The 95727-nt window shown below is 71.9% G+C and carries 86 protein-coding genes and 3 pseudogenes (1 of these 89 cut by a window edge); 48 read left to right on the top strand and 41 right to left on the bottom strand.

Translation table 11 applies throughout. From position 1 onward, the window contains the following. Both HF999_RS23235 and HF999_RS10530 read right to left on the bottom strand, forming a co-directional pair. Window positions 1–82 (bottom strand): annotated as a pseudogene (locus tag HF999_RS23235) (IS6 family transposase); the annotation flags it as partial. A gap of 46 nt (window positions 83–128) precedes the next feature. Next, window positions 129–578 (bottom strand): annotated as a pseudogene (locus HF999_RS10530) (MFS transporter); the annotation flags it as partial. A 91-nt stretch (window positions 579–669) separates the two neighbouring features. Here HF999_RS10530 and HF999_RS10525 point away from each other — a divergent pair. Continuing rightward, entirely contained in the window at window positions 670–1020 is a 351-nt protein-coding gene (locus HF999_RS10525; RefSeq protein ID WP_312854092.1) for an ArsR/SmtB family transcription factor, read from the top strand. Between the two features lie 18 nt (window positions 1021–1038). Here HF999_RS10525 and HF999_RS22975 read toward each other — a convergent pair whose 3' ends face one another. The 3 genes from HF999_RS22975 to HF999_RS10510 form a co-directional block, all read right to left on the bottom strand. Further along, the gene (locus HF999_RS22975) at window positions 1039–2178 is read right to left on the bottom strand and encodes a GGDEF domain-containing protein (RefSeq protein ID WP_168545820.1); all 1140 of its coding nucleotides are present in this window, start codon (window positions 2176–2178) and stop codon (window positions 1039–1041) included. 305 nt (window positions 2179–2483) lie between these two features. Beyond that, window positions 2484–4016, bottom strand: coding sequence for a 5-oxoprolinase subunit B/C family protein (locus HF999_RS10515; protein WP_168545819.1), 1533 nt, complete (start codon window positions 4014–4016; stop codon window positions 2484–2486). A gap of 77 nt (window positions 4017–4093) precedes the next feature. After that, a complete protein-coding gene (locus tag HF999_RS10510; RefSeq protein ID WP_168545818.1) occupies window positions 4094–5056 on the bottom strand; it encodes an AraC family transcriptional regulator in 963 nt (320 codons plus the stop codon). 188 nt (window positions 5057–5244) lie between these two features. Between HF999_RS10510 and HF999_RS10505 the strand changes: the two genes are divergently transcribed. From HF999_RS10505 to HF999_RS10495, 3 genes are read left to right on the top strand one after another with little or no spacing between them, the layout of a single operon-like run. Continuing rightward, the gene (locus tag HF999_RS10505; RefSeq protein WP_168545817.1) at window positions 5245–6048 is read left to right on the top strand and encodes an SDR family oxidoreductase; all 804 of its coding nucleotides are present in this window, start codon (window positions 5245–5247) and stop codon (window positions 6046–6048) included. Between the two features lie 14 nt (window positions 6049–6062). Continuing rightward, window positions 6063–7634: a flavin-containing monooxygenase gene (locus tag HF999_RS10500; protein WP_168545816.1), complete on the top strand. Its 1572-nt coding sequence runs from the start codon at window positions 6063–6065 to the stop codon at window positions 7632–7634. Beyond that, window positions 7631–9235 (top strand): phytoene desaturase family protein, encoded by a 1605-nt coding sequence (locus HF999_RS10495; protein WP_168545815.1) that lies wholly within the window; start codon window positions 7631–7633, stop codon window positions 9233–9235. Before HF999_RS10500 ends, HF999_RS10495 begins: the two co-directional genes overlap by 4 nt. Window positions 9236–9312: 77 nt before the next feature. Here the strand turns inward: HF999_RS10495 and HF999_RS10490 are convergent, their stop codons facing one another. Further along, on the bottom strand, window positions 9313–10962 hold the full coding sequence (locus HF999_RS10490) for an indolepyruvate oxidoreductase subunit beta family protein (protein ID WP_168545814.1): 1650 nt from the start codon (window positions 10960–10962) through the stop codon (window positions 9313–9315). Further along, window positions 10959–13136, bottom strand: a complete 2178-nt coding sequence (locus HF999_RS10485; protein ID WP_168545813.1) for a thiamine pyrophosphate-dependent enzyme — start codon at window positions 13134–13136, stop codon at window positions 10959–10961. The genes HF999_RS10490 and HF999_RS10485 overlap by 4 nt, the downstream gene beginning before the upstream one ends. A 236-nt stretch (window positions 13137–13372) precedes the next feature. Here HF999_RS10485 and HF999_RS10480 point away from each other — a divergent pair, with 236 nt between their 5' ends. Continuing rightward, entirely contained in the window at window positions 13373–14140 is a 768-nt protein-coding gene (locus HF999_RS10480) for a cyclase family protein (RefSeq protein WP_168545812.1), read from the top strand. A 13-nt stretch (window positions 14141–14153) separates the two neighbouring features. After that, window positions 14154–15245, top strand: coding sequence for a nitrilase-related carbon-nitrogen hydrolase (locus HF999_RS10475; protein ID WP_168545811.1), 1092 nt, complete (start codon window positions 14154–14156; stop codon window positions 15243–15245). 75 nt (window positions 15246–15320) lie between these two features. Here the strand turns inward: HF999_RS10475 and HF999_RS10470 are convergent, their stop codons facing one another. Genes HF999_RS10470 through HF999_RS10455 form a run of 4 tightly spaced genes read right to left on the bottom strand, consistent with a single transcriptional unit; the run spans window position 15321 to window position 20745 of the window. Then, complete coding sequence (locus HF999_RS10470) at window positions 15321–17678, bottom strand: bifunctional salicylyl-CoA 5-hydroxylase/oxidoreductase (RefSeq protein WP_168545810.1); 2358 nt, start codon at window positions 17676–17678, stop codon at window positions 15321–15323. 31 nt (window positions 17679–17709) lie between these two features. Beyond that, the gene (locus HF999_RS10465) at window positions 17710–19359 is read right to left on the bottom strand and encodes an AMP-binding protein (protein WP_168545809.1); all 1650 of its coding nucleotides are present in this window, start codon (window positions 19357–19359) and stop codon (window positions 17710–17712) included. Between the two features lie 13 nt (window positions 19360–19372). After that, on the bottom strand, window positions 19373–20293 hold the full coding sequence (locus HF999_RS10460) for an acyl-CoA thioesterase (RefSeq protein WP_168545808.1): 921 nt from the start codon (window positions 20291–20293) through the stop codon (window positions 19373–19375). Continuing rightward, on the bottom strand, window positions 20290–20745 hold the full coding sequence (locus HF999_RS10455; RefSeq protein ID WP_168545807.1) for a cupin domain-containing protein: 456 nt from the start codon (window positions 20743–20745) through the stop codon (window positions 20290–20292). The genes HF999_RS10460 and HF999_RS10455 overlap by 4 nt, the downstream gene beginning before the upstream one ends. Before the next feature lie 182 nt (window positions 20746–20927). Between HF999_RS10455 and HF999_RS10450 the strand changes: the two genes are divergently transcribed. From HF999_RS10450 to HF999_RS10430, 5 genes and pseudogenes are all read left to right on the top strand, one after another. Continuing rightward, window positions 20928–21338: a RidA family protein gene (locus HF999_RS10450; protein WP_168545806.1), complete on the top strand. Its 411-nt coding sequence runs from the start codon at window positions 20928–20930 to the stop codon at window positions 21336–21338. 62 nt (window positions 21339–21400) lie between these two features. Next, entirely contained in the window at window positions 21401–22222 is an 822-nt protein-coding gene (locus HF999_RS10445) for a PaaX family transcriptional regulator (protein ID WP_168545805.1), read from the top strand. A gap of 109 nt (window positions 22223–22331) precedes the next feature. Continuing rightward, a complete protein-coding gene (locus HF999_RS10440; RefSeq protein WP_168545804.1) occupies window positions 22332–23711 on the top strand; it encodes an MFS transporter in 1380 nt (459 codons plus the stop codon). A gap of 23 nt (window positions 23712–23734) precedes the next feature. Then, window positions 23735–24946, top strand: a pseudogene (locus tag HF999_RS23230) (lipase family protein). Window positions 24947–24951: 5 nt separating this feature from the next. Then, window positions 24952–25779 carry an SDR family NAD(P)-dependent oxidoreductase gene (locus HF999_RS10430; protein ID WP_168545803.1) on the top strand — a complete coding sequence of 276 codons (828 nt, stop codon included), beginning with the start codon at window positions 24952–24954 and terminating at the stop codon, window positions 25777–25779. Here HF999_RS10430 and HF999_RS10425 read toward each other — a convergent pair. Next, window positions 25772–27151 (bottom strand): flavin monoamine oxidase family protein, encoded by a 1380-nt coding sequence (locus tag HF999_RS10425; RefSeq protein ID WP_168545802.1) that lies wholly within the window; start codon window positions 27149–27151, stop codon window positions 25772–25774. The genes HF999_RS10430 and HF999_RS10425 overlap by 8 nt on opposite strands. A 138-nt stretch (window positions 27152–27289) precedes the next feature. Here HF999_RS10425 and HF999_RS10420 point away from each other — a divergent pair, with 138 nt between their 5' ends. Beyond that, a complete protein-coding gene (locus tag HF999_RS10420; protein WP_168545801.1) occupies window positions 27290–27895 on the top strand; it encodes a TetR/AcrR family transcriptional regulator in 606 nt (201 codons plus the stop codon). Window positions 27896–27946: 51 nt separating this feature from the next. Here the strand turns inward: HF999_RS10420 and HF999_RS10415 are convergent, their stop codons facing one another. Further along, window positions 27947–30184, bottom strand: a complete 2238-nt coding sequence (locus HF999_RS10415; RefSeq protein ID WP_168545800.1) for an NADP-dependent isocitrate dehydrogenase — start codon at window positions 30182–30184, stop codon at window positions 27947–27949. A gap of 157 nt (window positions 30185–30341) precedes the next feature. On the opposite strand from HF999_RS10415, the gene HF999_RS10410 reads away from it, so the two are divergent. Then, on the top strand, window positions 30342–31280 hold the full coding sequence (locus HF999_RS10410) for a DUF808 domain-containing protein (protein WP_168545799.1): 939 nt from the start codon (window positions 30342–30344) through the stop codon (window positions 31278–31280). A 42-nt stretch (window positions 31281–31322) separates the two neighbouring features. Here the strand turns inward: HF999_RS10410 and HF999_RS10405 are convergent, their stop codons facing one another. Further along, window positions 31323–32018 (bottom strand): lysoplasmalogenase family protein, encoded by a 696-nt coding sequence (locus HF999_RS10405; protein ID WP_168545798.1) that lies wholly within the window; start codon window positions 32016–32018, stop codon window positions 31323–31325. A gap of 28 nt (window positions 32019–32046) precedes the next feature. Here HF999_RS10405 and HF999_RS10400 point away from each other — a divergent pair, with 28 nt between their 5' ends. From HF999_RS10400 to HF999_RS10385, 4 genes are all read left to right on the top strand, one after another. Continuing rightward, window positions 32047–33315 (top strand): serine hydrolase, encoded by a 1269-nt coding sequence (locus tag HF999_RS10400; protein WP_312854090.1) that lies wholly within the window; start codon window positions 32047–32049, stop codon window positions 33313–33315. 189 nt (window positions 33316–33504) lie between these two features. After that, window positions 33505–35712, top strand: a complete 2208-nt coding sequence (katG, locus tag HF999_RS10395) for a catalase/peroxidase HPI (RefSeq protein ID WP_312854089.1) — start codon at window positions 33505–33507, stop codon at window positions 35710–35712. 136 nt (window positions 35713–35848) lie between these two features. Then, a complete protein-coding gene (locus HF999_RS10390; RefSeq protein WP_168545796.1) occupies window positions 35849–36616 on the top strand; it encodes a thioesterase family protein in 768 nt (255 codons plus the stop codon). Window positions 36617–36679: 63 nt separating this feature from the next. Further along, complete coding sequence (locus tag HF999_RS10385; RefSeq protein WP_168545795.1) at window positions 36680–37282, top strand: LGFP repeat-containing protein; 603 nt, start codon at window positions 36680–36682, stop codon at window positions 37280–37282. A gap of 134 nt (window positions 37283–37416) precedes the next feature. Here the strand turns inward: HF999_RS10385 and HF999_RS10380 are convergent, their stop codons facing one another. After that, entirely contained in the window at window positions 37417–38841 is a 1425-nt protein-coding gene (locus HF999_RS10380) for a condensation domain-containing protein (protein WP_168545794.1), read from the bottom strand. Window positions 38842–38951: 110 nt separating this feature from the next. On the opposite strand from HF999_RS10380, the gene HF999_RS10375 reads away from it, so the two are divergent. Then, window positions 38952–40322, top strand: coding sequence for a sugar transferase (locus tag HF999_RS10375; protein ID WP_168545793.1), 1371 nt, complete (start codon window positions 38952–38954; stop codon window positions 40320–40322). Here the strand turns inward: HF999_RS10375 and HF999_RS10370 are convergent. The 3 genes from HF999_RS10370 to HF999_RS10360 are packed head-to-tail and all read right to left on the bottom strand — an operon-like array spanning window position 40319 to window position 42060. Further along, the gene (locus HF999_RS10370) at window positions 40319–40714 is read right to left on the bottom strand and encodes a holo-ACP synthase (RefSeq protein ID WP_168545792.1); all 396 of its coding nucleotides are present in this window, start codon (window positions 40712–40714) and stop codon (window positions 40319–40321) included. The genes HF999_RS10375 and HF999_RS10370 overlap by 4 nt on opposite strands. After that, a complete protein-coding gene (locus HF999_RS10365) occupies window positions 40711–41817 on the bottom strand; it encodes a glycosyltransferase (protein WP_168545791.1) in 1107 nt (368 codons plus the stop codon). The genes HF999_RS10370 and HF999_RS10365 overlap by 4 nt, the downstream gene beginning before the upstream one ends. 6 nt (window positions 41818–41823) lie before the next feature. Beyond that, the gene (locus HF999_RS10360) at window positions 41824–42060 is read right to left on the bottom strand and encodes an acyl carrier protein (protein WP_168545790.1); all 237 of its coding nucleotides are present in this window, start codon (window positions 42058–42060) and stop codon (window positions 41824–41826) included. 142 nt (window positions 42061–42202) lie between these two features. Here HF999_RS10360 and HF999_RS10355 point away from each other — a divergent pair, with 142 nt between their 5' ends. Genes HF999_RS10355 through HF999_RS10325 form a run of 7 tightly spaced genes read left to right on the top strand, consistent with a single transcriptional unit; the run spans window position 42203 to window position 49692 of the window. Then, window positions 42203–43156, top strand: coding sequence for an amino acid--[acyl-carrier-protein] ligase (locus HF999_RS10355; protein WP_168545789.1), 954 nt, complete (start codon window positions 42203–42205; stop codon window positions 43154–43156). Between the two features lie 11 nt (window positions 43157–43167). Then, window positions 43168–44217 carry a glycosyltransferase family 4 protein gene (locus HF999_RS10350; protein ID WP_168545837.1) on the top strand — a complete coding sequence of 350 codons (1050 nt, stop codon included), beginning with the start codon at window positions 43168–43170 and terminating at the stop codon, window positions 44215–44217. Next, a complete protein-coding gene (locus tag HF999_RS10345) occupies window positions 44214–45353 on the top strand; it encodes a glycosyltransferase family 4 protein (protein WP_168545788.1) in 1140 nt (379 codons plus the stop codon). Before HF999_RS10350 ends, HF999_RS10345 begins: the two co-directional genes overlap by 4 nt. Then, window positions 45350–46576, top strand: coding sequence for a lipopolysaccharide biosynthesis protein (locus HF999_RS10340; RefSeq protein WP_246207575.1), 1227 nt, complete (start codon window positions 45350–45352; stop codon window positions 46574–46576). Before HF999_RS10345 ends, HF999_RS10340 begins: the two co-directional genes overlap by 4 nt. Continuing rightward, the gene (locus HF999_RS10335; protein WP_168545787.1) at window positions 46573–47568 is read left to right on the top strand and encodes a CgeB family protein; all 996 of its coding nucleotides are present in this window, start codon (window positions 46573–46575) and stop codon (window positions 47566–47568) included. The genes HF999_RS10340 and HF999_RS10335 overlap by 4 nt, the downstream gene beginning before the upstream one ends. Next, window positions 47555–49138, top strand: coding sequence for an alpha/beta hydrolase family protein (locus tag HF999_RS10330; RefSeq protein ID WP_168545786.1), 1584 nt, complete (start codon window positions 47555–47557; stop codon window positions 49136–49138). Before HF999_RS10335 ends, HF999_RS10330 begins: the two co-directional genes overlap by 14 nt. Then, window positions 49123–49692 carry a YdcF family protein gene (locus tag HF999_RS10325; RefSeq protein WP_168545785.1) on the top strand — a complete coding sequence of 190 codons (570 nt, stop codon included), beginning with the start codon at window positions 49123–49125 and terminating at the stop codon, window positions 49690–49692. Before HF999_RS10330 ends, HF999_RS10325 begins: the two co-directional genes overlap by 16 nt. Here HF999_RS10325 and HF999_RS10320 read toward each other — a convergent pair. Beyond that, on the bottom strand, window positions 49664–50842 hold the full coding sequence (locus HF999_RS10320) for an APC family permease (protein ID WP_168545835.1): 1179 nt from the start codon (window positions 50840–50842) through the stop codon (window positions 49664–49666). The genes HF999_RS10325 and HF999_RS10320 overlap by 29 nt on opposite strands. 62 nt (window positions 50843–50904) lie before the next feature. Next, complete coding sequence (locus HF999_RS10315) at window positions 50905–51360, bottom strand: SRPBCC family protein (RefSeq protein WP_376766485.1); 456 nt, start codon at window positions 51358–51360, stop codon at window positions 50905–50907. A 147-nt stretch (window positions 51361–51507) separates the two neighbouring features. On the opposite strand from HF999_RS10315, the gene HF999_RS10310 reads away from it, so the two are divergent. Both HF999_RS10310 and HF999_RS10305 read left to right on the top strand, forming a co-directional pair. Further along, entirely contained in the window at window positions 51508–52674 is a 1167-nt protein-coding gene (locus tag HF999_RS10310; RefSeq protein ID WP_168545783.1) for a zinc-binding dehydrogenase, read from the top strand. An 11-nt stretch (window positions 52675–52685) separates the two neighbouring features. Further along, complete coding sequence (locus tag HF999_RS10305; protein ID WP_168545834.1) at window positions 52686–53537, top strand: exodeoxyribonuclease III; 852 nt, start codon at window positions 52686–52688, stop codon at window positions 53535–53537. Here the strand turns inward: HF999_RS10305 and HF999_RS10300 are convergent. From HF999_RS10300 to HF999_RS10285, 4 genes are read right to left on the bottom strand one after another with little or no spacing between them, the layout of a single operon-like run. After that, window positions 53501–54670, bottom strand: a complete 1170-nt coding sequence (locus HF999_RS10300) for a cation:proton antiporter (protein WP_168545782.1) — start codon at window positions 54668–54670, stop codon at window positions 53501–53503. The genes HF999_RS10305 and HF999_RS10300 overlap by 37 nt on opposite strands. A gap of 9 nt (window positions 54671–54679) precedes the next feature. Beyond that, window positions 54680–55201: a hypothetical protein gene (locus tag HF999_RS10295; RefSeq protein ID WP_168545781.1), complete on the bottom strand. Its 522-nt coding sequence runs from the start codon at window positions 55199–55201 to the stop codon at window positions 54680–54682. Beyond that, window positions 55198–56337: an alpha-hydroxy-acid oxidizing protein gene (locus tag HF999_RS10290; RefSeq protein WP_168545780.1), complete on the bottom strand. Its 1140-nt coding sequence runs from the start codon at window positions 56335–56337 to the stop codon at window positions 55198–55200. The genes HF999_RS10295 and HF999_RS10290 overlap by 4 nt, the downstream gene beginning before the upstream one ends. A 22-nt stretch (window positions 56338–56359) precedes the next feature. Further along, a complete protein-coding gene (locus HF999_RS10285; protein ID WP_168545779.1) occupies window positions 56360–57157 on the bottom strand; it encodes an alpha/beta fold hydrolase in 798 nt (265 codons plus the stop codon). Window positions 57158–57233: 76 nt separating this feature from the next. On the opposite strand from HF999_RS10285, the gene HF999_RS10280 reads away from it, so the two are divergent. Next, entirely contained in the window at window positions 57234–57677 is a 444-nt protein-coding gene (locus HF999_RS10280; RefSeq protein ID WP_168545778.1) for a flavodoxin domain-containing protein, read from the top strand. An 86-nt stretch (window positions 57678–57763) separates the two neighbouring features. Here HF999_RS10280 and HF999_RS10275 read toward each other — a convergent pair whose 3' ends face one another. Genes HF999_RS10275 through HF999_RS22970 form a run of 4 tightly spaced genes read right to left on the bottom strand, consistent with a single transcriptional unit; the run spans window position 57764 to window position 60893 of the window. Then, window positions 57764–58261 carry a DUF4395 domain-containing protein gene (locus HF999_RS10275; protein WP_168545777.1) on the bottom strand — a complete coding sequence of 166 codons (498 nt, stop codon included), beginning with the start codon at window positions 58259–58261 and terminating at the stop codon, window positions 57764–57766. 57 nt (window positions 58262–58318) lie between these two features. Beyond that, window positions 58319–58738, bottom strand: coding sequence for a MarR family winged helix-turn-helix transcriptional regulator (locus HF999_RS10270; protein WP_168545776.1), 420 nt, complete (start codon window positions 58736–58738; stop codon window positions 58319–58321). A 7-nt stretch (window positions 58739–58745) separates the two neighbouring features. Next, window positions 58746–60302, bottom strand: a complete 1557-nt coding sequence (locus HF999_RS10265) for a flotillin family protein (protein ID WP_246207573.1) — start codon at window positions 60300–60302, stop codon at window positions 58746–58748. Between the two features lie 57 nt (window positions 60303–60359). Further along, the gene (locus HF999_RS22970; RefSeq protein WP_168545775.1) at window positions 60360–60893 is read right to left on the bottom strand and encodes an NfeD family membrane protein; all 534 of its coding nucleotides are present in this window, start codon (window positions 60891–60893) and stop codon (window positions 60360–60362) included. A 114-nt stretch (window positions 60894–61007) separates the two neighbouring features. On the opposite strand from HF999_RS22970, the gene HF999_RS10255 reads away from it, so the two are divergent. Both HF999_RS10255 and HF999_RS10250 read left to right on the top strand, forming a co-directional pair. After that, on the top strand, window positions 61008–62384 hold the full coding sequence (locus HF999_RS10255) for an MFS transporter (protein ID WP_168545774.1): 1377 nt from the start codon (window positions 61008–61010) through the stop codon (window positions 62382–62384). Continuing rightward, window positions 62374–62790 (top strand): MarR family winged helix-turn-helix transcriptional regulator, encoded by a 417-nt coding sequence (locus HF999_RS10250; protein ID WP_168545773.1) that lies wholly within the window; start codon window positions 62374–62376, stop codon window positions 62788–62790. Before HF999_RS10255 ends, HF999_RS10250 begins: the two co-directional genes overlap by 11 nt. Here HF999_RS10250 and HF999_RS10245 read toward each other — a convergent pair. Continuing rightward, window positions 62734–64209, bottom strand: coding sequence for a DUF4407 domain-containing protein (locus HF999_RS10245; protein ID WP_168545772.1), 1476 nt, complete (start codon window positions 64207–64209; stop codon window positions 62734–62736). The two genes, HF999_RS10250 and HF999_RS10245, sit on opposite strands and share 57 nt — an antisense overlap. 168 nt (window positions 64210–64377) lie before the next feature. Here HF999_RS10245 and HF999_RS10240 point away from each other — a divergent pair, with 168 nt between their 5' ends. Both HF999_RS10240 and HF999_RS10235 read left to right on the top strand, forming a co-directional pair. Further along, a complete protein-coding gene (locus HF999_RS10240; protein ID WP_168545771.1) occupies window positions 64378–64668 on the top strand; it encodes a YiaA/YiaB family inner membrane protein in 291 nt (96 codons plus the stop codon). An 86-nt stretch (window positions 64669–64754) separates the two neighbouring features. Continuing rightward, window positions 64755–65798: a zinc-binding dehydrogenase gene (locus HF999_RS10235; protein ID WP_168545770.1), complete on the top strand. Its 1044-nt coding sequence runs from the start codon at window positions 64755–64757 to the stop codon at window positions 65796–65798. 18 nt (window positions 65799–65816) lie between these two features. Here HF999_RS10235 and HF999_RS10230 read toward each other — a convergent pair whose 3' ends face one another. From HF999_RS10230 to HF999_RS10205, 6 genes are read right to left on the bottom strand one after another with little or no spacing between them, the layout of a single operon-like run. Continuing rightward, the gene (locus HF999_RS10230) at window positions 65817–66716 is read right to left on the bottom strand and encodes a hypothetical protein (RefSeq protein WP_168545769.1); all 900 of its coding nucleotides are present in this window, start codon (window positions 66714–66716) and stop codon (window positions 65817–65819) included. Next, complete coding sequence (gene recD, locus HF999_RS10225) at window positions 66713–68530, bottom strand: exodeoxyribonuclease V subunit alpha (RefSeq protein WP_168545768.1); 1818 nt, start codon at window positions 68528–68530, stop codon at window positions 66713–66715. Before recD ends, HF999_RS10230 begins: the two co-directional genes overlap by 4 nt. Continuing rightward, window positions 68527–71889, bottom strand: a complete 3363-nt coding sequence (locus tag HF999_RS10220; RefSeq protein ID WP_168545767.1) for a UvrD-helicase domain-containing protein — start codon at window positions 71887–71889, stop codon at window positions 68527–68529. The genes recD and HF999_RS10220 overlap by 4 nt, the downstream gene beginning before the upstream one ends. Beyond that, complete coding sequence (recC, locus tag HF999_RS10215) at window positions 71886–75236, bottom strand: exodeoxyribonuclease V subunit gamma (RefSeq protein ID WP_168545766.1); 3351 nt, start codon at window positions 75234–75236, stop codon at window positions 71886–71888. The genes HF999_RS10220 and recC overlap by 4 nt, the downstream gene beginning before the upstream one ends. Before the next feature lie 31 nt (window positions 75237–75267). After that, window positions 75268–76074, bottom strand: coding sequence for an HAD family hydrolase (locus HF999_RS10210; RefSeq protein ID WP_168545765.1), 807 nt, complete (start codon window positions 76072–76074; stop codon window positions 75268–75270). Between the two features lie 46 nt (window positions 76075–76120). Beyond that, window positions 76121–76552: a type II toxin-antitoxin system Rv0910 family toxin gene (locus tag HF999_RS10205; protein WP_168545764.1), complete on the bottom strand. Its 432-nt coding sequence runs from the start codon at window positions 76550–76552 to the stop codon at window positions 76121–76123. Window positions 76553–76633: 81 nt separating this feature from the next. Between HF999_RS10205 and HF999_RS10200 the strand changes: the two genes are divergently transcribed. Beyond that, window positions 76634–77482 (top strand): DMT family transporter, encoded by an 849-nt coding sequence (locus HF999_RS10200; protein ID WP_168545763.1) that lies wholly within the window; start codon window positions 76634–76636, stop codon window positions 77480–77482. A gap of 41 nt (window positions 77483–77523) precedes the next feature. Continuing rightward, window positions 77524–78039 (top strand): DUF1990 domain-containing protein, encoded by a 516-nt coding sequence (locus HF999_RS10195; RefSeq protein ID WP_168545762.1) that lies wholly within the window; start codon window positions 77524–77526, stop codon window positions 78037–78039. Between the two features lie 9 nt (window positions 78040–78048). Here the strand turns inward: HF999_RS10195 and HF999_RS10190 are convergent, their stop codons facing one another. After that, a complete protein-coding gene (locus tag HF999_RS10190) occupies window positions 78049–78489 on the bottom strand; it encodes an acyl-CoA thioesterase (protein WP_168545761.1) in 441 nt (146 codons plus the stop codon). A gap of 50 nt (window positions 78490–78539) precedes the next feature. On the opposite strand from HF999_RS10190, the gene modA reads away from it, so the two are divergent. Genes modA through HF999_RS10180 form a run of 3 tightly spaced genes read left to right on the top strand, consistent with a single transcriptional unit; the run spans window position 78540 to window position 81132 of the window. Next, window positions 78540–79322: a molybdate ABC transporter substrate-binding protein gene (modA, locus tag HF999_RS22210; protein WP_210733680.1), complete on the top strand. Its 783-nt coding sequence runs from the start codon at window positions 78540–78542 to the stop codon at window positions 79320–79322. After that, window positions 79319–80125 (top strand): ABC transporter permease, encoded by an 807-nt coding sequence (locus HF999_RS22205; protein ID WP_210733693.1) that lies wholly within the window; start codon window positions 79319–79321, stop codon window positions 80123–80125. The genes modA and HF999_RS22205 overlap by 4 nt, the downstream gene beginning before the upstream one ends. Further along, the gene (locus HF999_RS10180; protein WP_168545760.1) at window positions 80113–81132 is read left to right on the top strand and encodes a sulfate/molybdate ABC transporter ATP-binding protein; all 1020 of its coding nucleotides are present in this window, start codon (window positions 80113–80115) and stop codon (window positions 81130–81132) included. The genes HF999_RS22205 and HF999_RS10180 overlap by 13 nt, the downstream gene beginning before the upstream one ends. Here the strand turns inward: HF999_RS10180 and HF999_RS10175 are convergent. Then, entirely contained in the window at window positions 81098–81853 is a 756-nt protein-coding gene (locus tag HF999_RS10175; protein WP_168545759.1) for a PadR family transcriptional regulator, read from the bottom strand. The two genes, HF999_RS10180 and HF999_RS10175, sit on opposite strands and share 35 nt — an antisense overlap. Before the next feature lie 147 nt (window positions 81854–82000). Continuing rightward, a complete protein-coding gene (locus HF999_RS10170) occupies window positions 82001–82873 on the bottom strand; it encodes a DcsG N-terminal domain-containing protein (RefSeq protein WP_168545758.1) in 873 nt (290 codons plus the stop codon). A gap of 92 nt (window positions 82874–82965) precedes the next feature. On the opposite strand from HF999_RS10170, the gene HF999_RS10165 reads away from it, so the two are divergent. Continuing rightward, window positions 82966–83490 carry a GNAT family N-acetyltransferase gene (locus tag HF999_RS10165; RefSeq protein ID WP_168545757.1) on the top strand — a complete coding sequence of 175 codons (525 nt, stop codon included), beginning with the start codon at window positions 82966–82968 and terminating at the stop codon, window positions 83488–83490. On the opposite strand, the gene HF999_RS10160 is transcribed toward HF999_RS10165, so the two are convergent. Continuing rightward, window positions 83390–84412: an EamA family transporter gene (locus HF999_RS10160; protein WP_168545756.1), complete on the bottom strand. Its 1023-nt coding sequence runs from the start codon at window positions 84410–84412 to the stop codon at window positions 83390–83392. The genes HF999_RS10165 and HF999_RS10160 overlap by 101 nt on opposite strands. 84 nt (window positions 84413–84496) lie before the next feature. Between HF999_RS10160 and HF999_RS10155 the strand changes: the two genes are divergently transcribed. Continuing rightward, window positions 84497–85066 carry a CGNR zinc finger domain-containing protein gene (locus HF999_RS10155; RefSeq protein WP_168545755.1) on the top strand — a complete coding sequence of 190 codons (570 nt, stop codon included), beginning with the start codon at window positions 84497–84499 and terminating at the stop codon, window positions 85064–85066. 72 nt (window positions 85067–85138) lie between these two features. Next, a complete protein-coding gene (locus HF999_RS10150) occupies window positions 85139–86599 on the top strand; it encodes an NAD(P)/FAD-dependent oxidoreductase (RefSeq protein WP_168545754.1) in 1461 nt (486 codons plus the stop codon). A 74-nt stretch (window positions 86600–86673) separates the two neighbouring features. Here the strand turns inward: HF999_RS10150 and HF999_RS10145 are convergent, their stop codons facing one another. After that, window positions 86674–87099, bottom strand: a complete 426-nt coding sequence (locus HF999_RS10145; RefSeq protein ID WP_168545753.1) for a PaaI family thioesterase — start codon at window positions 87097–87099, stop codon at window positions 86674–86676. Window positions 87100–87198: 99 nt separating this feature from the next. Between HF999_RS10145 and HF999_RS10140 the strand changes: the two genes are divergently transcribed. From HF999_RS10140 to HF999_RS10110, 7 genes are all read left to right on the top strand, one after another. Continuing rightward, on the top strand, window positions 87199–87426 hold the full coding sequence (locus HF999_RS10140) for a PspC domain-containing protein (RefSeq protein ID WP_246207571.1): 228 nt from the start codon (window positions 87199–87201) through the stop codon (window positions 87424–87426). Between the two features lie 260 nt (window positions 87427–87686). Continuing rightward, window positions 87687–88085 (top strand): BlaI/MecI/CopY family transcriptional regulator, encoded by a 399-nt coding sequence (locus HF999_RS10135; RefSeq protein WP_168545752.1) that lies wholly within the window; start codon window positions 87687–87689, stop codon window positions 88083–88085. 18 nt (window positions 88086–88103) lie between these two features. Beyond that, a complete protein-coding gene (locus HF999_RS10130) occupies window positions 88104–89045 on the top strand; it encodes a M56 family metallopeptidase (protein WP_168545751.1) in 942 nt (313 codons plus the stop codon). Between the two features lie 48 nt (window positions 89046–89093). Then, window positions 89094–90533 carry a GMP reductase gene (guaB1, locus tag HF999_RS10125; protein ID WP_168545750.1) on the top strand — a complete coding sequence of 480 codons (1440 nt, stop codon included), beginning with the start codon at window positions 89094–89096 and terminating at the stop codon, window positions 90531–90533. Window positions 90534–90670: 137 nt separating this feature from the next. Beyond that, window positions 90671–92020 (top strand): hemolysin family protein, encoded by a 1350-nt coding sequence (locus HF999_RS10120; protein ID WP_168545749.1) that lies wholly within the window; start codon window positions 90671–90673, stop codon window positions 92018–92020. Continuing rightward, complete coding sequence (locus HF999_RS10115; protein ID WP_168545748.1) at window positions 92013–93086, top strand: hemolysin family protein; 1074 nt, start codon at window positions 92013–92015, stop codon at window positions 93084–93086. The genes HF999_RS10120 and HF999_RS10115 overlap by 8 nt, the downstream gene beginning before the upstream one ends. Further along, window positions 93083–93955 (top strand): 3-methyladenine DNA glycosylase, encoded by an 873-nt coding sequence (locus HF999_RS10110; RefSeq protein ID WP_168545747.1) that lies wholly within the window; start codon window positions 93083–93085, stop codon window positions 93953–93955. The genes HF999_RS10115 and HF999_RS10110 overlap by 4 nt, the downstream gene beginning before the upstream one ends. A 69-nt stretch (window positions 93956–94024) precedes the next feature. Here HF999_RS10110 and HF999_RS10105 read toward each other — a convergent pair whose 3' ends face one another. Beyond that, the gene (locus HF999_RS10105; RefSeq protein ID WP_168545746.1) at window positions 94025–94855 is read right to left on the bottom strand and encodes an LppX_LprAFG lipoprotein; all 831 of its coding nucleotides are present in this window, start codon (window positions 94853–94855) and stop codon (window positions 94025–94027) included. A gap of 458 nt (window positions 94856–95313) precedes the next feature. Between HF999_RS10105 and HF999_RS10100 the strand changes: the two genes are divergently transcribed. Further along, window positions 95314–95727 carry the start of a fatty acid desaturase gene (locus HF999_RS10100; protein WP_168545831.1) on the top strand. 1017 nt of this gene lie beyond the right edge of the window, so 414 of the gene's 1431 nt are visible here — the first part of the coding sequence; the start codon lies at window positions 95314–95316; its stop codon lies beyond the right edge, outside the window.

Below are 95727 nucleotides of genomic sequence, written 5' to 3'. Positions count from 1 at the left end.
ACCGGAAATACAACCACACGCACTGGTTGATGATCTGGACCGGGTAGCGGTGGCCTTTGTACGACGGCGTTGGGGTGGGCACGCCACATTCTCCCAGTTTGCCGCGTTCAACAACGTGACAGTGCCCTCAGGAGCGACTCCATCGTCGACGCCAACTGCGAGGCAGACAATGCTCGGGTGTACTGCGCCTCGTCGGGCACGACGTCTGGTATCACCGCTTGGAAAGTGGGCGTGAACGCCGCCGACGCGGATTGCAGGACCGCGACGAGCACGTAGATCTGCCACACATGATCGACCCACGGCAACGCCAGCACCACCGACGCCCGCAGAATGTCGAGACCGACCAGCAGCAGTCGCCGCGGCAGCCGATCAACGTACGCCGTCGCGACCGGCGCGATCAGCACGTACACGACCATCTTGATCGTCAGCGCCGTTCCGAGAACCGCGGCGGCCCGCTCCCCCGCCAGGTCGTACGCGAGCAGGCCCAGCGCGACCGTGGTCATACCGGTGCCGAACAGGGCCACCACCTGAGCGGTGAACAAGCGCCGATAGTCACGAATCCCGAACAGCGACGTCACCTCTCACCTCTCACCGCAGCCAGCCAATATGTGCCTGAGTGCGCACATCATAACCATACGGGCGAGATCGTCGACGGGCTATCCTGGCACCGTGTACGCACATGACGTCACGTCCGAATGGGATCGGACGCCGCCGGACGAGCAGATCGAGGCGACCTGCCTCGCGCTGAAGATGCTCTCCGTCCCGGCGCGCATGCGGATCCTCTGGGCGCTCAGCGGCGCCGGCGAGCTCGACGTCACGACCCTCACCGAGCAGGTCGGCCAGGCTCGCCCTGCGGTGTCGCAGCACCTGGCCAAACTTCAACTCGCCGGCCTCGTCGCGCACCGACGCGACGGCCGCCGACTGCTCTACCGAGTTCGTGGAGGGCACGTGCGACGCCTACTCATCGAGGCGCTCAACGCCGCTGAGCATCAGCTCAAGGACCTTCCCGAGCACGACTGATCCACGGATCCGCTCGAATCACGCTTCAGCGGGTGGTGCTGTCACTACATTGCAGACGTTACGTCCGTCACGCTTCGCACCCAACAAGGCCGAATCCGCCTCTGCAAGCGCGCGCTCCAGCGTTCGGCTCACGTCCACCTGGCCCGTCGCATCGGAGCCGCTTCCAGCCGGACACACGACCCCACCGATGCTCATAGTGACCTGCTCGTCGGACAGAATCGCCGAGGAGTGCTCACGGATGGCAGCTGCGATTCGATGGAGAACGGCGCCCTCCCCCACATAGGCGATAGCGAATTCATCACCGCCCAATCTCCCCACGACCACATCCTCATCCACAATGCCGACGACGACATCGGCGAGCCGAGCCAGCACGGCGTCCCCGACCGCGTGACCATGAAGATCGTTGATCCGCTTGTAATGGTCGATGTCGGCGATGGCGACCACGAACCGGGTGGGGTTGCGCGCGATCAGATCCTGGGTGACATGCATGAACCCCCGACGGTTCAACACCCCGGTCAGCGCGTCGGTGTTCGCCGAGTCCAACTGACGACGCAGTGCGTCCTGAAACTCATCCGCGTACAGTCGCAGAACTACTGTGACTCCGTTCGCTGCTACGACCGAGATGGTCGCGTAATAGACCACCGTCATACCCGGTGCGCCGGATTGCCACGACACGATAGCGAAACCGACGATGACAAGGGTGGTGAATATCAGATGAAACACCATTGTCCGCAGCCGTACGAAATGGGCTGCATATCCGCCGAATAGGGCGAACAGTGCGGTCCCGTGCAGACTCATCATCGGGTTTTGAAAGGTCAATAGGCCCACGGTGAACCCGAAATCCACATATGCGATGAAGATCGTTCCGAGACTCCGCGATGCGGGCGTGGCCCCCGTCCACCACAACGACGCCAGATTGATCCTGGCGACGATGAATGCAGCGGGTAGCGTAGTGGCAGAGATGACGAGGATGGCGACCACCCGCCACCGCGAGCCGGCGGCGCCATCAGGACTGAAGGCGCTCATGAATCCGATCACGCCGACGACGAGCGTGAATCCGGCAATCGCGAAGCGCACCACCCGCTCCGACATCTCGATCTGCCCCAGAAATGGATGCAGTAGCGAAAGATCCGGGTCCGGCCCACCATTCCGGTTCACTCGCAAGCGCCTTTCACTCTTCCGACCCCCCAGGTGCGACAACGGGTACGACCCCCGCGAGGCACTCGTCGTGAAGAAACTCGACAATACCGGATACCGCCGCAGAACCGGCGTCGGCGGCTCCGAGAAGGTTGCACCGCGTGCCACAGAACAATAGCCCTGAGCAAAGGCCACTAGTTGTGGCAACCATGTATTGTACGGCGAATTCTGTCGCCAATAGCCGGCGCACCATTCAACATTCATCAACGCCCGCAGAACCAGGGTTGCAATAATGTGGATCCGGCGGACTGTGTCCTTCAGCGACGCTACCGCAGCCGGACCTCAGCCCCGAGCGGCACTTGCGCCAGCCGGTCCAGGTGATGCTCCGCGACCACGGCGATCACGGGATAGCCGCCGGTCGTGGGGTGGTCGACGCCGAACACCACCGGCTCGCCCGACGGGGGTACCTGGACGGCCCCGGGCACCAGCGCCTGGCTCTGGACCTCCCCCGCGGCTCGGTCGATCGGCGGCCCCGTCAGGCGAAGTCCGACGCGGTCGCTGTTCGGCGTCACCGACCAGACGGTGTCGAGCAGCTGGCGCCAGGCCCCGTCCGGGAAGAGATCCACGTCGGGGCCGGGGACGACGTCGAGCACCGTCGGATCGCTCCCGGCCGGCACTGCGGGCAGAACCTCCGGCGCACCGACGACGCCCGACGGGGCTCCGACGGGCACGACGTCGCCGGCCGCCAGTGCCGGTGGCCCGAGGCGGGAAAGGGTGTCGGTGCTCCTGCTGCCGAGCACCTCCGGCGTGGCGATGCCGCCCCGGACGGCGATCACGAGCCGCATCCCCGCGACAGTGGGCCCGATCTCGAGGCGGTCACCGTCGTCCAGGGCGAAGGGCTCGCCCCGTTCGACGGTGCGCCACCGGCCCTGCGGCGTCTCGATGGTCAGGTCCGCATCGGCGCCGGTCACGGCGAGCACCTGGTTCCCCGCCGCCACGAGTTCGACTCCTCCCCCGGCGTTCTCGATTCCCGCGGCACCGGCGGGATTCCCGACCAGCCGGTTGGCTTGACGCAGCGCGCCGCGATCGGCAGCACCCGAGCGCGTCACGCCGAGCGCGGACAACCCCGGGCGGCCCAGATCCTCCACCAGGCTCTGCAGGCCGGGGTTGCGGACCACGATCCCCCGACCGGATCGCGGCAATTCGACGGGTGGCCCCGCGGGGACCGGGGCGAGGACGCGCTCGCGCACCGCGACGAACCGAACCCGCGTGCCGGGAACGAGCAGCGCCGCCGGATCTCGGTCCAGGGACCACAGCTCGGCGTCGGTCCGGCCGATCAGCTGCCATCCGCCCGGCGAGACGCGCGGATAGACGGCGCTGTACTCGGCCGCCACGGCGACCGTGCCGGCGGGCACCCGCACTCGGGGGACGGAGCGACGGGCCACCGTCGGCCACGGCTCGACCGAACGCAGGTAGGCGAAGCCCGGTGCGAACCCGAGAAAGCCCACGCGCCAGTCCCGTTCGGTATGAATCCGCACGACGCCGGCCTCGTCGGTGCCGAGCTGCTGCGCGACCTCGCGCAGATCCTCACCGTCGTAGACCACGCCGATCTCCACGAGCCGCCCGTCCGAGCCGACTGCTTCCGGGACCGACATCGCGCGCAGCGCCCGGGCACCGTCGGCGGCCGACCGCGGACCGTCGAACACGACGGTGACGCTCGCGCCTCCCGGGATGAGCTCGCGCTGACCGGGTAGGGATTCCGCGACCAGGCGGGCGCGCAGCGCCTCGACGACAGTGGGGTCCACGCGCACGCGGACCGCACGCTCGCCCAACCGGCGGACGTCAACCTGGCGTTCCATGGGACGACCGTAGCGCCGCGAGGGCCTCCGTTCGGCGATGAGGTGTACGCGCCGAGTCGGACGACGGCCGGGAGTGGTCAGGAGCGCGCGGCGGCGGTCTCGCTCGGGGATTCGCCGAACCGCGCGCGGTAGTCCACCGCGAACCGACCCAAATGCGTCAGGCCGACGCCGAGCGCCACGTCGGTCACCGTCCGGCCCGGATGCATCGCGTCGAGCAGCCGCGCGCGGGCCGCGAGCAGGCGACGCTCCTTGACCACCGCCGTGGGCGTCGAACCGAGCTCGTTCCGGCACGCCTCGCGAAGCGCACGGACGCTGACTCGGAGCTGCGCGGCGAGCCAGTCCGGTCCGAGGGCGTCGGCGAGGTGGTCGTCGATCAGCGCCGTCATCCGCGAGCCGAGCGTGGCTGCGCCGTCCGCCGCCGCGGCGAGCGCCGCGCTGTAGTTGTGCGGCTGCACGTCGAGCAGCTGGTTGACCACGCCCCGGGCGAGGTACTCGGACCAGTCCGCGCCGCCGGCCGAGGAGGTGCCGCGCACCGCCTCGTCGCTGAGGAAGCGCACCATCCGCACCCACGCGGCCACGTCGGGCCGGCGTAGGTCCATCCCGACGTCGAAGCGCAGCGGCGTGGTGATCTCGCGACCGAGCCTGCGCATGAGCTCTCGGTCGACGGTGCTGCGCCGCAACCGGACGCACAGCTGCGGATTGCCGCGCTGCCAGGTCATCACGGTGGGGGCGGTGGTCGAGAGAACGCTCGCGAGGTGCGGCGAGGATTGCACGCGCATGGCCCCGTGCTCGACGAGCGCGCGGCCCGCGAGCGGAATCTGCACCAGGTAGAAGTTGCACAACGGCCCGGGCCGGATCTGCACCGGCTCGCCGTAGTCGAGGTGCACCAGCCCCATCGAGCCGACGGTGTCGATGCGCAGCCGCATGTCGATCGCGTGGGCGCGCCCGACCGGATCGAGCCGGTGGTCGCAGAAGAAGTCGGCCACCCGCACGCGGGCCAGGTCGACGTCGCGCGTCCTCAGGACCGTCGGAGCGGTCACATGAACCTCCCTGTGGCGTGGATCACGTCCCATCATGTGCTGCATTCCTGCCCTTCGTCAAGCAGGCGCAATACCGCGAACTGGATAGCCCGCGCGTCAAAGCGGATAGCAGGGCTATGACCTGCGTCACTAACCTCCGGATCCATCGGCGCCCGCACGGCGCCACGGACTCGACGTGAGGTGGAGACATGACGGGAAATCTGGACGGGCGTACAGCGATCGTGACGGGCGGGGCGACCCTGGTGGGGCACGGTGTGGTGGAGGCCCTGCACGCGGAGGGCGCGACGGTGGTGGTCGCGGACATCGACGCCGACGGCGCGCGGGAGATCGCCGACCGGCTCGGCGACCGCGTGATCGCCCGCACGACGGACATCACCGACGACGCGCAGGTCGCGGACCTGGTCGCCGGCACCGTCCGCGACCTCGGAGGGCTCGACATCGTCGTCAACCTCGCCTGCACCTACCTCGACGACGGTGCCGACACCTCCCGCGCGGACTGGCTCACGGCCTTCGATGTCAACGTGGCGAGCGCCGTGCGCATCGCTGCCGCGGCACGTCCGGCCCTGGCGGCGAGCGGACACGGATCGATCGTGAACTTCACGTCGATCTCCAGCTCGGTGGCGCAGACCGGCCGCTGGGTCTACCCCGCCTGCAAGGCGGCCCTGGTACAGATCACCCGCTCCATGGCCATGGACTACGCGGCCGAGAAGATCCGGGTCAACTCGGTCAGCCCGGGCTGGGTCTGGTCGAAGATCATGGACAGCGTCTCCGAACACGACCGCGCGCACACCGACGCGGTCGCCGCCCCCTTCCACCTGACGGGCCGCGTCGCCGACCCGATCGAGGTCGGCCGCGTGGTCGCCTTCCTGTGCTCCGATGCCGCGTCCGTGGTGACCGGCGCCGATTGGGCCGCCGACGGCGGCTACTCCGCGATGGGGCCGGAACAGGCCGCCCCCGCGATCCCCCTGTTGGCCCCCGCGGGCACCGAGTAGGAGAAGAAACAGCCATGCGCATCGCCGTGATCGGAGCCGGTTTCGCCGGAGTCTCCGCAGCCAAGGTCCTCACCCAGTTCGGCCACGACGTCACCGTCTACGAGAAGGCCCCCGACATCGGCGGCGTCTGGAGCTCCTCCCGCCGCTACCCGGGCCTGCGCACCCAGAACAACAAGGGCACCTACTGTCTGTCGGACATGACGATGCCCCGGCACTATCCGCAGTGGCTCGAGGGCGCGCAGGTGCAGGAGTACCTCGACGCCTACGTCGACCGGTTCGGGCTCCGAGACCGGTTCCGGCTGTCCACCACCGTGATCTCCGCGAAGCTCACCGAACCGAGCACCGCCCCGTCGGGTGATGTGACGGCGGATCCCGCGCTCCGACCGGTGACCTGGTCCGTCACAGCGGAGGGTCCGGAGGGCGTGAGCACCGAGGACTACGACTACCTCGTGGGCGCCAACGGCATCTTCTCGGCACCGTCGATCCCGGCGTGGCCGGGCCGCGAGGCATTCGAACGGGCCGGCGGGCGGGTCTGCGCGCCCGGGGACGTGCACGCCCTCGACGAGGTCGCCGGTCGCGACGTACTCGTGGTCGGCTACGGCAAGTCCGCCTGCGATGTCGCCGCCGCGATCGCCCCGGTCGCGGCGAGCACCACGGTGATCGCGCGGAAACTGCTGTGGAAGATGCCGAGGCACTTGGGCGGCGCGATCAACTACAAGTTCCTCATGCTCACCCGCCTCGGCGAGGCCCTGTTCGAGTACCAGCGCCTGCAGGGCGTCGAAGCCTTCCTGCACGGCGCCGGTAAGCCCGTCCGCAACAGCATGCTCGCGAGCCTGCAGTCCGTCGCGACGCGGCAGCTCAAGCTCAAGGAGTACGGGCTGGTTCCGGACGGCGACTTCGAGCGGATCGCCCGCAGCACCGTCAGCCTCGTCAGTGAGGGCTTCTTCGAGGCGGTGCAGGACGGCAGCCTCGGAGTGCGCCGCGACACCGAGATCACCGAGTTGCTCGTCGAGGACGGCCGCCCGGCGGCGCGCCTGGCCGACGGGTCGACGGTGCCGGCCGAGGTGGTCATCGCGGCGACCGGTTGGCGGCAGGACGTGCCCTTCCTGGACGCCGACGTACAGGCCCGGCTCACCGACACGAACGGCGACTTCGAGCTCTACCGCTTCATCCTCCCGCACGAGGTGCCCGGGCTCGCCTTCGTGGGCTACAACTCGTCCTTCTTCTCGCCCCTGTCCGCGGAGATGGCCTCGCTGTACGTCGCGCACGTCCTCGACGGTGCGGCCCAGCTCCCGCCGGTTCCCGAACGGCGCGAGCAGGTTTCGTCCCGGTTGCGCTGGATGCGCAACCGCACCGACGGGCACCACGCCCGCGGTACCAATCTCATCCCGTTCTCGATGCACAACATCGACGAGATCATCGAGGAGATGGGGCTGCGGCTCTCGCGCCGACAGCGGGTACGCGAGTGGCTGCTGCCGCCGAAGCCCGCGGACTACCGGTGGGTGACTGCGCGGTTGCTGGCCCGCCGCCCCCGCGCCGCCGTCTCCGCGGAGCGCTCCGGAGCGGGCCCGAGGCGGGTCGCGTGACGGCCGATGTGGTCGTCATCGGGTCCGGCATCAACAGTCTCGTCGCCGCCGCCGAGCTCGCCGGCTCCGGCCGGTCGGTGTGTCTCATCGAGGCCGCCGACCGGCTCGGGGGCTTCCTCGCGAGCGACGAGCTGACGCTGCCGGGCTTCGTGCACGACACCTATTCGTCGTGGCACCCCCTCTTCGTCACGGGCGGCGCGTACGCGACGCTCGGCGACGACCTGCACCGACACGGGCTCGAGTACGCGAACGCCGAGGACGCCGTGACCGGATCCGTCTCCGGCGACGGCCCCGCGGTGGTCGCGCATCGCGACCCGGCGCGCACCGTCGAGCAGTTCTCGGAGCGCGACCGCGCCGCCTACCTCGCGATGCTCGACCGGATCGGCGGCGACCTCGACGTCATCGGCGGCCTCCTGGGCAACGAGACCCGCGCCCCGGGGGTGCTGGGCCACGCGGCGACGATGCTGCGCCGCGGCCTGGGCCGCACCGAGGGCTGGGTCCGCGACGCCGCCACCAGCGGGCGCCGCTGGGGCCGAAGGACCTTCGAGGGTAGCGAGGTGGACCAGCTCTGGGCACCCTGGCTGCTGCACGCGGGCCTGAGCCCCGACAGCGCCTCGGGCGGGCTGATGATCCCGGTCTTCGCGGCGACCATGCACGGTGCGGGCCTGCCCGTGGCGGTCGGCGGGCAGCGGGCCTTCCTGGACGCCTTCGCGTCGCTGCTCGCCGAGCGCGGCGTCGAGGTCCTGACCGGCGCGCCGGTCGACCGGATCCTCGTGGAGCGCGGGCGCGCCGCCGGCGTCATGGTCGGCGGACGCCGGATCGACGCCCGCGAGGCCATCCTCGCCTCGGTCACGCCGACGGCGCTGTACTGCGACCTGCTGCCGGAATCGGCCGTGCCCGAGGCGGTCCGCGCCGAGGCGCGCGGCTACCAGTACGGACGGGCCGCGATGCAGGTGCACGTCGCACTCGCCGAGCCCCTCCAGTGGTCCGACGATGCCCTCGACGGTGCGCCGCTGGTGCACCTCACCGCCGGGTCGGATTCCGTCGGCATCGCGTGCGCGCAGGCCGAGGCCGGCCTTCTGCCCGCCCGCCCGACGGTGGTCGTCGGGCAGCAGGCCCTCATCGACCCGAGCCGGGTCCCCGCGGGCCACGGGATGCTGTGGCTGCAGTTGCAGGAGGTTCCGTTCGCGCCGATCGGCGATGCGGCGGGAGAGCTCGACACGTCCGGCGGCTGGACCGACGAACTCGTCGCCGGGTACGTCGACCGAATCCTCGGACTGCTCGAGGAAGCGGCGCCCGGCACCCGCGAGAGCGTCCTCGCGATCACGGCGATCAGTCCCGTCGACCTGGCCACGGCGAATCCCAATGCTGTGCAGGGTGATCCGTACTGCGGTGCGGCAGAGCTGGATCAGAACATCTTCTGGCGCCCCGGACCGCTGACCGCGCGGCACCGCACCGCGGTGGACGGCCTGTGGCACATCGGCGCCGCCACCCACCCGGGGCCCGGCCTCGGCGGCGGCTCGGGTCATCTCGTCGCGCAGGAGCTGCTGGGGCGCGACGACGGTGTCCTCACCCGCGTCCGGCGTCTGCTGCGGCGCTGACCCTCCGCAGAGAAGAAGGGGGGCGAACCGGATGACCGGTTCGCCCCCCTCCTCGCTCGTGGCTGTGGTCGCCGCCCTCAGGCGGCGGCGCGGCGCAGGGCGGCGAGGCCGTCGCGGAGCTTCCCGCCGTCCTCGTCGGCGACGGCGGCGTCGACCAGTCGGCGCATCCGGTCGGCGGCGTCGGGCAGCCCGCGCACCAGCTCGAGTCCGTCCATCAACTGGCCGAAGCTGTCGACGCCGTGGGCGTGGGTCTGCCCGTAGCCCTTGAGAACCCGAGCCGCGACCACCACCTCGGTCGCGAGCGCGGGATCACTGCGGCCGACGGAGGTCACCGTGTCGAGCCAGGTGTCGATGAACACCTGCTCGCGGCCGAACCGCAGGGACCGCGGCCGCAGCGGCCGCATCCGGGCGAGGGTCGACAAGGTCGCGTAGCCCCACACCGAGGTGGTGTTGATGACGAACCCGCGGTGGCACACGGTGTCGACGGCCTTGGCGAAGGCCCGATTGTGCTCCAGCGCGCGGCCCAGAGCGGTCGGCATCGTGTCGGTGATCTCGTCGACCTGCGGGTGCAGGTACTCGTGCACGCGCATCACCTGCTCATCGCCGGGCCGCACCTCCGCGCGCACACGGTCCATGCGCCGGCCGCGCACCTTCTGCAGCGCGACGTGCACCGTGTCCTGGTAGCTCATCCACAGCGCGATGTGCCGCGCCGCCTCCACCGTGAGCCGGGCCTCGCCCTCGTGGTCGGGGTCGAGGGCGCTGATCCGGGCGACGCGGTCGAGGTAGCGGTCCGCGTACGCGAGGTCCTGGTACACGGCGGTGCGCTCGAGCCCGTGCAGGAGCATCGACGCCGCGGCCGGCGGGAAGGATCGCGCCACGCGGCGGGCCCGGTCGGCGAGCGCGGGCCCGACGAGGGTTTCCGGTGCGCGCGCGGCGATCTCGTTGCGCTCGGTCTCGCGCTCGGCCTTGAGCTCCTCGGGCGTCTTCGGTCGCCGCACCTGCAGCGTCAGCGGCACGGGCCCGCCGCCCGACGGTGCCGGGGCCTGCGCCCGAGCGGCGTCCTCCGCGAGGCTCTGCCGAGCCCGCTCGTACCCCGCGGCGAACGCGGCGAGGGAGGTCTCGACGCCCTTGCCGCCCTTGCGGATCGCCTCCTCGAAGTCCTCGCGGGGGAAGGGCAGGGCGCCGCTGCCCGCGAGGGCGCCGAACAGGGACGCGCTGATGACGCTGCCGTTGTCCCGGGCGAGCGTGGCGAAATCGCCGGAGACGAGGGTCTTCGCGGCGGCGACGGCCCCGTCGAGCAGGGCCGCGGAATCGACCCGGCCGTCGTCGAGGGTGGACTTCTCGAGGATCGAGTACACCCGGTTCAGCGAGGTGATGAGAGTGGTGCGGTCCGGAGTGACGAAGCCGCGTTGCACCGCGCGACCGGCCTCCATCAGCTCGGAGGCGATGAGCACGTCGACCTCGCCGGGCGTGGGCATGAGCGAGAGGATCGGGGTCTCCCGGGCGCGCCCCGACCCGCTGCGGTGCGCGACGTCCGGCGGGAACAGCTCCGCGTAGTACACGGTGGCGCCCGTGCGCTGGGCGACACCGGCGACCGAGGTGTTCTGCGCGATCCAGCCCTCGTCCTCGCCGAGGGAGACGATCCAGTCGGCGAGAACGCCGCCGCCCTCGCCGCCCATGGCGAGCACGGCGATGGTGATGGGCCGCTGCCCGACGGTCCAGGTCATGAGAAGGCCTCCGTGGATTCGAAGCGGGCCGCGCGGCCCTCGAGGCCGCGGCCCAGGCGCTCGGACACGGCGCCGCGAACTCGGTCGCGGATCCGGTCGACGCGTGTGGGATTGGTGACGACGTCGGTGCGGTAGAACGACGGACAGAGCGCGGCGGCGTGCGCGTTGTTGCCGCACACACCGCAGCCGACGCAGGTATCGGTGACCGCGGCCACGGGGTCGGTCCGCATGGGGTCGGGGTTGGGCGCGATCGTCAGCGACGGGCAGCCCGAGATGCGCATGCACGCGTGATCGCCCGTGCAGGTCTCCGGGTCCACGCCGAACCGCTGGGTGACGACGCGCTTGCCGGCCTTCACCGCGGCGGCCCGCTCGGGCTTCTCGCGGCGCTGCTTGTTCAGCTGGCACTCGCTCTGCGCGACGATGACCTTGGGGCCCTTCTTCTTACTGGTGAGGGCATCGATGAAGACATCGCGCATCTTCGCGACGTCGAACGTGTCGGGCATGGTCCGCGCCCATTTCACGCCGACCCCGCGCACCGCCCGCTCGATCGGGTTGTTGGTGCTCCGGTCGGGCAGGATCGCACGGGAGGAGAGCAGGTCCTGGCCGCCGGTCGCCGCGGCGTAGGCGTTGTCCACCACCACCAGGAGCTGGTCGGACTCGTTGAAGACGGCGTTGCCGACGCCCGAGGTCAGCCCGTTGTGCCAGAAACCGCCGTCGCCCATCACGGCGATCCCGCGCCGGCCGGCGTCCTTGTTGCTCAGCGCGGCTCCGCCGGCGGAGCCGAGGCCGTAGCCCATCGTCGTGGCGCCCAGGTTGAAGGGCTCGTTGATGGCGAACAGGTGACAGCCGATGTCGGCGCTCACGTGGTGCTCCACGCCGGTCTCGCGCTCGGCGAGTTTGAGCGCGGAGAAGATCGGCCGCTCCGGGCAGCCTGTGCACAGGCCCGGCGGGCGGGGTTGCACGGCGCGGCCGTCGACCCGCTCGGTGAACGGGCTGCGCGGATCCCCCGCCGGGAGGAGCACCGCGGGATCGCCGCTGACCAGTTCCGGCGCGTACCGGCTGAGGAACTCGGCGACGCCCTTCGTCACGGCGATCGGGGTGTACTCCCCCGCCTTCGGCAGCACGTCCTTGCCGTGCAGCGCGGTATCGAGATCGTTGCGGCGCAGGATCGCGTTGAGGTTCTGCTCGATGTAGTCGGGCTGCCCCTCCTCGAGGAGCAGGACGGCGTCCTTGTCGGCGCAGAACTCGACGATCTCCTCGTCGATCACGGGGTAGGTCACGTTCATGACGTAGAGCGGGATCGCGGTGTCGCCGAAGGCGTCCGAGCAGCCGAGCAGCTCGAGCGCGCGGTTGAGCGTGTTGTACAGGCCGCCCTGCACGATCAGGCCGATCCTGCCGTCGGCGGGGCCGAAGCTCTCGTTGAGGCCGTGCTCACGGATGTACTGCACGGCGGCGGGCCAGCGGTGGGCGATCTTCTCCTGCTCGTGCTGGAAGCTCGCGGGCGGCAGCACGACGCGGCTCACGTCGCGCTTCGGGTTCTCCATCGCCTGCTGGACGGTCATCTCCGGCCGCCGGTTCTCCCGGGTGGTGAAGGTGCCGTGCAGGTGGCACGACCGCAGCCGTAGCTCCAGCATGACGGGAGTGTTCGACGCCTCGGACAGGGCGAAGCCGTGCTCCACGGCGTCCACGATGGCGGTGTGATCGGGTCGCGGATCCAGCAGCCACATCTGCGATTTCATCGCGAAGGCGTGGGAGCGCTCCTGCATGATCGAGCTGCCCTCGCCGTAGTCCTCGCCGACGATGATGAGTGCGCCGCCGGTGACGCCGCCGCTGGCGAGGTTGGCGAGTGCATCGGACGCGACGTTGGTGCCCACCGTCGACTTGAAGGTGATCGCGCCGCGCAGCGGGTAGTGCACCGAGGCGGCGAGCATGGCCGCGGCGGTCGCCTCCGAGGCGCTGTTCTCGAAGTACACGCCGTACTCGTCCAGGATCTCGCGGGCGTCGCCGAGGACGTCCATCAGGTGGCTGATCGGCGCCCCCTGGTAGCCGCCGACGTACGCCACGCCGGACTGCAGCAACGCCTTCGTCACCGCCAGGATCCCCTCGCCCTCGAACCGGGTCCCCGGTTCCTGGCGCAGCTTGAGGACTTCTTTCGCAAAGGAGCGTTCCGCCATGCCCCGACCTGCCTTCCACATATCACGGGCCGTGTGATGCATCCCACGCTAGCCTCGCTCCGGGATGCGTTGAAGGGCCCGCGCGGGTCCCGCGCCGATCGGGACAGCGGGCTGTCGCGATCTGGATAGCCGGGTGGTTGGACGCGTCCTACCGTCGGGCGCAGCCGCCGCTTTCCGACGGTGCGGCCCTGCGCCGCTCAGCCGACTCCGGCACCTGCCGGGGAGAAGAGGACCCCATGCTCACCGAACTCGCCACCGCCCTCGCGGGCGGAAGGATCCGGGTGCTCGACCTGACCACGCCGCTGTCGGCGGACACGCCGACCCTGCGCCTGCCGGAGCCCTTCGTGAACCTCATCGACTTCAGCCTGGAGCGCGTCGCGGCGTTCGAGCCGACGGCTCCGGCGTGGCAGCACAACAACATCCACACCGGCGAGCACATCGGCACGCACGTGGACGCCCCGTGCCACTGGATCACGGGCCGCGACGGCGCCGATGTCAGCCAGTTGCCGCCCGGTCGTCTCGTCGGCCCCGCCTGCGTGATGGACTTCGCCGACCGCGCCGCGGCCGATCCCGACTGGTTGCTCGACGTCACCGACGTGCAGGGCTGGATCGCGGAGCACGGCCCGATCGAAGAGGGCGCGTGGCTCCTGCTGCGGACGGGCTGGGACCAGTACGGCGGTGACCGCGAGCGTTTCCTCAACGTGGACGAGGGCGGCTCGCACACGCCCGGCGTCTCCGCGGCGTGCGCCCGGTGGCTCGCCGAGGAGGTGCCGATCTCGGGTTTCGGCGTCGAGACGGTGGGCATCGACGCGGGCAATGCGGCGATGTTGGAGCCGCCCTTCCCCGCGCACAACTTCCTGCTCGGCGCCGACAAGTACGGGCTCACGAGCCTGCGGAACCTCGCGCAGCTGCCGCCGCAGGGCGCGGTGATCGTGGTCTCGCCGCTACCGATCGTCGGCGGCACCGGCTCCCCCGCCCGCGTCCTCGCCCTCGTCGAGCACTGATCGGAGGCACGACATGGGCGATCCCACCGGCCCGATCGAGCCGTACAACGCCGTCGGCCTGATCCCAGTGTTCCGTCCGATCTCGGCACGCGCGGATATCGGCGCGAACATCGACCATCTCGAGCACCTCGCCGCGGGCGCGTTCTGGTTGTCCAATCTGGACATCCCGGTCCGCCTGCTCGCGGTCCCCGAGGGCGCGCTGCAGGGTTTCACCGACGAGATCCGCGACGCCGACCACACCGACTACGCGCACACCTGCGCCATCGACATCCCGGGGCCCGAGACCGACCGGCTCGCAGATCTGGCGCGACGGTGGAAGGTCTTCGTCATGGGACAGGCGAAGGCACGGCATCCGGATTGGCCGGACCTGTTCTTCAACGTCGGCTTCGTCATCGCGCCCGACGGGGACATCGTCCTGCAGCACTACAAGCTCAACGCACTGCTTCCGGTGGAGCGCTCGGTCTCGCCGCACGACCTGTTCGACTGGTGGATCGAGAAGTACGGCCGCACCCTCGACGCCTTCTGGCCGGTCGCGGACACCGCGATCGGGCGGCTCGGCGTCATGATGGCGATGGAGGGCAACTTCCCCGAGAACGGCCGTGGGCTCGCATTGAACGGCGCCGAGGTGGTCTACCGCGCCTCTCTTCCAGCGCCGTTCACCGAGAACGATGTCTTCGAGATCTCCAACCGTGCGCGGGCGCTCGAGAACAACATGTACGTCGTCGCGCCCAACATCGGGGGAAGCATGGAGCCCGGGCAGCCCGCGATCGACGCCGGCGGCGGACGATCGATGATCGTCGACTACAAGGGCGCGATCGTCGGCAAGCAGTTCGACAGCAACGGATCCACCTTCGTCTCGGGCACCGTCAACATCGAGGCACTGCGCCATCACCGGGCGTCGGCGCAGGTGACCAACTGGCTCAAGGACGTCCGCACCGAGATGGCCCAGCTCATCTACGAGCAGCCCCTGTACCCGAAGAATCGGTACCTGGATCGGATTCCCCCGCACCACGCCGAATTCCGGCGCGAGGTCATCGATCGGCAGATCGACCTCCTGCAGGACCGCGATATCTGGCGGAGGCCCTTCACCGCACCGTCGGACTGATACGAGATCGACCAGCGGCGGCGTCCCGACAGGGACGCCGCCGCTCGTCGTGCACGGGTCAGCAATGGGCGGCGATCACGGGGTCCACCGCACGTGCGCGGCGAGCTCGGGCTCCTCGTCGCGGAGTAGCGCGAGCCGAGGCCGAACGGCGTCCGTGCGCGCACTGGGCGGCTTGCGGTTGCCCGCGCGGAACTGGTCCGGCCACTCGGCCCCCGGTCCGGCGTACTGCTGGTCGGCCGCGGCGTGCAGGGTCCACTGGGGGTCGTAGAGGTGGGCCCGGCCCAGTGCGCACAGGTCGGCGCGGCCCGCCAGCAGGATCGAGTTGACGTCGTCGTAGGAGGAGATGGCGCCGACTGCCACGACGTGCACCCCCGCCGGCCCCGCGACCTCGTTGCGGATGCGATCCGCGTACGGGGTCTGGTAGCTCCGCCCGAAGGCGGGCCGCTCGTGCTTGGCGACCTGCCCGGTGGAGACGTCGACGAGGTCGACGCCGTGCTCGCAGAAGGCGCGGGCGATCTCCAGCGCATCATCGATGTCGTTGCCGTCCGGGATCCAGTCCGTCGCGGACAGTCGGACGGAGACCGGCCGGTCGGCGGGCCACGCGGCCCGGACGGCGTCGAAGACCTCGAGCGGGAAGCGCAGCCGGTTCTCCACGGAGCCGCCGTACTCGTCGGTGCGGGTGTTGGAGATCGGCGAGAGGAACGAGGAGAGCAGGTAGCCGTGGCCGGCGTGGAACTCGAGCAGATCGAAGCCGGCATCGGCGCCGCGGCGGGCGGCGTCGGCGAACTCGCGCACCACGCGATCCATGTCGGCGCGGGTCATTTCGCGCGGCACCGCACTGTCGGGGCCGTAGGGCAGGGCCGACGGCGCGATGACCTCCCAGTTGCCGGCGTCGAGCGGATCGTCGATGCCCTCCCACATGAGTTTGGTCGAGCCCTTGCGGCCCGAATGGCCGAGCTGCAGGCCGATCTTCGCGCCGGAGTAGGCGTGCACGGCGTCGACGACGCGGCGCCATCCCTCGCGCTGCTCGTCGGTGTAGAGGCCGGTGCACCCGGGGGTGATCCGGCCCTCCGCGGAGACGCAGACCATCTCGGTCATCACCAGGCCGGCGCCGCCGAGCGCCTTCGAGCCGAGGTGCATCACGTGGAAGTCGTTGGGCACGCCGTCCACGGCGGAGTACATGTCCATGGGCGAGACGACGATCCGGTTCTTGAGCCGCAGTTCGCCGATGGTGACCGGATGGAACATCGCCGGGGTCTCGGGCCCGGCGCCGGTGCCGGCGCCGAACGAGCGCATGACCCGGTCGGCGAAGTCGGCATCGCGGAGCCGGAGGTTGTCGAAGGTGATCCGGCGACTGCGGGTGAGCAGGTTGAAGGTGAACTGCACCTGCTCCTGCTCGCGGTAGGTGCCGATGGTCTCGAACCACTCGAGGGATGCCTGCGCCGCGCGCTGCGTCGACTCGACGACGGGCCGCCGCTCCTCCTCGTAGACCTTGAGCGCCGTACCGAGATCGCCGTTCTCGTGCAGGCAGGCCGCCAGCGACAGCGCGTCCTCCATCGCGAGCTTGGTGCCGGACCCGATGGAGAAGTGCGCGGTGTGCGCGGCGTCGCCGAGCAGCACCAGGTTCCGGTGCACCCAGCTGGTGTTGCGCATCGTGGTGAAGGTGATCCACTGCGAGTTGTTCGCGAGGATCCGGCTGTCGCCGAGGTAGGGCGCGAAGATCTCCGCGATCCGGGCGATCGCGGCGTCGTCGTTCTCGCCGGGCGCGAAGGCGCGGTCGGCGGTGGCGTCGAAACCCGCGCGCTGCCATACGTCCTCGGCCATCTCGACGATGAAGGTGCTGCCCTGGTCCGAGTACGGGTAACCGTGGATCTGCATGGTGCCCCATTCGGTGTCCTCCACGATGAACGTGAAGGCCTCGAAGACCTTGTCGGTGCCGAGCCACATGTACTTGCAGCGGCGGCGATCAAGATCGGGCTCGAAGCCCTCGGCGAACCGGGTGCGCGCCGCGGAGTTGAGACCGTCTGCGGCGAGCACGAGGTCGTGCGTCGCCATCAGGTCCTCCACGTCGGGCGCCGGCGTCGCGAACCGTACGTCCACGTCGAGGTCGAGGCAGCGGCGCTGCAGCAGGGCGAGCAGGTCGTGCCGGTTCATGGCGGCGAAGCCCTGCCCGCCCACGGTGTTCCATCTGCCGCGGTAGTGCACGTCGATGTCGGTCCACCGGGCGAAGTGGGATTCCATCTGCCCGTAGATGACCGGGTCGGCGTTCTCGATGCCGCCGAGGGTCTCGTCGGAGAAGACGACACCGAAGCCGAAGGTGTCCTCGGCCCGGTTCCGCTCGAACACCGTGATCTCGTGATCCGGGTCGAGCTGCTTCATCAGTGCGGAGAAGTAGAGGCCGCCGGGGCCGCCCCCGATCACTGCGATCTTCATGTCTCAAGTCCTTCGTGCTGAGGTGGGTCGGTCAGCCGCGAACCGCGGCGTCGGCCTCACGGGCCAATTGATCTCGGAGCCGGAAATGCTGGAGCTTGCCGGAGGGGTTGCGCGGCAGCGCGTCCACGAAGCGGACGTCGCGCGGGTACTTGTACGGGGCGAGGCGGGCCCTCACGCCGTCCTGGATGCGTCGCACCATGGCGGGGCCGGGTTCCTCCCCCGCGCGGAGCACGACGAAGGCGCAGACGACCGCGCCGCGCTCGGTGTCGGGCCGCCCCACGACCGCGGCCTCCACGACGGCGTCGTCCGCGCAGATCGCCGCCTCGACCTCGGGACCGCCGATGTTGTAGCCCGAGGAGACGATCATCGAATCGGAGCGGGCCTGGAACCGGAAGGTCCCGTCGGCATCGCGGACCACGGTGTCGCCGGTGACGTTCCACCCGTCGACCACGTAGCCGAGCTGCCGGGCATCGTCGAGGTACCGGCAGCCCGTGGGCCCGATGACGGCCAGCCGCCCCGGGACGCCGGGGCCGACCTCCGCGTCGTCCGGGCCCAGGACCGTGGCGCGATAGCCGGGCACGGGGATGCCTAGCGTCCCCGCGGCGGTGCGGCCGGGCGCCGTGGAGAGGAAGACGTGCAGCAGCTCGGTGCAGCCGATGCCGTTGACCAGCTCGACGCCGCACTCCTCGCGGACCAGGACGAAGGTCTCCTCGGACAGATGCTCGCCGGCGGAGACGCCCACGCGGACCCCACGGAGCAGACCCGCACCACCGCCCCGGATGATCGCGCGGTACGCCGTGGGCGCGGTGAACAGGACGGTGACGCCGTGCTCGGCGACGACCTCAGCCAGCCGCATCGGGGTGGCGCGCTCGGTGAGCACGGTGCTCGCGCCGAAGCGCAGCGGGAAGACGACGAGGCCGCCCAGGCCGAAGGTGAAGGCGAGCGGCGGCGATCCCGCGAAGACGTCCTCGGGCACCGGACGGAGCACGTGCCGGGCGAAGGTGTCGGCGTTGGCCAGGACGTCGCGGTGGAGGTGCATCGTGATCTTGGGGCGGCCGGTGCTCCCCGAGGTCGGGCAGAGCAGCGCGACGTCGTCCGCGGCGGTCGCGACGGGTGTGAAGGCACCGGTGTGGCGCGCGGCGCGCTCCTCGAGCCGCTCCGGGTCGTCACCGCCGATGAGGACCAGCTCAGCGCCGGAGCCGGTGCGCTCCAGCGCCTCCCGCAGATCGGGGGCCGCCGCCGCGCCGCTGAGGCAGACCGCGGGCGTGGTGCGTTCGAGCAGGTCCACGAGCTCGCCGGGGCGCAGCATCGGCATCGTGGTCACGAGTACGGCGCCCGCCTTGAGGGCGCCGAGCCAGGAGGCCACGAGCCACGGGGTGTTGCCCTCGCGGAGCAGCACCCGGTTCCCGGGCCGCACGCCGAGCTCGTCGACGAGGACCTGCGCCACTCGGTCCGACGCGGCACGCAGGTCCCGGTAGGTCCACAGCAGGCCCTCGGGCGTCCGGATCGCCGGCCGGTCGCCGAACCGTTCCGCGCCCTCGTCGACGAGCGCCGCAGCGGCGTTGAGGCGGTCGGGGTACCGCAGCCCGGGCAGGGTGAACTCGAGGGTCGGCCACTGCCCCCGGGGTGGCAGGTGGTCGCGGGCGAAGGTGTCCTCGTGGGCGCTGGGAGAGAGCGTCATCGTCGGCCTTCCGTCACTGCGCGAGCAGGCCCTCCTGGCACACGGTGGCCAGGTGGGTCCCCTTGCGGTCGTGGAAGCGGCCCGTGTTCAGGCCGCGGGAGGAGCCGACGTTGAGCGACTCCTGCGAGTACAGGACCCAGTCGTCCAGGCGGGCCGGGCGGTGGAACCACATCGCGTGATCGAGGCTGGCGGTGCGCAGGCCCTCATCGGACCACGACGCTCCCAGTGCTCGCAGCGAGGGCTCGAGGATCGTGTAGTCGCAGCAGTACGCCAGCGCGATGTCGTGCACCGTCTGCTCCTCAGGGAGCTCCGAGAAGGCCTTGATCCACACCGCCTGGCGCGGGACGCGGTCGCGGTCGCGGTCGCCGGGCAGGTAGATCGGGTCCGGAACGTGCCTCATCTCGAAACTACGGCCGTGAGACCAGTAGTCGGCGTCGGCACCGTCGCGGCCGGCGAGGGCCTGCGCCGAGCTCGGCAGGCTCTCGGGGTCGGGGACGCCCGCGAGTCCGGTCGCCGCCACCTCGCCGACGAGCGGAGCCCCGGGGATCTCGGTGCCGTCCGCTCCGGCGGCGAAGGAGGCGTAGCAGGTGTAGATGACCTTGCCGCTCTGCAGGCCGCGGACGTGGCGCGTGGCGTAACCGCGTCCGTCGCGCAGGATCTCGACCTCGTAGCGCACGTCGCCTCCGATCTCGGCGGGGCGGAGGAAGTAGCTGTGCGCCGAGTGCACGGTCTTCCCCTCGACGGTGGCGCACGCCGCGGCCACGGCCTGCGCCACGAGGTCGCCGCCGTAGGCCTTCGGCCAGGGCACGTACTGGGTGGTGGCGGTGAAGGCCCGGTGGCCCGCCGGGGCGTCGTCGGTCTCGGTGAGGCGCACCGCATCGAGGAACCGCGCGGAATCGGCCACGTTGCTGTCGAACTCGTTGACGGTGGTCATGCGCGCCGGTACCCCTCGAGCGCCGTGTCCTCGACGTCGTCGAGATTGACGACGATGTTCTCCGGCGTGCGGCAGGTCAGCCAGACGAGGTCGTCCGTGACGGACATGTTCGCCTCGACGTGGGGCATGTAGGGCGGCACGAAGACCCAGTCGCCCTCGGTCATGTCGGTGTACTGGGCGTAGCCCTCTCCGTAGTAGATCCGGCCGTGGCCGGAGAGCACGTAGCCGCCGGTCTCGGCCTCGCCGTGGTGATGCGGCAGCGACCGGTAACCGGGCTTGTTGCGCACCTGGCCGTACCAGATCTTCGTGGCCGGAGTGTGCTGGATGCTGACGCCGGAGACCCGGATGCAGTCGCCGGACTGCGCGGTGTCGGTGCTCTCCGCGCCGTGCCGGGTGACGACGGGGACGTCGCCGGTGGGCAGGAGTGCGGGGTCGACGATCTGGTCGGTCATGGGCTTCGCCTTTCGGGTGATGGATCCGGTCGGGCCGCGATGCGGATCGGGGTACGGAGGAGTCCTTCTCCGGATGTATGTAGCGTTTCTGACGCCCGTCAGATAGGCTGAATGTAGCACGGATCACACACGGGGAACAGACCCTTTCATCACCGATCCGCCTCTGCACGAAAGGAACCCCCATGCCAGCCAAGGTCACCGTCAATCCCGCCCAGCTCGCCGTCCCCCGCGGCTTCGCGCACGGCACCCGCGTCGGGAACACGCTCCACCTCGGCGGGCAGACCGCCATGGACGCCGACGGCACGATCGTTCCGGGGGGCATCGTCGAGCAGTTCCGGCGCGCCTTCTCCAACGTCCTCGCCACCGTGGCCGAAGCGGGTGGGACTCCCGACGACCTGGTGTCGGTGACGATCTACCTCACCGACGTGCAGGACTACCAGCGCAACGGCAAGGAGATCGGACGCATCTGGCGCGAGCTCGCCGGCGATCACTACCCGGCGATGGCGGGCATCGGCATCAGCGAGCTGTGGCAGCCCGAGGCGATGATCGAGATCGCGGGCATCGCGGAGATCGGGTCCGGCGCACGGGGGTAGCCTCCCTGCAGAGCCCGGTGCGGCTCGCCGCACCGCCCGCCGACGAAGGGAGCCGCAGGCCGATGACGGACGCAGTTCGCTCGCAGCCGCTGGTCCGCGATCTCATCGTCTCGCTGTTCGGACTGTACGGCCGCGGCTCCGAGCCCCTGCCGATCTCGCAGATCATCGCCCTGATCGGCACCGCCGGCCCCGACGAGCAGTCCGTGCGCTCGAGCGTCTCGCGGATGAAGTCCCGAGGACTCCTCGACGCCGCCGCCCCGGGCCACTACCTCCTCGCGGGGCGCCGGGCGGCGGCCTTCGAGGCCGGCGACAGCAGGATCTTCGGCGATCACCCGTACGACCCCTCTGCCGCGTGGTCCCTGGCCGTCTTCTCGGTGCCGGAATCGCAGCGCGCCCGCCGCGTCCTGCTCAAGAAGACACTGGGCGAGATGGGCTTCGGCGTCGTGGGCGCCAGCGTTTACATCGCCCCGTCGGGCATCGGCGAGGAGGCCCGCGCTCGGCTCGCCCGGCTCGAGCTCGACGGCTACGTCGAGTGGTTCGACCTGCACGCGCCGTCCGTCGAGCGGCTTCGCACCGAGGCGGCGCAGTGGTGGGACCTCGACGCCGTCGCCGACGAGTACCGCGGGTTCCTCGCGGAGTTCGCACCGGTGCGGGACCGCTGGGACGCGACGCCGGGCGCGGACGCCGAGGCCTTCGCCGATCACCTCCGCCTCGTCACGGCATGGCGCGATCTGCCCTACCGCGATCCCGGCCTACCGGCCGAGGCCCTGCCCGCGGATTGGCCCGGGGCGCACGCCCGCGAGCTCTTCCTGTACCTGCGCGGCGCCCTGGCCGGACCTGCGGCACGGTTCGCGGGGCACCCCGATCTGGAGCGCCGTCCCTGACGGTGCAGGCGTCCTCGGCAGGGGCCGGCGTTGTTAGGATCGCTGGCAGCCCGCCGCCGACAACGAAGGCACTCCCCTGTCCCAGCCCGCCTCCCGCGCCGCGGTCGCCGTGCTCTGCGCCGCCGGGATCGTCGTCGCGCTCATGCAGACGATCATCGTGCCGCTCATCCCACAACTGCCCGGCCTCCTGCGCACCACCCCCAGCAATGCGTCGTGGACGCTGACGATCACCCTGCTCGTCGGCGCCGTCGCCACGCCCATCGCGGGGCGCCTCGGGGACATGTTCGGCAAGCGCCGGGTGCTGCTGGGCAACATGGCGGCCGTCGCTGCCGGGTCCGTCGTGTGCGCCCTCTCCAGCACGCTGCCGCCGTTCCTGGTGGGTCGCGGGCTGCAAGGACTCGCCATCGGCACGATCGCCGTCGGCATCAGCATCATGCGCGACATCGTCCCCGCCCGGCAGCTGGGGTCGGCGGTCGGCGCGATGAGCGCGTCGCTGGGCGTGGGCGGTGCGCTCGGTCTGCCCTTCGCCGCCACGATCGCACGGCACATCAGCTGGCACGCCCTGTTCTGGATCTGCGCGGCCGCGGCCGTCGCCTGCGCCACCGCGATCCTCCGACTCGTACCCGAGGGGCCGTATCAGTCCGGCGGCCGCTTCGACCTGGTCGGCACAGTGGGCCTGACGGCCGTGCTCTCGTTCGTCCTCCTGCCCCTGTCCAAGGCCTCCGACTGGGGCTGGACCGCCCCGTGGACCCTCGGTCTGTTCGTCGCGTTCGTCGTGTCGGCGATCGCCTGGTGGCGCTACGAGCTCCGCGTCCCGAACGCGCTCATCAACGTGCACACCTTGGTCAGTACGCCGATCCTGCTGACCAACATCGCCTCCGTCGCCACCGGATTCGCGTTCTACGCGATGCAGATGATGCCGATCCAACTGCTCATGGCACCCGTACAGGCGCCGGCGGGACTCGGCCTGGATATGGTCTCGGCGAGTCTGGTCCTCATGCCCAGCGGCCTGGTGATGTTCGCGTTCTCCTATGTCAGCTCCTGGATCACCGACCGGCGCGGCGCCCGGGTGTCGCTGGCCGCCGGCGTGGTCGTGATCAGCGGCGGCTACCTCGTCCTGTTGATCGGCCTCGCCGGGCCGTGGAGCATCACCTGGGTCTGGATCCTCGCAGCGAGCGCCCTGGTCGGCGCGGGCCTCGGCATCGCCTATTCGGCCATGCCGGCGCTCATCATGTCCGTGGTACCCGTGTCGCAGACCGGGGAGGCGAACGGCGTCAACGCCCTCATGCGATCGGTCGGCACCTCGATGGCGACCGCCGTCGTCGGCATGGTGCTGACCGGGGCGACCGTGGTCACCGCGACCTCCGCGGGGCCCGTCCGGACGCCGTCCGCGGGCGCCTACGAGGCGACGATCCTCATCAGCCTCGCGGTGTGCGTGGTGGCGGTGGCGTGTTCGCTCGCGATCCCGAAACCTCGCCCCACGCGGTGATCCGGACCGACTGTTAGGTTGGCGTGGTGCCGTTCACCCCGCTGACCGCGCTGCCCCGCGCGCTGTCGACCCGCGCCGCCGGGTTGCTGCGGGGCCTCGCGACGCCCGACCCCATCACCCCCATCGGCGCGCCGGACTGGTCCGGCCTCGACGCCCGCGACTACACGGGCCCCGCACCGGCGGCCGGTTCCCCGATCGACCGGGTACCGCTGGCACCCGCCCTCGGCCTCGACGACGCCGCCCAGGCCTACCGCTTCCTGTACGCGACGGCCAACCAGCACCGTCCGGACGCCGTCAGCACCGCAGCCCTCTTCCTGCCCGGCGGCGACGCCCCGGCCGGCGGCTGGCCCGTGGTGGCGTGGGCGCACGGCACCGTCGGGCTGTGCGACGAGGCGACCCCGTCGGCCCAGCCCCAGTCCGAGCGACAGCAGTTCTACCTGGGCCACTGGCTGCGGCGCGGGTACGCCGTCGTCGCCACCGACTACGCGGGTATGGGCACCCCCGGCCTGATGAGCTACCTGAACGGGAAGGTGGAGGCGCACAACCTGATCGACTCGGTCCGGGCCGCGGGGCAGCTGGGGCTCCCGCTGTCCCGACGGTGGGCCCTGGTCGGCCAGTCACAGGGCGCGGGGGCCGCGATGAACGGAGCCCGGTACGCGCGGGAGTTCGGCGCGGGGTACGACCTGGACCTGCGCGGCGTGATCGCGACCGGAACACCGGCGAACATCGAGCGGATCGTGCAGTTCCTCCGGCCCTCGTTTCCACCCGTGGTGCTTCCGCCGCTCACCACCGTCTAGGCCGCGTACATCCTCGCGGGCATCCGCGACGCCCGGCCGGACCTGGCGGTCGACGACGTGCTCAGCGACGAGGGGCGCCGCGTCGTGGCGCTCGCTGAGCGACTGAGTCTCTACGACACCCGCGAAGCCCTTCGGGGGGCGCGCATCTCGACCTGGGTTAGCGCTCCACTGCGATCGATCCCGGGTGTCTACGACGCGCTGCACCAGCACATGGGAACCCCAGTCGACGGCTACGATCGGCCGATCTTCCTGGGCCACGGCCTCACCGACATCGACGTGCCCGTGGCGTCCGGGCTCTCGCTCGCGGCCGCCCTGGCGTTGCACCGGCAGCCGGTGACCCTCAAGCTCTACCCCAACGACCATTTCGGCACCGTGTACGCGGCCGCCGACGACGCCGCCGAGTTCCTCGCGCGGGTCATGGAACACGAGGAGAACTGACACCGATGAAGGACTTCCACGGCAAGGTCGCCGTCGTCACGGGCGTCGCGTCCGGCATGGGCCGCGAGCTGGCGCTGGAGCTCGCCCGGCAGGGCGCGAAGCTCTCGCTCTGCGACTACGACGCCGCCGGGCTCGAGAACACCGCCGAGGCCGTCCGCGCACTCGGCGCCGAGGTTCACACCAAGGTGGTCAACGTGGGCGAGCGCGAGCAGATCCTCGCCTACGCCGACGATGTCGTCGAGCACTACGGCGTGGTCAATCTGGTGTTCAACAACGCCGGCATCGCGCACCACGCCTCCGTCGCGAAGACCTCCTTCAAGGACTACGACCGCATGATGGACGTGGACTTCTGGGGCGTGGTCAACAGCAGCAAGGCCTTCCTGCCGCACCTCATCGCCTCCGGCGACGGACACATCGCGAACACCAGCTCGATCTTCGGGCTGTTCGGCGTCGGCGGCCAGAGCGCCTACAACGCCGCGAAGTTCGCCGTGCGGGGCTTCACCGAGGCCCTGCGCATCGAGATGCTCTCGAGCGGGCACGACGTGGGGGTCTCGTGCGTGCACCCCGGCGGCATCAAGACCGACATCTGCAACAACGCCACCGTCGCCGACGGTCAGGACCAGGCCGCGTTCGCGGACTTCTTCAACAAGCATCTGGCCCGGACCAGTGCCGATTCCGCGGCGCGGACCATCCTGAACGGGGTCAAGAAGAACCGGGCACGCATCCTCATCGGGCCGGACGCGGTGGCGCTCGACCTGCTCGTGCGCCTCACCGGCTCCGGATACCAGCGCCTGCTGGCCCTCGTCGACGGTCAGCAGTCGCGGTTCATCTGACGCCGCGGGCCGTGGCGTCGAGGATCTCGTCCGCGGCGCGGCGGCCGGAGCTGATGGCCCCGTCCATGTAGCCGTTCCAGCGGCTCGCGGTCTCCGCGCCGGCCCAGTGGATCCGACCGATCGGTGCGGCGAGCGCATCGCCGTACTGCGTCCACACACCCGATCCGAGCCGGCCGCCGTAGCAGCCTCGGGTGAACTCCTCCGCGCACCAATCCATCTCGACGTAGTCGAAGGGCGTCGCGGCCTCGGGACCGAGGTACTTCACCAGTGCCCCGAGAACGAGCTCGCGCCGCTCCGTCGTGGACAGCCGCGCGGCCGTGCGGGCGTGTGCACCCTCGAGGAAGCCGACGAGGACGCCGCAGCTCGCGTCGTCCGGCGAGTTGTCCAGGACGACGTTGAAGGCGTCGTCGAGGCTGATGACGAAACCGCTGAGACCGTCCTCGCGCCAGAAGGGACGGTCGTAGCCGACCTGGACCTTGATCACCGCGCCGGCCGGGATCTGCTGGGTCAGCCCGTCGCGGGCCGAGGGCAGGGCCGGCAGGTACCGGATGCGGCCCGCGAGGGTGGGCGGGATCGCCACGACCACCTCGTCGGCCGTCAGCATGCCGCCCGGGCTTCCGTCCGTGTTCTCGTAGGCGACGGTCACCCCGTCGGCGTCCTGGGTGATGGTGCGCACCACGGCGCCCAGCCGGACCGCGTCGCCCAGTTGCTCGGCCATTCGTTCCGAGATCTGATGGGTGCCGCCGACGACCCTCGAGTCCTGCGCGCCCTTCCGGGTGGTCAGCAGCATCTCCAGGCTCGTGCCCGAGCGGATGTAGGCCAGGAAGTGCAGGAAGGACAGCTCCGCCGCCTCGGCGGAGAACACCGCGGGCACGATGATCCGGTAGAAGGCGCGCGCGATCTCCATGTCGGTGTTCGCCGAGAGCCAGGTGTCGACGTTGTGCCGGTCCAGATCCTCCGCCCCCTCGGCGGCCCACGGCTGCGCCGGATCGACACCGGCCGCGAGCGCCTCGATGGTCACCCAGAGCCGCCCCACCTCGGCGAGCGACGTCTCGTCGAGACCGAAGGTCACGTCGTCGTAGCGGATCGCCCGCCCGCCGATGACGGTGATCGCGTCACCGTCGTCGTAGGACGGAAAGGTCTCGAGGCCCAACTCGGCCACCAGCTCGAGCGCCGCCGTCTGGTCGGGCCCGATCCATTGTCCGCCCAGTTCGACCGGTACGCCGTTGCTCAGGAAGCCGCCCAGGGTGCGACCCGCGACGCGGTCCCGCGCCTCGAGGACCCGCACCGATCTGCCCGCGGCCACCAGCCGGCGTGCCGCCGACAGTCCGGCGAGCCCGGCACCCACCACGATCACGTTCACATCCGCCACGTTCCGCCCCTTCGATCACTCTCAGTCAGTTGTATGACTTGATGAGTGCACTGTAAGGCCCGCCACCCCCCGTGTCGAGGGCTCCACGGAAATCGGATGTGATTTGCTGGGGGACGAATCGAGAGAGCCGGAGGCCAGATGCCCTACGTCGAGTCCGCGGTCCGCGGCCCGCAGATCGTCGCGGCCGCGCACGCGGTCCTGATCCGCGACGGGGTGGCCAAGACCAGCCTGCGCGCCGTCGCGAGCGAGGCCGGCATCCCACTCGGGACCCTGCAGCACGTCTTTCCCAGCAAGCAACAGCTGCTGCAGGCCGTGATCGAGCAGGTCGTCGACGACATCTCCGAGGTGCTCCGCCGCACGGCCGAGACGGACGCCGGACTCGAGCACGCCATCCGCAACGGCATGCGCAACTTCTGGTCCGCGCTCGTGGCCGACGAGCGCGAACTCCAGGTCGTGCAGTACGAGCTGGTGACCCACGCGCTGCGGACGCCGGGCCTCGAGGACCTCGCCCGGGTGCAGTACGAGCGCTACGCCGATGCGGTGCGGCAGTGGTGCACCGAGGCGATCGAGAGGGCGCACGAGACGAGCGCGATCCCGGTGGACCGGCTGGCACGCGTCATTCTGGCCGCCGTCGACGGCCTGATCCTGCAGCACGTGGCCAGTCCCGACAGGGAGCGTTCCGCGGGCGATCTGGAGACGGTCATCGACATGATCGTGACGCTCGCCGCCCCCTCCCCCCGATAGCGCGAACGGGCACCGCCGACCGAGGTCGGCGATGCCCGTTCCGGGAGTCGGTCAGGCCTTCAGCGAGGCCAGGTCCGCGTTGAAGGTTTCGCTCGGGCGCATCACCTTCGACATCTTCTCGGGGTCCGGCAGGTAGTAGCCGCCGATGTCGGCGGGCTCACCCTGGACCGCACGCAGCTCCTCCACGATCGCCGACTCATCCTCGGCGAGCTTGCGGGCCAGCGGCGCGAAGGTGGCCGCCAGGGCGGGATCCTCGGTCTGCGCCGCCAGCTCCTGCGCCCAGTACAGGGCGAGGTAGAACTGGCTGCCACGGTTGTCCAGCTCGCCCGTGCTGCGGGACGGGGCCTTGTTGTTCTCAAGCAGCTTGCCGGTGGCGGCGTCCAGCGTGGTGGCGAGGATCTTGGCCGCACCGTTGTCGTTCTTGATGCCCATGTCCTCGAAACTCACCGCGAGCGCGAGGAACTCGCCCAGCGAGTCCCACCGCAGGTGGTTCTCCTCGACGAGCTGCTTGACGTGCTTCGGCGCAGAACCACCGGCACCGGTCTCGTACATGCCGCCGCCCGCCATGAGCGGGACGATGGAGAGCATCTTCGCCGACGTGCCGAGCTCGAGGATCGGGAACAGGTCGGTGAGGTAGTCGCGCAGGATGTTGCCGGTCGCGGCGATCGTGTCGAGACCGCGCGATGCCCGCTCGAGGGTGTACCGCATGGCGCGCACCTGCGACATGATCTGGATGTCGAGGCCCTCGATGTCGTACTTCTTCAGCTCCGCCTTGACGGCCTTGATCAGCTCGTTCTCGTGCGGGCGGTACGGATCCAGCCAGAACAGGACGGGCGTCCCGGAGTTGCGAGCACGGTTGACCGCCAGCTTGATCCAGTCGCGGATCGGCGCGTCCTTGACGGTGCACATGCGCCAGATGTCGCCCGCCTCGACCTCCTGCGACAGGATGACCTCGCCGGTGGCGTTGTCGACGATGTTCGCGGTGCCGGCGGCGTGAACCTCGAAGGTCTTGTCGTGCGAGCCGTACTCCTCGGCCTTCTGCGCCATCAGGCCCACGTTGGGGACCGTGCCCATGGTACGAGGATCGAACGCGCCGTTGGTCTTACAGAAGTTGATGATCTCCTGGTAGATCCGCGCGAAGGTGGACTCCGGCATCACGGCCTTGGTGTCCTTGGTGCGGCCGTCGGCACCGTACATCTTGCCGCCGGCGCGGATCATGGCGGGCATCGAGGCGTCGACGATGACATCGGACGGCGAGTGGAAGTTCGAGATGCCGCGGGCCGAGTCGACCATCGCCAGCTCCGGACGGTGCTCGTGGCACGCGTGCAGGTCCTTGACGATCTCCTCGTGCTTGCTCGCGGGCAGCGTGGCGATCTTGTCGTACAGGTCGCCGAGGCCGTTGTTGACGTTGACGCCCAGCTCGTCGAACAGCGCCTGATGCTTGGCGAACGCGTCCTTGTAGAAGACCTTGACGGCGTGACCGAACACGATCGGGTGCGAGACCTTCATCATGGTGGCCTTGACGTGCAGCGAGAACATCACGCCGGTCTCGTAGGCGTCCTGCATCTGCTCCTCGTAGAACTCCAGCAGCGCCTGCTTGCTCATGAACATCGAGTCCATGACATCGCCCGCGCCGAGCTTGACGCTCTCCTTGAGCACGTGGGCCTGACCGTCCGTGGTGACGAGCTCCATCCGCAGATCGCGCTCGCGGTCGAGCGTCGTGGACTTCTCACCGTGGTAGAAGTCGCCATGCTTCATGTGCGCGACGTGGCTGCGCGAGGCCATCGACCACTCGCCCATGCTGTGCGGGTTCTTGCGCGCGTACTCCTTCACGGCGCGCGGGGCGCGGCGATCCGAGTTGCCCTGCCGCAGGACCGGGTTCACCGCGCTGCCGAGAATGGTGGAGTAGCGCGTGGCGATGTCGCGCTCCTCGTCGGTCTTCGGCTCGGAGGGCAGGTCCGGGATGTCGTAGCCCTTGTCCTGCAACTCCGAGATCGCGGCCAGCAGCTGGGGGACGGAGGCGCTGATGTTGGGGAGCTTGATGATGTTCGCCGACGGGTCGAGGGTCAGCTCACCGAGCGCCGCCAGGTTGTCCGGAACCTTCTGCGCGTCGGTGAGGCGCTCGGGGAAGGTCGCCAGAATACGAGCAGCGACCGAGATGTCGCTGGTCTGCACGTCGATGCCGGCAGGGCCGGCGAAGGCCCGGATGATCGGCAGGAACGACGCGGTGGCCAGCAGGGGCGCCTCGTCGGTCAGCGTGTAGATGATGGTCTGCTGCTGCGCACTCATGTGTGTTTGCTTCTCCCGAATGTCTTGGTCTTCCGCCCCGTGTGTGAAGGGCTCGGACGTCTCCATGTAACGGCTCACTCAGTATCCTCCCCCACTTCGTCGGCCGTGCGGCGGCACTCCGGCAAACGTGGAACGACCGCGCCGTTACGCTGTCGCCATGGCCGGAGGACTCGCTGCACTGCTCGACGACATCGCCGCGCTCGCACGGATGGCGGCGGCCTCGGTCGACGACGTCGCCGCTGCCGCCGGCAAGGCGAGCGCGAAGGCGGTCGGCGTCGTCGTCGACGACACCGCCGTCACCCCGCGGTACGTGCAGGGCGTGCGCCCCGAGCGCGAGCTCGGCATCATCGCCCGCATCGCCAAGGGCTCGATCCGCAACAAGCTGCTCTTCATCCTCCCGGCGATCCTGCTGCTGAGCGCTTTCGCCCCGTGGTTGCTGACCCCGATCCTCATGCTCGGCGGCGCCTACCTCTCCTTCGAGGGCGCTGAGAAGGTCTGGGAGTGGATCGCCGGGCACGAGGAGCAACCGTCGGGCTCCGACGGGCCGGTGGACGAGAACACCGTGGTGAGCGGCGCGATCCGCACCGACTTCATCCTCTCCGCCGAGATCATGGTGATCTCCTACAACGAGATCGCGGGCGTGGTGCTCTGGGAGCAGGCGGTGGTGCTCGTCGTGGTCGCGCTCGCGATCACCGCGCTGGTGTACGGCGTGGTCGCGGCCATCGTGAAGATGGACGATGTGGGTCTGGCGCTCGCCCAGCGGTCCTCGCCCGCCGTGAGTGCCCTCGGCCGGCGGCTGGTCAAGGCCATGCCGGTGGTGCTGAGCACCCTGTCGACGGTCGGCGTGGTCGCGATGTGCTGGGTGGGCGGGCACATCCTGCTCGTGGGCCTCGACGACCTCGGATGGCACTGGCCGTACTCCGTGGTGCATCACTTCGAGGTGTGGGCGCGCGACCTGATCCCCGCCGTCGGCGGCGTGATCGGGTGGCTCGCGAACACCCTCGCCTCAGCGGTGTTCGGGCTCGCCGTGGGAGCGGTGATCGTGTGCGTCGTACACCTGGTCGCGAAGCTGCGCGGCGCCTCCGCAGCGCACTGAGCCGGTGCACGGGCACCCGGTCAGCGGGTCGAGCGCGGCCGGTTACGGAGCGCCCGCAGCTCCCGCCCGGGCCGCTCCCTCGGCGAGGAGGAACTGCGCGCCGCAATAGGTGCCCATGACCGCGCCCTCGAGCAGCGCCGGCGGGTCGGCCAGCACGAACTTGCGCAGTCCCAGGATCGAATCGCTGAGCAGGAACAGACCCGCGCCCGCGAGCGTCGCGCGACGCGCACCCGTCGAGATCTGCGGGCCGAGCACCGTCGCGGAGGCGGCCGTACCACTGAGGACCGCCGAGTACACCGCGAGCACCGGGGCGAGGGCCGGGGCCGTGCGGTACGCGGCGAGCAGAGTCCTCGGGGCACCTGCCGCCCAGGCCGCGCCGACCAGCGCGGGTCCGGCGAGGGAGGCGTGCGGATCCCGTTGTGCGAGCAGCCCGCTGATGTACGCGGCGTGACCGGTGGCGAAGGCGGTCGCGCCGAGCGCGAAGTCCCTCGGCTCGTCGCGCAGCAGTGCCACGTCGCCCACCCACCCCGCGGCCTGCCCGGCGAGCGTGCTCGTGCGCAGCGGCGAGCGCCGCGACCGGGGGTCGGTGGCGAAGGAGGCGGCCAGCACGGGCAGCAAGAGCGGCTTGGTGAACCGCCGCGCGTGATGCCGGGACGGCCGGGAGGACGCGGAGAGGGTCGCGTCGACGGCGGCGAGTGCGGCGTAGGCGAGTTTGAGGACGGTGCTGGCTCGGGTCACCGCGCAAATCTATCCGTAAGCTCGTGCCGTGAGCAGCCGCATCGTCGACACCTCCGCGAGGGGTCGCATCCACGTCCCTCGCGACCTGGATGCGATCACCGACATCGGGCCCGAGGACCGCACCGATGTCGATCCGCGGGCCGTCGAGCGGGTCTGGCTCGCAGCACGCTCGTGGTACGCCGCCGGCATGCAGCCCGCGATCCAGGTGTGCGTCCGGCAGCACGGTCGCACCGTGCTGAACCGGGCGATCGGACACGCCCGCGGCAACGGCCCCGATCTCCCCTCGAACCGGGACGAGGCGACCGAGCCGCTCCCGGTCACCGTCGACACCCCCTTCTGCACCTACTCCACCGCGAAGGGCGTGGCGGTCACGGTGCTGCACCGGCTGATCGAGCGGGGCGACCTCGCGCTCGACGCGCACGTCTGCGACTACCTGCCGGAGTTCGTCTCCGGCGGCAAGGACCGGATCACGGTGCGGCACGTGCTGACCCACAGCGCGGGCATCCCGATCAACACGGGGCCGCGGCCGGATCTGCGGCGGTCCGAGGACAGCGCGTACACCCGGGAGATGCTGGCGAGCATCAAGCCGATCTACTCCCCCGGCCGGCTCCACTTCTACCACGCGCTGACCTGGGGCCCGCTCGTCCGCGAGCTCGTCCTCGCCGCCACCGGCCGCACGATCCGGGAGATCACCGCCACGGAGATCCTCGACCCGCTGGCCTTCCGCTGGACCAACTTCGGCGTCGCGCCGGAGGACATCGGCACCGTCGGGCTGAGCTACGCGACGGGCGCCCCCGCCCCGGCCGCGATCGAGGCGGCGTTCCGCAAGGTGGTCGGCGGGACCATGCAGCAGATCGTGCCGATGTCCAACTCGCCACGGTTCCTCACCGGGATCGTGCCCTCGTCCAATCTCGTCTCGAACGCGGCCGAGCTGTCCCGCTTCGCCGAGATCCTCCGGCGCGGCGGCGAGCTCGACGGTGTCCGCGTGCTCCGTCCGGAGACCATCGCCACGGCGACGGTTCAGGCCCGCCGATTGCGTCCCGATTTCGCGACCGGCGGAGCGCCGCTGCGCTGGGGCACCGGCTACATGCTCGGGTCGGAGCGGTTCGGCCCGTTCGGGCGCAACGCGCCCCGCGCCTTCGGTCACACGGGGCTCACCCAGATCGCGATGTGGGCGGATCCGGAGCGTGACCTGGCGGCCGCGGTGGTGTCCAGCGGAAAGCCCGGATCCCACCCCGAGGCGGGGCGCTACACCGTCCTGCTGGACGCGATCGCGCGCGAGTTCGCACGGGCCTGAGGCCGACCCCGATAGGGGCCGCCTAACGCTGCGATAGGCCGATCCACCTGGCCTTTCAGGAATATCTTGAACAATTCCAGAAAAGCTGGATTCCGCGGCCGAGCGGACGTATGGTGGGTGATGCGCGGCCCGTCAGCCCGGCCGCAACGCGTTACAGCCGAACACATCTTCCGTACTGAGAGGAACGCCGTGTCCGAGGATCAGACCACCTCCCCCCAAGAGCAGACCAGCGGCGGCTGCCCCGTCGCCCACGGTTCGCTGCGCCCGCCGGTGGCGGGCGGCGGCAACCGCGACTGGTGGCCCGACGAGATCGATCTCAAGGTGCTCGCCAACAACCCCGCCGAGGGCGACCCCCTGGGCGCCGACTTCGACTACGCCGCCGAGGTCGCGACGCTCGACGTGGACGCCGTCCGCGCCGACCTCGTGGCCCTGATGCGCGACTCGCAGGACTGGTGGCCCGCCGACTTCGGCCACTACGGCCCGCTGTTCATCCGCATGTCGTGGCACTCCGCCGGTACCTACCGCACCACCGACGGCCGCGGCGGTGGCGGTGCCGGCCTGCAGCGCTTCGCGCCGCTGAACAGCTGGCCCGACAATGTCAGCCTGGACAAGGCGCGCCGCCTGCTGTGGCCCGTCAAGCAGAAGTACGGCCGCAAGCTGTCCTGGGCCGACCTGATCCTGTTCGCGGGCAATGTCGCGCTCGAGGACATGGGCTTCACGACCGCCGGCTTCGCCTTCGGCCGCGTCGATGTCTACGAGCCCGAGGACGTCTACTGGGGGCCCGAACGCGCCTGGATGGGCTCCGACGGTCGCTACTCCGGCAAGCGCGACCTGGAGAAGCCGCTGGGGGCCACGCACATGGGCCTGATCTACGTCAACCCCGAGGGCCCCGAGGGCGTGCCGGACTACATCGCCGCCGCGGACGACATCCGTGAGACCTTCGCCCGGATGGCGATGAACGACGAGGAGACCGCGGCACTGATCGTCGGCGGCCACACCTTCGGCAAGACCCATGGCGCGGGCCCCGTCGAGAGCGGCCCCGAGCCCGAGGCCGCCCCGATGGAGCAACAGGGTCTCGGATGGAAGGGCGGCAACGGCACCGGCGTGGGCATCGACGCGGTGACCAGTGGCCTCGAGGTCATCTGGACGCACACCCCCACCAAGTGGGACAACAGCTTCCTCGAGATCCTCTACGGCAACGAGTGGGAGCTCTTCCAGAGCCCCGCGGGCGCGAATCAGTGGCGACCGAAGGACGGCGGCTGGGCGAACTCGGTCCCGGAGTCCTTCGGCACCGGCAAGACCCACCCGTCGATGCTCACCACCGACCTGTCGATGCGCTTCGATCCCGTCTACGGCGAGATCACCAAGCGCTGGCTCGACAACCCGCAGGAGCTCGCCGATACCTTCGCCAAGGCGTGGTTCAAGCTCCTCCACCGCGACATGGGCCCGTCGTCGCGTTACGTCGGCCCGCTGGTACCGAAGACCGAGCAGCTGTGGCAGGACCCGATCCCGGCGGGCACCGTCCTCGACGACGCCGAAGCCGCCGCGATCACCGAGCAGATCCTGGCCACCGGCTTGACCACCGCACAGCTGGTCAAGACCGCGTGGGCGGCGTTCTCCTCGTTCCGCCGCTCGGACAAGCGGGGCGGCGCCAACGGCGGTCGCCTGCGGCTGCAGCCGCAGGCCGGCTGGGAGGTCAACGAGCCCGATGAGCTCGCGCAGGTCGTTCGCACCCTCGAGGGCGTGGCACAGGCGTGGAGCGCCGAGTCCGGCAAGACGGTCTCGTTCGCCGACGTCGTGGTGCTCGCCGGCAACGCCGGTGTCGCGCAGGCGGCGAAGGCCGCCGGCGTCGATGTCACGATCCCGTTCACCTCGGGCCGCGGCGACGCGACCCAGGAGGAGACCGATGTCGAGTCGTTCGCGGTGCTCGAGCCCAGATTCGACGCGTTCCGCAACTACGTCGCCAAGGGCGCCCCGATGCCGCCGGAGTACCTCCTCGTGGAGAAGGCGAGCCTGCTCGGCCTCACCGCGCCGGAGATGACGGTGCTCATCGGCGGACTCCGCGTGCTGGGCAACAACTTCGGCGGTTCCGAAGCCGGCGTGTTCACCGACCGTCCGGGCACCCTGAGCAACGACTGGTTCGCCAACCTCCTCGACATGTCGACGAAGTGGGCACCCGCGAGCGACGACGATTCGACCTATGTGGGCACCGACCGCGCCACGGGCGAGAAGAAGTGGACCGCGACCCGGGCCGACCTCGTGTTCGGCTCGAACTCGATCCTCCGCGCTCTCGCCGAGGTCTACGCGGCCGACGACGCCAAGGAGAAGTTCGTGCAGGACTTCGTCGCGGCATGGACGAAGGTCGCCAACGCCGACCGGTTCGACGTGAAGGCCTGATCCTCTTCGCTCGCCCCGGCCGCCGCGCCCCGCACACCCCCGGTGTGCGGGGCGCGCGCTTCCGGGCAGCCACTTTCAGTTAGTCCAAATTAACCATATTCGACATATCCGCCGGTCGGACGCGTACGCTCAGCCCATGCCGTACTTCGACCGGGTCTCCGCCACCGCGTTCCGCCCCACCGAGCACGTCTCGGGCGGCTGGAACACCTCCGAGCAGCACATCGCGCCGCCGATGGCGCTCCTCGCCCACATCGTCGAGCAGGATCGCGACGCCCGCCGCGACGACGGCCTGCGGCTGGCGCGCCTGAGCTACGACATCCTCGGGACGCTGCCGATGGAGACCGTCGAGGTCCAGGTGCGCACCGTTCGTCCCGGTCGCACCATCGAGCTCGTCGAGGCGAGCCTGAGCCACGACGGCCGCCCCGCACTCGTCCTGCGCGCGTGGTTGCTCGACCGCCGGGACACCACCGCGCTGGCCGGGACCGAGTTCGACGCGATCCCTCCCGCCACGGAGATGCCGGCGTGGGAGGCGAGCACCGTCTGGCCCGGGGGCTACATCGCCTCCACCCGGGCACGACGCGTCCAGACCCGTCCGGGCCGCGCCGCGTACTGGGTCCAATCGCCGGTCCCGCTGCTCGACGAGCCCTCCGGCCCGGTCGCCCGCGCGGCGCGGTTCTTTGACATCGCAAATGGGATGACCGCGCGTTTTCGCCCCGAGGAGGTGGCCTACCCGAACCTCGATCTCACCGCACACCTCTTCCGCGACCCCGACGGCGAGGCGCTCGGGTTCGACACCCGCGTCTCCACCGGTCCCGACGGCGCTGGTCTGACGCATTCGATCGTTCACGACGCTCACGGACCGCTGGGAACGATCGACCAGATTCAAACCGTACGTCCGCACTGAGCGGGTGTCGTAAATGTGGTTATATGCGTGCGTTCGAATTCACGCTGTCGATGGGACACTCACATGAACGCTCGGATCACTCGGACGATCGGCGCGATCGCCGCCGTCACGGTCCTTTCCACCGGCCTTGCCGCCTGTGAGAAGGCGAAGGACACGGCGAGCTCCGCCACCTCCGCCGCGGGCAGCGTTGCAGCCGCCGCCACCTCGGCCGCGGGCGACGCCGCCGCACAGGCCACCTCCGCCGCCGGCGCCGCGGTGAGCAATGTCACCGGCAGCGGCTCCGAGGCGAAGCCTGCGGTTCCGTCGACAACGCTGCAGACCGCGGGCGGCACCGAGGTCACCATCACGGATGCGCCGATCCTCGCGGAGTACGCCAAGTACGGCTACGGCAAGGGCCACCTCGGCGCCCCGCTCGGCCCCGTCGCCGCGCTGCCCGACAGCCACGGCAAGTTCCTCACCCTCAAGGGCGGCACCATCTACTGGTCGGAGGCCAGCGGCGCGCACGTCGTCCACGGCGTGATCGGCGACAAGTGGGGCGAGTCGGGCCACGAGGCCGGCAAGCTCGGCTACCCGACGAGCGACGAGACCTCGGAGGGTGGCGTGATCAAGCAGACCTTCCAGCACGGGACGATCACCTTCGCCGACGGTAAGGCCACCGTCTCCTAGGTCGTTCGACCAGGCAGGACCGCTCACAGCGCCGCCCCGATGAACACCGTTCGTGCCTGCCGGCACGGACGGATCGGGGCGGCGCTGCGCGTTCACCGGGACCCCGGAGGCGAGGAGCGCGCGGTTCCGGCCGATCAGCGCACGCGGAGGCGCACGCCCGGCGGCAGCACCGCCCGCGCCGCGAGGAGCCGGTGCGGTGCCACGCCGCGCAGCACCACGGTGACCGGCTCGGTCGTCAGGAGCTCCGTCTCGTGGGAGGTGAATCCGGCGCTCGCGAGGGCACCCTGCAGCTCGGCGGGCGAGATCCACCCGCCCGGTACGGCGATCCGGTCGGCGGCGATCGGCTTCTTCGGGATCGTCGCGAAGGGGTGGAAGGGCGACGCCAGGGACACCGTCAGCAGCGCGGTCAACGCCTCGACGTGCCCCCGGGCCCGCTCCGGCGTGTACAGCTCCGGATGGAAGGCTCCCTCGACCACGAGCTCGTCGTCCGGACCCGGCCAGATGTTGAACAGGCAGTCCTCCACCGGCCCCCACGCCCCCACGTCGACGGTCCAGCCCTCGTGACGCACGTACGGCAGGACATTGACCGCCGGACCGTACAGCCGGCCGGTACGCCACGCAGCCGGCAACGCCGTCAGCAGCTCCTCGGGACGCTCGCCGTCGGCGACCCGCTTCCCCGCGGCCGTCAGCCATCGGTTCACCCGACCGCCCAGGGCTGCGGGCGTCGAATCGGCGAGCACCTCGAGCCGCATCGGTACCACCGCCATCCACTGCACGGGCGTGGCCCGCTGCGCGGGGGTGCGGCGCAGCGCCAACACCACCCCGATCCGGGCGTCGGTCGTACCCAGGTACCGCGCGGTGTACGCGCCGACGGTGCCCACCGCCTCGCTCGGCCACGCCGCCCGGTCGTGCAGGCCCGGAACCCGGATGCTCTCGCGGTACAGCAGCGGTCGCTCCGCCTGTGGGGCCGCACGGGGGGTGAAGGCGATCTCGCGGCCCGGCTGCCCGACGCCGTCTGTGGCCCCCGACCAGAACGTCAGATCCGGTAGGCGCGCCGGCGCGACCTGCGCGGCGACCTCCTCGAGACTCCCGAGCCCGACATGCGGCAGCGGGAGCCCCGCGACCTCGCGCGGGTAGCGCTGCAGGACCCGTCGCGCCAGGAGCTCGAGCCCGTAGCCGTCGAGTACCGCGTGGTGAGCGCGGACCACGAACACGTGATCGGTGCCGACCCGGACGACGGCGATGCCGACCAGCGCGGCACCGTCGGGCGACGGGACCGGGGCGGCGCGCCAGGCGCGGTACTCGCTCTCGGTGTCGAAGGCGCGGACGTCGATCGCTGAACGCGGGGCCGGGACGAAGCCGACGACACCGTCGGCCCCGTGACGCGCACCGAGCCCGGCGACCTCCGTCTCGTCCAGGGCGCCCGCGGCGGCGCGTACCAACGCATGCTCGTCGACCCGCTCGGAGGTGCGCCAGGCCGCCTCGATCCGGAGCGCGGCCGACCCCGGGTTCTGCGCCTCCAGACGCAGCATCGCGAGCTGGGACGGGAGCGGTTGCACCCCGGACACCCTACTCGCGCGGGGTGTCGTACTGCTGACGTTGTAGTCCCGGTACCGGGGTGACCTAGTATGCGATCGACAGACCGACACCGAGATGATCCGAGCAGCGCATGACCACGATCGGAGTCCCCCCGGGCAGCGGCCGCCGCACACGCCGCCACACGTGGGTGCTCGCGATCCTCGACTTCGTCGTCCTGGTGGCCTTCGTGTTCGTGACCGACCTGATCCGCGGCGTGCCCGTCCCGCCGCCGGCGCGGGTCGTGCTGGCGGGCGCGGTCACGGTGGCCGTGTTGTACCTGTTCGGGCTGTACCGGTCGCGGATCACGCTGAGCGCGCTCGACACCGCGCCGCAACTGATCATCGCGGGCCTGTTGCTCTGGCCGTTCGCCGTCCTCGCGCTGTGGGACCACGACCGCGCGCGCTTCGTCCAAGCGGGCCTGTGCTTCCTCACACTGTTCGCCCTGCGCATCGTCTACTACTGGACGGTGCGGCGCGGCCGCGAGCGCCGCCCCGAACGCGGATCGCGCACGCTCGTGATCGGCGGCGGCAAGGTCGCCGGCGAACTGGTGAACTCGATGTTCGAGTATCCGGTGTACGGGCTGCGGCCCGCGCTCGTGATGGACGACGATCCGCTGGACGCCACGGCCTTCCCCGTCGAGGTGATCCCGCGCCGCTCCGACCTCGCGGCGCTGATTCTCGAGCGCGAGATCGACACCGTCATCGTCGCGTACTCCCGCGACCGCGATTCGACACTGGTCGAGCCGCTGCGCGAGTGCGACCACCTGGACTGCGAGATCTACGTGGTGCCCCGGCTCTACGAGTTCGTGCACCAGGACCGCGACATGGACCGGATCCACACGACGCCGCTCGTCCTGGTGCGCCGACTCGCCCTGCGCACCAGCCACTGGCGGATCAAGCGCGTCACCTCCCTGGCCACATCGCTGCTGGGCCTCGTGTTGTTCTCGCCGCTGCTCGTCGCGGTCGCGGTCGCGATCAAGGTCCAGGAGCCGGCCGCGCCCATCCTCTTCCGGCAGACGCGCGTCGGGCAGGACGGCCGGCTGTTCTCGCTGTACAAGTTCCGCACCATGCGCCCCGTGCCGGACGAGGAGTCGGACCGCGCCTGGACGGACGAGTCGCTCCGCATCACCCGGCTCGGCCGTTGCCTGCGCCGGCACTCGATCGACGAGTTGCCGCAGCTGTGGAACGTGGTGCGCGGCGACATGTCGGTGGTGGGCCCGCGCCCGGAGCGGCCGCACTTCGTCGACCGGTTCGGCCAGGAGATCCCGGCCTACCAGTCGCGCCATCGGGTCAAGGTGGGCCTGACCGGATGGGCCGCGATCCACGGGCTGCGCGGCGACACGGACATCAAGGATCGCGCGTCCTACGACAACTACTACATCGAGAACTGGAGCCTCTGGCTCGACGCGAAGATCGTGCTCATGTCGGTGGGCACGGTGCTCTTCGGCCGCGGCGGCGGTTAGTCCGTACGCGAGTGCGGCGCGCCGGCCTCGTCCAGCTCGGCGAGCACGACCGCAGCGGCGTGGCAGTCGGTGTGCGTGAGGGAGACCTCGACCCGGTGCCAGCCCGCTCGCCGTGCGCGCTCCGCGAGGCCGCCGTGCAGGCGCACCTCGGGTCCGTGCGCGCCGCCGACCACCTCGATCTCACGGGGCGGCGCGGCGTCGTCGGGACCGAGCCGCAGCGCTTTGATCACCGCTTCCTTGGCCGCCCAGCGCGCCGCGAGCCGCCGCGGATCGCCCGCGCAGTCCGCGACCTCGGCCGGGGTGAAGACGCGGTCCGTGAAGCGGGTGCCGAAGCTCGCCAGCGAGTCCTCGATGTCGGCGACCGCCGCGAGATCGATCCCGACGCGGTTCATCCGGCGACCCCGTCGACGATCTCGCGCATCCGCATCCGGAACATCGACGCCGAGTAGAGCTCCGCGTGGGCGCGCAACAGCGCCGGGTCGAAGTCCTCGCGCCGGAAGTCCCGGATCGCGCCCGCGAGCGCGGCGACGAAGTCCCCGTGGGCCCCGTCGGGCACGAGGACCCCGGAGGTTCCGGGCACGACGGTGTCGAGGGCCCCGCCCGCGGCGCGGGCGATGACGGGCGTCCCCGCCGCCATGGCCTCCACCGGCACGATGCCGAAGTCCTCCTCGGCGGGCATGATCGTCGCGATCGCGTCGCGCTGCAGGTGCACCATCTCGGCGTCGCTGACCCGGCCGAGGAAGGTGGTCTCCGGACCGGCGAGCCCGCGCAGGGCCGCGTCGTGGCGTCCCTCGCCGGCCACGACCAGCCGCACACCCGCACGCTGCGCCGCACGGATCGCGAGATCGACGCGGCGGGCGGGGACGAGCCTGCCCGCGACCAGGAAGTACCCGCCGGGCGCGGCACCGTCGGGCGTGAACCGGTCGACGTCGACGGGCGGCGCGACCACCCGCGCGGGCACGCCCCACCAGCGTTCGATCCGGCGGGCGACCGCCGTCGAGTTCGCGACCACCACGGACAGGTGCGGTACCGCCGCGGCCTCGACGGCGCGGGTCCGGGCGGCGAGGGCGGCCAGGGCCAGGCGTCCGACGGGGCCGTGCGACTCCGCGGAGCGCTGCTCGGGCATCCAGGCCCACCGGGCCGGCGAGTGGACATAGGCGATCACCGGCACGCCGGACCACGCGCGCGCCGCGGAGACGCCGACGGCGTGATGGCTGATGACCACCGCGTCGACGCCGGCATCGGCGGGGTGTCGGCCCCAGGCGGCCGGGGCCAGCGGGATGAGCGGCGCGTGCGCGCGGCGCCCCAGGGCGCGGTGCACGCGATCCAGGCGGGTGACCGCCATCCGGTCGCGCAGCCCCGGCGGGACGGTCCGCGGGTCGGCGAAGGCGACGTGGACGAGGGCGTCGGGCCATTCCTCGGCGAGCGCGCGGACGACCTGCTCCGAGCCGCCCTGTTCCGTCCACCGTTCATGGACGACCGCGATGCGGGTCATCGGCGCTCAGCCGCCGAGTCGGCGGACCGTGGCGACGATCGAGTCCAATGTGCCGAATGTGTTCTTGCTCATGTCTGAATCTGGGAACTCGATCGCGAATCGATCTTCGATCGCCAGCATCACATTCACGGCAGCGTGCGAGGTGAGCCCCAGTGCATACAGATCGTCACCACCCGCAACGTCCGACATCGCCCTGGCCAGCCTTCCGTGCCGGGCCACGATCTCCCGGATCGGCTCTTCCACACGGTCTCCTCACCTGCGGCGCACCCGCAGCCCCGGAGGGTGCGCATCCGCTTTGCGTTCACGACATGTGCGCCGCCGCCGTACACCCTAGCCTGGTAGCGTGTTGCAGTGACAACAGTTCCACCGCCGGAGATGAGGCCGAATGACCCGGGCCGCGACAGCACGTGTAGTCGACTTTACTGACCTGTACCGCCGTCAGCAGGAATTCCGCACGTCCCTCTTCGACGCGGGGCTCCTCATCCCCACGGGAGTCGACGGCGTGTACGGCCACGGCGCCGGCTTCACGGAGCTGACCTCCGCGATCGACGCGCTCGTCGCCGCCGCGGTCCGCGAGGTGCACGGCGGGGCCGCCACCGTCCTGTCCTTCCCCCCTGTGATGCCGCGCGAGGTCATCGATCGCACCGACTACATCGCGTCGTTCCCACACCTCGCGGGCGTGGTGTCCACCTACCCCGGGGGCGATGCGGAGCACCGTCTGCTCCTCGCGGGGCGCGCCGCCGGCCACGACTGGGGCGGGCACTTCCGCGCGAGCGACGTGGCCCTGGTGCCGTCGGCCTGCCACTGCGTCTACCCCACCCTCACCGGCGAACTGCCGCGGGACGGCGCGTGGATCGACGTCTCCGGCCACTGCTACCGCAGGGAGCCCTCGATCGACCCGGCGCGCATGCAGTCCTTCCGGATGCGGGAGATCGTGCGGGTCGGCTCCGACCGCGCCGCCGTCGCGCACCGCGACACCTGGGCCGCGCGCGCGGCCGATCTGCTCGCCGAGCTGGACCTGCGGGTCCAGCGCGCGCCCGCGACCGATCCGTTCTTCGGGCGCGGGGGCCGCATGCTCGCGGCCAGCCAGTCCGCGGGCAACCTCAAGACCGAGCTGATCGTCCCCCTCTACGGCGACGACCTGCCGGGGGTCGCCGTGGCGTCGAGCAACTACCACCGCGATCATTTCGGGGTGCACTTCGACATCACCACCGTGGACGGCGCGCCCGCCCACAGCGCCTGCTTGGGCTTCGGGATCGAGCGGATCGCGCTCGCACTGCTCGCCGCGCACGGCCTGGACCGCCGGTCCTGGCCGAACGCCGTGAACGCGCAGCTGTGACCGGGCCGGCCATCCACCTCACCGGGACGCAGTGGCCGTCCGTCGCGCCCGGCGGACTCCCCCGCTACTTCGCGGGCCTGTTCGGCGCGCTGCGACGCCGCGCGGACCTGGAGGTCTCGGCGGCCGCCTTCGGCGCGCCCGAGGCCGGCGGCACCTCGTGGGGTCCCGATGCCGGGTCGACGCTCACACGGGTACGGGCGTCGCGACGTCCGGCACCGTCGGGCACCCGCGTCCTCGACCGGCACTTCGCGCTGTTCGGCCCCGCGCCGCACGACGCCCGGCTGGTCACGCACTTCCACGGCCCGTGGGCGCTGGAGAGCGCCGCCGCGGGCGAGGGGCGAGTCGCGGTCGCGCTCAAGGCCCTGATCGAGCGCGCCCGGTACCGCGGCAGCGACCGTTTCGTGGTGCTCTCGCAGGCCTTCGCCGATGTCCTCGTCGAGCGCTACGGCGCCGACCGCGGGCTCGTCGCGGTCATCCCGCCGGGGGTCGACCTTGAGCGGTTCCCCGCGGCCGCCGTGCCCGACGGTCCGCCCCGCGTGCTCTGCGTGCGCCGGCTCGAGCGCCGGATGGGCATCGACGTCCTGCTCGACGCGTGGCGCGGCGTCCGCGCGCGCCATCCCCTGGCGCGGCTCGACGTGGTCGGCGACGGCCCCTTGGGGCGGGAGCTCACCGAACGCACAGCGGAGCTCGGGATTGCGGATACGGTGACCCTCGTGGGTCCGATCGACGACGCCGAGCTGGCGCGCAGGTACGCCGCGGCGACGGTCACCGTCGTCCCCTCGCGATCGTGGGAGGGCTTCGGCCTGGTCGCGCTCGAATCGCTCGCCGCCGGCCGCGCGCCCGTGGTGACCGACATCGGCGGGCTGCCGGACGCGGTCCGGGGCCTCGAGCCCGATCTGGTGGTCCCCGCCACCGACGCGGAGGCGCTCGCGCACCGTCTGGTCGCGGCGCTCGACGGGGACCGTCCGGGCGTGGCCGCCTGTCGCGCGTACGCGGAGCGGTTCGGCTGGGCCACCGCCGCGGAACGCCACGCCGACCTGTACCGGGCGGTGGCCGCATGAGCGCCCGGCGTCCGGTCTTCCTGGGCCACACCGCAGCACCGTCGGGTGCGGAACTGGCTTTCGCCCGGCTCGCCGGCGAGCTGCGGCGCCGGGGCGTTCCCGCGTCGGTGGTGCTGCTCGCCGCGGGTCCGCTCACCGACGTCCTGGAGGCCGACGGCGTGCCCGTGACGGTGGTCCGGGGCCGGTCGGCGAAGGTCCGCCGGGGCTCCGGGCCGCTCGCGGTGGCCCGCGGCGCCGTCGGGATGCTGCGCGACGGTCGGCGGCTCGCGCCGCTGCTGCGCGCCTACGACGCCGACGTGCTGGTCGCGCAGTCGACCAGATCGCTGCTCGTCGGGGCGGTCGCCGCGCGCCGCGCCGGTGTCCCGCTCGTCTGGCAGGTCCACGACCGGGTGAGCGCGGAGTACTTCGGCGGCAAGCGATTCCCCCTCCGAGTGCTGGGCCGGATCGCGGCCGCGGGCTACCTCGCGAACTCGCGCGGGACGCTCGCCACGATCTCGACCGGCGGCAGCCCGACCGCGGTGTGTCCGCCCGGCGTCGACATGACGACCGTCCCCGCGCCGGCTCCGCAGCGATCGCCGAAGGACGTCCGGATCGCCATGATCGCGCGGATCACGCCCTGGAAGGGGCAGGACCTGGTGCTGCGCGCCCTGGCCCAGATGGAGTCCGCCCCGCGGGTGCGATTCGTCGGCGGTGCGCACTTCGACGGCGACGACGCCTACCTCGCCGAACTCGAGGAACTCGTCGGGCGCCTCGGGCTCACCGACCGGGTCGAGTTCACCGGCCACGTGCCGGACCCGCTCGCCGAGGCCGCCGCGGCCGATGTCGTGGTGCACTACTCACGGCTCACCGAGCCCTTCGGGCAGGTCGTGGCCGAGGCGATGGCCGCCGGGCGCGTCGTGGTCGCGGCGGGTGCGGGCGGCCCCACCGAGCTGATCGACGATGGACGCAACGGTGTGCTGGTCCCGCCCCGTCGGCCGGACCTGCTGGCCGTGGCGCTCGACACGCTCATCGAGGACTGGGAGCAACGCGAGCAGCTCGCCGCCGCCGCGGCGGACCGCGGCCGGGACCTGGACCTGAAGACCTCCGCAGCGATCGCGGACTCCCTGCTGGCGCGGGTGGCCCGGGACGGACGATGACCCCGGTCCGGCTCCGCGGGTCCGCGGGCGTGCTGCGCGATGTCGCGCTGGTCTCGGCGGGCCGGTACGGCCAGTACGTGATCACGCTGGTGACGATCCCGCTGTGTGCGCGGGTGCTCGGACCGGCGGGTATGGGGCTGCTCGCCGTCGCCATGTCGACCTACTTCCTGGGTGCCCTGTTCACCGACCTGGGCATCACCGCGTTCACCGCGGCGCGCGTCGGAAGGCCCGGCCTCGACCGACTGCGCGGCGATTACGCCGGGCTGCGGTGCGCCGCCCTCGGCGTGTTCGCGGCATTGTTCGCGCTGACCGTCGTACTACCGGTGCCGCGGGGCGTCGAGATGGCCGCGCTGGGGCTCGTCGTCGGGTCGGTGAGCGCGTCCGGCGAGGACTGGGTGCTCATCGGCGCGCAGCGCTTCGGCGCCGTCGTGCTGCAGCAGACCGCGGGGCGCGTGGTCTACCTGGTGCTGCTGGTGACGATCCTGCCGCGGGTACGGACGCCGGAGGCGGCAATGGCCTGCCTGCTGGCCGGAGGAGTGGTCGCGGTCGCGTGGTCCTGGGCGCGCACCGTCCGCGACTACGGGCGGCCCGCGAGGCCCCGGCCGCCGGTGGCCCTGTTGCGCACCGGAGCGCCCGTCCTCGCCGCCCGGCTGCTCTCCTCGACCTACGGGCCGAGCGCCGCGACCGTCTTCTCCCCCGCTCTGAGCCCCCACTCGCTCGGCCTGTTCAGCGCGAGCGACCGACCCGTGCATGCCGCGGGGTCGCTGTTGGACGCGGTGGGCATGAGCCTGCTCCCCCGCCTCGCCCGGCGCGCGGACGGCGAGTTCTGGGCGGTCGCCCGCCGGACGGTCGTCGTGGTCGCGGCCGGTGGCGTCGGTCTCGCGGCCGCCGCCACCGTGCTCGCCCCGTGGGCGGTGCCCCTCGTCTTCGGTGCGGCGTTTGACGATGCCGTTCCCCTCCTCCAGGTGCAGGCCTGGGCGCTGCCGGGCCTGGCCGTCGCGTCCTTCGTGGCCACGGCCGTGCTGCCGGTACGCGACGACGCGCGGGGCGTGCTGCTGGTCGGCGCGGTCGGTGCCGTCGTCATCGCGGTCGCCCTGCTCGTGGCGATGCGCACGCACGACCCGCTCACGGTGGTGCTCGGGGTGGTCGCGGCGCAGACCGCCGCGGCGGGGTTCTCGGTGCTGCGGGTCCGGCGGCTCGAGTCGGCGGGCGCAGCCGCATGAGGATCCTGTTCGCCGGCGACGACTGGTACGGCAGCAACGCCCGCTCCCTCGCGAACGGCTTCCGCGCGGCGGGACACGAGGTGGACGTCGTCGACACCACACCGGTCACCCTGCCGCGGCGCCTGTCCCCCGCCTGGTGGTTCGCCAAGCGGACCGGGCAACGCGCGCCCGGCACCGTCGACGCCGTGCACCGCGCGCTGGAGTCCCGGCCCACTCCCGACCTGCTGTTCTGCTACACGGCGGTCCATCTGGACCAGGAGCGGCTGCTCGCGCTGCCCGCGGCGCGGCGCGTGCACTACAGCGCCGACGACGTGTCCAATCCCGTCAACACCACCCCCGCGTACCTCGCGGGCGAGCCCGGATGGGACGCGATCGTGACGACCAAGGCGCACAACGTGCCCGAGCTCCTCGCGCGCGGCGCGCGGCGGGTCGTCCACGTCCTCAGCGCGTACGACCCGGCCTGGCACCGTCCGGTCCCGCCGCGGACGGCCCGACGGTACGCCGCGGGCTTCGTCGGCAACGCCCGCCCGGACCGCGCGGAATTGCTGACCGGCCTGGCCCGCGCGTACGGCGAGGACTTCTACCTGGCCGGGAACGGCTGGCGTCGCCGGCTCGGCCTGCGCTCGGGGCGCGCGACGGTGCGCGGTCCGCAGTACGGCACCGACCTGTCGGCGGCGATCGCGGCGATCGGCGCCAACCTGGTATTGCTCAACTCCGACAACCGGGACACGCACACCTGCCGCACGTTCGAGGTGCCGGCGGCGGGCGGGCTGTTCGTGGGACCGCGTACCGGCGAGCACGCGGAGTTGCTCGCCGACGGCCGGGAGGCGCTGCTCTACGACGACCCCGCGGAGATCGACGACATCGTCGCGCGGGTGGTCGCCGACCCCGCCGCCGCCGCGCGGATCGCCGCCGCCGGACACGCCGCGATCACCCGCGGCGGGCACACTTACGAGGACCGGGCAAGGGAGATCATCGATGCACTCGACTGAGATCCGCACCTACTTCGGCCCCGAGGCGGCGCCCCTCTACGGTGCGGTGCACCTGCCCGCATCGCGGTCGGTCCGCGGGGCGGTGCTGATCGTGCCGCCGCTGGCGAAGGAGCAACACGACGCGCTGCGCGGCCTACGACGGCTGGCGGACCTGCTCGCCGAGGACGGCCTCGTCGTGCTGCGTTTCGACTACGCCGGGACCGGCGATTCCGCCGGCGACGCCGGCCGCGCCGACGCCGTCACGACCTGGATCGACTCGATCCGCACCGCCGACGCGTACCTGCGCGCGCTCGGCGTGGGCGCACCCGCGGTCGTGGCGCTCCGCGCCGGGGCCGCGCTCGCGGGTGCCGCCGGGCTCGCACCGCCCGCCGCGGTGCTGTGGGACCCGATCGGGGGCCGGGCCTTCGCCCGGTCCCGGACGGCGCTGGCGCACATGGCGGTCGGCGCGGGACCGGGAACCTGGATCGGTCTGGACGTACACGCGGACGCCGTCGCCGGCCTCTCGCGGCTACCCGCGGACGCGCTGACCGCGCCGCGCACGCTCGTCGCGGCCCGGCCCGACGCGGAGCCGGTCGGCGCCGCGGACGCCGACCGCCTCACCGTCCACGGCATGGCCGAGTTCATCGAGGCCTCGACGCACCTGGTCCGGATCCCCGATCGCGGCCTCGACGACATCGCCGCCTGGCTGTCCGCGGCGCTGCCGGACCGTGCACCGGTCACCGTCGACCCCGAGATCCGCACCCGGGCGCGCCTCGGCCGCGTGGAGGAGCGCATCGAGGACATCGACGGCGCGACCGCGGTACGGACCCTCCCGGCGCAGGGCGCCGCCACCGGCTCCGTGGTGCTGTGCGCCACGGCGAACGACACCCGGCACGGTCCGAACCGCGCGTGGGTCGCGCTGGCACGGGAGGTCGCCGCGCTGGGCGGCGAGGCCGTGCGGTTCGACCGTCGCGGTGCCGGCGAGTCGGGACCCGTCTCCGCCGGCGAGGTCGTGCCCCTCTTCCCCGCGACGGGCATCGACGACGCGGTCGCCGCGGCGCACAGCTGCACGGGGCCGCTGCTCACCGCCGGGCTGTGCTCGGGGTCGTGGTTCGCGGCGCACGCCGCGCGCGCCGTCCGGGCCGACGCGACGGTCCTGGTCAACTCCGTGCTGTACTCCTGGCGGCTCAAGGCCGCGATCGCCGAGGACCCCGCGGAGGACCTCGGGACGCCCCGGTCGGACCCCGCGTTCGCGCACAGTGCGCGCGGGCGGCTCAAACACCTGCTCCGGCGCCGCCTCCCGTACCCGGGCTGGCGCTACCTCGGCCGACGGGGCGTCACCCAGGTCCCCGAGGTGCTGCTGCGGCCCGTCGTCGACGGGGGCACGGACACGGTGCTGGTGCTCTCGCCACCGGACGCCGGCTGGTTCGACGATCAGCGCGGCCCCGAGGGCATCGATTCCCTCGCGCGCCGACGGTCCGCCGGCTCGGTCCGGACGGTCCGCATCCCCACCGGTGACCACCCCGGACACCACCCCGAGGTGCGACGGGTCGTTGCAACCGCGATACTGGACTGGTGCAGGCAGCGGTGAGCGGACAGCGGCGCTTGCGCCGCGTCCTCCCGGCCGTGGTCGCGCTCGTACTGGTGGTCACCGTCGGGATCACCGTGGACCGCGCGTACGTGCAGCCCCAGGTCGACCGGTCGCTCCAGCATGCGGACGCGATCGTGGTGCTCGGCGGCAACCCCTACGACCGGTTCGAGTACGGGCTCCGGCTCGCCGAGCAGGGCCTCGCGTCCCAGGTCGTGCTGTCCAACTCGGTCGGTGAGGACGACAGCCGGATGCACGATCTGTGCGCGCGGCAGATCGCGGGTGTCGACGTCATGTGCTTCTTGCCCAAGCCGTGGACCACCCGCGGAGAGGCACAGGAGATCAAGCGGCTCGCTCAGCTCCGGGGCTGGACCGACATCATCGTGGTCACGACCACCGCGCACGTCGAGCGCGCCCGGTTCATCCTGGAGCGCTGTTACGGCGCCGCCCTGCAGATGACCGACTTCCCCGAACGGCGCGGCCCCGTCGAGACGGTGTTCGGCTGGGGGTACCAGAGCGCGGGCTGGCTCAAGGCTCTGTACCAGCAGGGTTGTTAGCGCGCGTCGCGCAGTAGGCGAGGGCGCCGGCCGCGAGCACGACGATGCCGCCCACGACCGACTCCCTGGGCAGCGACAGCGCCACGAGGAGGCATCCGACGAGGCCCGAGCCGGGCACGATCCGGGCCCGCACCGAGGGGTCGAGCGTCCAGGCCGAGGCGTTCGCGATGGCGTAGTACCCGAGCACCGCGAACGAGGAGAAGCCGATCGCCGCGCGCAGATCGACGGTGGCGGCGGCGACCGCGACGACGGCGCCCACCGCCAGCTCGGCGCGCACCGGCACCCGGCGCTTCTCGTCGACCACGGCGAGCGCCCGGGGCAGGTGCCCGTCGCGCGCCATGGCGAGCGAGGTGCGGGACACGCCGAGGATCAACGCGAGCAGCGACCCGAGGGCCGCGACCGCGGCGGCGACCGTGACCACGGGCACGGGGAACCCGGCGGCGCGGGCGGCGTCCGCGACCGGCGCGGCCGACCGCGCGAGCCCGTCCACTCCGAGGACCGCGACCAGCGCGAGGCCGACCAGGGCGTACACCGCCAGCGCGGTACCGAGCGCGACGAAGATCGCCCGGGGCAGCGTGCGCGCGGGGTCCCGGACCTCCTCGCCCAGGGTGGCGATCCGGGCGTAGCCCGCGAACGCGAAGAACAGCAGCCCCGCCGCCTGGAGCACCCCGAACGGTCCCGCAGCGACGCCCTCGACGGCCCGGGCCGGGTCCGCACCGTCCGCGGTGAGAGCAACGGCCACGAAGGCGACGAGCACCGCGAGTACGCCGGCGACGACGAGGCGGGCCATACGCGCCGAGCGTTCGACCCCGGCGATGTTGAGCGCGGTCAGGGCGACCACCGCGGCGACCGCGACGGCGTGCGCGTGCCGCGGCCAGGCGTAGTGGCCCACCGTCAGGGCCATCGCGGCGCACGACGCCGACTTCCCGACCACGAAGCTCCACCCGGCGAGGTGACCCCAGAACGGGCCGAGTCGGATCCGGCCGTAGACATAGGTCCCGCCGGACTGCGGGTACAGCGCGGCCAGCCGCGCGGAACTGCTCGCATTGCAGTACGCGAGGGCTGCGGCCACCGCGAGCCCGGCGAACAACGCGGACCCGGCGGCCGCGGCGGCGGGCCCGAAGGCCACGAAGACACCGGCGCCGACCATCGCCGACAGGCCCACGGCGACGGCGTCGCCGAGGCCCAGCGTGCGCCGAAGAGCCGGGCCGGTCACCCGTTCTCGGCGCGCGATGCGAGCCGATCGAGCGACGCCGCCAGCCGGTCGGCTGTGGTCGCCCGGGCGCGCGGCAGACGCTGCTCGTCGTGCAGCTGCGTCCAGTCGTAGGTGTGCGTGACGCGCGTGCCGCCGTCCTCCAGCGGCTCGAGCTCCCAGCGCCAGAGGTGCCCCGGCGCCGGTTCGCCGACGGGCGCGGGCCGCCACGCGACGAGGCGCCCCTCGGCGAACTCGACGATGTGATTCTCCCGCACGTGACCATTGGTGAGAAGGGTGCGGAACACATCGCCCGTCGCACGGACGCGCTGGCCGGGAGCGGACTCCGCGAGGTTGTCGTTGCCGTCCCACTCGGGCTGACGCGACGGGTCGGCGATGAACTCGAACAGGATGTCCGCCGGGGCCGCGATGTCGCGGGAGGCGGAGACGATGCGGGTTTCTTCCGATGCGCTCACGCCTGCCATCGAACCAGGTCCATCCGCATCGTGCCGAGTGTTGCGATCACGGTGCGACGAAGCCACCGCGCCACGGACGGGCCGCTGTGGCGGACGCCGCACGGGCGAGCGTCCGGTGCCCGCCCACCACAGTTTATTCTCGGGTGTATGAAAGCTGTCGTGGTCAACGAAGGCAACCTCACCGTCGAGGAGGTCCCCTCGCCCAGCCCCGCCCGCGGCCAGGTGCTGCTCGATGTCACCCGGACCGGGATCTGCGGATCCGACCTGCACGCCCGCCACCACGCCGACCTCGTCGCCGATCTCGCGGCCAAGGCGGGGTACGACGACTGCATGCGCACCGACCAGCACATCGTCATGGGACACGAGTTCGTCGGTACCGTCGCCGAGTACGGCCCCGGTACCCGCAAGCGCTGGCCCGTGGGCACGCGCGTGGTGTCCCTGCCGACCGTCATGGTGGGCAGCGAGCCGCAGCTCGTCGGGCTCTCCGAACGCGCCCCCGGCTCGTATGCGGAGCAGGTCCTGGTCCAGGAGTCGATGACGATGCCCGTGCCGGACAAGCTGTCCGACGAGGAGGCCGCACTCACCGAGCCGATGGCCGTCGCGTGGCACGCGGTGCGCCGCGCCGAGGTCGGCCGCGGCCGAACCGCGATCGTGATCGGCTGCGGCCCCATCGGGCTGGCCGTGATCTCCATGCTCCGCGCGTCGGGCGTGAAGAAGATCATCGCGAGCGACTTCTCCCCCGGCCGCCGCGCCCTCGCGAAGCAGATGGGCGCCCACGTGGTGGTCGACCCCCGCGAACAGCAGCCGTGGGAGGCCTACAAGCAGCCCCGCAACGAGATCCGCAGGGCGAGCGACCTGTTCAAGCTGGGCGTGAGCACCATGGACAAGCTGACGCTCGTCCCCGGGCCGGTGCCGTGGTGGCACGTCTTCCGCCTGGCGGACCGAATCGGCGAGACCCCGTCGGGTCCCGTGGTCTTCGAGTGCGTCGGCGTGCCCGGCATGATCAACTCGATCATCGAGGCCGCGCCGCTGCGCACCCGCGTGGTCGTGGTGGGCGTGTGCATGGAGCCCGACCAAATCATGCCCGCCCTGGCCGGGAACAAGGAGATCGAGCTTCGGTTCGCCTTCGGCTATGACCCGGGCGAGTTCCACGACACCCTGCACATGATGGCCGACGGCAAGGTGAACGTGAAGCCGCTGGTCACAGGTACCGTCGGCCTTGCGGGCGTGGAGGCCGCCTTCGAGGCGCTCGGCGATCCCGAGGTGCACGCGAAGATCCTCATCGACCCGTCGAGCACGGTCGCGGCGCCCTGACCCGCGCTCCGCTGCGGGTCGCCGCGTTCAATGTCAACGGGATCCGAGCTTCCCGCCGGCGGGGCTTCGACGCGTGGCTCGCGGGACGCGGGCCGGACATCGTCGCGCTGCAGGAACTGCGCTGCCCGCCGGACGCGGTCGGCGAGTTCCCCGGCTATCACGCCGCCGTGGACTGCGGCTCCGTCCCCGGGCGCAACGGCGTCGCGATCCTGACGCGGGAAGCACCGTCGGCCGTACGGACCTGGGACTCGCATCCGCCGCGCGCCCGGGGACTGCGTGAGTTCGCCCATGAGGGCCGGTACGTGGAGGTGGATCTGCCGGGCCTGACGGTGGCCTGCCTGTACCTGCCCAAGGGCGGCGTTCCCGCCCACCTGCAGCGGCCCGGGAACATGCGGGACAAGCCCGACGGGGGCGCGAAGTTCGAGCGCAAGATGCGGTTCCTCGACGCGTTCGCGCGGGAGCTGGGTCGCCAACGCCGGGCGGCGCAGGCGGCGGGTCGCGAGTTCCTGCTGCTCGGCGACCTGAACCTGGCGCACCTGCCCCACGACGTGACGAACTGGCGGCCCGCGCAGAAGATGGAGGGCTTCCTCCCCGAGGAACGCGCGTGGCTCGACGCGCAGATCGGCCCGCGGACGCTGGTCGACGTGGTGCGCTCCCTGCACGGCGACCGACCGGGGCCGCTGTCCTGGTGGAGCTGGGCGGGCGAGTCCTTCACCAAGGACGTCGGCTGGCGGATCGACCACCACCTCGCGACACCGCGACTGGCCCGGACGGCGCTGTCGGTCACGGTAGACAAGGAACCCTCTCCGGATCAGCGGTTGTCGGATCACGCTCCGGTCGTCGTGGAGTACGCCTTCCCCTGACTCGCGCCGGCAGCACCAGCGCGCCCCGCGGCCAGCGCGGCCGCGGTGATCGTCAGCAACGCACCGAGGATCAGTGCGGACCCCTCGCCCTGGGCGAGCACGTGCAGCTGTTCGCCGACGGTGACCGCGGCGACCGGGACGCCGATCTGGGCCGCGGCGAGCACGCCGAGCGGCGCGGGCTGCCCGATGACCCGCATCACGACGTGCGCGGCGATCGCCCCGAGTCCCAGCGCCAGCCCGACCACGATGAACTTCGGGTGCGCGACCAGGTCCCGCAGGTCGATGCGGGCCCCCAGCCAGACGAAGAAGAGCGGCGCGAAGAAGCCCTCCTCGATGGCGAAGAGCTGCTTGGCGACGCGGCGGGGCTCACCGACCGCGGCTACGGCCAGGCCCATCGCGAAGCCGGCGAGCATCACGGAGACATGCATTCTCGTCGCGACGGCCGCGAGCAGGAACAGCCCCACGAGGCTCACCCGGAGCTCGACGGCGAACCGTCGTTCCTCCGATACCCGGTGCACCCGCTTGCGCCACCCGCGCTCCTCGGTCAGCCGCATCAGCAGGTACAGCACCACGGCCGCGGCACCCACCGCGAGGGCGCCGACCGCGGCCCGCCCCGCCGTCGACGGATCGATCACCAGCGGCAGGGCCACGACGCAGACGGTGTCCGCGATCGCCACCTGCGCCGTGAGCGCGAGGATCGGCTTTCCGGTGAGCCCGGCGGAGTCGATGATGGGCAGCACCACGGCCGCCGACGACGAGGCCATGAGCACGGCGTACAGCGACGCGTGGCCCGTGCCGAAGGCGGCCGCGAGCCCGGTCCCGAACACCGCCGCGACGACGCCGACGATCACCGCCCGGAGGGCACCGGCCCCGAGGGCGGACCGCACCGCCGGATCCCGCACCGGGACATGGGTGCCCGCGACGAACATCACGAGGGCGAAGCCGATGTCGGCGAGGAAGGTGAAGGTCGGGTCCGACGCGTCCAGAACGCGCAATCCCGTCGCCCCGAAGGCGACGCCCGCCACGACCGGCCCGACGATCACGGGGATGTGCCAGGACGAGCGCAACGCCAGCACGGGTCCCAGCAGCCCCAGCGCGGTGACCAGCGCGAGCGTCGAGAAGGTGAAGGTCATGGGAGGAAGTTACTCCTGCCGGACCGCCCGGAACGCCCGCAGCTCGCGGGCCGTGGCCGATTTCCGAAGAAGGTCCTCTTCTTCGTCGTCGAGCACGCAGACGATGCCCGACGGGAAGGTGCCGTCGGCGACGAGTTCGGCCTTGGCCCGGCGCATCGCGCCGAGCAGCGCGTACCCGTACCGGGCGTGGGCGGCGTCCCAGTCCTCCTCGCCGAGGCCCTCGACGAGCCGCTCCAGCCGGTCCTGCCACGCGTCCAGCGGTGCCCGGCGCGCCCAGCCCCGATCGGATCGGGGCCACGCGGGCGGGTCCCAGAGCTCGTGCGGCGGAACGGATTCGACGGTGCCCAGCGCCGGATGCGGAAGCAGGATCGGCCCGGCGCGCTCGGCGTAGAAGACGGTCAGCACGTAGGCGTAGGGCAGCTCGCCGTCGGCCTGGTACACCAGTGCCCGGGCGACGGTGCGCAACTCGTCGGCCACGACGTCCTCGAAGCCGAACCAGTCGAAGTCGGGCGCACCGGCTCCCGGGGTCACCGCTTGACGACGTGCAGGTCGGCGAGCGTGGTGAAGCAGTCCGCGGCCATGGTCAGGTCCGCCTCGGCGAGCAGCGAACGCACCACGTGTTCGACGCCCTCCTGACCGCCGATGGTCAGGCCGTGGACATAGGGCCGCCCGATGCCCGCCAGGGTCGCGCCGAGGCCGACGACGCGCAGGATGTCGACGCCGTCGCGGATGCCGCTGTCGAAGGTGACGGGCAGGCCCGCGTCGAGAACGCCCTCGAGGTGGCTGATCGCGGGCAGGCCGCCGTTCGACTGGCGGCCGCCGTGGTTGGAGCAGGCGATCGCGTCGACGCCCTCGGCCGCCGCCCGCCGGGCGTCCTCGGCGTGGCAGATGCCCTTGAGGATGATCGGCAGGTCGGTGCTGCGGCGGATCCGGGCCACGTCGTCCCAGGAGAAGGTCGGCTTGCTGAACAGCGACGACCACACGATCCCGGCGTGCAGCGGCGGCGGGGCGTCCACCCCGCAGAGCTCGATGAATCGCGGATCGCTGAGGTAGTTGGCGAGGCACCGCCCGCGCAGGAACGGGATGTAGCCGTTGCGGAGGTCGCGGGGGCGCCAGCCGAGGCTGCCGGTGTCCAGCGTGATGGTCAGCGCGTCGAAGCCCGCCTTGTCGGCGCGGCGCACCAGGTTGTCGGTGAGCCGGTCGTCCTTCGTCGGGTACAGCTGGAACGCCGCGAAGGAGTCGCCCCGCGCGTCGGCGACCTCCTCGAGCGTCGCCTCGGCGAGGGTGGAGTACATCGCCGCCACACCGAGGGCGTCGGCGGCGCGGGCCACCGCGAGATCGCCGCCCTCGTGCACCAGTCCGTTCACGCCGACGGGGCACAGGACCACCGGGGCCTCGAGCTCCGCGCCGAGGAAGGTCGTCGAGAGGTCGCGCACGCTGCGGTCACGGAGCATCCGCGGGACGAATCCGTAGCGCCGCAGCTCGGTGACGTTGACGTCCTGGGTGGTCTCGTCGCCGGCGCCGCCGCGCACGTAGTCGAAGGTCTCGGAGTCGAGCACCTGCTGCGCGCGGGCCTCGAGGTCGTCGAAGGTGTACGGGAAGCGGCGGTGCTTCGCGAGCAGCCCCTCTGCGTAGACGCCGTCCTGGAAACCACCGAAGTCCGCCATGGAGGGACCGTAGCAGTGCCGGTCAGGGAGCGGTCAGGAACTCCAGGGCCTCGACGGTGGCCTTCGGCTCCTGCAGGTGGTAGCCGTGCCGCATGCCGGGGTACACGCGCAGCCGCGCGCCGTCGATCCCGTCCCGCAGGATCGAGGCGTTCTCGGCGAGGCACATGCGGTCCTCGGCGCCGTGCAGGATCAGCGTGGGCGCCTCGATCCACGGGAGGGCCTCGGCGGCGTCGTGGTCGGTGCTGGCCGCGAAGTGGGCGCGCTGCGCGGGCAGTGACCTGGGCCGGGCGAGGATCGCCGCGGCCGCCTCGGGGTGCTCGTCGAGCCACCCGGGGGTGAAGAAGAGCTCGAGCAGGGCGCGTCGGTCCGAGCGGACCAGGATGCGGAGCACCTCGCTGGGGCGTGCCACGCCGTGGGCGTCGCCGACGGTGGTGGCACCGAGGATCAACCGGCGCACCCGGTCGGGATGGTCCGCGGCGAGCCACTGGCCCGCGCGGCCTCCCATGGAGAATCCGTAGACGTCCACCCGGTCGCCGATCGCACCGGCGGCGCGCGCCGCGTCGAGCACCGCGAGGGCGTCCTCGGCGCAGTCCCGGGTGCTCCAGCGCCGCGGGAACGCGTCGTCGCTCTCGCCGATGCCCCGGTGGTCGAAGGTGACGACCGGCCCGGCGGCCCGGAACGCGTCGGCCACCGGATCCCACGACGATCCCGCGAGCGCCTGCCCGGCGAACAGGAGCACCCCGGGCCCCGTGGCGCCCGGCGCCGCGGGGCGGATGGTGTAGGCGAGCCGGGCACCGTCGGGCAGCGTGGCGTGAGGCATGCGGCCAACACTAGGACGTCACATCGCGGCAACGCCGCCGACGGTCCCGCGCCGGGATCGCCTAGAATCACCTCCCGTGTCTGTTCACATCTTCTACGGTTCCTCGACCGGCACCGCCGAGGGCGCCGCGAACGCCATGTTCGACGTGTTCGCCAAGGCCGGCTCCGTCGAGCTGCACGACATGATGGACGGCGAGATCGACGCGCTGGATCCCGCGGACTTCCACGTGTTCTCGTGCGCCACCTACGGCGAGGGCGAGCTGCCCGCCGGTTCGACCGAGTTCTTCGAGGAGCTGCTCGAGGCCGCTCCCGACCTCTCGGGGCTGCGGTTCGCCGTGTTCGGCCTGGGTGATTCGATCTACGTCGACACCTACAACGCCGCCGGCAAGACCATCGTCAAGAACCTGACCGGCCTCGGCGCGACGCAGGTGGGCGACCGCTTCGAGCACGACAACTCCGGCACCGACGACGTGGACGAGAAGGCCGTCGAGTGGGCCGAGAAGATCGTCGACCAGATCTGATCTCCCCCGAGAGGGACGCACCCTGACAGTCGAACGCCGCCGCGGAGCGCAGGTATCCGCGGCGGCGTTCTTTTCGTCGGTGGGTGCTACTGGGGCACGGTCAGCGTCGGCGGGGTCGTGTTCACGCCCGCGCACGCCTCGCACACGGAGGCCGGGATCACGCCGCGGCGCTGCAGGAAGCCGAAGGCGATGCAGCCCAGGCACAGGCCGAGTGCCGACTCGAGCAGCGCGGCGACGACCAGCAGGCCGAGCACGATCTGCGCCGCGAGGTGGTTCCCCGTCACGAAGAGCACCAGCGCGACGGTCGAGAAGACGAGGCCGATGGTCTGCGCGAACCGCTTCGGCGGGCCGGGCACGAGTTTGGCCGGGCCGAGCCGAGGGGCGAGCACGTGCACCGAGAGCCTGCCGAACGGCGAATACCGGGGACCGCCCGCGACGCGCAGCGCGAACCCGACGGCCAGCGCGGCGTACAGCCACCACTGCCCGGCGATGATCGTGACCACCGCGAGGACGACCACGAGGGCCGCGGTCGCGCGGGCCGCGTACTCGTTGACGGGGTTCGGGAAGGAGAAGAGACCACTCACGCCGCCGAGACTATCGCCGGGCGCCGGCCGCGCCCAGAGTTGCGCTCGGGATGATTCTCATCCCCCGGCCAGCCGCAGGAGCAGCGGGATCGAGCCCCGGAGCTGCGCGACCTCGTCCGCGGTGAGGTGCGTGCCGCCGGCGTCCACGAGCCACGCGTCCTGCGCGGCATCACGGGCGTGGAGTACGGCGCGCCCGCGATCGGTGAGGGCGACGGGCCGCCGCCGCCCGTCGGAACCGTCGGCGTCGCCCTGCAGGAAGCCCCGCCGCCGCAGGCCGGCGATCGCGGCGGACACGTTCGAGCGCTTCATGTCCAGGCGGTCGCCGATCGCCGTCGGGAAGGCCGCGGGGCCCAGCGCCTCGACGGTGGTGAGGACGAACAGCTCGGAGCCGCGCAGCCCGGCGGCGGGCAGCCGCCGCAGTCGTTCCTCCAGCAGACCCACCGCGAGGCGCAGCGCCTCGGCATCGCCGGGCTTCACCGGCGCACTACTCGTCGTCGACGGTGCCCGGCCGCTCCGCCGGTGCCACGGGCTCGGCCGCTTCCCCGGCGCCGACTGCGGGGGCGCCACCGTCGAGCAGCTTCGACAGGTCGATCCCCTGCGCGCGCAGTGCCGCGACGATCGACGCGATGGACTGTGCGGACAGGCCCAGCAGTCCCCCGGTGGCGTCGTTGCTCCCGCCGCCGATGATGTTGATGCTGTCGATCGCGGCGGTGGCCTCCGACTGGGCGCGGACCGCGCCCTCGATCGTGGCAAGCACCTGCGGCACCAGCAGCAGTCGCGCGGCGTCCGAGTTGTACTGGTTGAAGGCCTCGGCCTGGGCCTGCTTACCCGCCGCGTCGGCGCGCAGCTCGGCCTCGAGCGCCTCGGCCGCGGACTTGCGGGCCGTCGCCTTCGATTCGCCCTCGAGCCGGATCGACTCGGCGTGCACCTCGGCCTGCGCGAGCTTGCCGGCCGCGTCGGCGCGCAGCTCGGCCTCGACGGCGGCCGCGGCCGACTTGCGGGCATCGGCGGCCGACTCGCCGTCGAGCCGGGTCGAGTTGGCGCGGGCCTCGGCGGTGAGGATCGCGGACTGCCGCTCACCCTCGGCCCGGGTGATCGCGGCCTGGCGCTGCGCCTCGGCGGGCGCGATGACGTCGGCCTCCAGCGCCGCCTCAGCCTGCGCGCGACGCTTGCGCTCGACCTCGGTGCGCGCCTCGATGCGGGCCGCCTCGGCCTCCTCGAGCGCGATGCCGACGTTCTTCTCCGCCCTCGCCTTGGCCAGCGGCCCGGCCTGGTCGGCCTCCGCGTTCTGCGCCTCGGTCTGGGCACGGAGCTGGGCGACGCGCACGTCCCGGCTCTGCTGGGCCTCGGCGATCGCGGTCTCCGCCTCGGTCTGGGCGATCTCGCCCGCCCGGCGGGCGTCGGCGGAGCGGATCAGGGAGTCGCGCTCGGCCTCGGCCTTACCGATGTCGGCGTCGCGCTTGACCTCGGCGATGCGCTTCTGGCCGAGCGACTCGAGGTAGCCGTTGCGGTCCTCGATGCCGGCGATCTTGAGGATGTCGACCTCCATGCCGATGCGCGCGAGGTCGCCCCCGGCCTCCTCGACGACGCCGCGCGCGAGGGCTTCGCGGTTGCTGTTGAGGTGCTCGACGGTCATCGTGGCCGCGATCCCGCGCAGGCTGCCGGCCAGGATCTCGTTGATCTGGTTCTCCAGCTCGGCCATGTTCGCGGTGAGGAAGCGCTGCGCCGCGGTGCGGGTCATCTCGTCGGTGGTGCCGATGCGGACGAGGCCCACGGCCTGCAGTTCGACGGGCACACCGTCGATGCTCCGGGCGTTGCTGAGCGCGATGCGCACCTCGAACGGACGCAGGGGCATGTAGTCGACGCGCTCGAGTCCCGGCATCTTGAACCGGGCACCGCCGCGGACGACCTTCATCTCCCCGCGCCCGGTGAAAATGGCCACCTGGTCCGGCGGGGACTTGATGTAGTTGTGGAAGAAGATCCACATCGCCAACAGGATCACGATCACCGCGGCACCGGCCGCGATCAGGATCATCACCATCTCGTTCCCTCCTGAATCCTTCTGCGTTCGTTCGTGAGGCGCGCCGGCGGCGACGCATCAGTCCTGCGTGTCGAGCGGCTGCACCACGAGCCGGTCACCGTCGACATCGACGATGAGGACCGATTGACCCGGGCGCGCGGACGCCCCCGGGTCGACGAGGACGGCGTTGGTGACGGCGCGCACCGACTCCGAGTCCAGGTAGCGCACCTGCCCCCAGCCGCCCGCGGGGATCTCCATGCTCAGCTCGCCGATGGTGCCGATCGCCGCACGGAGCCCGGCGACGGTGCCGGCCTGGGAGCGACGCATCGCCCGGAGCACCAGCATGAGCACGCCGTAGGCGAGGACGCCCGCGCCCGCGGCCACGATCACCACTGCGGCCATCGGCACCGAGGTTCCGGCGGACAGCGGCCACCCGACGACGCCGAACACCCCGACGGCCGCCGCGAGGGCGGGCGCGCTGAGCCAGGGCAGACCGGCGTCGGCGTGCGGGCCGCCGATATCGGTGCCCCCGATGTCGATGTCCCCCAGGACGAGTGACGCGACCAGGACGAGCACGCCGACCACGGCACAGACTGCGAAAACGGTAACCACGGGCGCCTCCTCTGCGCTCGGATCTCCTGATTGCAGTATAGCAAACAATGCGTACGAGGCGTTCGCTACGGAAATCTGTTTCCATTCTATTAGTTGTGGTCATACAATCCTTGTATGCCTACAAGCATTCCGCACCTCGGACCCCGACGACGAGCGTTGATCCTCGTCGCCTGCAGCCTCAGCCTGCTCATCTCGTCGATGGACGCGACGATCGTCAACGTCGCGCTCCCCGCGATCGGCCGCGACATGTCGGCGTCCGTCACCCACCTGCAATGGGTGGTCGACATCTACACGCTCACTCTCGCGAGCCTGCTGGTCCTGTCCGGCGCCACGGCGGACCGCTTCGGTCGCCGACGGATCTTCCGACTCGGGCTCACGATCTTCGCCGCAGGATCGCTGCTGTGCAGCCTCGCGCCCTCCGTCGAGGTCCTGATCGCGGCCCGTGGGATCCAGGCGGTCGGCGGCTCGATGCTGTCGCCGGTGGCCCTGTCGATCGTCACCGCCGTCTTCATCGATCCGGCCGAGCGCGCCCGCGCGATCGGCCTGTGGGGCGCGGTCGTCGGTGTCTCGACGGCCGTCGGACCGCTGGTGGGCGGCGTGCTCATCGACGCACTGGGCTGGCAGTCGGTGTTCTGGGTGAACCTGCCGATCTGCGCCGTCGCGATCGCCCTTACCTACGCCGTCGTGCCCGAATCGAAGGCCGCGACGCCGCGCAGCATCGACCCCCTCGGCCAGATACTGGCCATCGCGGTCATGTTCACCGCCGTGTTCGGTCTCATCGAACGCGAGCCGCTGGTCCTGCTCGTGACCGCCGTCGCGCTGGCCGGCTTCATCGCCCACGAGCGCCGCCATCCGTCGCCGTTCATCGACCTGCGCTTCTTCCGCAGCATCCCGTTCTCGGCGGCCACGCTCACCGCGGTCTGCGCCTTCGCGGGCTTCGGCGCGTTCCTGTTCACCATGTCGCTGTATCTGCAGAACACCCGTCACTTCTCCGCCGTGCAGACCGGGCTGATGCTCCTGCCCATGGCGCTGTGCGTGTTCGTCGCCTCCCCCGTGTCCGGCCGCCTCGTCGCCCGGTTCGGTCCGCGTCCCTCACTGCTCGGCGCGGGCGTGCTGATGACCTGCGCGACGGTCGCGCTGACCGCGGTCGGGCCGACCACGCCGCTGCTCGTGCTGGGCATCGTGTTCGCCGTCTTCGGCACGGGTTTCGGACTCGTCAACGCGCCGATCACCAACTCCGCCGTCAGCGGCATGCCACTCGATCGGGCCGGGGCCGCGGCCGCCGTGGCGAGCACCAGCCGACAGCTCGGCGTCAGCCTCGGGGTGGCGCTGTCGGGGCTGCTCATGGGAGCGTCGCTGTGGTGGGCGACCGCCGGCTTCACCGCTGTCATGGTGATCCTCGCGCTGGTGTCCACCGGTGCCCGCGCCGAGCGCTCGCGCGAGCGGATCGTTCCCCTGCTCACAGCGAAAGAGGTTGCGGATGTCCGCTGAAAGCCCCGACGAGGTCTGGAGCCTCCTCGTCCACGCCGTCCTCGACAGCCGTTCGGACTGGCGACGCTCCGTCACCGAGCGCACCGGACTCCCCTTCAGCCGGCTGCGGGTGCTCAAGCGGCTGGACCGCTACGGGCCGCTCACGCTCAAGGAGCTCGCCGCGCTCGCGGACATGGACGCCCCGGCGACCACCGTGGCCGTCAACGATCTCCAGGCACGCGGGCACGTGCAACGCACCGTCTCCCCCGAGGACCGGCGCGTGAAGGTCGTCACCATCACCGATGCCGGGCGCGTCGTCGTCGACGCGATGGCGGCGGTCGAGGACCCGGCGCCGCCCGCGATCCGGTCACTAACCCCCGGGGAGCTCGCGCGGCTGGCCGAGCTCGCCCGGACGCTGGCCGGATAGCCCGGCACCGTCGGACGACGGTGCCGCGGCGCTCTGCTCGACCGTCCCGACGGTGACCTTCCGGGTGCGTCGCATCGAGAAGGTCACCTCCTCGACCTCCTCGTAGGACTGCTGGATCGTCCGCGTCTGCTGGACCCCCGGCAGTACCCGCGCCACGATCGGCGGCACGAGCGGGCGCACGAACCCGGCGAGGGTCCGCGCGGCGTCGTCGAGCACGGGCGGCACGAACGGGTTGGGCGTGCGCGCGACCTCCCGCTGCGGTACCGCGGGCGCGGTCTCCGTCGCGCGGGCGGGAACGGGTGGGTTCGTCCGGTCGGACACGGTCGCCTCCTCGGCGGGCTCGGGATCGTCAGTGGCGCTGGTGATCACGGGGATCGGACCCGTGGGAGTCTCGTCCGCGACCGGCTGGTCCGGCCGGAGCGCGGCGAGGCTCGCCGCCTCCGCGGCGGCGGCGATCGGCAGGAAGTCGTCGTCCGGCGCGTGACTCGCGACCGTCGTCCCCGACGGTGCCGGACCCGACGGTGCCTCCCGCACGTACCGGCGCGCCGTCACGGCCACGGGCTCGAAGCCCGCCGCCTCCAGCACCCGGGTCGGATGATCCTGTGCCAGTGCGATTTCGATGCGCCGCTCCTGGTGCCCGCGGTCGATCGCGAGCTGCGCCGCTGCGGCCAGTCGCTCGCTCTCGAGCTCCTGTCGGCGCCGGATGTCGCGGGTGGTGTCGCCGCGCCACAGGCGCAGAAGCAGCGGGAGCAGCGCCAGCACGATGCTCACGAGGTCGATCACGATCCGCAGCGCCGCGGCCGGGAACGAATGGACCGTCACACCGTTCAGCGCGACCCAGCGGGCGCCGATCCCGTCGTCGCCGTCGGCGACCGCAGCCTCCCGCGCGGACTGCGCATCGGAGCGGGCGCGCTCGACCCGCGCGTCGAGGGCCGGGGACCGGGCCGCGCGGGCGGCGGTCGCGCGGTCGAGGTCGGCCTGCGCCGCCGCGAGCCGCTGGTTGGCGGTGCGCGTCTCGGGCCCCTGGCCGGGCACGCCGGTGATCGAGGTCTGCGGGCAGGCCGGGCCCGGCCGGTACTCGCAGCGAGCCACGACGAGCGCCTGATCGCGCCGGGCGCTCGCCTCGGTGACGGAGCTGTCGAGCGCGGCCCGATCGGCCCGCGCGGCGTCGAGGTCGGCCTGCGCGGCACGGACCGCGGGCACTGCGGTTGCGGCGGCGACGGCATCGGCCCGCAGCCGGTCCTCGATCGCACCGTTCAGCGCGAGCATCGAGACCGTCTCGCCGACGACCAGCCCGATCAGGACCGCGACGAGGAACCGGCCGGGCAGCGGTGCGCGGCGGCCGGGAACGGCCAGCAGGAGGCAGATCGTTCCCCCGACCAGCGCCGCGAGTACCGCGAGGACCAGGACCGTCGTCATGCCACCTCCGTCGCTGCGATAGAATGTCGTCGTTCTTCTCTCATCAACCATCGCAGCACCGGGCCGCTCGCGCCCAATCGTGTGGCCGCTTTCACAGTGCGAAGTACCCGCACGAACCGAGTACTTCTACGCATCCGCGGGCGTCCGGCGCACGGCAGGCTGATGCCCATGACCAGTACAGCAACGGCTCCGAAGCCCACCGCAGCGTTCTTCATCCAGTCCGCCATCGCCTTCGCCGTCTCGGCGGGGTCCCTGCTCGTGGGCGCCTTCTACCTACCCGTGGATCCGTGGCAGCGCGGCTTCCTCATCGTGGGCGCCCTGTTCCTCATCACCAGCACGTTCAACCTCGCCAAGGTCGTCCGCGACCAGCAGGAGGCGAACAGCATCCGCGTCCGCGTGGACGAGGCCCGGATCGACAAGCTTATGGCGGAGCACGATCCGCTGCGCAGCGTGGGCTGACATCGGCCCACAGACCCGGTCAGCCGTACCTCGGGCGAACATCCCGAAATCGCTCCAACCGACGGGACGCCACCGATGATGGAGCGATGACCGCCACCATGCGCGCACAGCGCTTCCATGCCGACACCCGGACGATCAGCGTCGAGGACGTACCCATTCCCGAACCCGGTCCCGGCGAGGTGCTGGTGAAGGTCGCGTTCTGCGGCATCTGCCACTCCGATCTCAGCCTCATCAACGGCACGTTCCCGGCGATGCTCCCGGAGGTGACGCAGGGCCACGAGGCGTCGGGGACGGTCGCGAAGCTGGGCCCCGGGGTGACCGGTTGGGCCGAGGGCGACCGCGTGATCGTCGCCGCGGGCCGGCCGTGCACGACCTGCCCGAACTGCCGGCGCGGGAACTTCGCCGACTGCACGCAGGTCAAGATCATGGCGTTCGCCTACGACGGGGCCTGGGCGGAGTACACCGTCGCCCAGGCCGCCGGACTGACCCGCGTCCCGGACAACGTCCCCCTCGAGCAGGCGGCGATCCTCGCGGACGCGGTCTCGACGCCGTACGGCGCGGTCGTACGGACCGGCAAGGTCGGCGTCGGCGAGTCCGTCGGCGTGTGGGGCCTGGGCGGGGTCGGCACGCACGTGGTGCAGCTGGCACGACTCGTCGGGGCGGCGCCGATCGTCGCGGTCGACATCAACCCCGAGGTGCTCGAGCGCGCCCTCGAGGTCGGCGCCGACCACGCCTTCGACTCCCGCGACGAGCAGCTCGGAGCGAAGATCGCCGAGGTCACCGGAGGCCGCGGCCTGGACGTCGCGTTCGACGCCGTGGGCCTCAAGGCGACCTTCGAGCAGGCGCTGAGCCACCTCACCGTCGGGGGGCGTCTGATCTCCGTCGGGATGAGCGATCAGGAACCGACCGTCGGGTCCACGACGATGTTCGGGCTGACCCGCAAGCAGGTGCTCGGCCACCTCGGTTACAAGAACGTCGACATCGAGACCCTCGCGACGCTGGTCTCGCTCGGACGCCTCGACCTGTCCCGGTCCGTCAGCGGGATCGTGCCGCTGGAGGACATCGCGGCGGGCATCGACCGGCTCGAGCGGCACGAGGGCAACCCGATCAGGCTGCTCGTGCAGCCCTGACGCCGGTCCGCGGCGCGACTACACGACCGCGGCGAGATCCTCGCGGAGCGAATCCAGCGCCGGAGTGGCGCGGGGCGTCATGGCCCGCCAGGCGTCGAGGATGCGCTGGCTCTGCCCGGCGTGCCGGACGAAATGGTTGCCGGCGAACTTGGGGAAATCGAAGGGCACCATCGCGTCCATCCGCCGGAGCACGGCACGCACCACCAGTGGCGGCGGCGCGAACACCCGCAGCCCGACGTCGGCGCGCATCGCCTCGGCCATCGCCCGACCCGGACGGCGAAGCCGGCGCAGGAAGGTGGGCCAGTCGCCGCCGACGACCGCCAGCTCGGCCGCGTAGGGCACCATCAGCACGCCGACGGCATCGGCGGCCTTCGCCGGCGTCCGGCCGACCACCTTCGGATACTCGGCGGCGAGCCGACGCGGCAGCTCCGGCGCACCGTCGACCCCGACGGCGGCGAACGCCGGGACGAGCGGCGGCACCCAGTACTCGGCCCGCGTCTCGGTACCGCGCGAGGTCGCGAACGCGAGCAGACCGGGCGCGAGCGTCGCCACCTCGGCGCCCGGGAACATCCGTTGCGCGATCGCCGCATCGCCGATCACCGGGCTGGTCACGCCGATCGCCGCCGGTCGTGCCGCGGCCAGCGCGGCCAGCGCGGCCGCGACGTCGGGCGCGAGCTCGCCGGGCGCGGACGTGAGAATCAGGAGATCGACCTCGCCCTGCACTTCGTCGGCCTCGACCTGCGGGTAGGTCACCACCGGCACGTGCGCGACGGCCCCGTCGGGCGCGACGGCCGTGAGGATCACCCCGTCGCGGCGCGAGGCCGCCCGGACCTCGGCGCCGGTTTCGGCGAGCAGCGCGCCCGCGGCGGCGGTGACCGCCCCGGCACCCTGGATGAGCACGCGCCTGCGTTCGGTCATGTCCCACCCTCACCCCGGAGGCCGCTCGCACGCAACACCTGCCGCTGCACGCCGGCGCGCAGCGCTTCCTCACCGCCGAGCAGCCGGACCTTGCGCCGGGCGCGGGTGATCGCGGTGTAGAGCAGCTCACGGGTGAGCAACCGCGAATCGGCGGGCGGGATCACCACGGACACCGCGTCGTACTGGCTGCCCTGGCTGCGGTGGATCGTCATGGCGTAGACCGTGCGGACCGCGACCAGCTGGTTCGGGTACAGCAACGCGACGTCGGCGCCGCGCGCGAACGCGGCCCGCAGGTCCGACGGGTCGCCGTCGTGGGCGATCACCACGCCCACGTCGCCGTTGTAGACCTTGGTGTCGTAGTCGTTGGCCGTCACGAGCAGCGGCTGTCCGGCGTACCAGCCCGCCCCTCCGGTGCGCGCGCCGGCCCACTCCTCGGCGAGCTGCGCCCACCGGGTGACCCCGGACGGTCCCTCGGAGTGCGCGCAGAGCACCCGGTGCTGCTGCACGCCGGTGGCCGCGTCCGCCACGAGCCCCTGCTGCGCGGCGGCGACGGTGGCCGCACTCGCCGCCCGGACGTCGGCGCGCAGGCTCTCGACATCCTCCGGCTCGCACCACTCGATCGCGCCGCCCCCGCCGTCGCGGGCCAGCTCGATCACGCGGTCGGCGTCACCCCGGCGGACCGCATCGGCGAGCTCGCCGAGCGCGCCCGTGAATCGGCGGCCACGGCGCAGCCGGACCACGCCCCGCCGCGCCTCGCCCAGCTCCGCCTCGTCGAGGACCTCCTCGTCGCCTCCCGTGCGCGCTCGCTCGTCGGCCAGCAGCGCATCCAGCTCCGGCGACGGCGCCGTGGTCACGCCACGCGCCACCAGGTCCCCGAGGACGGCGCCGGCATCGACCGATGCCAGCTGGTCCGGGTCGCCCACCAGGATGAGCCTGGCCTCGGGCCGCAGCGCCTCCAGCAACCGGCACATGATCGTCAGCGAGACCATCGAGGTCTCGTCCACGACCACCACGTCGTAGGGCAGGTGATTGCTCGCGTCGTGCCGGAACCGGCTGGCATTGCCCGGTTTGAAGCCGAGCATGCGGTGGATCGTCTGCGCCGGGATCTCCCGCGGCAGGCCGAGCGCGGCGCCCTGGGTGCGGACCTCGCCGGCGAGCTGTGCGGCCGCCCGCCCGGTGGGGGCGGCGAGCCCGATCCGCAGGTCCGGGCCGTGCTGGTCGAAGAGCAGTGCGAGGATCCGAGCCACGGTGTAGGTCTTGCCGGTGCCGGGACCGCCGGCGAGCACCGTCGTCTGCCCGAGCACCGACGCGGCGGCCGCGAGCCGCTGCCGGTCCGGCCCCGGCTCGGGGAACCGCTCCCGCAGGCCCTCGCGCAGTCGCGCGATGTCCACGCCCGGCGCGGCACCCCCACGCGCGTCGAGCACTGCGCGCACCGTCTCCTCCTGGCGGTGGTACCGGTCCAGGTAGAGGAGCTCGTCGCGCACCAGCCGCAGCGGCCGCAGCGGGCCGGCCGCGCCGCCCACCACCAGCGGGCTACCGCGCAACGCGTCGCGAACCGCGGCAACCTCGGGCCACGGCAGGGCGTCCACGTCGACCTCGCCGTCACCGTCGACGGCGACGTCCCGCAGACGGGAGAGCTCCAGGCACACCGAACCGAGCCGGACGGCGCGGGTGGCGAGCGCTGCGGCCAGCAGCACCGACTCGTCCGTCTCGCCGCCGAGGCGGCCGAGCGCGGCCGCGACGTGCACGTCGGCCGGGCCGAGGACCCCCGCGTCGGCGAAGGTCTGCAGCAAGGTCTTCTCGGCCGTGGTCATGCTGCTCCTCCCGCCAGCGCGTCGGACACCGCGACCACGAGCGCCGCCGGCGGGTGCCACTCGAAGACGCCTGCGCCGCGCGGGGTCTCGGGACCGATCATCGCGCGCACGAAGTGGTACTGCACGACCCCGAGGTGCTTCTCCGGCCGGTAGCCGGGTACTCGCCATCGCAGGAACCGGTGCAGCGCAACGGAGTACAGCAGCGCCTGCAGCACGTAGTGCGACGAGATCATCTCGCGCGCCATCGCCGCGGGCGTGTAGTCGGCCGTGGTGAGGTCGCCGCGGGCGAGCCGGTTGGTCTTGTAGTCGACCACCGTGTACCGGACGGTGCCGTCGGGGCCCGTGACCCGCAGGACCGAGTCGATGCTGCCGGTCAGGTAGCCGCGGAGCGCGGCCCCCGGCACCTCGCGCAGCCGCTCCGCGTAGGGCGCCAGCGGATCGTCGGCGGGCACGTGCGCGTCGAGCAGATCCGCGATCTGCGCCAGCGTGGCCGCGCCGCCGTCGTCCGCGCCGAGCGGGAGTTCGAAATCGAGCTCGGCGAGATGATCGCCGGGCGCGATGCCGGCCAGGGTCAGCCCCGCCAGGTCCCCGACGCCGAGTGGAGTGCGCAGCACCGCGACGAGCGCCCCGGCCAGTTCCGCGGGATCGTCGGGGACCGCGCCGAACTCGGACGCCTCGCGGCAGCGCGTGAGCACCTCGGCCTCCAGATCCGGGGCGCCGGTGTCGACGTGCTCGAGGATCTCGTGCACGAGGGTGCCGAACACGGCCCCGCCCGACAGACCGTTCATCAGGGACGACGGTGCGCCGCCCGCGCCGGCGGCATCCGACGCGGCGGCGACCAGCGGCTCGTCCAGGGGCTCGTCGGCGATGCCGGGCTCGTCCGGCTCACTGCCGGTGTCCGGGGCGGCCTCCGCGGGGCCGTGCGCGGCATCCGCGGTGAGCGCCGAGTAGCTCGTGCGCCGCCAGGTGGGGTCGATCCGACGCTCGGCGCGGCCGAGCACCAGCTCCGGGAAGCCGGCGAACGGGGGACGCCACTGCGGCGGCGCGGGCGCGGACAGGTCCACCGCCTCGATCGACACGGCCGCCTCGACGGGCGCCGCCCACTCCCGCAGCCGCGCGCCGGTCTCGTCGTCGTGCGGAATGGGGGCCTGCTCCGCGGGCACGCGACCGCCGCCCACCTCGGAGAACAGCAGCCGGTGCAGGGGCGATCCCTTCGTGGTGGTGCTCGGCGCCCACCACAGGACCAGCCGCGACTGCGCCCGCGTGGCACCCACGTACAGCAGGCGCAGTTCCTCAGCCGCCTCCTCCTCACGCGAGACGGCCAGCCGCTTGCCGTAGCCCGGCGCATCCTTTCCGCCGACATCGACCAGCCGCTCCCCCGCGTCGTGGAAGGTGAAGGTGTCGCGATCGCCGAAGCCGCCGAAGGAATCCCACGCGAAGGGCAGGTACACCACGGGGAACTGCAGACCCTTGCTGGCGTGGACCGTCATGAGCTGCACCGCCTCGGTGTCGGTCGCGAGGCGGCGCGCGGGATCGGCGGTGCCGCCGCGGCCCGGGTCGGCGATGCGCTCGGCCAGCCACCGGGTCGCGGCGCCCAGGCCGAGACCGTGGGTGACGGTGGCGTGCTGCACCAGCTCGGCGACGTGCCGCAGGTCGGTGAGAGTGCGCTCGCCGCCGATCCGGCCGAGCATCCGCTCGTCGAACCGCGAACGCGTGGCGAGCGCGTCGAACATCGCCGCGAAGCCCGAGCGGGCGAAGATCCCGGCAAGCGTCCGCAGCCGGCCGCTGATCTCGGAGACCAGCTCGTCGCCGCGCTCGTCGAGGTCGCGGGCGGTGAACTCGAACAGCGGCGTGAGCGCGGCCAGGCGGGCCCGATCGCCGCGGCCGGGGTTCTCCAGGGCCTGCAGGAGCCGCAGCCAGTCGACGGCGGCCGCGGTGGTGAACACGCTCGCACCGCCTGCGGCGACCGCCGCCACGCCGAGACTCTGCAGCAGTGTCTGCAGCTCGGCGATGTGCTCGTTCTTACGCACGAGCACGGCGATGTCGCGCGGCTGCAGTGCGCGGGGCCCGTCGTGGGCGTCGTCGTAGCTCTCCTCGGCGACCAGGGTCCGGACGATGTCCGCCGCCGTGTCCCGCAGCACCGCCGCGCGGACGCCGGGCACACGCGGAATGCCGTACTGGGTCTTGGGCCCGACCCCGTTCGACCCGAGGTACCGCAGCCGCAGCGGCGGACCGTCGAGCCGGGAATCCGGGTGGTGCGCGCTGACCCGGCCCACCACGATCTGCGAGTCGCCCAGCGCGACATCGCCGTAGAGGTGCTGCAGGGCGTCGACCAGCGGCCGATCGGAGCGGCGGTTGACGTCGAGCGCCTGGTGCGTGGTGGCGGCCTTGGACGCCTCGAGGTAGCTGTAGACCTCTGCGCCGCGGAAGGCATAGATGGCCTGCTTCGGGTCGCCCACCAGCACGAGCGTGCGGCTGCCGTGGAACGCCGCGTGCAGGATGTCCCACTGCACGGGGTCGGTGTCCTGGAACTCGTCGACCAGCACCACCGAGTAGGCCTCACGGAGCCGCGCGCAGGCCCGCTCCCCGTGCGCAGGGTCGGTCAGCGCGTCGCGGAGCAGCCCCTGCAGGTCGTCGAAATCGCGCAGCCGGCCGGCCCGCTTGCGGCGCTCCACCTCTTTGCGGACGGAGTCCGCGTAGGCGACGCGCAGCGCGACATCGGAGCCCTCCGCCGCGTCGCGCGGCGTGATCGCGGCGCGGGGATTCGCGACGACGGTGCGCGCGAACTGCAGTGCGATCGGCAGCGGGAAGGGCGGCCGCGGCCGCCCCGCGAACATCGCCAGGTAAGCGTCCTCCGCGACCTCCTGGACGAGGTCGCCGATGTCCTCCACGAAGGTGACCCCGGGCTCCAGATCGCCCGCGAGGCCCAGTGCGTCGAGCATCCGCTGACAGAAGCCGTGGGTGGTGGTGATGGTGGCCGCGTCGAAGTCGGACAGGGCGGCGACCAGCCTGCGGTGCCGCAGCGCGACCTCGCCGGGGTCCCCCGCGGCGAGGTGACGGATCAGCTCGTCCTGGGCGGCGCGGGCGGCCTCCGGATCACGGAGGGCCCGTTCGGCGGAGAGCAGGCGCGCACGGGCGCGTTCCCGCAGCTCCTGGGTGGCGGCGCGGGAGAACGTGATGAGGAGCATCTCCCCCAGCTCCGCGACGCCCTCGGCGACGTACCGGGTGAGCAGCCCGACGATCGCATAGGTCTTGCCGGTACCCGCGCTCGCTTCGAGGACGGTGGTGGCGCCGCCGGTGGGTAGCGGCCCCGTGAGCTCGAACGGGGTCACGCCTAGCACCGATTCGCGGGCGGTCATGACAGCTCCTCATGGGTCAGCAGCGGCACCCACAGCCGCGCGGCGAGCGCGCCGAACCGCGTTCCCGCGCGGGAGAACTCCGCCTCGGAGCCCCGCGGCGGGCCGAGCGCATCGTCGAAGGCGGAATCGCCCAGCGCGTACCGGATGGACTGGTCCGTCCCGTCGCCGAACTTCCCGTCGAACTCGGCGCGGGCGGCCTCCAACGAGATCTTCGTGCTCTTGCCGCCGAGCGCGGTCGCGATGTACGCGGGCGAGGACTTGGGGAACAGCGGCAGCGGCTCGGCGAGCCCGCGGTCCCGCAGGTCCACCAGCGCCCGCAGCTCCGCGATCGGATCAGCGGGGGCCTGCAGCCGCGACGCAGAGACACCCCGGTAGCCGCGCCCCAGGATGAGGGCGGAGCGTTCCTCGTAGCCACCGGCGGCCAGCGCGAGCAGCGACACCCACGCCGAGACCCGGTGCTTCGCCGCGAGTTTGCTGAACGAGGCGCGCACGACCCCGTCGGGCCGCACCGCCGGCACGGACCCGACCAGCCTGCGCCCGTCGCCCAGGTCCACGCCGATATCGACGGTGGTCGCGGCGCCCACGAGGTGCGGGCCGGCAACGCGGGCCAAGTCCGCGACATCGGCGGCGACCCGATCGAGGACGGCGGAACCGAGGGCGAAGGGCGGTAGCGTTCCGCGCCGCATCTCCGCCGCCGCGAACCGCTCGGGCGGCGTGCCCGCGAGCGCGGAGGCGAGCATGCGCTCGCCGATCTCCCACTGCTGCAGGCCGTCCGGCGCGATCGTCAGCGCCTCGGCGAGCTCGTCGTCCTGATCCGGCACGGTGAAGTGCAGGCGCTGGCGCAGGAAGGCCTTGACGGGGTGCTCGCAGAACCGCACCAGCGCATCGAGATCGACGTCCTCGACCGCGGACGCGGCCAGCGGCGCGGCGAGGAAGGGCGGAACCGGCTCCGGTGTCGATGCCGCTGCCCTGGCCCCCGCGTACGCCGCGGGATCGTACGAGAAGGGCGCGCCGAGTCCGAACCGGTCGGGGTCGAAGTTGCCGGGGTCGAAGGGCTGCAACGGATGCCGGAACTCGAGCCCCGCGATCTCCGAGCTCTCGTCGTCCGCCGCGTCCCCGACGGCGGCGTCCACGTCGGTGAGGAGGGCCCGCGCCGCGTCGCGGAGTTCGGCGACCGGGACCGCCGGCGGACGCCGCGTGCCCTTGACCGGATCCGCGCCCGTGTAGAAGACCAGCAGTCGGTCGGTGGCGCTGGTGACCGCGTCGAGGAACAGTTCCCGGTCCTCGGCGCGCGGATCGCGCTCGCCGACGCACGGGGTACGCCCCAGGACGTCGTCGCCGGAGTATCGCGTGGACCGTGGGAACACCTCGTCGTCCAAGCCCAGCAGCACCACCACGCGGTGCGGCACCGACCGCATCGGCACCAGCGTGCACACCGTGAGCTCGCCCGTGCGGAAGTTGGCGCGGGTGGGCTTGGCACCCAGGCGCGAGCCCAGCATGGCGCGCACCTCGGTCAGCGTCAGGTCACGGTCCGATCCGTCGCGCAGGGCCGCGGTCAGCTCGCGACCGGCCTGGGTGACCTGCCACGCGTCCGCGGCGGGCACCGCCCCGATCTCGCCGACCAGCCGCTGCAGCGACTCCGCCCAGTCCCGAGCCGGCCGGCGCCCGCGGCTCTCCGCGGTCGCGCGGGTGAGCACGTCGAGGTACTCGGCGAACCGGCCGACGAGGTCGATGTCGGTGGAGTCCACATCGTCCAGCGGCAGGCCCAGGCCCAGCCACGCCCCGTCGGTCTCATCGGCGACGACGCCGAGCACGATCCGGTCCAGCGCGGTGGCCAGTGTGTTCTGCGGGAACCCGCGCAGCCCGTAGCGCTCGCGCGCCGCCTCGTCGAGGCCCCAGCGGGCGCCCGACGGGCCGGCCCACTCCCGGAGCCGTTCGATGTCGGAATCGCTGAACCGGAACCGGCGCCGTACCGGATCGGTGGCCCCCAGGTCGAGCACCTCGGCGACGGTGGCGCGACCGTCGGCGAGTTCGAGGACCGTGACCAGCGCGTCGAGCAGGGGGTTGGTGAACCGCAGCGATCGGTCGGCCAGGCGCACCCGCAGACGCTGGGCCGGGTGTATCGCCTCCCCCGCCTGGCCGGGACCACCGGAGTCCACCACGGCCTGGCCGAACGCGGAACGGATGAGGGGCGCATAGGTCTCGATGTCCGGGCAGGTGACGAGGACCTCGCGCGGCTGCAGCGTCGGATCGTCCTCGAACAGCCGGACCAGCCGCTCCCGGAGGACCTCGATCATGCGCGCCGGACCGTGGCACGCGTGGAACTCGATCGAGCCGTCCGCGGTGCGTCCCGCGGCGAGCGGGGCATCGTCGGCGATACCCGACTGCACGCCGCCGAGGAGGGTCGCGGCGCGGGGCGGCGTCGGGTGGTGCACATCGGCATCCATCAGCGGCGCGACGCGCGCCTGCAGCTCCCGCGCCTCGCGCCCGAGGGACGCGAGCAGGGGGTTCGTTGCGGTCGGGCCGCCGGCGGTGCGGGGCACGGGCCCGGCGGGCGGGGCGGCACCGCCCGACAGCTCGGCCCACAGGGCCGGGCTGGGATGCGGTAGCCACAGGTGCACCTCGCGGCCCACGGCGAGCGCCGCGAGGACCGCCGCCTGGTCTGCGGGGAGGCGGGTGGGTCCGTACACCGACAGCCGCTCGGGCAGGTCGACGATGCCCGGCTCCGCCCGCAACTGCGCGCAGGCGGCCTCGAGCCGCTCGGCGGGGCTGGGCGATCCCGCGAGAGTGCGGACGCGACGGAAGAGCTCGGCCTGCCAGGACAGGTCCTCGGGCAGCTCCCCACCGATGCCGTCGGTGTCGCGGCCCGCCGCCCAGTCCACCAGCATGCCGGGCCGGTTCGCGCCGTAGGAGCGCAGCAGACCCGCGAGCAGCTCCGCGGTCGGATAGCGGCGCCGGGGACGGTGCCCGGGCTGCGCGGCCCAGCCCCCGGGGCGGACCACCCCGAGGTGCCGGGCGAGGACCGCCCCCGAGGGCTCGAAGGCCATCTCGTCGATCGCCGCGAGAACGAGCCACACCAGCCGCTCCCCGCGCCACGGGTCATCGTCCGGCGCGATGCCCGAGGCCGCGGCCACCGCCTCGGCGACCAGACCGGCGGGGGTGGGGAACTCGATGTTCGCGGCGACGCCCAGCCGAGTGGCCAATCCCTGGATGATCCAGCGCTCCACCCCGCGCGCCGGGACCGCGATCAGTTCCGGGCGGAACGGGTCGGCCGCGGGAACCGCGAGCACGTCCGCCAGCGCGTCCACGAGGACGTCGCCACGTTCGGAACGGTGCACGGTGAGCATGTGCGCAGTTCTAACACGAGCCTCCGACAGGTCAGACCGCCCGGGTCAACGCCGCAGGTAGCTCGGCCAGCGAACGGATCGCGGGTGGCTCGCCGCCCACGCCCGCGCCGGACCGGTCGAGCCAGAGGGCACGCAGCCCCGCCACTCGCGCGGCGGCGACGTCATTGGCGTAGCTGTCGCCCACCGCGACGCAGTCCCCCGGCGCCGCACCCGCGAGCTCGCAGGCGTGTAGGAACACCGCGGGATCGGGTTTGCCGATCCCCAGGGTGTCGGTGGTGACGACGTGCGGGAACCGATCGGACACGCCGAGGACCTGGAGTTTCATCCTGGTGGCGGCCGTCGACGAGTTCGTCAGGAGCACCACGACGATCCCCCACCGTTCCGCCGCCTGCACCGCCGGCATCGCATCCGGGAAGAGCCGCTGCGCCGCCGCGAACGCCGGATCGAAACCGCTGCAGTACCGGCGATAGCGCCGCGGCTCCCAGAGCAGCCCGAGGTCCTGCGCCGCGGCCGCGATCCGGGCCTTGCGCATCTCGTGGAACCGCAGTTCCCCGGCGGTGTACCGGGCGAACACCCCGTGCGGGTCGCGCAGGAAGTGCTCGGCGAACCGCTCGCGCGTGGTGGCGCCCGACTCGGGCCACACCTCGAGTGCGGCCGCCCGCGCCGCGGCGCGCATCGCTGCGGCGGTGTCCACCACCGTGTCGTCGACGTCGAGGATCAGCGCATCGCACGGACGCGGCCCGTCCATGCCCGCACGCTGTCGCAGCCGCGCGAGCGTGTCGGACCCCCAGCTCAGGCCGCCGCGAACCGCGGCACCGACCAGGTCCGTCAGTTCCACCCGCGCGTCCTCTCCGTCGCCCTCGCTCGGCCTGCCGCTCGGCCTACTACTCGGCGAACATCCGCTGGAACCGCTGCAGCGAGTCCTCGATGTCGCCCTTGAGCGCCCGCGCCACCGTCGCCCCGATCGGGCCGAACAGCGGCGCGCCGCCGAGATCGGTACGGAGGGTCACCGTCGAACCCGCGCCGGACGGCGCGATGCTCACGGTGAGCTTGTACTTCGTGCCCGCCACACCCTTGCCGTCCAGGACCAGCTTCCGCGGCGGGTCGTACTCGGTGATGACCCAGTCGACGCGGTTGCGGAAGTTCTTCACCTTGACCACGCAGGCGATCCGCGCCCCCTCGGCGAGCTCGGGCAGCGGGCCCCGCCACCCGTCGTGCAGGGTCACCCACTGCGGGAGCGTCTCGAGGTCCGCGGCCTTCGCCCACGCCGTGTCCGGCGCGAGCGCGATCTCGATCCGGCTCTCGACCTTCGCCACACTCACTCCTTCAGCCGTGATTGATGGACTCAACGTAGCGTGCGCGACGGCGCGCACCACCACCGAGCGTAGATTTCTCGCGTGTCCGCCACCGCCGCCTCGATCGTCCTCGCCCTCGTCGCCGCCTTCCTGTTCGCGTGCGGATCCGCCGCCCAGCAGACGGAGGCGGCGAGCGTCGACGAGGGCTCCTCACTCATCGCCGAGCTGATCCGCCGGCCCCGCTGGTGGCTGGGCCTGGTGGGCGACCTCGGCGGCTACGCCTTCCAGGCCTGGGCGCTGGCACTGGGGCCGGTCCTGGTGGTGCAGCCGCTCATCGTCGCGGCGCTGCTGTTCGCGCTGCCGATCTCCGCGCTGCTCAACCACACCCGCGTCACCACCCGCGAGTGGACCTGGGCCGCAGTCCTCGCGATAGCGCTGGCGGTGTTCCTCGTCGCGGGGCGGCCCACCGACGGCGTGCCCGACGCCCCGGGCGCCACCTGGCTGCCCGCACTCATCGCGGTGGGGGTCGTCGCGGCGGCGACCACGGCGATCGGGCTGGTCCGCACGCTGCCCGGGTCCGCACGGGCGCTGTCCTTCGGCGTCGCCGCGGGCACCCTGTTCGGCGTCGCGACGGTGCTCACCAAGCCTGTGCTCACGTCCTACGAGCACGCGGAGTTCGTCGCGAACACCGCCCGGCTGCTGACCGACTGGCGGCTCTACGTCCTGGTGCTGTGCGGGATCGGCGCGATGTACCTGCAGCAGCGGGCCTTCCAGCCCGCCCCGATCTCGGCCTCGCTGCCGGCGATCACCCTCGCCGAGCCGATCTGCGCCGCCGTCCTCGGCGCCGTCGTGCTGCAGGAGTCGGTCACGCTCACGGGCTGGCACGGCGTCGCGGTGATCGCCTCCGGGGTCGTCGGGGCCGTGGCCGCGGCCCGCCTGGCCCGACGGTGACGCCCCGTCCCGCCCGGGGCGGCGGCGTACCGTCGGGCGGTATGACGGACCTGGAGGCACTGGCACGGGCCCCGTTCACCTACCCCGAGGTGGGGGCGACGCGCGGCACCCCGCCCGGGGACGCGCACGTCTTTCGCGCGGAACGCGTCGTGGGCCACGGCCCGGAGGACTTCGCCGCGGTCCGGGACTCGATCCGCGCCTACGGCATGCAGCGCGGAGCCGGGCTGCGGGTCCGGGCCAGCACACCGCGGGCCGAGGCGGACACCGTCATGGTGATGACCACGCCGCTGTTCGGCCCCATCCGCATCCCGTGCCGCGTGATCTACGTCGTCGACACCCCCGACCGGGCCGGCTTCGCCTACGGCACGCTGCCCGGGCACCCCGAGAGCGGCGAGGAGCTCTTCTCCGTCGAACTGCGGGCGGACGGTGCCGTGGTCGCGGTCGTGAGCGCGTTCTCCCGCCCCGGGCGCTGGTACACCCGCCTGGGAGCGCCCGTCGGACGCCTCCTGCAGGCGGTCATGACGCGCCGCTACCTCGCGGCGATGGTCCTCGGGTAGCCGCGACCGTCAGACGCTCTCGCGGCGCCGGCGGAAGGGCACGGGCTCGCCGAGGACCTCCTCGAGCTGCGCGCGCAGGGCGTCCGGAATCGGGGCGGGGCGGCCGGACGCGGCACCGTCCACCACGACCATGGACGCCTCCGACAACGCGGCCACCCGGCCGTCCGCATCGAGCACCTCGTAGCCGATGTCGAAGCCCGACCCGCCGATCCTGGTGACGCGCATCAGGATCCGCACCGGCTCCTGTGAGTACAGCAGCGGGCGAACGTAGTCGATCTCCTGGTGCGCGACGAACATCGTGATCCGGCCCGAGTCCGGTCCCGAGCCGAACCGGATCATGAACCGGATGCGCGCCTCCTCGAGCAGCCGCAGCATCGACACGTTGTTGATGTGCTGCAACGCATCCATGTCCGACCAGCGCATCGGGACCAGTACCTCGTGATTCGTCATGGGACTATTGTCGAGCACAACCCCCTTCCCTCTGCTCACCGGGAGACGCGATGCGCGCCACACGACTGTTGACCGCCGCCGTGCTCGCGGCGAGCCTCACCGCCTGCTCGACCTCGAGCGACGGCGCCTCCGCGCCCTCGTCCGGTGCGGCCGGATCGGGCGGCACCGTGATCGTCTACGCCGCCGCCAGCCTGCAGGCCACCTTCGAGAAGCTGGGCTCCGAGTTCGGCGCGAAGCACCCCGGCACCACCGTCAAGTTCTCCTTCGGCGGCTCGTCGGGTCTGCTCGCACAGCTCACCCAGGGCGCGCCCGCCGATGTCTTCGCCACCGCGGACACCCCCACCATGGACAAGGCCAGGGCGGCATCGCTGGTCGCCGACCCGCAGCCCTTCGCCACCAATGTCCTCACCATCGCCACCGCACCCGGCAACCCGAAGGGCGTCACCTCGCTCGCCGACCTGACCAAGCCGGGCGTCAGCGTCGTGGTGTGCGCGCAGCCCGTGCCGTGCGGCACGGCGACCGCCAAGGTCACCAAGGCCGCCGACGTGACCCTGCACCCCGTCAGCGAGGAGGACTCCGTCTCGAGCGTTCTCGCCAAGGTCCGGCACGGCCAGGCCGACGCAGGCCTGGTCTACAAGACGGACGTCAAGGGCACGAACGGCGCCGTCGGGTCCGTCGACTTCCCGCAGGCCGACGGTGCCGTCAACGTCTACCCGATCGCGGCGCTGACCGCCGCCGAGAACGCCGCGGGAGCGAAGGAGTTCGTCGAATTCGTTCGCGGTCCGCAGGGCCGGGCGGCCCTGGCTGCGGCAGGCTTCGGGGCACCCAGCTGAACCGGTCCGCGCGCTCCGCTCCCGGCCCGGACAGGGCGTTCCCCGGCTGGATCCTCGCTCCCGCCGCGCTCGGCGCCGCCTTCGTGCTCGTTCCGCTGATCGGCATCGTGGCGAAGGTCGACTGGCCGCGGTTCGGGGACCTGGTCACCTCGGAGGACTCGCGGGCCGCCCTGCTGCTGTCCCTGCAGACCTCGTGCGCGGCGACGCTGCTGTGCATCGTGCTCGGCGTTCCGCTCGGGGTGATCCTGGCGCGCAGTCGATCCCGGTTCGTCGGGGTGCTCCGTCCGCTGGTCCTGCTGCCACTGGTGCTGCCCCCGGTGGTCGGCGGCATCGCGCTGCTCTACGCCTTCGGCCGCCGCGGCCTGGTGGGCCAGTACGGCGGGATCGGCGGGCACATCGCGTTCACGACGGTGGCCGTGGTCCTGGCGCAGGCCTTCGTCGCCCTGCCCTTCCTCGTGCTGGCCGTGGAGGGCGCGCTGCGCACCCTCGGCACCGACTACGAGCGGACCGCAGCGACCCTGGGCGCCTCGCCGTCGATCGTGCTGCGCCGCATCACCCTCCCGCTGGTGCTGCCGTCCATCGCCTCCGGCGTCGTGCTGACCTTCGCGCGGGCGCTCGGCGAGTTCGGCGCAACGCTCACCTTCGCCGGATCCCTCGCGGGCACCACCCGCACGCTGCCGCTGGAGATCTACCTGCGCAACGAGACCGATCCGCAGGCGGCGGTGGCGCTGTCGCTGGTACTGCTGGCCGCGTCGGCCGTGATCGTCTCGGCGGTGTACGGGGTCCGCGCATGGCGGAGATGAGCCCCGGGCTGACCGTCGACCTGACCGTGGCCGCGCGCGGCGTCGACGCCCGGTTCACGGTTCCGAACGGGGAGACCCTCGCCCTCCTCGGACCCAACGGGACCGGGAAGTCGACCGTCGCCGACGCCGTGGCCGGGCTGGTCCGGCCCGACTCCGGCCGCGTCGTCGTCGCCGGGCAGACCGTCTTCGACGGTGCCGGGCGGTGGGTCCCGGCGCACCGTCGGCGCGTGGCGCTGCTGGGCCAGACCGCACGACTGTTCCCGCATCTGCGGGTGCACGCCAACGTGGCCTTCGCGCCCCGCAGCGCCGGGGCGGACCGCCGATCCGCCGCGGCCGCCGCGGACCACTGGCTCGAGGCGGTGGGGGCCGCACAGCTGCGGGATCGGCGCCCGCACGAGCTCAGCGGCGGCCAGGCGCAGCGGGTCGCGCTCGCGCGTGCCCTGGCGGCCGAGCCGAAGGTCCTCCTGCTCGACGAGCCCCTCTCCGCGCTCGACGTGGGCGCCCGGGCCGAGGTCCGATCGGTTCTCCGTAGGTTGCTCGACGGCCGCACCTGCGTGCTCATCACCCACGACGCGGCCGATGTGGTGGCCCTCGCCGATCAGGCGGCCGTGCTCGAGGACGGCCGCGTCGCCGACCAGCGTCCCGCCGCGGACCTGCTGCTCTCCCCCGCGACGCCCTTCGCCGCCCGGCTGGCGGGGATGAATCTGCTGCCGGACGGCGACGGGGCGTGGGTGTTCGGGCCCGACGACCTCGAGGTCGGCGCCACGAACGACGACGGTGCCGGACTGTCCGGCACCGTCGTCGAGGTGAGTGTGGCAGGCGGGCGCTGCCGGGTGACGAGCAGGGTCGCGCCCGCGGGGACCGCGGGCACCGTCGACCTGGTGGCCGAGCTACCGGCCGAGCGGCACCGGGAGTTTCCTCCCGGCGCCGCGGTCCGCCTGGTGCCGGACCTGACCCGCGCGCGCCGGGTGACTACTGCTCGTCGTCCGGATCCGACACCTCGGTAGCCTCGTCGGCGGCCGCGGGGGGCGTGCGGTCCACACCGGCGAGCAGCAGGTAGACCTGCTTGATCGCGTCGCCGAGAATGGTGTCGACCGCGGCCGTCTGCTCGGGATCGCCCGTACGGGCGACGCGCCGGGTGACCTCGTGCAGCTCGCGCAAGGTCTCGCGGAGGTGCCCCCGCTCGGCCGAGCCGCCGTCGAAGCCGGCGAACGGGTCCGGGGCATCGGCGAGCGCGGTCTCGATGTGCTCGCGGCCCGCGGTGGTGAGCGTGGCGACCTTGCGGCCGTTCTCCCGCTCGATGGTGATCAGCCCCTCGTCCTCGAGCTGGCTGAGCGTGGGATAGATGGCGCCGGGGCTGGGCTTCCAGGCCCCCGCCGTGCGCTCCTCGATGGAGGAGACGATCTGGTAGCCGTGCATCGGCTCGGTCTCCAGGAGCCGGAGCACTGCGATGCGGACGTCGCCGCGCTGGACGCCGCGCCGGCCGCGGCCACGACCGCGCCCCCGTCCGGGGCCGCCCGGGCCGAAGGGGCCGGGTCCGCCGGGACCGAAACCGGGCCCGCCGGGTCCGAAGCCTCCGGGGCCGAACCCCGGCCCGCCCGGACCGAATCCACGGCCACGCCCGCGGCCGCGTCCCTCGCCACGGCCCTCTCCGGGGCCGCACTCGGACGGGAAGCCGCTGTTGCGGAATCGTGCATCGAAGTGCTCGTTGTGAGTGTGCCTACGCATGGTGGCACTCCTTTCGGTAGGGGGTCGCATGTTTCGCAACCCGATGCGTTCACGATATATCGCGATAGTTCATTTGGCAACCCCCAACGCGAGAAGCCTCCGCCCGGTATCCGGGCGGAGGCTTCTGACGTGGTACGACGGTGCCGGTCAGGCCTTCGTCGAAGCGATTCGGGCGACGACGGCGTCGGCGAACTTCACCGCACCGTTCTCGATGCGCTCGAGGTGCAGATCGGGCTGGACGACCTGGACCTCGAGGATCAGCGGGTCACCCCCCGGGGTGCGGACGAGATCGACGCGCACGTACAGCGGCGGGTTCGCGGGATCGATGGGCTTGAGCGCGGCATCGGCGATCTCCCGCTCGGCCGCCGTCGGCTCGACATCGGTGAGCTGCTCGACGGGGCGCCCCGCACCGGGCTCCGCGTTCACCTCGGCGGCCAGGTCACGACCGAAGGCGTGGCTGTACTCGCCGCCGATGTAGACCAGCGAGACCCCGCCGACCTCGCCGACGTACGGGAAGACCATGACCGACGTACCCGCCGCCTTGATCTCCTCCAGCTTCGCGCGACTGGCCGCGCCGTCCTCCGGGCCGAACCGGAAGGCCTCCGCGAGGCCGCCGCTGATCGTGGGCCGGACGACGTGCTCGACACCGAGGTAGTCGTGATCGAGCGTGGCGTCGTGCACGGTGATGAACTGCGCCGGGACCATCGGCAGGCCCTCGGACGCGTAGTCCGCGAGGTAGCGCTTGTCCGCGTACCAGCGGACGAGCGGCTCGGGGTTGAGCACGAGCGACTGTGCGGCGGCGCGCCACGCCCAGCCCAGGAAGTCGTCGTAGCGCTGTGCGTAGTCCCACGCGCCGGTGATCACGACCGCGTCGAACTGCTCCCAGTCGACACTCGAGTCGGACCACACGGCGGCCTCGGCGTCGTGGCCGGCCGCGCGCAGGGCGGCGAGGATCTCCTGGCCGCGGTCGTCGAGATCCGGCTGCGCCGCGGAGGTGGCAAGAGCGATTCGGTACGTCACGCCGGACAGTATGGCAGCCATCGGCGTTCCGCCGTCGCGACACCCGCGGGAACTGCGCCTCCCGCGGGGCCCGAGCGGATACGCTGTGCACCGTGAGGGGTGATTTGCAGGCGCACATCGAGACGGCTCGCCTCCACCTCGCGCCCGCCGCCGGCGCCTCGAGCTCGTCCGCCTTCGACGGACGCTTCCACATCGTCGACCGGCACAGCCGCCGCACGCTGGGCCGGATCGCCCTGCGCGCCTCCCGGCACAGCAGTGTGCGCGGCCTGGAGTTGAGCTACTCGGTGGCGGAGGCGCACCGTCGACGGGGGTTCTGCGCCGAGGCGGCGCACGCCCTGGTGGGCGACGCCTTCGCGCGCGGCCTCACCGGTCGCGTCTACGCGTCCACGGCCTGGTCGAACCTCGCGTCGCGCCGCGTCCTCGCCGGGCTGGGCATGTCGCAGCTGGACATCGCGATGCTCGACTGGGAGTCGCTGCAGGGCGAGGTCGACCTCGGCGCGGAGGGCGATGCGGACCTCACGCCGTATGCACGGGTCGAGTACGAGATCCATCGCACGGACTGGCTGGAGCGACGGGCCGCCCGGAATCGTCCGGATCGCGACGCTCGCCCCGCTTGACGGCGATCACGCCCGCCACGATCGCCACCGCGCCCACGATCTGCAGAGGCGTGAGCGCCTCCCCCAGCATCAGCCAGGCCACCACGCCGGACGCGATGACCTCGGAGAACCCGAGGAAGGACGCGAGTGTCGGGCCCACCAGGTTGATCGCGACGATGCCGGCGACGTAGGCCAGTCCCGTGGCGACCGCGCCGATGACGACGGCGGGCACCCACCACGGCGTGGTGCCGAGACCGCCGAGAACCACGGGCGCGGTGGAGATCCGCACCGGAGTCAGACCGGCCAGAGAGGTCAGCGACAACACGACCGCACCCACGAGCAGGCCGCCGGCCGCAAGGGCCAACTGGTCCACCGCGGGCTTCGAATCACCCTCTTGCGCCGCGGTATCGAGGTCGTCGGCGCGGGTACCGTCCTCGGCGAGCAGGAAGTACGCCGCCAGGCCCACCAGCGACACGAACGCCCAGACCAGGCCGATCGGCGAGACGACCGCACCGCCCGATGCCGCGCCCACGACCGCGACCAGCCCCGCGACCGCCAGTGCCGCACCGAGCGCGGTGCGCACCGTCGGGCGCTTCCCGAACCGGGCCCAGAGGTACACCAGCACCAGCAGCGGCGCGGAGAACTCGATGAGCAGCGCGACCGTCACCGACATGTGCGCGATGGCGTTGAAGTACGCGAGCTGCACGGCGAGCACAGCGAGCAGTCCGTAGGCGAGCACCGTGAAGGGCGCGTGCCGCAGCGTCGCGAGCCGCGCGCGGGCGAAGATCAGCATCGGCACCAGCGTGACGATCGCCGCGATCCAGATGCGCACGAGCACGACGCCGGCCGGGCTCCATCCGGCGGCGAGCAGCGGCTTGCCGAACGGGCCGGACATCGCGAACGCGAATCCCGAAACCAGAGCGATAGCGATACCCCGACCCATGCGTCACCTCCGTGTTCATGTCATCAGTAAGGAGTCAAGTGAGGTACGCTAGTGACAGTAGCGGCACCTGTCGTAAGGAGTCAAATGAAATTCGCTCATGACACCGAGCCCTCGCTGATCATGGCCGCCGACCTCGTGAACACCGACTACGGACACGAGGAGCGGCTCGGCACCGCCGCGGCGCTGAAGGAGTTCCTGCGCCGCCACGAGTTCACGGGCTGGAGCTCCGCGGAGAGCAAGGACCTCGCCCCCATCCACGAGCTGCGCGCGGAGCTCGCACGCGTGTGGGCCGCCGGCCATCCCGACGAGGTGGCCCGGCTGGTCAACGAGATGCTGGCCGCCACGCCGCAGCAGCCGCGCCTGACCCGGCACGGCGCCTGGGACTGGCATCTGCACTTCATCCCCGACGACGCCCCGTTCCCCGTCCGGATGCGCGCCGAGTTCGCGATGGCCCTCGTCGACCTGGTCCGCAGCGGCAGCGTGGACCGTCTGAAGACCTGCGCGGCCGACGACTGTGACCGGGTTCTCGTCGACCTGTCGAAGAATCGTTCCCGACGCTTCTGCACCGAGGGGAACTGCGGGAACCGGACCCACGTGGCCGCGTACCGCGAGCGCCGCGCCACGGGTTCGGGCGTGCGTCGCGACGAGAGTTGAACAGAGGACTACGGTAGGACTGCACATGCCGGGGATCCCGGCTACGACGCGATACCAGGAGCAACGAGAGTAATGAGCGACGGAACGCACCGCCACAGGGTGGTCGTCATCGGTTCGGGCTTCGGCGGCCTGTTCGGCACCCGGGCCCTCAAGCGCGCGGACGTCGACGTGACGATGATCGCGAAGACCACTCACCACCTGTTCCAGCCGCTGCTCTACCAAGTCGCGACGGGCATCCTGTCCGAGGGCGAGATCGCCCCCGCGACCCGGATGATCCTGCGCAAGCAGCGCAACGCGGAGGTGCTGCTGGGCGAGGTCTCCGACATCGATCTCGAGAACCGCACCGTGACCAGCCACCTGCTCGAGCGCGAGACGGTCACCCCGTTCGACAGCCTCATCGTGGCGGCCGGCGCGGACCAGTCCTACTTCGGCAACGACCAGTTCGCCGAGTTCGCGCCGGGCATGAAGACCATCGACGACGCGCTCGAGCTGCGCGGCCGCATCCTCGGCGCCTTCGAGCAGGCCGAGCTGTCCAACGACCACGAGGAGCGCATGCGCCTGCTCACCTTCGTGGTGATCGGCGCCGGCCCCACCGGGGTCGAGCTGGCCGGGCAGATCGCGGAGATGTCCGACAACACGCTCAAGGGCGCGTTCCGCAACATCGACCCGACCGAGGCGCGCGTGATCCTGCTGGACGCCGCCCCGGCCGTGCTCCCCCCGATGGGCGAGAAGCTCGGCACCATGGCGGCCAAGCGGCTCGAGAAGATGGGCGTCGAGATCCAGCTCAACGCGATGGTGGTCGACGTCGACGCCGACGGCCTCATCGTCAAGGAGAAGGACGGCACCCAGCGGCGCATCGAGGCGCAGTGCAAGGTCTGGTCCGCCGGCGTCGCCGCCAGCAAGCTGGGCAAGGTGCTCGCGGAGCAGTCCGGTGCCGAGACCGACCGCGCCGGCCGTGTCAAGGTCCTGCCCGACCTGTCGATCCCCGGCAATCCGAATGTCTTCGTCGTCGGCGACATGATGCTGGTCGACGGTGTGCCGGGCATGGCGCAGGGCGCGATCCAGGGCGCGACCTACGCCGCGAAGGCGATCAGCGCCGGCCTCAAGGGACAGACCCCGGCCGAGCGCAAGCCCTTCAAGTACTTCGACAAGGGGTCGATGGCCACCGTCTCGCGCGCCAGCGCCGTGGCGAAGGTCGGCAAGCTCGAGTTCGGCGGCTTCCTCGCCTGGGTCGGCTGGCTCGCCCTGCACCTGTGGTACATCGTCGGCTACCAGAACCGCGTCATCACGCTGACCTCGTGGGCCATCACCTTCCTGACCAACAAGCGCGGCCAGATGACGATCACCGAGCAGCAGGTCTACGCGCGGACGGCGCTCGACGCGCTGCAGTCAGGTGCGAGGCCGGCGATCCCGCCGGTGCACACCAGCTCGCCCACGAAGGCGCTACCGAAGTCCGCACCCAAGGCGGACATCCAGGTGCAGGCCCCGGGCGCACCGTCGGCCGAGGCGGAGAAGGCCGAGAAGGCCGGCTGACACCGGCCCCGCACACGACGAACGAGCGCGCTCCCGACCGGGGGCGCGCTCGTCGGCGTTTCGAGCGCTCGCCGCTACGCGTCGATGTTCTGCAGCCGGACCTGACCGCGCGCGACGGCCTTACCGTCCTCGGAGTCGATCTCGACCAGCCACAGCTGCTGCCGGCGACCCCGGTGGACGGGAGTGCTGCGGATCGACAGGACGCCGGTGGAGAGGGCGCGCAGGAAGTCGGTGTTGTTGTTCACGCCGACGACGTGACCGCTGCCGCCGAGCCAGATCACCCCCGACACACTCGCCACCGACTCCACGATCGCGCAGTACACGCCGCCGTGGGTGATGCCGAAGGGCTGGTGCAGCTCGGGGCGCAGGGTGAGCGTCGCCTCGACGCCGTCCGGCGTGAGAGCGGTGTACTCGAGGCCGAGGAGCGTGTCGAAGCCGGCGGAGCCCTGAGCCTGGATCCCGTCGATGACCTGCTGCTGTCCGGGGGTCGGTTGCGTCATGAACCCACCCTAGGACGACGCGTCGTCGGGCCGATCTCCGGGCCGGATTCCGGGAAGACCCCGATGCGGGACCGGACCGCCGGGCGGCATCGTGGAGTCATGACCGAGAACATGCCCTTCACCCAGTCCCCCTCCGCCCCGGCACCGCAGAAGCGCTTCGCCCGCGACCTCCACAACAACTGGCTGGGCGGCGTGTGCGCCGGCATCGCCCGCTACTTCGGCATCGACGCCACGCTCGTGCGCGTGTTGTTCGTCGTGTCCTGCCTGCTGCCGGGTCCGCAGTTCCTGCTGTACCTGCTGCTGTGGCTCGTCATGCCGAAGGACTGATCCTCTCGCGGTGCGATCGCACCCGGAAACGAGAGCGGCGGGCCCGGGGCTCAGCCATCCCCGGACCCGCCTAGGCACAGACCGGGCGGATTACTGCAGCCCTCAGTTCGCGAACCGGTCCGATGTGGATCTCGTGTCGCTCTCGGCGACGTCACTTATTCTAGGGCAGCCTCGCCTAACTTAGCAAGCCCTCATCGATGTGGCGTGGATTACGACATCCTGTCGTAGCGATCCGCACCATCCCGGGTAGAATCGGTCCAATGGCGGCATTGGGAGATCTCGAGCGCGCGGTCATGGACCACCTCTGGGCGTCCACCGAACCGCAGACCGTGCGACAGGTGCACGAATGGCTCTCTGCTGACCGCGAACTCGCGTACACGACCGTGATGACGGTGCTGCAGCGGCTCGCGAAGAAGAAGCTGGTCACGCAGATCCGCACCGATCGGGCGCATCGCTACGCCGCGACCTTCGGCCGCGAGGAACTCGTCGCGGACCTGATGTTCGATGCGCTCGCCCAGGCCGAGAGCTCCCGCGAGGCCGCGCTCGTCCATTTCGTCGAGCGCGTCGGGGCCGATGAGGCGCAGGCGCTGCGCCGCGCGCTGGCCAAGCTCGAGGCCGGGGTCGACGGCACCACCGAGCGTACCGCGCGATCGTCGTGACCCAGTAGGCTCAAGCCCATGGCGGCCCTGATCTTCGGAGTGCTGGCCCTGCTGCTGGCGGGACCGGTGCCCACCTGGCTGTCCCGGGCCACCTGGCCGATCCGCACGCCCCGCGCCGCCCTCGTACTGTGGCAGGCCATCGCGCTCGCCGCCGTGCTGTCGGCGTTCAGCGCCGGGCTGGTCATCGCGAGCCGCCTCCTCGTCCCCGGCGCCGACGGCCGCCCCACCACGAACCCGATCGACGAGATCCGGCAGCTCGGCGTCGTGCCGTGGACGGTGTCGGTCATCGCCTTCGCGTTCACCCTGGTCATCGGCGCGCGCCTGATCACCTCCACCGTCCGCCTCGCCATCCGCACGCGGTGGCGCCGGGCCCGGCACCGCACCGTCGTCGACATCCTGTCCCAGGCGGTCGACGGTGACCATCCCGTCTCCGCCACGGACCTACGGGTGCTCGGGGTGGACGAGCCGCTCGCCTACTGCCTGCCCGGGCTGCGGCACCGCGTGGTGCTCAGCGTCGGCACTCTCACCCAGCTCAGCCACGAGGAGTTGACCGCGGTGCTCGCGCACGAGCGCGCGCATCTGCGCTCCCGGCACGACCTGGTGCTCGAGGCCTTCACCGCGGTGCACCACGCGTTCCCGCGCCTCGTCCGCTCGTCGGCGGCGCTCGACTCGGTCAAGCTGCTGGTCGAGCTCCTCGCCGACGACGAGGCCGTCGCCGCCGCCGGCCCGCTCCCCCTGGCGAACGCGCTGGTCACCTGCGCCAAGAGTCCCGCGCCGCGGGGCGCGCTGGCGGTCGGGTCGACGGGAACCGTCGTCCGGGTCGAGCGGCTGTCCATGGCCCCGGCCAGCACGATGTTCAGCGGCGCGGTCTACCTGCTCGCGGGCCTGATCCTGGTGGTGCCCACGGTGGCCGTGGCCGTCCCCTGGCTCACCGAGCTCTCTCGCCTGATCCTGCACTGATCGCGGTCGTGAGCCGCGCCACGACGCCATCGAGTAGGATGACGACACGTGCAGTTCCTTCCTGATAGCCGCCCGCAGTACGACCTGACCTACGACGATGTCTTCCTCGTCCCGAATCGGTCGGACGTGACCTCCCGGTTCGACGTGGATCTCTCCTCGGTCGACGGCACGGGCACCACCATCCCGCTCGTCGTCGCCAACATGACGGCGGTCGCCGGCCGTCGCATGGCCGAGACCGTGGCCCGGCGGGGCGGCATCGTCGTTCTCCCCCAGGATCTTCCGCTGCAGGCCGCGGCCGACACGATCTCCTATGTCAAGAGCCGCGACCTCGTGGCCGACACCCCGGTCACACTGAGCGCGGAGCACTCGGTGAGCGACGCCGTCGCGCTGCTGCCCAAGCGTGCGCACGGCGCCGTCGTGGTCATCGACGGCGACGATCGCCCGATCGGCCTCGTCACCGCGGCGGCGTGCGAGGGCGTCGACCGGTTCGCCCGCCTGCGCGACGTGATGACCACGTCCTTCGTGTCCGCCGCCACCGGTACCGCGCCCGAGGCCGTCTTCGACCTGCTGGACAAGGACCACTCCGACCTGGCCGTTCTCGTCGACGGCGACGACCGCCTGCACGGCGTCCTCACCCGCACGGGCACCGTCCGGGCGGGCATCTACAGCCCCGCGGTCGACGGTGCCGGCAAGCTCCGCATCGCCGCCGCCGTCGGCATCAACGGCGACGTGGCCGCCAAGGCCCGCGCGCTCGCCGAGGCCGGTGCCGACGTGCTGGTCGTCGACACCGCGCACGGCCACCAGGCCAAGATGTTCGACGCGCTCGAGGCCGTCGCCGCGCTCGACCTGGGCCTGCCGCTCGCCGCGGGCAATGTGGTCGCCGCGGCCGGCGCCCGCGATCTGGTGAACGCCGGCGCGACCATCGTCAAGGTCGGTGTGGGCCCCGGCGCCATGTGCACCACCCGCATGATGACCGGCGTCGGGCGGCCGCAGTTCAGCGCCGTGCTCGACTGCGCGGCCGCCGCCCGCGAGCTCGGTGCCCACGTCTGGGCCGACGGCGGCGTGCGGCACCCGCGCGATGTCGCGCTGGCGCTGGCCGCCGGCGCCTCGAACGTCATGGTCGGCTCGTGGTTCGCCGGCACCTACGAGTCCCCGGGCGACATGAAGTACGCGACCGACGGCTCCGCGTACAAGGAGAGCTTCGGCATGGCGTCCAAGCGCGCCGTCGCCGCTCGCACCGCCGGCGAGGGCGCCTTCGACCGCGCCCGCAAGTCGCTGTTCGAGGAGGGCATCTCCAGCTCGCGCATCCGCGTCGACCCGGAGGCCCCCAGCGTCGAGGACCTGCTGGACCGCATCACCTCGGGGGTGCGCAGCTCGTTCACCTACGCCGGCGCCCGGTCCGTCCCGGAGTTCCACGCGAAGGCCACCGTCGGCGTGCAGAGCGCGGCCGGCTTCGCCGAGGGCAGGCCGCTTCCCGGCGGTTGGTGAGGACTCGATGGATCGCCGGTAGGATGCAGTGGATTCCACCGACGATCCTCTGGGAAGGACCATGAAGCCCCGAAGACCCGGCAAACGCCGCCGACGACGAGCGCAGACCGCACTGACCACGTCGAGGAGGCGCGCCGATGGCTAGCGCCCTGATCACGGTCGGCGCCATCGTCGGCTTCCTCGCCCTGACGCTGGGCACGGCGCTGTTCGTCGCGGCCGAGTTCTCGCTCACCGCGCTCGAGAAGTCGACCGTCGACGCGGACGTCCGCGAACGCGGCGACCGCCGTTCCAAGCAGGTGCAACGGGCCCACCGGACCCTCACCTTCCAGCTGTCGGGCGCCCAGCTCGGCATCACGATCACCACGCTCGTCACCGGTTACCTGGCAGAGCCGGTGCTCTCGAAGTTCCTGCGCCCCGCACTGGAGTGGACCGGCGCCCCCGAGGCCGTGGTCGCCGCCCTGACCGTGGTGCTGGCGCTGGTCCTCGCCACCTCCCTGTCGATGGTGCTCGGCGAGCTGGCGCCGAAGAACCTCGCCATCGCCCGCCCGCTGCAGACCGCGCGTTGGAGCGCCGGCCCGCAGGCCGCCTTCTCCGCGATGTTCCGCTGGGCCATCACCTTCCTCAACTCGGCCGCGAACCGGCTGGTCCGGCGGCTCGGCATCGAGCCCGCGGAGGAGCTGAGCTCGGCGCGGTCCGCGCAGGAACTCAGTGCGCTGGTGCGCAATTCGGCCGCGTCGGGCGCGATCGACGAGATGACCGCGGAGCTGGTGGGCCGCTCTCTGGAGTTCGGCGAGCTCACCGCGGAGGACCTCATCACGCCGCGGCAGCGGATCGACTCCCTGGACGCCGACGCCACCGTCGCCGATCTCGTCGCGCTCTCGATCGAGTCGGGCCGCTCCCGGTTCCCCGTGGTCCGGGGCGACCTGGACGACACCGTCGGGCTCGTGCACGTCAAGCAGGCGCTGACGGTCCCCGCGGACCGCCGATCGACGGTGCCCGTCACCTCGATCGCGACCACGCCGCCCGTCGTCCCCGCGACGCTCGACGGCGACGCCCTCATGGAGCAGCTGCGCGCGAACGGCCTGCAGATGGCGCTCGTCGTCGACGAGTACGGCGGCACCGCGGGCATCGTCACCGTCGAGGACCTCATCGAGGAGATCGTCGGCGATGTCCGCGACGAGCACGACGACAACGAACCCGTCGACGTCCAGCGCACCGACACCGGCTTCCTGTGCTCCGGCCTGCTGCGCATCGACGAGGTGGAACGCGACACCGACTACCGCGCGCCCGAAGGCGACTACGACACCCTCGGCGGCCTGGTGATGTTCCTCCTCGGCCGGATCCCGGCCGTCGGAGATGTCGTCGAGCTCCCGCAGCATTCCTCGCTGCTCGAGGACGACGGTGCCGCCGCCGCGCCCGTGTGGATCGCGCGCGTCGCGCGGATGGACGGTCGCCGCGTCGACCTGGTGGAGCTGAGCCATGACTGACGTGCTGTATCTGTTCCTGACGGTGCTGCTCCTCGCGGCCAATGCCTTCTTCGTCGGCGCGGAGTTCGCGCTCATCGCGGCGCGCAAGGACCGCCTCGAGACGCTGGTGGAGCAGGGCCGGGGCTCGGCGCGCGCCGTGCTCCGGGCCTCGGAGCGACTCTCGCTCATGCTGGCGGCGTGCCAGCTGGGCATCACGATCTGCTCGATCCTGCTGGGTAAGGTCGGCGAGCCGGCCATCGCCCGGATGCTGGAGGTCCCGCTCGACTGGGCGCACGTGCCCCACGCCCTGCTGCATCCGATCTCGTTCGCGGTGTCGATGTCGCTCGTGGTGATCATGCACATCCTGCTGGGCGAGATGGTGCCCAAGAACATCGCGCTCGCGGGCCCCGAGGCCGCGGCCATGCTGCTGGTCCCGCCGCTGCTGTGGTTCGTCCGGATCGCCCGCCCGCTCATCGCCGTGTACAACTGGCTCGCGATGCTGGTGCTGCGGGCGCTGGGCGTGCAGCCCCGCGACGAGCTCGAGGGCACCGTGTCCGCGGGCGAGCTGCCCGAGCTGATCGCCGAATCGCACGATGAGGGCCTCATCGACGCCGAGGAGCGCGTCCGGCTCACCCGTGCGTTGCAGACCTCGCGTCGCACCGTCGCCGATGTCGCGATCCCGCTGACCGAGATCCGCGGACTGCAGGCCGTACAGGGCACGAGCGGCACGTGGGGACCCACGCTCGGCGACATCGAGTCCGCCGTCGCGGAGACCGGCTACTCCCGCTACCCCGTCCGCAGCCGCGACGGCGCGTTCACCGGGTACCTGCACGTCAAGGACGTGCTGCCGGACATCATGGACGCCGCCGTCGGACCGGACACGGTGATCGGCGCGGGCCGGATCCGCCCGCTCCCCGTCGTCGACGGTGCGCTGTCGCTGGACCAGGCGACCTCGCACCTGCGGCGCCTCGGCGGCCACCTGGCCGCCGTCTCCGACGACCACGGCCGAACCATCGGCATCGTCGCCCTGGAGGACGTGGTGGAGGAGTTCATCGGTACCGTGCGCGACGGGACCCACCGGGTGTGACGGTGCTCCTCACCGATGCGCAGTGGCGGCCGCTCGCGGACGCCCACCGCGCCCGCCTCACCCCGTTCGTGGACGCGCATCGGCGCCGCGCCGCCCGTGGGGACAAGCATCCCGTCTGGGACTTCCTGTTCACCTACTACGGGCACCGGCCCGCGCACCTGCTGCGCTGGCATCCCGGCCTGGGGGTCGAGCTCGACGGTCCGTGCGCGGCTGCGGAGTTCAGCGGGGTCCGGGGCTACGTGGTCTCCGGGACGCGCGTGACGCTGGATCCGGCCCTGCTCGCCAAGCGCGCCGCCACCGCGGAGTACGTGGCGCGTCTGCTCGAGGCCACCGCGTCCCGCGCGCCGGTCTTCGGCTGTTTCGGGCTGCACGAGTGGGCGATGGTCTTCCGCGAGGCCGACCGGACACGGCACCCGGTGCCGCTGCGGCTCGGGCCGGAGGGCACCGACGACGTGGTGCGCGCCGGGAGCCTGCGCTGCACCCACTACGACGCGTTCCGGTTCTTCACCCCCGATGCCGCGCCGCGCAATCTCGTGGCGCTGTCCCGCGAGACGCAGGTCGCGAGCGAGCAGCCGGGCTGCCTCCATGCCGGCATGGACCTGTACAAGTGGGCCTTCAAGCTGGCGCCGGGCGCACCGTCGGACCTGGTGGCGGACGCCTTCGACCTGGCCCGGGACGCCCGGGAACTGGACATGCGCGCCAGCCCCTACGACCTCGCCGACCACGGCTTCTCCCCCATCGCGATCGAGACGCCCGAGGGACGGCGCGAGTACGTGCGGCAGCAGGTCGCGCTCGCCGAGCGCGCGGCCCCGATCCGCGATCTGCTGTTGGCCGTGGTCCGCGCCTGGCCCGCCGTACGGCCCACCTGACCGCGGATACGACGGGGCCCGGCGGACTCCCCCCGAGTCCGCCGGGCCCCGTGCACCCGCTGTTCCGGCTTAGGTGGCCGGCTTCTCGATCTTGACGTCCTTACCGAACTCGGTGAGGTTCAGGGTGATCGGCAGCTCCTTGAGCTTGACCTCCATGCGTGTCACGTTCGGCTTGGGCATCGGGTTCGCGGAGGCGTCGAAGACGATCCACAGCGTGATGGGCAGCGACGCGCCCGCGTTGCCGCGCTGGGCGATGTCGGTGATCTGCGGCAGCAGCGGGTCGAGGATCTTGGTGTCGACGGTGCCCGAGACCTTGACGGTCTTGAGGCCGTTGACGGTGTCCTTGCCCTCGACCTTCGGGTTCTCCAGCGAGTCGAGGATCGTCGCGAGCCCCTTCTCCTGATCCAGGATGACGGCGGGGTCGTAGACGCCCTTCTCGCCCGTCTTGCCCATGGGCTGGTACTTCGCGCCACCGAGGTTCGCGTAGAGCACGCCGTCGATGACGACGAACTTCGTCTGGACGTAGTTGTCCTTGACGCGCACGTTCGCATCGCCCTGGGCGGCGACCCGCTTGGTGTCCTTGAACGAGATGATGTCGCCGTTGACGCTGGTGACGGGCAGTCCTTGGATGCCCTTGTCGACGGCGAGGGTCAGGTGCTCGGAGTAGGTCTCGCGCGTGGCGAGGGCAGCGTCCTTGACGATCTGGACGGTCGGCAGGCCGTTCGCGTCCACCGACGGTGCGGCGGACGGGGCCCCGGAGGCCCCGCTCTGCGCCGCCGCGGTAGTGGTGGTGCCGCCGCTCGACGAGGTGTCGTCGGTCTTCTTGTCCGCGCAACCGGTCAGTACCAGCGCACCGGTGGCGAGCAGCGCGATCGCCGCGCGCGATGCCGTGAACTTCATGGGTTCCCCCCTTGAAATCTGACCGGGCGACATCGCGCCCGGCGTGAATGAAAAGCGGAAGTCCCGCCTCACGGAAGAAGTATGCATGAATTCGGGAGCCGATCGATGCATTCGCGCGCCCGCATCCCCGGCGAATCGGACACTGGATGGTAGCGGCAAGTCCGCCTTCAGCGATCCATTAGCGTACTTGGAGATGGTGTACGGGACCGGGAAACCGGTACTGGCTCAGGAGGCAACCACACGTGTCCACCAATATCGATCCGCCGGCGGAGCGCGCCGAGCGCACGGGCGACGATCCGGGTCCCCGCGATCTCACCCGTGGCACGGACCCGGGACGCGGCGGCGGCGCAGGTCGCGACGGCGCGGCGGGACCGGATCAGCGCGACCCCGGTCGCCGCCCGGCGGGACCGCGGGGCCGCGACTTCCAACCCGGCGCCGGCGACCCGGGCCCGCGGGATCTGGGTCGCGAGCCGGGCCCCGGCGGCGGCCCGCAGCTGTCGAACGTGTGGGTCTACAAGGGCCGCGCGTACGACCTCACGGAATGGATCAACAAGCATCCGGGCGGGGAATTCTTCATCGGCCGTTCCAAGAATCGCGACATCACCTCGATCATCGGGTCCTATCACGCCAATCCCGAGAAGATCGAGAAGATGCTGCAGCGGTTCGCGCTCGATCGCGACGCCGAGGTCGTGGACGTGCACCCGAAGAACAATGCGCCAGCGTTCCTGTTCAAGGACGGCTTCGACAGCTGGCGGGACACGCCGCGCTACCGGTTCGACGATCCGAAGGACCTGCTGCACGCGGTGAAGGCGCGCCTGCGGGACCCGGCGATGAAGGCGCGCGTCAAGCGCATGGACCGGTGGTTCAACATC

The organism is Tsukamurella spumae, assembly GCF_012396015.1.
Lineage (GTDB): Bacteria > Actinomycetota > Actinomycetes > Mycobacteriales > Mycobacteriaceae > Tsukamurella > Tsukamurella spumae.
The sequence above is the reverse complement of the archived record's forward strand: the minus strand, read 5'-3'. Positions and strand labels throughout refer to the sequence as shown.

What these genes read in the sequence shown, in the direction of transcription:
- HF999_RS10455 (WP_168545807.1), bottom strand. Translation starts at nt 20,745, where the DNA reads ATGACCGACCAGATCGTCGACCCCGCACTCCTGCCCACCGGCGACGTC.
- HF999_RS10140 (WP_246207571.1), top strand. Translation starts at nt 87,199, where the DNA reads ATGACCGAGAACATGCCCTTCACCCAGTCCCCCTCCGCCCCGGCACCG.
- HF999_RS10230 (WP_168545769.1), bottom strand. Translation starts at nt 66,716, where the DNA reads ATGACCGAACGCAGGCGCGTGCTCATCCAGGGTGCCGGGGCGGTCACC.
- HF999_RS10420 (WP_168545801.1), top strand. Translation starts at nt 27,290, where the DNA reads ATGCCCTACGTCGAGTCCGCGGTCCGCGGCCCGCAGATCGTCGCGGCC.
- HF999_RS10505 (WP_168545817.1), top strand. Translation starts at nt 5,245, where the DNA reads ATGACGGGAAATCTGGACGGGCGTACAGCGATCGTGACGGGCGGGGCG.
- HF999_RS10310 (WP_168545783.1), top strand. Translation starts at nt 51,508, where the DNA reads ATGAAAGCTGTCGTGGTCAACGAAGGCAACCTCACCGTCGAGGAGGTC.
- HF999_RS10340 (WP_246207575.1), top strand. Translation starts at nt 45,350, where the DNA reads ATGACCCCGGTCCGGCTCCGCGGGTCCGCGGGCGTGCTGCGCGATGTC.
- HF999_RS10150 (WP_168545754.1), top strand. Translation starts at nt 85,139, where the DNA reads ATGAGCGACGGAACGCACCGCCACAGGGTGGTCGTCATCGGTTCGGGC.
- HF999_RS10460 (WP_168545808.1), bottom strand. Translation starts at nt 20,293, where the DNA reads ATGACCACCGTCAACGAGTTCGACAGCAACGTGGCCGATTCCGCGCGG.
- HF999_RS10465 (WP_168545809.1), bottom strand. Translation starts at nt 19,359, where the DNA reads ATGACGCTCTCTCCCAGCGCCCACGAGGACACCTTCGCCCGCGACCAC.
- HF999_RS10490 (WP_168545814.1), bottom strand. Translation starts at nt 10,962, where the DNA reads ATGACCTGGACCGTCGGGCAGCGGCCCATCACCATCGCCGTGCTCGCC.
- HF999_RS10475 (WP_168545811.1), top strand. Translation starts at nt 14,154, where the DNA reads ATGGGCGATCCCACCGGCCCGATCGAGCCGTACAACGCCGTCGGCCTG.
- HF999_RS10250 (WP_168545773.1), top strand. Translation starts at nt 62,374, where the DNA reads ATGTCCGCTGAAAGCCCCGACGAGGTCTGGAGCCTCCTCGTCCACGCC.
- HF999_RS10160 (WP_168545756.1), bottom strand. Translation starts at nt 84,412, where the DNA reads ATGGGTCGGGGTATCGCTATCGCTCTGGTTTCGGGATTCGCGTTCGCG.
- HF999_RS10385 (WP_168545795.1), top strand. Translation starts at nt 36,680, where the DNA reads ATGAACGCTCGGATCACTCGGACGATCGGCGCGATCGCCGCCGTCACG.
- HF999_RS10300 (WP_168545782.1), bottom strand. Translation starts at nt 54,670, where the DNA reads ATGACCTTCACCTTCTCGACGCTCGCGCTGGTCACCGCGCTGGGGCTG.
- HF999_RS10470 (WP_168545810.1), bottom strand. Translation starts at nt 17,678, where the DNA reads ATGAAGATCGCAGTGATCGGGGGCGGCCCCGGCGGCCTCTACTTCTCC.
- HF999_RS10485 (WP_168545813.1), bottom strand. Translation starts at nt 13,136, where the DNA reads ATGGCGGAACGCTCCTTTGCGAAAGAAGTCCTCAAGCTGCGCCAGGAA.
- HF999_RS10235 (WP_168545770.1), top strand. Translation starts at nt 64,755, where the DNA reads ATGACCGCCACCATGCGCGCACAGCGCTTCCATGCCGACACCCGGACG.
- HF999_RS10330 (WP_168545786.1), top strand. Translation starts at nt 47,555, where the DNA reads ATGCACTCGACTGAGATCCGCACCTACTTCGGCCCCGAGGCGGCGCCC.
- HF999_RS10130 (WP_168545751.1), top strand. Translation starts at nt 88,104, where the DNA reads ATGGCGGCCCTGATCTTCGGAGTGCTGGCCCTGCTGCTGGCGGGACCG.
- HF999_RS10370 (WP_168545792.1), bottom strand. Translation starts at nt 40,714, where the DNA reads ATGAACCGCGTCGGGATCGATCTCGCGGCGGTCGCCGACATCGAGGAC.
- recC (WP_168545766.1), bottom strand. Translation starts at nt 75,236, where the DNA reads ATGCTCACCGTGCACCGTTCCGAACGTGGCGACGTCCTCGTGGACGCG.
- HF999_RS10155 (WP_168545755.1), top strand. Translation starts at nt 84,497, where the DNA reads ATGAAATTCGCTCATGACACCGAGCCCTCGCTGATCATGGCCGCCGAC.
- HF999_RS10480 (WP_168545812.1), top strand. Translation starts at nt 13,373, where the DNA reads ATGCTCACCGAACTCGCCACCGCCCTCGCGGGCGGAAGGATCCGGGTG.
- HF999_RS10410 (WP_168545799.1), top strand. Translation starts at nt 30,342, where the DNA reads ATGGCCGGAGGACTCGCTGCACTGCTCGACGACATCGCCGCGCTCGCA.
- HF999_RS10335 (WP_168545787.1), top strand. Translation starts at nt 46,573, where the DNA reads ATGAGGATCCTGTTCGCCGGCGACGACTGGTACGGCAGCAACGCCCGC.
- HF999_RS10245 (WP_168545772.1), bottom strand. Translation starts at nt 64,209, where the DNA reads ATGACGACGGTCCTGGTCCTCGCGGTACTCGCGGCGCTGGTCGGGGGA.
- HF999_RS10365 (WP_168545791.1), bottom strand. Translation starts at nt 41,817, where the DNA reads ATGACCCGCATCGCGGTCGTCCATGAACGGTGGACGGAACAGGGCGGC.
- HF999_RS10450 (WP_168545806.1), top strand. Translation starts at nt 20,928, where the DNA reads ATGCCAGCCAAGGTCACCGTCAATCCCGCCCAGCTCGCCGTCCCCCGC.
- HF999_RS10255 (WP_168545774.1), top strand. Translation starts at nt 61,008, where the DNA reads ATGCCTACAAGCATTCCGCACCTCGGACCCCGACGACGAGCGTTGATC.
- HF999_RS10190 (WP_168545761.1), bottom strand. Translation starts at nt 78,489, where the DNA reads ATGACGAATCACGAGGTACTGGTCCCGATGCGCTGGTCGGACATGGAT.
- HF999_RS10220 (WP_168545767.1), bottom strand. Translation starts at nt 71,889, where the DNA reads ATGACCGCCCGCGAATCGGTGCTAGGCGTGACCCCGTTCGAGCTCACG.
- HF999_RS10415 (WP_168545800.1), bottom strand. Translation starts at nt 30,184, where the DNA reads ATGAGTGCGCAGCAGCAGACCATCATCTACACGCTGACCGACGAGGCG.
- HF999_RS10120 (WP_168545749.1), top strand. Translation starts at nt 90,671, where the DNA reads ATGGCTAGCGCCCTGATCACGGTCGGCGCCATCGTCGGCTTCCTCGCC.
- HF999_RS10240 (WP_168545771.1), top strand. Translation starts at nt 64,378, where the DNA reads ATGACCAGTACAGCAACGGCTCCGAAGCCCACCGCAGCGTTCTTCATC.
- recD (WP_168545768.1), bottom strand. Translation starts at nt 68,530, where the DNA reads ATGACCACGGCCGAGAAGACCTTGCTGCAGACCTTCGCCGACGCGGGG.
- HF999_RS10105 (WP_168545746.1), bottom strand. Translation starts at nt 94,855, where the DNA reads ATGAAGTTCACGGCATCGCGCGCGGCGATCGCGCTGCTCGCCACCGGT.
- HF999_RS10290 (WP_168545780.1), bottom strand. Translation starts at nt 56,337, where the DNA reads ATGGCGGACTTCGGTGGTTTCCAGGACGGCGTCTACGCAGAGGGGCTG.
- HF999_RS10500 (WP_168545816.1), top strand. Translation starts at nt 6,063, where the DNA reads ATGCGCATCGCCGTGATCGGAGCCGGTTTCGCCGGAGTCTCCGCAGCC.
- HF999_RS10115 (WP_168545748.1), top strand. Translation starts at nt 92,013, where the DNA reads ATGACTGACGTGCTGTATCTGTTCCTGACGGTGCTGCTCCTCGCGGCC.
- HF999_RS10195 (WP_168545762.1), top strand. Translation starts at nt 77,524, where the DNA reads ATGACGGACCTGGAGGCACTGGCACGGGCCCCGTTCACCTACCCCGAG.
- HF999_RS10345 (WP_168545788.1), top strand. Translation starts at nt 44,214, where the DNA reads ATGAGCGCCCGGCGTCCGGTCTTCCTGGGCCACACCGCAGCACCGTCG.
- HF999_RS10135 (WP_168545752.1), top strand. Translation starts at nt 87,687, where the DNA reads ATGGCGGCATTGGGAGATCTCGAGCGCGCGGTCATGGACCACCTCTGG.
- HF999_RS10355 (WP_168545789.1), top strand. Translation starts at nt 42,203, where the DNA reads ATGACCCGGGCCGCGACAGCACGTGTAGTCGACTTTACTGACCTGTAC.
- HF999_RS10320 (WP_168545835.1), bottom strand. Translation starts at nt 50,842, where the DNA reads ATGGTCGGCGCCGGTGTCTTCGTGGCCTTCGGGCCCGCCGCCGCGGCC.
- HF999_RS10175 (WP_168545759.1), bottom strand. Translation starts at nt 81,853, where the DNA reads ATGCGTAGGCACACTCACAACGAGCACTTCGATGCACGATTCCGCAAC.
- HF999_RS10145 (WP_168545753.1), bottom strand. Translation starts at nt 87,099, where the DNA reads ATGACGCAACCGACCCCCGGACAGCAGCAGGTCATCGACGGGATCCAG.
- HF999_RS10265 (WP_246207573.1), bottom strand. Translation starts at nt 60,302, where the DNA reads ATGGTGATGATCCTGATCGCGGCCGGTGCCGCGGTGATCGTGATCCTG.
- modA (WP_210733680.1), top strand. Translation starts at nt 78,540, where the DNA reads ATGCGCGCCACACGACTGTTGACCGCCGCCGTGCTCGCGGCGAGCCTC.
- HF999_RS10445 (WP_168545805.1), top strand. Translation starts at nt 21,401, where the DNA reads ATGACGGACGCAGTTCGCTCGCAGCCGCTGGTCCGCGATCTCATCGTC.
- HF999_RS10515 (WP_168545819.1), bottom strand. Translation starts at nt 4,016, where the DNA reads ATGGAACGCCAGGTTGACGTCCGCCGGTTGGGCGAGCGTGCGGTCCGC.
- HF999_RS10180 (WP_168545760.1), top strand. Translation starts at nt 80,113, where the DNA reads ATGGCGGAGATGAGCCCCGGGCTGACCGTCGACCTGACCGTGGCCGCG.
- HF999_RS10430 (WP_168545803.1), top strand. Translation starts at nt 24,952, where the DNA reads ATGAAGGACTTCCACGGCAAGGTCGCCGTCGTCACGGGCGTCGCGTCC.
- HF999_RS10390 (WP_168545796.1), top strand. Translation starts at nt 35,849, where the DNA reads ATGCCGTACTTCGACCGGGTCTCCGCCACCGCGTTCCGCCCCACCGAG.
- HF999_RS10375 (WP_168545793.1), top strand. Translation starts at nt 38,952, where the DNA reads ATGACCACGATCGGAGTCCCCCCGGGCAGCGGCCGCCGCACACGCCGC.
- HF999_RS10285 (WP_168545779.1), bottom strand. Translation starts at nt 57,157, where the DNA reads ATGCCTCACGCCACGCTGCCCGACGGTGCCCGGCTCGCCTACACCATC.